We start from the raw sequence: 115,343 nt of genomic DNA on the forward strand, positions 1-115,343 counted from the left end.
GCTGCGATCCGGGGCTCGGTCGATGAAGCCGCGAGGGTGCTCGGCGGCCTCGACATTCTGGTGAACAACGCCGCGATCGCACGCTACGAGACGATCGCCGACATCAAGATCGAGGACATCGATGCGCTCCTTGCGGTGAATGTCCGAGGCCCCGTTCTTTCGACCCAGGCCGCCCTTCCTTATCTCGGCGCCGGGGGCCGGGTGATCACGATCGGTTCCGCCGGTGCGGACCGGATCGTCGGGGCGACGGGCACGGTCTACTATATGACGAAATCCGCACTGCAGTCCTTCACCCGCGGCCTGGCACAGGAACTGGGGCCGCGCGACATCACCGCCAATCTGATCCAGCCAGGCTCGACGGATACCGAGATGAACCCGGCGGATGGAGAATATTCCGAGTTCCAGCGCAACCTCATCCCGTTGGGCCGATATGGCGCCCCAGCGGACATCGCAGCCGCCGTCGCATTCCTGGCCAGTCCCGCAGCTAGGCAGGTCACCGGCGTGATCCTCAACGTCGATGGCGGCTTGAACACCTGATCGCAATGGTTCCATTCGCGACGGCTGGCGGCGATCGCCTCAGAGCGACTGACTTTCCCGCCGCTCTAAATTTAGATATTCGTCCGTCAGGACATGAATGCGCGCCCGCGGAAAATCGGCGATACCGCCGGCATGATCGAAATCCAGGTGTGTCAGAACGATATGGCGAACATCGCGTGCCGGATAACCGAGGGACTGGATCTGCCAGGCGGCGGTATCCTCCACGCGGTATCGGATGTTGAGGATTGTCGACCATAGCCGCGGCAGCCGCCCCGGGCGTGCTGCTGCATGTCATGAGCTCCATAGCCGGTATCGACGAGCACAAGGCCCTCCAATATCTCGATCAGGAGGCAGTGAATGCAAAGATCCGCTGTGAGACGCTTGCTCCGTCCATCGAAGAAAGCGCCTCCAAGGGGGCAGTGAGACCCGCAATTGAGGTCGTGGACATGGCCTTCGTAAAGCTTCAGCATGCGGTCAGCAGAACCGGCATGGCCATGGAAATATTCGCTGCCGCTGGGCTTCGTCACCACGTCCTTCGTCCCGTGCAGGATAAGGACCGGCAGCGTGATCTGCGGGAACTCCCGCTTCAGGCGCTCGTCGGCGCGGACCATCTCGGCAACAGTCTTGGTGGGTTGCGTCTCATTGGCAATCAGTGGATCGGCATTCATCGTCGCCACGACAGCCGGATCGCGCGAAGAATCCTTGTTCTTCAGGGCCAGAACATGGGCATGCGGGGTCCAGATCTGGTAGGCAATGTTGTGGCTATGCCGGCCGGCGAAACCGGTTTCACGATGCCTGAGCTTGACTTGCTATTCCATCTCTCTGTCCTTCGCCCGATGTTCGATGGCTGGAAGAGTGCCCGCGATAGGCAAATAGGCGAGTAAATCACCATAAATCGCTGCAAATTCGCGCAAGGTGCCAATGGCACGACATGCTTGGATCGACTAATGTCCGTTATGTTACGCTGCCAGTGAAAGAACTTATGGACAGGGCAGAAGTGTGATTGACGCAGCTGCGTTAACGCGCGTCAACGTATGTTGGTAAACGCTTGTGAATTCGGAGGCTGATGGTTGGGCTCGCTCACCCATCCATAAAGTTCGCAACTGCCGCAATTCCGTAGGCCTTGCATCAAGAACGACGTACCGTCGTAGTCCCGGCTGTCTTGGCGTTGTCTGCGGTAGATCAACGCGATGCCCTCATGTAGGCGATATCGGGTTTGCCGGACGCAGGGCGAAGTCAGAGCAAACGTCGGATCTTGTCGATGAGCGCGGCCACCGGGGCCGGAAGTTGCATGCCTCGCAGGGTGACGAGAAACGCTTCGCGCCTGAGTTCCATCCACGGTTGATCGAGCGCGCGAATGCCTGGCATATCCTGCTCGGACAGCGAACTTCTCGTCATCAGCGCCAAATGATCGGTACGGCGCAGAATTGCCAAAGTTGCAAACAGAGAGCTCGTCAGAACGCTGGCCGAAGGTGGCGGTAGGCCGGCATTCCGAAACCGGCGGTGCAGTTCCCGATCCAACTTGGTACTAATTCGGGGGAGGATCCAGTGGTAGGCGGCAAGATCGCTGAGCGCCCTTGGCTTGGCTTTCTGTAGCGGATGGTCTTCCCGCGTGACGATCACGAGATCGTCGACCAGCAGGCGCTTCCAGTTCAGGGCCGCGTCAAAGCTTGCCTCATCGACCTCCGGCTGGATCCATCCGAGCAGCGCGAAGTCGATCTCTCGGATCTTGACCCATTCGAACAACTCTTGGGTAGTGCCTTCGCGGATCGTGTAGCGGACGTGCGGCTGCGAAACCTCCAATGCCCCGATTGCATCGGCGGCGATGCTCAGAAAGGCCGGACCGACACCTAGTCTCACATGCCCGGTGACGCCGACGCGCATGTCGGAGACGAGAGCGACGGTTTCGTCCAGACGCTCTACGACATCCTGGACGCGCCGGCGCAGCACACTGCCCGCCTCGGTGAGCGCGATTCCGCGCCCTTTCCGCACATAGAGCTGGACGTCGAGGTCGCTCTGCAGCCGCGCCATAAGGCGCGACAGGGCTGGTTGCGTGATACCCAAGGTGTCTGCGGCATGCGACAGATTCAAATGCTCGGCAACGACCAGAAAGACCCGAAGCTGGCTGAGGTTCACACTATTACGCCTACGTTATGAATTTCGCCCAAGACTGGCATTGTTCCCGCTATGGACATCTCCTCTAATGCCGTTAGCGCAACCTATCCAGCCTGATTTTCGCAAAACTTCTCCGTAAGCGCCAGAACATAATAGCGCAAAATTGATATGGATTGGAGTTCGATGCGGCAGGCGGCGGGAGGCGCTGTCATCCAAGAGGTTCTTGGATCCGCTGGAGAAGAAAAAAGCGCAAACTTACCAGCAACAGGGGAACAAAAAAATGACGATCAGCAGAAGATCCTTTCTTGGGACCGGAACCTCCATGCTCGCGCTTACCGCGGTCGAGCTGACCCATCCGGCGTTAGCGCAAAGCAAACCGCGCCGGGGTGGCATTCTCGTGGTCGGTCTGGCGGCCAACCCACCCAGCTTCGATCCCCACAAATCGGCGGCCTTCGCGACAACCGCCGTGACCGAGCATATTTTTGGCTGCCTGCTTCGCTGGGATCGGACCGGAACCGTAGTCGAGCCTGATTTGGCGGAAAGCTACGAGATTGTCGACAACCTAACCTACAAGTTCATTCTGCGAAAAGGTGTCAAGTTCCACAATGGCGAGACGCTACGCAGCTCGGACGTGAAGTTCACGTTCGACCGCATCGCGAACCCGGAGACCGCCTCGCCGTGGCGCTCGCTCTATTCATCCATCAGCGCCATCGAGACGCCGGACGAACGGACCATCATCTTCCGCATGTCCAAGCCCTTCGCGCCGTTCCTGAACCTACTGGCGACGGTCAAATATTCGGCGATCGTATCGGAAGTCGACATCAAGCCCACCAACGAGGTCGTCGCAGGCAGCGCCGGGACCGGACCGTTCAAATTCGTGAGCTTCCAGGCCAATTCCAATCTCGTTTTGACTCGCAACGACGACTACTACGAAGAGGGTCTGCCCTATCTCGATGGGCTGAAACTCCGGATCATCCCTGACGAAGGCAGCCGCGTTGCCGCGCTTCGCAGCAACACCTGCCAGCTGACGTCGGTCGACACCCCCGAAGTGGTGCAGCAGATGGCCGGTCAGCCTGGGTTCGAGAGCCAAAATAGCCCGGCGAATATGCGCGTCATGCTGCTACAAATCGACCAGCGCACGCCGCCCTTCGACGATGTCCGGGTGCGTCGCGCTTTCAGCCTTGCCATGAACCGCCAGCAGATCGCGGATGTAGTGTGGCGGGGTCGGGCAGCTCTGGCGGCCGCCATTCCGCCAGCCCAGGCCCCTTATGGCATTCCGAGCGAGGAGGTGCTCGGCCTGCCCTATCAGACCGAGAATCTGAAGCAGGCCAAGGCGCTTCTGGCCGAGGCCGGCTTTCCCGAAGGGTTCAAGACCCAGCTCGCAGTGTCCCCCGCGACGTTCAGCGACGTTTCCGTGGCCCAGGTCGTACAGCAGCAGGTTGCGCGGATAGGAATCCGCCTCACCATCGAGCAGCAGGAATGGGGCAGCCTGGTCAAGACCCTCCAGGGCACCCTGGCGCCACTGGTTGTGGTGGGATTGGCTCCGGCAGCCGATCCGGAAACCAACATGAATATCCGCCTGGCCTCCACCTCCTCGGTCAACCCTGGCAAGACGAAGGATCCCGAGCTGGACGCACTTTTCCTCAAGGGCCGCGAGACCATCGATCCCGCCGCGCGCGTGGGCATCTATCGCGATATCCAGCGGCGTATCGCCGATCAGGCCTATGCCATGTTCCCGGCGGCCTGCCCGATGAATTTCGAATTGTGGCGTTCGGAGCTGAAGGGTTACTCCTCGACGCCGCTCGCGGCGCTCGTCATGCTGCGGCAATCCTGGCTGGCGAGCTGATCGGGGAGTTGAGAACATGGAAGGGTCTATCCTCCTGCGGCGGCTGATGCTGCTTGTGCCGGTTCTGTTCGGCATGTCGGTGATGAGCTTTCTGCTCATCCATCTCGTCCCGGGTGACGTCGTGACCACGATCGCCGGCGCCGAGATCGCGCCGGATTCGGAGGAAGCCCAGAACATCCGCCGCAGCCTGAACCTCGACAAGCCGCTGGTCACGCAATACCTGTTGTGGATATTCGGCGTCGTCCGCGGCGATCTTGGATATTCGCTGATCGGCAAGGTTTCGGTTGCGGGGGAAATCCTGTCGCACCTGCCGGTTACCCTGGTGCTCACGGCGATGGCGCTGGGCATCTCGGTCGTGGTCGGGATACCGGCGGGGGTTCTGGCCTCCAACCGGCGCGGCCGGATTTCGGATGTTCTTCTGCGGATCGCCTCGCTTGCCGGAATGGCCGTGCCGACCTTCTTTGCCAGCGTCTCGGCAATTCTGTTCTTCTCACTGTTCGCGCCGTCCGTACGACTGTTCAACACGATCGATTTCGGCGAGGACCCCTGGGCCGGCATTACGACGCTGTTCCTGCCTGCCTGCATACTGTCGCTGTCTTCCGCCTCGACCATCATGCGCTACACGCGCGGCGCCATGTTGGAGGTAATGCGGGAGCAGCACATCCAGACCGCACGCGCCAAGGGGGCGGGGCCGCTGCGTATCCTGCTGCGCCACGGTCTGCGCTCCGCGCTGCTGCCGGTGGTCACGGCTTCCGGCCTGATCGCAGCGCATTTGATTTCCGGCGTTGTCGTGGTCGAGGAGGTGTTCGGCCTGCCGGGAATGGGGCAATTGATGCTGAGCGCGATCAGCACCCGCGACTACACGCTGGTTCAAGGAACCGTCCTCACCATCGGCGCGATGGTTGTGTTGATCAACCTGGTCGTCGATCTGACCTATCACCTTCTGGATCCGAGGATCTAATCTATGTCTGAACGATCCGATACGGCTTGGCGGCCCGAATTATTCCCTCGTTTCCTGATCAGGGCATTCTTGGGACAGAACGTCCTTATCAGGATCGGCGGCGTCATGCTCGTCGCGCTGCTGGCGTTGGCGCTTGGGGGGCCGTTCGTCATACCCCACGGGCCGACCGATATGGTCGCGATGTCATTGCAGCCGCCGAGTGCCGCGAACCTTCTGGGGACCGACCTGCTCGGACGTGACGTTCTGGCTCGAACCCTCGACGCCGCCCGGACCTCATTGACCGTCGCCTTCTGTGCAATGGCACTGTCACTGATGGCGGGAGCCGCGTGGGGCATGATCGCGGGGTACAATGTCGGCTCTGTTGATCTGGTGCTGATGCGGGTGCTCGACGTTCTTCAGGCCTTTCCGCCGCTGCTGCTGGCGGTGGCGCTGGTCGCCATGTTGGGAACCAGCACCCCAAATCTGGTCTTTACGATGTCGATCCTGTTTGTGCCGCAATTCGCGCGGATTGCGCGGTCGGCCACGCTGCTTTTGCGCCGGCGGCAATTTGTGCTGGCGGCCGAAGTTCTGGGCGTGTCTCCGCTGCGCAACCTGCTGACCCATGTGCTGCCCAACATCTCGACCCCGCTGATCATCGAGTCGACCTCGGTCATCACCGCGGCGCTTCTGACGGAATCCGCGCTGTCGTTTCTCGGCATGGGCATCCAGCCCCCCACACCGACCTGGGGCGGGATGATAGCGGAATCGACTTCCGTCATGACGCGTGCGCCCTGGCTGGTCCTGGCGCCGGGATCGGCGATCATCCTTGTCGTGCTGGCGTTCCTGCTGCTCGGCGACGGGCTTAGAGACAAATTCGATCCGAAAGTGAGTGGCTGAAAATGACATATGCTGAAGACATCCACTGGTTGCCCGCCTGGCGCCTGCGCGAATTGGTGGTGAGCCGCAAGGTGAGCGCAGAGGAAATCACCGCGCGATTACTCGAGCGGATCGGCCGTCTTGACAAAGGGATCAACGCTTTTCTGACGCTGGCCGGCGAAGGGGCAATCGCCGAGGCGCAAGCGACGGATAAGGCTATCGCCGAGGGCCAGACCCCGGGACCGCTCGCAGGCGTGCCCGTGACGATCAAGGACCAGTTCTTCACCAAGGGTCTGCGCACGACCGGCGGCTCCAAGATATTCGAGAACCACATCCCGTTGGAAGACAGCGTCCATGTTGCGCGGATCCGGGCGGCTGGCGGGGTCATCCTGGGCAAGACCCACACGCCCGAATTCGGCATGTACTGGCGCACCGTCGGGCTGATTTCCGACGAATGCCGCAACCCCTGGGAACGCCGGCGCACCGCCGGCGGGTCCAGCGGCGGCGCGGCGGCGGCGCTGACAATGGGTTTCGGCCCGCTCGCGCTCGGCAGCGATTCGGGAGGCTCGATCCGGCTCCCCTCGGCGCAATGTGGCATATTCGGCCTGCTGCCCAGCTCCGGTCGCGTGCCCCAGCACGGCGGTTTCGGGTCGAGGATGTTCCTCTCTTCGATCGGCCCTATGGCGCGCGACGTGCGGGATGCGGCGATGCTGCTTCAGGTTCTGGCGGCTCCCATGCCACAGGATCCCTTCTGCCGCACCGATACGCCGCCCGACTATCTGAGCGATCTGGAGACCGGCATCGAGGGCGTCTCGGTTGCCTGGTGGGACAACACCGTTGCCGAGGGTTTCTCCTCTCCCGAGGTCCTGCGCGTCGTGCGCGCGGCAGCGGAGAAAATCGGGGCCTTCGGCGCAAAACTCGATCGGCAGCCGCTGCGGCTTGATACGGACGGAATAGACGAAGCTTGGCGCATTCTGGATTTCGTAGACTGCCGCGCCAGCCTGGGCGAGGAGTTGGAGCGCGACCCGATGCAGTTCGCACAGCTTACACCCTATGCGAAGACCCGCTTCGAATGGGCCGCGGGTGTATCCGGGACCGAGTATTCACGTGCGATTTTGCGTCGCGCCCGATTTGTCCGTAGTGTGAATGAGGCTTTCGGCGACCATGATCTGCTGCTGGCCCCGACCATCGGGATCACCGCCCCGGTCATCGAAATGGACAACATGACCAAGCGTATCCCGGCACTTGTATCCTACACGCTGCCGGTCAACTTCGCGGGCTGCTGCGCCGCCAGCGTGCCCTGCGGTTTCGTCGACGGCCTCCCGGTCGGCCTTCAGATCATCGGCCGCCCGAATGACGAGGCGCTCGTCCTGCGGGCGGCGCGCCAGTTCGAACTGGCCCTTCCGTGGCAGGGTCTGCACCCGCCGGAACATCTGGAAGTCGCATGATGGTCGCAGCGCCGATGCTTTTGCAGGTCGAGAACCTGCGCACCTATTTCCATACGCCCGGGGCGGCGACGCGCGCGGTGGACGGGGTCAACCTGTCCATCGGCGCAGGCCGTATTCTGGGCGTGGTCGGCGAATCGGGATCCGGCAAGAGCGTCACCGGAGCGTCGATCATGGGGCTGATCCAGCATCCAGGCCGGATAGAACCCGGCAGCCGCATCCTGTTCCGCGGCCGCGACCTGGCCTTGGAGGACGAGCGCAGCCTGCGCGACCTTCGGGGCAACGAGATCGCAATGATCTTTCAGGAGCCGATGACCTCGCTGAACCCGGTTCTGACCGTCGGTGCGCAGATTGTCGAGAACATCCGCCTGCACCAAAAGATCGGTCGACGCGAGGCGCGCAACCGGGCGATCGAGCTGATGCGGCTTGTCGGAATTCCATCTCCGGATCGACGCGTCGACGACTTTCCGCATCAGCTGTCTGGCGGCATGCGCCAGCGGATCATGATCGCCATGGCGCTCACCTGCAACCCGGCGCTGCTGATCGCGGACGAACCGACAACTGCTCTCGACGTGACGATCCAGGCGCAGATCCTCGAGCTGATCGCGCGGCTGCGCGACGAACTGGGAATGGCGGTCATGTTCATTACCCATGACCTCGGTGTCGTCGCGGAGATCTGCGACGACGTCGCGGTCATGTACGGTGGCCAGGTCGTCGAGGAGGGGCCGGTCGCTGCCGTCATGGCCGTACCGCAGCATCCGTATACGCGAGGGCTGATGGATTGTATTCCGCGGCTTGGAATGAGTCGGGAAAAAAGGCTGAACTCGATCCCCGGGATCGTGCCAAGTGCGAAGGCCTGGCCACAGGGCTGTCGGTTCGCGAACCGCTGTCCCCACGCATTCGATCGTTGTCAGACCGAGGCGCCACCTTATTTTGTCGTCGGCGCGCAACGCACCGCCTGCTGGCTGGCCGAAGGACAGCAGAACGGCGCTCCAGCAGGGATAGGAAATGCGGATGACTGAGCCGCTATTGACGCTACGCGACCTGACCAAGCATTTTCCGAGCGGCGCCGGTAAGGTCGTTCAGGCAGTGGACGGGGTGAATCTTGACGTTTACGAGGGCGAGACGCTTGGCCTGGTCGGCGAATCTGGTTGCGGCAAGTCGACCACAGCGCATTTGATCGTCGGACTGCACCAAGCCAGCCGGGGCAAAGTGATCTTTGCCGGCGAGGATGTCGCCGCGTTGAGCGGACGAGCACGCCAATCCATCCGCCATCAGATGCAGTATATATTCCAGGATCCCAATGACTCCCTGGACCCACGCATGCGCGTGCGGAGCATTATCGGCGAAGGCCTCGTTGCCCGGGGCGGCATGAGCCGGGCGGAACGTGACGCGCTGATCCGCGAAATGCTGGAAAAGGTGGGGTTGCCATCCGACGCCATGGAACGGTTCCCACATGAATTTTCCGGCGGTCAGCGGCAACGGATCGGCATCGCACGCGCGCTGGTACTGCGCCCACGCCTTGTGGTCGCGGACGAGCCGATCTCGGCTTTGGATGTCTCGGTGCAATCCCAAATTCTCAACCTCATGGGCGACCTGCGCCGCGAACTCGGCCTCACCTATGTCTTCGTTGCCCACAACCTGGCAGCCGTCGGCTATGTCAGCGACCGGATCGCGGTCATGTATCTGGGGCGGGTTGTCGAGATCGGCGAGACTGCTGACATCCTGAACACACCGCGACACCCCTATACGCAAGCACTGCTGTCGGCGATCCCCGACCCGGATATCGGGGCCGCCAAGAAGGCGCGCATCGTGTTGCAGGGCGATATTCCAAGCCCGATCGATCCGCCGTCCGGATGCCGTTTCCGCACCCGCTGTCCAATGGCGCAGCAGATTTGCTCCGAGCAAGTGCCAATGCTCGGATCGCACACGTCGCAAGATCGCCGTGCGCACCAGACGGCCTGCCATTTCGCCGGAGCCATGTCATGGGCACCGTAACGTTAACCGGCTCTGCGTTGTCACGTTTTCACTGAGGTGGACGAAGCGCTATCCTTTGAGCTCAGATAGCTGCGACGGTCACGGCGTTCCACTGCGCGATTGCGCGGATCCGATGAATGTGGGCGGCTAGGGCTGAACGTTTCTGATGTGGCGGCGCGAAGAGATTTCTGACTGCTGAAAAGACCGAGATGAAATGTTGCAAGCCGCCAGCTGATCGGAAGCCCTGCATCACCCGCTCTCGTTTCCGCAGTGGTAGATGGGAATTCTCTGCCCGATTGTTGAGACCCTTGTGTGACGGTGTTCGACGCAGGGCATCACATCCCGTTGGGCAGCGCCGTACGACCGCAGTTTGTCGGAGACGATGCGCTTCGGCGCCAGACCCTGCTTCTTCAACAGCCTGAGTAACAATCGCTTGGCCGCCTTGGTATCGCGGCGGCTCTGGACGATCTCGTCGAGAACATAACCGTCCTGATCGACGGCTCGCCAGAGCCAATGTTTCCGGCCGCCAATGGAAATCACAACCTCATCCAGGTGCCAGACATCCTCTCGGGACGGCATCTTTCTACGCAAACGCTTCGCATATGCCGCGCCGAACCTGCGGCCCCATCGACGGATCGTTTCGTAAGGCACGACGATACCCCGTTCCAGGAGCATTTCCTCGACCAGTCGCAGGCTCAAAGGAAACCGGAAATACAGCCAAACCGCATGGGCGATGATCTGCGGTGGAAAGCGGTGGTTCTTATAGCTTATTGGTCGGCGTGTGCATCGCGCTCGATTAGCCATCAACTGTTAAGCCACCAACAACGTGACAACGCCAGTATGCTCCCTGATCGGTTTTGCAGGCGTTCCGCCATGCGGCAACCAGGCCTTCGGCGGCTGATTCAACCACGGCAAATCCAGGGCGAGACGCGCTTCAAGATCTGCTGGTCGATTTCCATCCTGCATTCCCGTATCCAAACCGATTATGTGATAACGACATAGAATGGCATCAAAGATACATTTTGTGAATAATTACTCCAATGGCGCAAGGTTGTAAGAACGTGATGACTGTGTGTAAGGCGGGTAATAGATTTCCTTTTTTCAAGAACTCGCCAATCTGAGCATCATCTCTACTCGTTTTGAGCAATTGGTCTCTGGCAGAAATGCACGGTGCGAAAGATGAGCAGAATAAGAACCTCGGTGAATGCCCCTATCGTCGTCCACTGTTGATCCCCGCAGACGCCAGTCACTCCGTGTCGAGACTTTCCACCAGCCGCTGCACGCTACAAGCGCACATCGCTCACGCTTGCATAACCGCCTGAGGCTGGCCTAACGTCCGCTTCATCGCATGCAGACGAAGGGTGCCCCGTGAGTCCGTCCCGCAAATCGACATCCCAGCAACAGCCGCGCTCCCTCGAGGCACGCATCTACGCGATCTATTCCACGCTCTCGCCCGCAGAAAAGCGGCTTGCCGACATCCTGCTGCAATACCAGATGGACCTGCCGAGCTACACGGCGGGCGAGCTTGCGGAAAAGGCACAGGTGTCGAAAGCGACGGCGGCACGGCTGATCCGCTCGCTCGGTTATGCGACATATCCCGATGCCAAGCGGCAGATCCGGGCCGACCAGCACTGGGGATCGCCCCGGGCAGGCCTGGAAGACCCCGATCGCGCGCCGTCAGGCAAGATCTCGCTGAGCAGCACGGTCCAGATGGACCTCGACAATATTCGAACCACCGCCGAAAGCCTGTCCGAAACCACGCTAAGCGAGGTAGGCCAGGCGATCGTCGGTGCCCGCCGACTATGGATCATGGGCCTTCGCAGCGGTTACGGCCTGGCGCTCCAGGCCGCCCATTATTTCACGCTGATGAAGAGCGATGTGCAGGTGATCCCCGTCGGCGGGGGAAGCTATTCGCACGAGATCGCGTCCATCGCCAAGGGCGACGTGTTCCTTGTCATCGCATTCCGCCGGCGCCCCCGGCTGCTGCCGACGATCATCAAGGAGGCACGCGCCGCAGGAGCGATAACGGTGCTGATTACCGATCTCAGCGCGGCGGCGAGCGCCAAGGCCGCCAACCATGTGCTGCGATGCCGGTGCCAATCGCCCTCCCCCTTCAATTCCTTCGTCGCCGCCGTCACCATCATCAATTATCTCGCCTGGAGCGTATCGACGGCGATGGGCGAGGCAAGCCTTGCCCGGTTCGAAAAGATCGACCGGTTGGTGAAGCTGCTCGACGACGTATCGACCCCCCAGACCAGTATCGGCCGGTAGGCCGGCAAAGGCGGGCTTCGGTCAGGAAAATTTTTCGAGCACGTGCAGACGCGTCGGCGCCGCCCAGACGCCGGACTTGGACGTGGTCAGCTCGCACCTGACGAGCGTCTCGGCAAGACCGACAGCCGCCGATACGCCATCGACTACCGGAATGCCGTGCGTGCGCTGCAGGTCGAGCGCAAATTCCGCCATGCCGGCACAGCCGAGCGAAACGCCCTCGGCACCCATGGCCAGCCCCTGGCGAATGAAGTCCGAAATCCGCTCGAACGCGCCGCTTTGCGGATTTTCCAGCTCAAGCACCGGAATGTCGGTCGCAAAGACCCGGCGGCAGCGGTGGCCGAAACCATAGCGGTGGATATTGTCCTCGATGACCGGCGCCGAGCGGGAAAGCGTCGTCACTACGCAGAAGCTGTGCGCCACGAGGCTGACGGCATGGAACGAAGCCTCGCCGATGCCGATCACCGGTCTGGCTGCAATCGCCCTCGCCGCATCCAGCCCGGTATCGTCGAAACATGCGATGATATGGGCATCAGCACCATCGCGTTCGGCGGCAACGATTTCTTTCAGCAGGCCTGGCACCGAAAGCGCCCCGTCAAAGGGGCCTTCGATCGCTTCCGGCCCGCTTCCCGGCTGCCGGCCGATGATTTCCGTGTCACGGCCGGCAACGGCGCGCGCCGCGGCCGTGATGCGCTGCGTCATCGACGCAGTCGTATTGGGATTGATGAAGGCAATGCGCATCGTTTCGGATACTCCAGAGACCAGGTTGGGTCAGGCGGCCACGAAGGCTGCCGTCGGGCGCGTGTCGATGAGATCGCCGTAGGCGATCGGCGCCTCTGTGAGCTGACCGTCGGCAATACCCTGCTGCCAGCGAGCATAGGCGTCGGGATCGATCCGCGGCGTTGTCCACATGCCGTTGGCCCGATAGATGTCGGCAAGCCTGACGAGCAGGTCCGGCGAGAATTTCGGGAATGTCTTTGCCAGAAAGTCGCGGTACCCCTCGGCTTCATTGGCCAGAATCCATGCCATGCCCCGTCCGAGCGCCCTTGAGAACCGGGTCTGGGTGTCCAGCCGCGCATCGTCGCTCTCGCCTTCGGCATAATAGACGCTCCACGGCACGTTGCCGCCGGTGATGGGGAGCTCGGCGACGACATGGACGCCGGTCTTCGATGCAAGCGTGACGGCGGACGGATAGTCGATCACCAGATAGTCGCCCATGCCCCCCGCGAAGAGATCGGACAGCATCTTGCCGTCGAGATCCTGGACGAAATTGACCGTCAGCGGATCGACGCCGTTTTCGCGCAGCAAAAGCTTGGTGAATAGGCCGACGCTTGCGCCATTGCTGCCCTTCATCGAGATCGTCTTGCCGGGCACGGCTCGCCAGTCGAAATCCCCGGGCTGTTCGCGGCCGAGGATGGCCAGGGGCGCGCGGGCGGCAACCTGTGCAAACGGCGTATAACGTTTGCTGCGGCCATGGAACATCGACGGGACCCAGATGCCGCCAAGCGCAGCATCGGCCTTGGCCGAGCCGATGTCGCTGAGCACCAGATCCCAGGGAGATGGAACGCTTGCCGTGACGCCCAGCCCCTCTTCTTCAAAGAAGCCTTGCCAGACCGCGACATATTCGGGCAGGTAGTTGAGGCTGTGCCCGGTCGCCGAGACGTGGAAATTCTGCATGATGTTCGTTCACTCCTGGTCCAGGAAAATGCGATCGCCGTTGTCGATATCGAACCACAGGACATCGTTCGCCTGGTAATCCAGCGAACACAGTTCGCCGATCTTGACCTTCGGGTTTCCAGAGACCCGGACGAAGACGAGATCGTGTTCAAGCAACCGCTGGTCATTGTGTTCCTCGCCGGTCATCAGCCGGCAACCGATCACCGTCTCCGCGCCGAGGCGCTCGACGACCGCCACCTGTGCCGGCAGGCGCCCTTCCCCGGCCGGGTGAAGGGAAAGCTTTTCGGGTCTCACCCCGAATGTCATATGCCGTCTTGAGGGGAACGGCGCTGCATGGTCGACAGCGAGCTTGCCCGAAAGCTGAAGCGCGTCGTTGTTGACCGAAGCCGGAATGAGGTTCATCGGGGGCGACCCCACGAAACGCGCGACGAAGGTATTGGCGGGATGGTCATAGATCTCGTCCGGCGTATCGACCTGCTGGACGATGCCCTTGTTCATCACGATGATGCGCGTCGCCATGGTCATGGCCTCGACCTGGTCGTGCGTCACGTAGACGAAGGTCTTGCCGACCTTGTGATGCAGAGCGGAGATTTCCGAACGCATCTGCGTGCGCAGCTTGGCATCCAGGTTGGAAAGCGGCTCGTCGAGCAAATAGAGGTCCGGATTGCGCACCAGCGCGCGGGCAAGCGCGACGCGCTGGCGCTGCCCGCCCGACAGGCTTGCAGGGCGTCTGTCGAGCAGGGGCTCAAGCTCCAGCTGGCGGGCGATGCTGAGCGTCCGCTCGGCGATATCCGCCCGCTTCATCAGCCGATGGCGGGCGACGATGTTGACGATCGGCAGATGGTACCACTTGCGAAACGCGTCCATGACCAGCGGAAACGCGATATTCTCGCGGACCGTCATATGCGGGTAGAGCGCATAAGTCTGGAAGACGAAGGCGACGCCGCGCTTTTTCGGCTCCCAATCGTTGGCAACGGATCCGTCGAACAGCAGGTCCCCGGAGGTAATGTCGCTGAGCCCGGCGATCATGCGCAGCAGCGTCGACTTTCCGCAGCCGGAGGGGCCGAGCAGGACCAGGAACTCGCCGTCATGGATATCGGCGTTGAAGGCGTTGATCACGCTGTGATCGCCAAAGGTCTTGGAGACTTTATTGAACGTCAAGGCGGGCATGGATTATCCCTTTACGGCGCCAGCCGTCAGACCGGCCACGATCTTGCGCTGGATAAGAAGGAAAAAGACGATGGCGGGAAGGCTGAAGACCAGGGCCGCGCCAAGTACGGCGGACATCGGTGTTTCATATTGCCCGACGAAGGAGGCGAGACCGACACTTGCCGGCCAAAGGGCCCGATCCATGAGGAAGGTCGAGGCAAACAGAAACTCGTTCCAGCCTGCAAAGAAGGACACCACCGCCGCCGCCGCGATGCTCGGCATGATCAGCGGCAGAATGATCATGGTCAGCACGCTGAACCGCGGACAATTGTCGATGATCGCGGACTCCTCTATCTCGTAGGGCACGGCATCCATTGCCCCCTTGAGCACGAAACACGCCACTGGCAGCGAGAACCCCACATTCGCCAGGATTAGCCCCCAAAGACTGTTCAGGAGGCCGAAGGTGATGAACATCGCATAAAGCGGCACCAGGATCAGCGCTTCGGGAACGACCTGGGTCATGAACAGCAGAAACCCGACCAGGCCGCGTCCATGGAACTTGAAACGGCTCAGGGCGTAACCCGCGAGCGCGCCGAGTGTCAGGCTCAAAATGGTGCCGCCCGAGGCGATCAGCAGCGTGTTGAACAGCCAGCGGCCGATCGGAACATTGCCGAGCTCGGTTACCAGATCCGGCAAATGCTGCAGCTGCGGCCAGGCGACCTGGCCGGTTCCGTAAAGCTGGGAATTGACGTTGAGCGCAGTGGCCGCCATCCAGTAGACCGGGAAGCCGGCAAGCACGACCAGAGTTCCGATCAGCGTATATCGCAGCGCCTTCATGGCGAGTCTTCGGGGTGTCATCATCGAGACATCCTCTTCATGCGGCGTTGTTCGACAGTGTAGTGGATGGCCGCCACCATCAGCGCCAGTGCGAGGCCGACCGCGCCGTAAGCGCTGGCCATTCCCAGTTCATGGCCTTCGAATGCCGTCTGGCGGAGCTTGACGACAAGGGTGCTGGTCGAACCGAGCGGACCGCCCCCGGTCAAAAGGTAGATGATATCGAAGCGGCGGATGGACCAGACGGCGACCAGAAGGGCGGCGAGCTGGATCGAGGGACGGATATGCGGCAGTGTCACGGCACGGAAGGTGCTAATCCCATCGGCGCCATCGATCCTGGCGGCTTCGCGCACTTCCTGCGGCACGGATTGGAGGGCTGCCAGCACGACCAGCATCACAAATGGAGCGACCTGCCAGACCGTGACGGCAAGAACCGAGCCGAGCGCATAATCGGTGCTGGTCAGCCACGAGAAGCGACCGATGCCGAGCAGTTCGGTGATGCGATTGAAGACGCCGGACCGCTCGTTGTACATCCACAACCAGATCAGCGACGCAGCCACGCCCGGCACGGCCCAGCCGAACAGCAGGATGGCCCGCACGACCGCCCGCCCCTTGAACGGACGATCGATGGCAAGTGCGGCCACGACACCGAGCGCGACGCCGATCACGACGGTCAGAACGGTGTAAGTCAGGGTTGCCTTCAGGGAGAGATAGAAGGCCGGATCTTCGATCAGCCGTTCGTAGTTGCCGAGGCCGATGAACCGGCCTCGGTTGGGATTGACGATCCGGGTGTTGGTCAGGCTCATGTACATCTGCCGCGACAACGGCCAGAACATGAAGACCATCAGGTAGATCATGGGCGGAAGAATGAAGGCATAGGGCAGCAATCTGGCCATGCCGCTCCTGTTTTTCAGGCCACTCACGCTCACATCAGTCTCCCTTCTTGATGCGACGTTCTCAGAATTGCTTGTCGATGGCTGACTGAGCTTCGGCGAGCGCCGTCTTCGGATCGGCATTCGCAAGGATGACCTTTTCGACGGCTTGCATCACGAAACGCATGATTTGTGCCGTTTCGACTTCATATCCCTTGATCAGCGTGCTGCGGGAGGTTTCGGCGAGCTTGACGAAGGTCGGTGCCCAAGGGTTGGCCTTGGAGTAGACGTCGCTGACGGGCACGTCGGTTGCAAGCGCATCCGGGCCTGATGCGTCACGCAGAGCCTGCTGACCGACGGGACCGACCAACCACTTGACGAAGGCGATCGCTTCCTTGTGATGTTTGCCGTGGGAGCTCACGCCGACGAAGATCTGCTGATGCGCGCCGGGGTTCTTGAACGGCATCGGAGCGGCATAAAGATCTCCGGACTGAAGGGCACCGCCGGAGGCGATATTGAGAGTGCCGCCGGAATTGTCGATCGAGAAGGCCGCATGCTTTTCCTTGAAGCGCGTGCGCTGCGTCGGAAAACTGTCGCCGATGGGCATGATGCCGGCGTCGTAAGTCTTCTTGAAAGCCGTGATGGCGGCGACGGCTTCCGGGGTATTGATCGTCAGCTTGCCGTTTGCATCGACCCAGTTGACGCCGTAGCCATAGGCCCAGCTCTGGAAATCCATGAACCAGCCCGAAAAATCGTTGATCTGGTGGCGGGCTGTAAAGCCGATCACGCCCGGAGTTGCGGCAGATGCAGCCTTGGCGGAGGAAATGAGCTCATCCACCGTCGTCGGCACCTTGGCATTGGCGGCATCGATCAGCGGCTTGTTATAGATCAGGGCATAAACCGCCCGCTGCCAGGCGACGCCGAGACGCTTGCCGTCGACCACGCCGTTTTCATTGGTCTTGTTCAGCTTGGTGCCGTCGGCTGCGGCCGAAAGGTCGACAAGGAAGCCTGCATCCGCAATGGCGTAGAACAGGCCTTCCTGCATCATCGCCACATCCGGCCCCTGGCCTGCGCCCATTTCGGTCGTCAGCTTGTCAGCGAATTCCGCTGACGGAATGGCTTCCTGCTCGAGCGTGATGTTCGGATTGGCTTCCTGGTACTTGGCGACTGCTGCCCAGAGGTTCTTGCCGCGCAAGGCGTCAAGCCATTGGGAATTGGCCAGTTTCAGCGTGACCTTCTCGCTCGATTGGGCACGAGTTTCGCTTGCACCGAGCCCGACGGTAAATGCGAGCGCTGCAACGGCTGCCGTAGCCAGCAGCTTCCGGCGACGAATCCTATCAAACATATCTGTTCTCCATCTGGTTTTTTTATTTGGCGGTTTCTTATCGGCATTTTGGCATTCACGGATCAGGCAGCGCGTCAGGAACCCGCTTTCACACGATGCACTGCAAGCGGAGTATGGTGGCTGAGATTTTCGCTCCCCGTATCGGTGACGAGGTAGCAGTCGCCGACATTGCATCCGGCGACCTCGGGCTCGAGCCATTGAGAGTGGAGGACGAAGGTCATGCCTTCTTCAAGCTTGTCGTGGTTGTTCGACTGGATGTTGTAGTTGTTGAACTTCACCATCGAGACGGAATGTCCGACATTGGGATTGTGAGGCCCGAGCGTCGCCGGATAGACATGCATCAGCTTGCGGCCCTGGCGCTCCCAATCCGGATCGACGACATGCTTTCGCGGGATCAGGCGCGGCTTGCCGTCATCGTCGGACACCCAGTTATAGGGCATCGTACGGCTGTCGTGGGACGAAAGGTAGCCGCGAGCGATGTAGGGTTCAAAGGAGGCGTTGGCGAGGTCGGAAATGATCGCGCCCGGCTTGATCAGCGCGGCCGCCTTCTCGACACCCTCGGCGCACATCTGCAGCACCTCTTCCTGCTTGTCGGTAATGTCGCCGACCGCGATCATACGGGCGATCTGGGCCGTATAGCCCTGATAGATCACCGCCGAAATATAGAGATTGATGATGTCGCCGGTGCGCACCACGTGGCCGTAAGGCTTGCCGCAATGGGTGCCGTATTGGTTGATGCCGATCTGGTAGCCGTCGCCGCTCTCCCCGCCTCGCGCCATCTGGGCATAGGTGAACGCGGCGTAGATTTCATGATCGGTCACGCCGGGTTTGGTGACATGGTAAGCCGCCTCTATGCCGATGCTGGCCAGCTGGGCCGCCGCCCGTACCACCGCCTGCTCGCGCTTCGAACGCACCTTCTGCATGCGGTCGATGATCGAGCTTGCCTGCACGAACGAACTCTTCGGCAGACGTTTGCCGAGACCATTCCAGTAACCGGCGGAAGTCGCATCCCCGATCAGGCCGATCTGCGCGGACGAAAAGCCTTCGCGTTCCAGGAAGAAACCAACGGCCTCGACCACCTTGTCGACTGTCTTGCCGGGGCGATTATAGGTCTCGCGGCCCCAGGTGCCCACCTGCCAGATGTCCTCGACCAGCACAGCCTCGCCGGCCGGCGGCAGCAGGACGGAACTGCTGAAGATGGAAAACAGCGTCAGCGGCTTGTCTTCGTCGGTCGGGACCACCAGCACGCCTTCGCGTGCCCAGTCGCACATATAGCGGAGGTATGAGTTGGAAACGCGGTAGGAACCGATGGAATCCGCATGGACAAGCATGACGTCATGCCCTGCGACGGTCGCCTCGCGCCGAATGCGGCGCAGCCTGTCGACGAACTCGCTTTCCGGGAGCGGACCGACCGGCTCGAACTCGAAACTCGGGCTGAAACCGTCCAGCAGGCGCTCGAAGCGCATATCACCATGCTGAAAGGGGTGGCTTGGACGAGCTTGGGCGGTCATTGGGCTTCTCATTTAGCAGATACCGATGAACCTAGATTATATCTGAAAATTAATTTGCATAGTCCATCGAACGATCATTTGACGACCAAACTGCCCCCAAAACGGGCATTTGAAAAAACGAGGCAGAATCACGCTCGAAAGGACTCAAGGACGAGCATTGGGTGGGGATCATTTCTCTCGGCTGATCAATGACATCCCTGGATTTCCAGGGTCAGACAAAGGCAAAAAAAGTAACTTCACCTGTGAAAAATCGACACCGACAGCGCAAAGGCAAGCTCATCGTTTAGTCACAGCAGAGGACTGCCGCGATAACTCGGCAACGCCGATATATGAAAAAAAAATTCCATACCTTGCTTGGTCAGCACGGCCGGGGACGGTTTGAGCAGAACGGCGGTTTGTCGGCCTGCGTCAGGACGCCAGTTATGCTCGGTAAAGCAGAACGTTTCGCGTAGGTCTACGGTTTCGTGCGGCAATCGGGGGGTCGGATCGAAATAGAATCGGAACCGGGCAAGGGAACGACCGTCTTCCTGTACTTTCCACGGCTGGCTCCAACGGAAATACCTGCTGAGACTTTCGCGACCAGGGTGTTGGATCGTGGCAATGAGCACATTCTTGTTGTCGAGGATGATACGATGGTTCGCGAATTCGCTGAAGGCACACTCATTTCTCTCGGGTACTCCGTAACATGTGCGGCCGACGCAACCGAAGCGTTGCGGGTACAAGAAACAGACGGCCCATTCGATTTGGTTTTCTCAGACATGGTTATGCCCGGGGCGATTGATGGCCGCGCTCTGGCCACAGAAGTTATGAAGCAATATCCGATGCTCCCCTTCGTCCTGACGACCGGTTATGCGGATGTCGAAAGCATCGGCGCTGAATCGAGATTCCGGCCATTGGTCAAGCCCTATTCGCGGTGGCAGCTTGCGGAGGCGCTTCGGGAGGCGATTGACGCTTCGGGTGATCACTAACGCGACAGCGACCTCCCGCAGCCAAAGGCTCGAAGCGGGGCTTCCCGGCCAAAGATTCCGACGAGATGCCGCCGCAATCGCCGCGCGCTTCAAACAGGCAAAGGTGCGTCCGGCCGTCACTGCCGTACTCACTTCACTTTATCGTATGGGCCTCATCTCTACCACTGATGGAAGAACCTTTGTGTGGCGTCGCGCCGCGAGGGCTGTAACGTATTCGTTCGAAGCATCTGATCGCAGACTCGGTCGTTGGTCTTGAACCCATGCGAACCTTCGACTGCTGCACCACTGATCCAGGGATCTGAAATAGCTGGGGCTTTCCGGCCGCCGGCCAATCATTCGAAGGCTCGTCTAACCCGGAGCTTGATTTGTCCACCAGCGTAAATTCCGCTGCCTCCCGAAGCTGCATGGATTCCCTTTCCGTCATATATACGACCACATTCCGCTTGGCGCCGTTCGCGATAAGATCATCTACCAAAGACGGTGGCCGCAGCTTCACCTCTTTCAAAATGTTCAGGTTGTCTGCCGACCTCTCCTCCCATCACATAAAGTTCGCTTGGCCAGGGCGCCTCCTAACGCCTTAGCCGAAACGGCTTCTGGCAGTCGCGTTTTCCGCCAACACCAGACTTGCTGGCGGGGACCCGCTATCATCGCCCTTGACGATCGCTGACACGTAGGCGAGTGCGTTCTTCATTCCGTTCATCGTGTAGGGCTTTTCTATAGCGCCGATAGCGCCGGCAAAATCGCCCGGGATCTTTTTGATATTGCCGCTGACGAAGACATAAGGAATGCCGGCGGCGGCCAATTCCCGGCCGACCTCTATCCCGGTCGGTCCATCCATGAGATGGATGTCGACAAATGCGAAATCCGGCTTCGAAGTACTGATCTGCTCGCGCGCCTGGCTGCTGCTCATGGCAAGCCCTGTCACCTGGTGTCCTGCCATTTCCACTTCGCTCTCCAGCTCCATGGCAAGTAGCATTTCGTCCTCGACAATCATGACTTTCAATTGGCATTCTCCTGATGATCGCCAACGAGCAAAACGACCTCGACGATCGCTTTTTGGCCTTCCCGCTTTCGCTCGATCTCTGCCCCGAGCTGCAAAGCGGACGCCTCAAGCAGCATCCGGCCGAGTTCGGCATTTTCAATATCAGGCTCTACTGGTTCGGATGTATCTTCAATCCTGATCAAGAAATGTCCGTTCAGTCGCCGGACGACGACGTGGATGTCGCCTCCCCCATCGCTCAGGCCCCGGCGAACTGCATCACCCACCAGCTCGTTTACGATCAGGGAAAGCGGCGTGGCCTTGACGGCTGGTACCAGCAATGGCGAAAGATCGAGCGAGAGCCGTATATCTTTCCGGCCAGTTGTATCGACGAGGTCCGTCACGAGCTCACGCGTAAATTCGGACACGTCGAACTTCGACACGTCGTCTAGCGTGAACAGTTTTCGCTGGACCGTGCTGAGAGCCTCGATCCGGTTTAGCACTGACATCAAAGTTTTGCGCCGGCCATCGTCCCTGGTGACGCGCGCCTGCATCTTCACGATTGATGCCATCGTCAACAGGTTGTTTTTCACGCGATGGTCGACTTCATGAACAAGCAACGTGCGTGCATCGAGCGCCGAACGAAGATTGGCCGTGTGTTTGGCAACCTCAGCTTCCGCCTTATGCCGCGCGGCGGCCAGATCGGCCTCGCGGCTTTTGACATTGGTGAAGTCGAGCTGCGAGGCAAAGAAGTAGATGATCTTCCCAGCCTCGTCGCGGACAGGACTAATAAACACTGCATTCCAGAACGTGCTGCCGTCTTTCCGATAGTTGAGAATATCAATAGCGACGTCCTGACCCGCGACAATCGCTTCCCGGATCTTTGAAACTGTCTCTCGATCCGTGTCCGGTCCCTGCAGAAAACGGCAGTTACGACCGATGATTTCATCATCGCTATACCCGGTCATCTTTCGAAAAGCTTCGTTACAGAAGATGATCGTATTGTCTGACTGATTAGGATCGGTGACGATCATCGGCATGCGGGTTGCTTTGAAGGCCGCCGCGAACGGATCCTCGCTAACATGCCCTGCGACAAGGCGATTACCCGCATTTCGGGCATCGGTTCGGTGCTGATCCTTTTCCTGCATGAAGATCCCGGCGATGTTGTCCCGCGACAAAAGTCGCGGCGGTGAAATTGGTTCCTTGCAGCATGATCAAATTGGGGAATTGAGCTGCGCCTATATCTCGCATGTCACGCCTTCAGGATCGTAGATGATCGTAGAGCGCCCGTTCATCTCAGGGGCCAACAAACGCTCGATAAGACGGGAAGCGCCGGTAACATCGAACAGGTCGCCGTTGTCTCGATCGATATCAGCGAACGAAAGAAGGGCCAGGAAGTCGAACGTCAGCTGGCGTCCATCATCGCCTCATCCAAGATGCTATCCTCGGCATTGACCTGGCGATGACGATCGCCTCCTGGAATGCCGCGGCTGAACGGCTTTACGGTTACATGGCTGAGGAAATCGTCGGACGGTCGGTCCTGACCCTGGTTCCCGACGATCGGCTCGATGAGGAGCCGGCGCTGTTAGCCCAACTTAGGGCTGTGCTTCGGGTCGAACCCTACGAGACAAGACCATCCGCGTCACGCGTCATCTCCGAGAGGAGTGCCCCAGTTCGATGGACAATGTCGATAAGATCACGGAGCGGATGGGTGCGAGGTTCGCCATCAACAACCAGAAAAAGCTGGGCAGAAGTAGTGTGGGCAGCTGACTTACCGCCAGAGGCGGCGCTTCGTCACGGCAGCGGTGAAGCGCAAAAGGGTACTGGTATTTCGACATTTCAAACGAACCTGGAGGCAAAAAGCGCCGCTATGTCGGCCCTGTTGACGACCCTGAGATCTCCCGGCTGGCTGCCGTGATCATGACTGCCGGTTCCCGTTTCCTGATTGTCGTAAAAGGGACAGCGAGCGCGCCGGCCGGTGTCGCTCGCCTCGGTGTCATTACATGGATCGTAGTTCGTCAGGCGCGTTTTGCCGGCTGCATTTCCTTGATGGTGATTTCGCCGTTCATCACGATCGGCTTGTCATCAAGGAAAAGGCTGCAATTGCGCATCGGGATATCGAGATGGCATGCGGTGTCGTTGGGGCCACCGAGCTCGTTGTTCGGGCCGGTAGAGAACATCACATTGCCGTAGAAGGAACGCAGCTCCATTCCCATGCCACCCGGGAACTGGGTCAGGCCATGCCACTTGGCGCGCCCGTCAAGACCCCAGCCGACATGCGACATGCCGAAGCCGCGCGGATCGTTGAAGCCGGCCATGTAGGATTTCACTAGCTCCGCATCGAGACCGCCGCGAATGTCGCGGATGATGCCCTTCTCGATCGTGTAGGTGATGGGATCGCGCGCGTAGGTGTTAAACGGCAGCAGCACGTCGCCCGGCGCCACTACGATCTGGCCGTCGACGCCGTCATCAGCGCCGCCGGTGAAAACGAAACCGGCTGGCCAATGGTCCCAGCGGCCCGGCTCGTCGGAATAGCCGTATTCGCTCATGGTCGGATACATGCCGATCTTGTAGGTGACATCCGTGCCGTGCTCGTTTGTGATGCGCATCACCTTGGCCTTGGAAAGGAGCTCCGCGCCCACTTCGACCCGTTCGCGTAGTTCCTTGGTCGGAATAAGCCGGGCCAGGAGATCGGCGGGCTCCACGGCCGTGACGATACGCGTGCCGGCGGCCTGGATCGCCATCTGCTCGTCGCTGAACAGCAGGAAGATCAGATCGACGACCATGTCGGCCTGTTTCAACGCTTCGACTGCGTCCGGATTTCCTGCCAGGCCGGTTTCACCGACGGCCCAGGCGCCATTGCCGGGCATCGGTGCGGGCAGGCGCATATGGTACATGCGCGCGCCGAGCATCTGGCCGGCGGCGAGGAATGCGTCCGCATAATCGAGGCGGTCGCTGCCCTGCGAAAGCACGATGACCTTTTCACCCTCATGTACGCCGCTGAGTTCGAGTTGGATTTTGCATATGGCCGTTAAAGTGCTGATATCCATGATTGTCGTTCCCTTTCTACTCGTTTGTGGTCAGTGCTTGCGCCCGCCGGTAAGCACCGGCGTGAGGACTTCGAAGAAGCCGCGGAAATTGTCCCAGGGGACCATGTGCCCTGCCCCCGGAATGGCGATGATCGGGATCGTCGGATTGGCCGCAGCCAGATCAGCGGCAGCAGACGGCGTCACGACCGGGCTTTCTGCACCGCGCAGCAGGATCGCCGGCCGCGTCAGCTTCTTCCAGAACGGGAAGAAGTCTTCCGCCTGAAAATTTGCATGGGTTTCCAGCACGGCCGTCTCGTCGCAGCTCGGTAGGACTTCCAGACGCAGCCTAAGCTCGCGCTCCGGCCATTTCGGATAGAAGCGCCGGACTTCCTCCAGCGAACTGCCGCGTTTTGCCTCATTCATCTGGGACAGGAACGATTCCTGCGTCGTCGGATACGGACCGCGATCGGGTCCGGATGTCGGCGGATCGACAAGGATCAGGTTGCGCAGGCCATCGGGCGCATGCAGTACCGCATAGGCAGCCGCGATGCGGGCGCCGAGCGAGTGGCCGATGACGATCTGGTCGGTGATGCCGAGGGCGCCGACGATGCCCGTCACATCCGCCGCATAGTCCTCGATCCGATAGCTTCCGGCCGGCGCGATATCGGTCTGGCCACGGCCGCGCAGATCCGGCACCACGACACGGAAACCGAATTCCGAAATGGGCACCGCAAGGAAATCTGCGGTCGCCGCCGGACTGGTAATCCCCGGCAGCATGATGACCGTGCCTTTTTCAGCTTCCCCATAAACGAGCAGGTGGTGGCGCAGGCCATTGGCTTCGACGAACTGGGATTTTCCGGAAATCTCGATCACCATCTCAGGCAGCCTTCCTGAGGGGGATATTGCCGAGTGCGGCGCCGGCACCGGGGACAGAAGGTTCAAGACCAAGCGACAGCAGGATCTCGCGGACGGTCGATGTCGCAGCCGTCAGCACCGGCAGGCCGGTCTGGTCCTGGACGAGCTGCACCGACGGGAAGGACGGCATCTGCACGCAGGCGCTCAGCACGATGCCATCGGCCTTTGAAAGATCAAGCCGCGAGACATATCCGGGCAGTGCTGCCGGATCGAGACGTCCGACCATCAGATTGTCCGATACGGAAAGGCTGATGCTATCGACAACGGTAATGCCTTCGGCCTCGATATAATCGATGACCATTTTGGTGAGCGGCGGCATATAGGGTGCGACCAGCGCGATCTTGCGCAGGCCGAGATCGTTGATCGTGCGGACCAGTGCGCCCGCGCTGCTGACGATAGGCACGTTGCGGCCGGTTTCCTGTTTGATGACGCCGTTGAGTTTTGCCTCGATACCGTGATGGGCGCCGGCGCCGCGAGACATGAGAGCGACGAGGCAGGCATAGGCCGCGACATCGATGCTTGCGTCACCGACTTCGGCTGCGCAGCGCTCGCCGTCGTTGACCATGCAGGACAGTGATTCCACATCCACCGTTTTCAGCCGGGCGCGGCTGGCGTGGAACGTGAACTGCGAACCGTGCTGCTTCGCATGCGCGGCCAGCATGAGCGGGATTTCCGTCTCCATCGTGGTGTTGGAGCTTGGAACGATCAGTCCTATACGATGCATAAGTTCCTCCTTTCCCGATCCTTACGGAACGAAAGCTTGCGGGTATTGGGTTGTGGTTCGGGCGTCAGGCCTGGCGGATGGCCACACCGGCGAGATAGTCCAGCGCGTCATCCAGACCGATGACGTCGCCATATTTCTGGTCGATATCGAAAAGGTTGGCGTCGTGGGGAACCGATGCCCGGTCGGCGACGCATTCGCGCGGCACGAGAACATCGAAGCCGCTCTGCACCGCATCGACAGCACTGGCGCGCACACATCCGCTGGTGGTTGCGCCGGTGATCACGACCGTATCGACATGCAGAGCGGCGAGATGCGACGCGAGGTCCGTGCCGAAGAAGGCGGATGCTCCGTGCTTGACGACGAGCACTTCGTCCTCACGACGGCCAAGGCGCCCATCGATCTCGACTAGACGCGTGCCGAGGAGAAGCGATGCCATTCCCGTTGCCTTGCGCAGCCACGCCAACGTTTTGACGTGTCCCTTTTCATAGGCGATGGTGGTGAAGATCACCGGCAGGTTGCGGCTGCGCGCCATATCGAGGAGCGTTCGGGTCGCTTCCACCTGGCTCGTCATGTCGGACGCGGTCGGATAAACCGGATCCGTGAAACCATAGGTGAAATCGACGACGACGATGGCGAGACGCTTGCCGCGTTCGAGACGCGCTCCGAACCCTGCCGTCGTATAAACCTGGCGGACTTGTGCAGAGGACATCGCTTTACTCCGCTGCCTGACTGAGGGGGCGCGTGTCGCGCAACTGGGCGGCCGCGTCGTATTCGTAGACCCAGTTTGCTCCCAGCCCGCTCGATTGCGGATTGATGAAGCTTTTCCAACGGTAACCGAGGTCGCGCTTAATCTGCGCGAACCTGGAACTGAGGTGATAGGTGCGGCCACGCTCACGCGATTCCAGCTGGACGCGGCTCGTGCGCGGACGTCGCAGGCTCTCATACCGCTTCAGTGCTTCGGGTACATCGGCCGTGTCGGACAAGGCGCCGGACAGTACGAAACCATCCTCGATCGCCATGGCCGCCCCCTGCGACAGGAAAGGTAGCATCGGATGCGCGGCATCGCCGAGCAGGGTCATACGGCCCTTGGTCCAGGTCGGCATCGGATCGCGGTCGAAGAGGCCCCATTTGAAGACATTATCGGCGCGCGAGAAGAGTTTCTGCAAGTTCTCGTGCCAGCCCTTGTAACCGGCCAGCAGTTCGTCACGGCTGGAGCGGACGTTCCAGGATTCCTGGACCCAGTCTTTGGTTTCCAGAACCGCGACGATGTTCACCGCAGCACCGCCCGACACGTAATAGGTGACGACATGGCCGTTCGGCCCCAGCCAGAACGAGCTGTCGGGCGTCACATAATCGAAGGGTGGCTTATCGAAGGGCACGACCGCGCGCCAGCACATGTTGCCGGTGAAGAGCGACGGCTCATCGCCGAACAGCGACTTACGGACCGTCGAATGGATACCGTCCGCGCCGATGATCACGTCGGCCTCGAATTCCTTCCCATCCGCGAAGGTCGCAAACGCGGTGTTTCCCTTCTGGCCGACCTCCATGCAAGCCGTTCCGAGCGTCGTCGCCTCGAGATCGATACGCTCGAGCAGGATACGATGCAGGTCGGCGCGATGGACGTGGAAGAAGGGCGCTCCGTAAAGCCGCGGGCAATCCTCGGCAAGCGGCGTGCGCCACATCTCGCGCGCCGTCTTCCAGTTCCGGCCGATGATGTTCTGCGGTAGGAAACTGATCTTTTGCAGGGGCTCGAATACATCCAGCGCCCGCATGATCTTGACGGCGTTGGGCGTCATCTGGATGCCCGCACCGACTTCGCCGAACGCGGGTGCACGCTCGAAGATATGCGAGTCGATTCCGCGTCTTTTCAGCGAAGCGGCCAGCGCGACGCCGCCTATGCCCCCACCAATTATACCTACCTTCAGCTTACGCATTCTCGTGTCCGTCCTGCATTTTCTTTGTTTGCCGGCCCGATAGGGAGCCGATATATTGCACGCGTAATATTGCATACGATTTTAGCGCGACGACTTCACGTCATCCGGGGTCGCCGAATTCAGTGAAATCCGCCTACCGCCCTGCCCTCAGCCTCGGATTGAGCACATCGGTCAGGTGGTCCCCGAAGACATTGAGTGCCGCGACCACGACAAGGATGCCAAGCCCCGGAAACACCGCCATCCACCAGGCGCGGGTCAGGAACTGCTGCGCCTCGTTGAGCATCAGGCCCCAGCTTGGGTTGGCCGAGTCGCCAAGACCGAGGAAGCTCAGGCCCGCTTCGAGCAGGATCGCCGAGGACACCTGCATGGTCATCGCAACGATCAGCGGCGGCATGGCGTTCGGCAAGATTTCCGAAAAGATGATGACCTGCCCTTTCTGTCCGCCGGCGCGCGCCGCGAGCACGTATTCGCGCTCGCGCAGGCTGAGGAATTCGCCGCGGGTGATACGCGCCACTTCCGGCCAGCCCAGGAGGCCGATCGTCAGGATAATGAAGAGAATATTGCTGCCGAACAGCGCGATGATCAGCAGCGCCAGGAAGAAGCGCGGAATGACCTGGAACAGTTCGGCGATGCGCATTAGGACAATATCGACGAAACCCCGACAATAACCCGATACGGCGCCGAGCGTCACGCCGATGATGCAGGCGGTGATGGCGGCAAGCACGCCGACCATCAGCGATGTCCGGGCGCCGTATGCGAACCGGCTGAACACGTCGCGGCCAAGATCGTCCGTACCCATGAAATGCGCAAGGCTTGGTGGATCGAAGGAATTGTTGCCCATCGTGTTGACGTCGCCGAGGAACGGCGGGACGAGGATGGCGAAGACTGCCATGACGCAAAGCGTGATAAAGGCGACCGTCGCCGATCCCTCGAGCCGCAAGGCCCGGATCGGATCGAAAAGCCCGGAGATGCGTCCGCGGATACCGGGGGCGGCGATGTGATGATCTGGAATGGTCATTAAGCTTGCCCCACGCGCGGGTCGAAGATGCTGTAGATGATGTCGATCACCAGATTGGTGATGATGATGCCGATCGAGACGAAGACGAACATGCCCATCAGCAAGGGATAATCGCGGGCATACATGGCGTCGTACATCAGGCGCCCAAGGCCCGGCCAGCCGAAGACGATCTCGGTCAACACCGCACCGGCCAGGATGTCCGTGACATTCAACCCGAACACCGTGATGACGGGCAATATGCCATTGCGGAAGGCGTGGAAAAGAATGCGGCCCTCGCTTAAGCCCTTGGCCTTTGCGGTGGTGATGTAGTCCTGCGACAGCGCGTCGCGCATGGAAGCGCGCGCGTAGCGAAAATTGATGGCGAGATAGCGCATTCCCAGGACGAAAGCGGGAAGAACGAGGTGGAGGGCGACGTCCCAGACATAGCCGAACCCGTGATAGACATGCCGGCTGTTGGTCATGCCGCTTGTCGGAAACCAGCGAAGGTTCAGCGCGAAATACAAAAGGGCGAGCTGCGCCAGCCAGAAGGCCGGGACGGAATAACCGATAACGGCGAGAAACGAGCCAATGCGGTCAAAGGCCGAACGCGGCTTGCGCGCAACCGCCACAGCCAGGACGACCCCGATCACCGTGAAGATGATCAGCGATGTCAGCATCAGCAGCAGGGTCGGCGGAACGCGCCCAGCGATCAGCGTCAGAACGTCGGATTGCAGAACGTAGGAGTAACCAAGATCGCCGGTCATCACCGATTTCAGGTATTCCCAGTACTGGACGTAAAGCGGCTGATCCAGGCCGAGCTTGGCGTAAAGCGCGGCCAGCTGCGCCTCCGTCGGTTCGCTTTCACCAACCAGAATACTGACCGGATCGCCTGGCGCTAGATGCACGAGGATGAAATTCACTGTAATCACACCGATCAGCATGGGGACAGCGCTCAGGATCTTCAACGAGATGAATTGCAGCGTTTTCAGGTTTTCCTTCACACTGCGTTTCCTCTCAGGCGAAGAGATTGCTGGGTTCATAAGATCCGTAGCCAAAGTCTTTCCTCTTGTGATTTGTCCCCGCCGCAGGCCTTTAGGTGGCTTCTTGGTCCGCAACATATTGTATAATGTATATCATAGCATCATAACTCTTGGTGGTTTGCAAGCGTTAATTTTCTGTCGAAGACTTTCCGGAAGACAGCCTATATATTTGATTTGTATACGTTTTGCTCACCGCAATTATGATGAAGCATCAGGCAAAAGTTTGTTTTTTCACTATTGACAACCGCAAATAACGGGATTTAGATCGCCGTCGTGCACAATATACGATATGCACGTGATGGCCGCCGGTGTGGTAACAAACTCGCAGATACGCGAAGGCGTGGCTGGTCCGGGAGCATTCCTTCTAGAGGGACAAGGGAAAATGAGCGAGCGACAGTTGAAGATAGGCCTCAGCCTGGTATCGAACGGCACCCATCCGGCAGGCTGGCGGCTGCCGGAGGCACGTGCGGATGCGGCGCTCGACTTTTCGCTCTGGAAGGAAATGGCGCAGGCCGCCGAGCAGGCCAAGATCCATTTCATCTTCCTGGCCGATGGCATTGCGGTACGCACCGCCGCCAGCGACGATGACGCGCTAAGCTATAGCGGCCGCATCGACCAGTTCGAGCCCCTCACCCTGATTGCCGGGCTTGCGGCATCCACGGAAAAGATCGGTTACATCGCCACCGCCTCCACCACCTATAACGAGCCCTTCCATATCGCTCGCAAGTTCGCCTCGCTGGATTTCATCAGCGGCGGTCGCGTCGGCTGGAACGTGGTGACATCCTGGAGCGAGGCCGAGGCCAAAAATTTCAGCCGAGACAAGCATCTCGAGCACTCCGTCCGCTACGGCCGGGCGGAGGAGTTTGTCGATGTCGTGCGCGGCCTCTGGGACAGCTGGGAGGACGACGCTTTCCTGCGCGACAAGGAAGGCGGCCGGTATTTCGACCCGGCCAAGATGCATGTCCTCAATCATGTCGGTGAGGATTTCTCGGTGCGCGGACCGCTGAATATCGCCCGCCCGCCGCAGGGCTACCCGGTCATCGCCCAGGCCGGATCGTCCGAGCCCGGTCAGGAACTGGCGGCACGCACGGCGGATCTCATCTACACCGCCAAGCAGAAGCGTGACGATGCGCGCGGCTTCTACGAGAGCGTTAAGGGCCGCTTCGGCAAATACGGCCGCTCGACGGATCAGGCGCTTGTGATGCCGGGTATCATGCCGGTGGTCGGCAAGACGATGGAAGAGGCGCAGGCCAAATACCAGCGTATCCAGGAATTCATACATCCCAAGGTGGGCCTTGCCATGCTCGCCCGGACCTTCGGTGACCTTTCCGGCTACAATCTCGACGGCCCGCTGCCGGACAATCTCCCGACGCTCGACGGCGTCAAGAGCCACCGGGAGCCGCTTCTCAAGATGGCGCGCGACAACAACCTTACGATCCGCCAGCTCTACATGAGAGTCACGGGTGCTGCCGGCCATTTGCAGCTTTGCGGCACCCCGGAAAGCATCGCCGACACGATGGAGGACTGGTTCAATGCGGGCGCATGCGACGGTTTTAACATCATGGCGCCGTATTTCCCCGACGGGCTTTACGAATTCCTCAACCTGGTCGTGCCGGTGCTTCAGAAGCGCGGGCTTTTCCGCACCGATTACGAGGGCAGGACTCTTCGTGACAACCTCGGCCTTGCCCGGCCGGCCCATCCGGCGACGCGGATGAAGCGCTCGGCCTGATATTCCAGATGCTCGCGGGCGGGAAACCGGCGGGCATTCATGACAACAGAGCGCGATCAGAAGAACAGACAACGGGAATGGACTGGGAGAATTTCATGACAAAACGCAAAACCGAAACTGCAGGCAGTGTCAGCGTCAACCGGCGCGCCGTCCTACAGGGGTTGGCCGCCGCTGCCGCTCTTCCGTATGTGGCCATGCCGGGTTTTGCCCGCGCCGCGGATATGCCGCTTTATGGTGGCACGTTCGTTGTCGGCAGCGGCACCGAACCGCGCCACCTCAACCAGAACATCACGACGGATTCCGCCACCAAGCTGATCTCCAACCCGATCTTCAGTAAGCTGGTCGGCCTGAAGAGCGACTTCACGCCTTCAGCGGATCTCGCCAGATCGTGGACCGTGTCGGACGACGGCCTGATCTATACGTTCAAGCTTGAGGAAGGCGTCACCTGGCACGATGGCAAGCCGTTCTCGTCCGACGACGTCAAGTTCACCTTCGAGAAGGTGCTTTTCGAATACCACAATATCGGAAAGTCGCTCGGCGCCTTCGTCGCCTCGGTAACGACGCCTGACGCCAATACCGTCGTCTTCACGCTGAAATCGCCGAACGACGTGTTCATGACCTTCGTCGCGGGACAGAGCTATATCCAGCCGAAGCACATTTATGACGGCACGGATATCATGAACAATCCGGCCAATCTCAAGCCGATCGGCACGGGACCTTTCAAGTTCTCGCAGTGGGCACGCGGCCGGGAACTGACCCTTCTGCGCAACGACGCCTATTTCAAGAAAAACCAGCCTTATGTCGAGCGGATCGTCACCCGCTTCATTCCGGAGGCATCGGCGCGGGTGCGCGCGCTGGAAGCCGGCGAGATCGACTACGTCGCCTATTTCGATCTGCCGCCGTCCATGGTCGCCGACCTCCAAAAGAACGCCGACCTCACTGTCGTCAGTAAGGGCCACGAAGCCTGGGGGTCGATCGTCGAACTGATGATGAACCTCGACAAGGCACCCTACAACGATGTGCGTGTGCGCCGCGCCATTACCCATGCGATCGATCGCGACTTCATCATCGCCAAGGCAAATTATGGCCTCAGCAAGATCGCCACAGGCCCGATATCCAGCGAAATCGCCTGGGCCTACAATCCCGACACCAAACAATATCCCTTCAACATCGCCGAGGCCAACCGGCTTCTGGACGAGGCGGGCGTGGCGAAAGACGGCAACGGCATCCGCTTCAAGGCCGGCATCGTGGTGACGCGCACGATCGAGGCCAACCTCAAGGCGGCGCAAATCATTGCGGAACAACTCAAGAAAGTCGGCATCGCCGCCGAAGTACTCAGCATGGACGCCGCGACGACCACCGAGGCCGTCTATACCAAGCGCGAATACGACATGTTCATCCAGAGCCTGACCACGGGTCCAGATCCGGCCATGGGCATGCAGCGCCAGTATATCTCGTCCAACATCCGGCCGATTCCGTTCACGAACGGCATCGGCTACCGCAATCCGAAGGTCGATGACCTGCTCGCAAAAGCCGCCGGAGACCCTGATCGCCAGAAGCGCGCGGTGCTTTACAAGGAAGCGTCTGCGGTGCTCTGCGAGGATGCAGCGCTTGTCTGGCTGTACGAGAATGCGGCCTACTCGGCTTTCAATTCCGCCTTCGGAAATCTCCACAGCTGGGCGGCGGAATCGATCTACAGCTATGGGGATGTCTTCTGGAAGGAAGGCGAATCCAAACGCTCGTAAGAGCCTGCCCATGCGAATTGAGGTGGCCCTAAGACGTTTTCAGGGGATTTCGGCCACCCCTACCATTGATTGAAAGCCCTATACAATATACGAAATTTCGTAGCGTTTTCTGCGATTTTTCGAGAGGCTCAACAAATGAGCCCTTTTATTTGGAGGAATACTTTTGGTTAGCAAAGCAAGGACGCCGGACAAGGCGATCGGTTCCAGACGCAAGGGTGATGCCGGCAGCAGGATGCGGGTCGTCTCCAAGGAGCCGATCCACGAGCAGATCCTTCCGCATATCCGGCGCGACATCGTGCTGAACCGCTGGGCGCCCGACGAACGCCTGCCGGAAATGGAGCTTTGCGAAGAATTCGGCGTATCGCGCACCCCGCTGCGTGACGTGCTGAAAATCCTTGAAGTCGAGGGCCTTGTAACGCTGCTTCCGCATGTGGGAGCGATCGTCACGCCGCTCGATCCGCCCGATCTCGCCGAAAAGCTGGAGGTCATGAGCGGGCTTGAGCAGATGTCGGCGATGAAGGTGGCGGAACTGCAGCCTTCCGCAGCCATCCGCGAGATCGAGCGGCTGCACAAGGCGATGGCGGTTGCGGCCAAGAACGGCCAGATCAGCAAGTATTACGCACTGAACGACGAATTCCATCGCGCCATCGTGCTGGGCTGCAACAACAATACTCTTGCAAAGATGCATGAGACGGTGATGTGGCATGTCAGCCGCGCCCGCAACTATGCGAACGAACGGGAGACGCTGACGAAAAGCGCCGCTGAACATCACGACGCGATTGTCGACCGCATCATTGCCGGAGACGCCGACGGGTCCGCTCGCGCCATGCGCGAACATCTCAAGGAAGTTATCAATACGGTTTTGGCCCGCCTGTCCCGGGAACCGGGTTCGCATGCCGTTTCGACGATGAAGAACTCGGCTGCCTGAGGGCAGCCGACCGGTCATGAGCTTCGATCCTGGTCAGGTTGACGGGCAATGCGATTGAAGTATTATACGATATACAAAATTTGATGAATTTGGACGCAGATCCAAATCATAAGGGAACAGAAAGATGCAGGATATCGACAACTCCATCTCGATCGAAGCGGGAGAGCCTTCCGAGGACCCCAAGGCTTTCCGTCGGACGCTGGGTCAGTTCGCGACCGGCGTCACCGTCATCGCGACGGAACAGGATGGCCGGCCAGTCGGCGTCACGGCAAACTCCTTCAGTTCCCTGTCACTCGATCCGCCCTTGATCCTCTGGTCGATCGCCCGCACCTCCCGAAGTTTCGCCACCTTCAGCACTGCGTCGCATTTCTGTGTCAGCATTCTGGGGGAACACCAGATCGACGTATCGCAGAAGCTTTCCAGCTCCAAGGAAGACAAGTTCAGCGACGTTTCCTGGCAGCCGGGGATCGGAGGATCGCCGATGATCACGGGCGCGATTGCCACGCTGGAATGCAGCACGTTTGCGGTCCAGGACGGCGGAGATCATATCATCCTGATCGGCAGGGTTCTGCGCCACAAGCGCCATGTCGGAAAAGCGCTGCTCTACGCGCAGGGCCAGTATGGCGTCGTCGACGAGCATCCGGCCTTCAAGGCGCAGGCCAGCGATGCAACGGCACCCCAGACGGTCCGTTCCCTGCGCGAACTGCCGCTGACAACGCTTCTCTATCTGGCGCATCACAATTCGTCGGCCGCTTTCGAGCGTCATCGCCGCGAGGAGAACATTTCCCTTGTTCAAAGCCGCATCCTGTCTGCGTTGACCCGCCAGTCGCCGATGTCGCGACAGGCCATCATTCGCCAGGTTTACATGACGCCCCAGACCGTCGAGGACGCGCTGGGCGAGCTTCTGCAGCGCGGCGGCCTCACGCAGACGGAGGGCGGCCAGTTCAGCCTTTCGGAAGCCGGCCATAAACTGGCCAGATCGATCCGGATGCGGCTTCAGGAATACGAACGGGAACAATTGGCGGGCATTCCGCCTGAGAGGCTGGAAGTGACGCGCGATGTGCTGGCGCGCTTCATCGATGGCCTGGCAGAAAAGACGGTCGTTGACGGCGCCGCGTGAAGACGGTCGCGATCAGCAGCGAAGATATGACTTGAGAATAAAAGGGGACTAAAGGTGACCGAACAGAACCCAGCCGATGGTGCAGCCATCTCGCCTATTCTATCCGTCAAGGGACTGACGGTGGACCTTCCTCGCACCATGGAACGGCGCCACGCGGTCAACAACATTTCCTTCGATCTGATGCCGGGAGAAATCCTATGCATCATCGGTGAATCCGGCTCTGGCAAGTCGGTGACGGCCAATGCCATCATGGGCCTTCTCCCGCCGGCAATCCGGGTTTCGGCTGGCAGCATCACCTTAAATGGCGTGGACATGCTGAATGCCGATCCACAGAAGCTTCGCAGTCTTCGTGGCCGCGCGGCCTCTATGGTGTTCCAGGATCCCCTCTCCTCCCTCAACCCGGTCATGACGATCGGTGACCAAATCGTTGAGGTGATGACTGCCCATAAGGTTGGTACACCGCAGAGCCGCTCGGAAAAGGTCATCGACCTCCTCCACGAAGTCGGCTTGCCCGAACCCGAAGTAATGGTGCGCCAATATCCTTTCCGCCTTTCGGGCGGGCAGCGCCAGCGTGTGATGATCGCCATGGCGCTCGCTCTCGACCCTGACGTTCTAATCGCCGACGAGCCGACCACGGCACTGGACGTAACGACGCAAGCGCAGATTCTCGAGTTGATCCGCAGGATTCAGCGCCGCAAGAATATGAGCGTGATGTTCATCACCCATGATTTTGGCGTCGTGGCGGAGATCGCCGACCGTGTCATCGTCATGGAAAAGGGCCATCTGGTCGAACAGGGTCCCGCCTCGAAGGTGCTGACCACGCCCGGGCATTCTTATACGCAACGGCTGATCGCCGCGGTCCCGCGCATGAGTGAAGGCGACCGAGCCAAGCCGGACGAACCCCCGATCGTGCTGGAAACCCGCGGCCTCATGAAGACCTTCCGGATCGGCGGACTGTTGAGACCGAGCCGAACCGTACATGCCGTCAACGATGTGAATATCTCGGTCCGCAAGGGTCAGACGCTGGGGATCGTCGGCGAGAGCGGCTCTGGCAAGTCTTCGCTCGGCCGATTGCTGGTCAAGCTGATGAACAGCGATGAGGGCCAGATCATCTTCAACGGACAGGACATCGCGCGCCTTAGGGAAGACGAATTCCGCACGATGCGCCCATTCATTCAGATGGTGTTCCAGGATCCGTTTGCCTCGCTCAATCCTCGCCATACGATCGGCCGTATTCTGACCTCCGGTCCGATGGCCCATGATATTCCGCTTTTCGAAGCCCGGGCGAAGGCCTTGCGCTTTCTCGAGCTGGTAGGCTTGGACCATGGCGCCTATGACCGCTACCCGCACGAATTCTCCGGAGGCCAGCGCCAACGCGTGGGGATCGCCCGCGCACTGATGTTCGATCCGCTGGTGCTTATCGCAGACGAAGCGGTATCGGCGCTTGATGTCTCTATCCAGGCGCAGGTTCTACAGCTCCTGGGGAAGATCCAGAAAGAGTTGAACGTCGCCATCGTCTTTATCACCCACGACCTGCGGATTGCCAGCCAGATCTGCGACGATGTTGCGGTGATGCACCGTGGGAGGGTGGTGGAATACGGCCCGCCCTCCCAGATATTTCGCGCTCCGACCCATGATTACACGCGCCAGCTGATATCGGCCATTCCCGGCAAGGAATGGGAACCCGCGGCGTAATTCGAAAGATACAGGGGCGAAAACTACCATGACTTCATCTTCCGAACGGGATATTGGCCCGGGAGAATTCTGGAAAGCAGTCGGGACGCGGGCATGCGGCGCCTCCATCGTCACGGCACGGGATGCGGCCGGGCCGGCCGGCTTCTTGGGGCTTTCCCCCACGCACCTTTCGGCCTCGCCACCGATGCTGATGGTCTCGGTGGGCAACACGACGTCGGCGCTGGGGACGATTCGCAATGCCGGGCACTTCGCAATCAATTACCTCACTCTCGACGACAGGGACCTAATCGACATCTTTGGTGGCAAGACCGCTGCGAAGGGTGCCGACCGGTTCGAGGCAAATCGATGGTCGACGCTCTCTTCCGGTGCACCGGCTCTGTCGAAAGCGCTCGGCGTCCTCGATTGCCGCCTGGAGGAACTGATTGAGCGGCATGGCGCGACTATCGCTATTGGCCGGCTCGTCGATTTCCGGCTAGGCTCCGGCGAGCCGGCATTGATGTATCAGGGAAGCGTTTCGACGCTCCAGCCAGGCGTGCCGAAATAGGCTCAGACATGACCATAGCGAACATCGAGGACGGAATCGCGGCAATCGCCCGCGGCGAGATGATCATCGTGGTCGACGACCCCGGCCGGGAGAACGAGGGTGACATCGTCGTCGCGACGGAGGCCGTAACGGCGCAATCAATCGCTTTTATGATGCGGTATGCGCGCGGGCTTGTGTGTATCGCAATCGAGGGCGAAGACCTCGACAGGTTGGCGATCCCTCTCATGGTGCCCCAAAACACGGAATCCCAGCAGACGGCATTCACCGTATCAGTCGACTATATCCGCGAAACGACGACCGGCATATCCGCCGCCGACCGTGCAGCGACCGCCCGGGCGCTGATCGACGGGAAAAGCACTTCTGCCGATTTTGCTCGACCAGGCCACGGCCTGCTGATTGTCAGTATAGCGGAGATCGCGGCGTATCTGAAACGGCCGCGGGTTGCCGCGTAAGAGCCGAGTTCGGTAATCTGTCGCGTGTTGCCGAGAAGGGAGGTTTTCCGGGTTCGAGCCGAGTCGATTCTTGAGGAAATTGCGAGAATTCCGGAAGAAATCATGCACACCGCCAGTACGCCTTGAGGTCCACTCGCTTGCGGTGCTCCACCTTAATGGGACGTGTGCTTACCGGTGAACCGGTGGCGAATTTCCTGAGGAGTTATCCGCATGCCCGCCTTATGTCCGGGACGGGCTATCTATCTGTGCTCCGGCGGACCCTCGGTCTCCTTCCCGGAGATCCTCTTCGTCTTTCGAGGGCTTGAAATTCTTCATGAGCCGCAGCGTGAGAAAGGTGACAATCGCAAGAACAATCGCTGTGTCGTAAGCGCCGAGCCCTACTGCCGTGCCGATCGCTCCTGTAGCCCATAGGCTTGCCGCCGTCGCCGTTCCCCGAATGCTGTTCTTGACGATAAGGACTGCCCCGTATGGCGCAGGGTTCAGGTTGCCTCGACAATGGTATGGGTTTCATCGGCGGCGTTCAGCAGTTTTCCCTGCCGCTCGTTTTGCCCTCTTCACATCCGCCGGTCCCATCGAAATTCAATAACGGCGACATACTTCGTTCTATCCCGCCCCACAAATCCTTATGCTCCCTCCGTGCCCCTTCGACGGAACGTCCCTGCGACCCGTATGAGAGCAGAACTCGCTCACCGCGCAGGATCCACACGCTGACGGTCGCCGATTTCAGTTGACCGGTTTTGGGGATTGGGTCGCGCGGGCGCGCCGACCTGCTGTTTCCAAAGGTTCCAGGCGCGGTCGAGCTGGCTGTCGATCGTCGCGTTGGCGTTATCTGTTTCCGCTTGGCTGAGATAAACCACGTCCGGGCTCAGCGCCATCGCCTGCATCTGGATCTTCGCATTCAGTTCCGCATAGATTGACCGGAACACCGCTTGGCGCACGTTTGCGCCTGCTACCGTGATGCCGTGTCCGCGCATCAGCACCAGCGGCTCCTCGCCGAGACTTTTAGCGAGCGCCGCACCGAGCCTGCTGTCGCTGATCAACAGGTTCGAGCCATCGCCGACGCATTCGCGGATCTCGAAAAGCGGTGCTTCCTTGCGCAAAAAACCACACATATGGCAGACGGGACGAAGAGAAACGCCCTTTGCCACCGTGAAGGGGATAACCGATGGCGAGTGATTGTGGACTACGCCATGCACATCCCGCCTCGCCCGATAGATCTCCGCATGAATGTACCGCTCCAGATAGGATGTCCTATCGTCATCGACCGCGTTTCCATCCAGGTCGAAACACATCAGGTCTTCCGCAGTGACCATTCCAGGCGCCAGATTGCGCGAGATCCAGAAACGGTCCTTGTGATCCGGGTCGCGCGCGCTCACATGCCCGAACCCGTCGACGATGCCGCGGTCGAATAGAATGTGGTTGGCGTCGACAAGATCCCCGGCCAAAGCAGCAGTCAACATCAGTCTCTCCCTTCCTGTCATCGAAAAATCCCTCCCGGACGCTCAGCGATAGCCGCCACCGGCAACGAGCAGCGTTTCGCCACTGATATAGCCGCTTGCTTCAGACGCGAGGAAGCAGACGGCGTTGGCGATATCCTCTCCCGTCGCCAGCCGGCCGGCCGGGATGTGCGAATACATCCTCGCCCGCTCCTCCGGTGGCAGCGAGCGAAACCTCTGGGTGATCTTGGCGTCTTCTCCCGGCAGCGTCAGACCCGGGCTGACTGCGTTAACCGATATACCGGACGGGCCGAGATCGTTGGAAAGCTGCTTGGTGAGCCCGATCAGGCCCATTTTCGCGGCAATATAAGGTAAGCGTCCACGCACGGTTCCGACTGGACCGAAGACGCCCTCCTTCAACGAGGACGAAATATTGATGATCCGGCCATAGGAGCGCGACCGCATGCCGCCGACCAACGCGCGGCAGAAGCGCATCGTGCTGCCGAGACTGAGCGACAGCACGAAATCCCATTCCTCGTCGGTCAAAGTTTCGATGTCGTTCAACTGGTCGGACCCGCCGCCCCCGACATTGTTGACGAGGATCCCGGTCGGCCCGAGATCGGCATCGATTGCTCTGCAGGTGGAGACGATCTCGTCCGAACTGGTGGCATCGCAAAGATAGTTTTGAAAGATTTGTCCCGGCGCGACGGCACCGCCAGTGATCTTCAACTCGTCCACCGGTTTGATATCGATCGCGGCAAGGCTGGCGCCTCCTTCCCACAATGCCTTGCTGATCGCGGCACCGATGCCGTCCGCGGCACCCGTCACTACCGCCAGCCGTCCGTCGAATTTGAATTGGGTCATCCTTGGCACCTCCGTGATGCATGCATATCTGGCTCCAGCGCCGACTGCCGACCTCGTGCCTAGCCCACCCCCAGCGGCCTCAAAAGCGCGGGGTCGCATGAGCGAAAGGATCAGGGCACTCAGGCGAAAGTGCCCGGATGGATATCGATCTGCGTGCAATTTAAGTCTGGGTCATGGGAGAAGACTGCCGTCCTTCGGGACCGGAACGACTCTTCGTCAAGCGTAGGAGACACACATGCCTGAGACAGAAGACCGGCCGAACAACCCTCTGTTCGGCCCGAACCGGCTGAAGATCGGCATATTCGGAACGAATGGAAAAGGCTCGGCGCAGACGCTGGTGCCGGAGATATTTAAGCCGACCTGGAAGAATGTCATAGATACCGCGCGGATCGCCGACGAGGCCGGCTACGAGGCGATCGTCGCTTATGCGCGCTGGAAAGGATATATCCAGGGGCGGGTCGATCATCCCGCCGGCATCATCCTCGACCCCTTCACCTATGCCGCGGGTGTCGCCCAAGCGACGTCGCATGCGGCAATCTTCGCGACCAGCCATGCGCCAACCATCCATCCGATCGCCGCCGCCAAGCAATGCGCGACGATCGACATCATTTCCAACGGTCGCCTGGTCCTCAACGTAGTCGCCGGCTGGAACAAGCCGGAACTGGAGATGTTCGGTGCGCCGCTGAAGGAACATTCCGAGCGCTATGAGCATCTTGCGGAATGGCTCGGCATCATCAAGCGCCTGTGGACTGAGAGCGAGGAACTCGATCACGAGGGCAATTTCTTCAAGATCATCAGGGGTATGTCGATGCCGAAGCCGATCCAGCGCCCCTATCCGCCGATCATGAGTGCCGGCGGTTCGCAGACCGGTAGGCGCTTTGCCTGCGAAAATGCCGATATCTGCTTCCTGCTGCTGCATTCCGAGGATCCGGCGGAGTGGAGAAAGCAGATCGATGCCTACAAACGTTTTGGGCGCGAGGAATTCGGCCGCGAGGTGCAGGTATGGACTTATGCGCCAATGGTCCAGCGCGACACGTTGGCGGAAGCCGACGCCTATCTCGACTATTACGCGGTCCAGAACGAGGACAGGGACAGTATCGACGGCTGGATCGCCGGCAATGCCGCGACGGCACAGGGCATGTCGCCGGAAACGCTGCAGAAGCTGCGGCTCAGCTTCGCGGCTGGTGGCGGCGGCACAAGACTGGTTGGCACCGCGGAATCCATCGCCGAACGGTTGCACCAGCTTTCGGATGCAGGCCTCGACGGCATCCTCTTCACCTGGGTGGATTTCCGCGACGGGCTCGCGCGCTTCAACCGCGACGTGATGCCGATCCTCGAGCAGCGCGGCCTGCGACAGCCGTTCCGATCCAACCAAAGACAATTTGCATAAGGAGAGAACCCGTGAACCTCAACGCAGCCGCGACTGATGCGGCAAGCCAGGCCAATGCCTTCCCGCCGAAATCGTTCATCGACGTCAAGGGCGTGCGCACCGCCTATCACGACCTGGGCAACGGACCGGAAACCATTGTTTTCATCTATGGCGGCAATTTCGGCGGGGCCGACGCCTCGTCCAGCGCCTCGGTCTGGAGCATCAACGCCGTGCCGCTTTCCGAGCATTTTCGCGTCGTCGTTCCCGACAAGCTCGGCCAGGGTTATACAGACGTGCCGTTGCGCGACGAGGATTATACGATGACGGCGGTGGTCGCCCATATCGCCGATTTCATCCGGGAAATGAAACTGCCGCCGGTGCATATCGTCGGCCATTCCCGCGGCGGGTTCGCCTCGGCGCGGGTCGCCATGCAGTTCCCGGAACTGGTGCGCTCGCTGACCATCGTTTCCAGCGGCACGCTCAGCCCGGGCGTCGGCACGAACGAGGTGACGCTCGCCAACCCGCCGTTCCAGCCCGGCACCCGCGAATGCGCCCGCTGGGTCTACGAGAACTATTGCTACAAGCCGCATGTTGTGACCGAGGACTGGATCGACGTCGTGATGGACGTTCTTTCCCAGGAGGGCTACCGCCGGGGCGTCCGGAAGATGGTCGACGAGAAGCTCGGCACGCGGCTCTTCCTACCGGACCTCGCCCGCTACAAACGGGAAACGCTCGCCTGGATCAACGAGGGACGGCTGCAGCGGCCAACCCAGATCGTCTGGGGTTTCAACGACCGCACCGTGGTGGCGGAACGCGGCGTTGAAATGTTCAACATGGTTTCGGCCCACGAGCGGCGGACCAGCCTCAACATCATCAACGAGGCAGGCCACTTCGTTTATCGCGAGCATCCCGAGCGCTTCAACGCGCTGCTTGCCAATTTCGTCAATCTTTACAGCGCACGAGGATGATGGCGATGACCCGTCTCAAGAATAACCACGCCTCGATCGCCGGCACGCAGACGCATTTCCTGACCGGCGGCAAGGGAGACGGCCCTGCCCTCGTCCTCCTGCACGGCGGTTCCCCGGGGCTCTCGCCCTTCTGCGGCGGCACACATCTCTGGGGCGGCATCCTCAGCGAGCTTGCCAAGAGCCGCAGGCTGATCGTGCCTGACCTGCTCGGCAGCGGCGAGACCGGGCCGGCGCCGGAAGCGCTGACCATCGACGCGATGGCGGCCCACGTCATCGCGCTGATCGAGGCGGAAGGCGGCGGACGCGTCCATCTTCTCGGGCATGATCTTGGCGGGCTCGTCGCGCTGTGGATTGCGATCACCGCGCCACAATTGCTGGCATCGTTGACGATCGTCGCCAGCAATGCCGCCTCGCCAACCGGCGACGGCGTCGAGAACCTGTCGCTCATCAGCCCGCCCGCTCCGCTCTGGTCGGCGGATTCGCAAGCCTGGGCTTACGATCGCCTATCCTACAGCCATCACCATATCGATGCTGCGCTGATCGAGGCATCCGTGGCCGCTGCGGCCAGGGACGGGCACAGCGCCTATGCGAAACCGGATGCGGCGCCTTCCGACAGTGACGTGTTCACCTCGATCATGCGGACGAAATCGCGCTTCTTCCGGATCGCCCGCGAAGAGGGCGTGCAGGTTCCGACGCAGATCATCTGGGCGAAAAATGATCCGCTGGTCTCGGTCGATCATGGCGTCTGGCTCTACCGGATCATCGCGGCGAAGCAGCGGGCGGCGCATTTCCACCTGATCAACCGTAGCGGCAGCTTTCCCTTCCGCGAACAGCCGGATGAGTTCCTGCGCATGCTGCTTGCCTTCCAGGACGGGCTGAAGGCGGAAGCCGCCTGAACATCTGGCGGTAGATAGGTTGGGCGGGTCTCTTCGGCCCGCCCTTTTTTGTTCGGGGGCTAAACGAAAGGCCGGCGCGCGATCTGCGGCCGGCCCTGATGTCAGATATCGATGGTCCGCCCCATCAGGCGCCTTCGCGGGCCAGCGTCCATTCGGCAATATCGCGCTTGCGGGTGAAATAGACACCCTCGTGGCTTGCCGCGTAGGAGAGCATCTTCTCGATCACCGGAATCAAGGTCGGGCGGCCCGCCATATGGGCGTGGAGGGTGATGTCGATCCAGCGCGGCCAGCCATCCTGCGCTTCGGCATAGATGGCGTCGAACGTATCCTTGAAACCTTCCCACATGACGTTCGGCGAATTGCGCGAAAAAACCCAGTGGGTGATGTCGTTTGTGGCGATGCTCTGGCGCGGCATCATCACAAACGGTCCGCCATCCGTGCTGACGATGAACGGCAGGTCGTCGCTGAGGTCATCGCCGTTCCAGATATAGCCGCCTTCCTTCAAGAGGCGGATCGTGTGTTCCGAACCGGAACTCCCGGGGCTCGTCCAACCGACGGGTGCGATGCCGCCAGTCGCTTCGGTGAGGACGCGGGTGCAGCGGCGGATCTCTTCGCGCTCGATCTCCTCGCCGGCATCCTTGACGTAGATGTCGTTGACCCAGCCGTGGCCCATGATCTCATGACCCTCGTCGGCGCAGAGACGCACGATATCCGGGTGCAGTTCGGCGGCGCGGCCGTTGGTGGCCATTGACGCCTTGGCGCCATGCTTGTCGAGCAAATGCAGGAGGCGCCAGATGCCGGATTTCCAGCCGTAGTCCGCATAGGATAGCGACAATGCATCCCGTTTTCCGGGCGTCGCGACGAAATTGAACTGGCTCTGGTTCTCGAAGGCCTCGAAGGGAACACCGATGGTGAAGGCCACTTTCTTGCCGTCCGGCCAAGCCCATTGCCGTGGAAAACGCTGTCTTGTTGTCATCTTCGAATCCGTCCTCAGATCATCGTGGATAGCCCGAAGCTAAAGATCGCCCTCGTGCCGGCAACGGTTATCCAGCGCGCTTATGTGTCCGGGCGCATCATCGTTTTCGTCCGAAGGCACAGGGGACCAGGGCATGCTCCGAATGTCCATAAAATCGCCGAACGCCCGGTCGGCGCTCGTCGGCGTCGTTGATTTCCATCAAAAAATGAAATTGACCGCACTCATATAGTATGTATACTTACTATAAATAATAACAAATTGAACCGACGGGAACCGGTTCACAAGGCCCGACCAACCGCCGCTCCGGGCGGACGGCTTGCCTGTACCCAAAGCTCCCATCGCTTATCCTGATGCAACTTCGAAAAGGCGCAAGGCGATGCAACGATTAGCAATACAGAGACGCCCCTTAAGAACACCGTTCGCGCCCGCGATGATCTCGCTTGGTGATGTCGAGTTGATATCCATATCAAGCGACAAACCAGCAACGATCGCCGAGCTTTCCGAACTCTGCCTCGAACGCCCGGGCAAATACCTGCTGCTGCTCGTCGAGCGCGGGCAGATATCGATTGCACAGGCCGGGCGGCTTTCCAGCCTGCGCGAGGGCCAATACATGCTGCTGGACAGCGGCGCCAAAATCCGGTTTTCGGCGAATGGCGATGTCGGGCTGCTCGGTGTCTTCGTTCCCGCCTTCCAGCTCCAGGCGCGGCTGCGCAACATGGCTCGGATGAGCGCCCAGCCGCTTCCCTGCACCGAACTGCCTTGGCGGATCGCCAAGGGTCTGCTGCGCATGCTGATCAACGAGATCAAGTATGTGCCGCCGCAGCTTTCCTACAGCTATGCCAACCAAGTGGTCGACGTGGTGACCGTCGCGGTGGAGGCCGACAGCCAGTCGATGTTCGGTTCCTCGGGGCGGAACGCATTGTTCAAACGCTGCTCGGCCTATGTGCGAAGCCATATTTCCGACTACGGTCTCGATCCCAACAAGATCTCCGAGGCGATGGGCATATCTGTCCGTTATCTTCACAAGGTGTTCCAGGAATCCGGCGAATCCGTCTGCGCCTACATGCGCACGACACGGCTCGAGACAGCCAAGACGGAGCTTGCCGATCCGCAGAAATCCTCGCTGCAGGTGCGCGAGATCGCCCATCGCGTCGGTTTTCGCAGCGAGGCCCATTTCGCCGCCGCATTCAAAAACCGCTACGGCTTTTCCGCCACGCAATGGCGGAAGTCCTCGCAATTGACCGCTGAGCCGAGCTGAGGGCCTTCTGCTTCGTTGCAGGCAAAACAAAACGGCCGCGCTTGCAAGCGCGGCCCATTTCATTGAGCACCGCCTTATCCGCGCAGGCCGGCCTTCTTTAAGAGCGGTACGACTTTTTCGACAAAAACCGGGACGTCGGTCAGGTAGTTCAGGAAGCCGATGCCGGCGCCAGCAAAACCTGCCTGTTGCAGCTCGATCAGTTGGTCGGCGATGTCCTGCGGCGTGCCGATCAACGGGAAATTGGTATTGCCACCGGCAATGCGGGAGCGCAGCTTGTAGAGCGCCTCCGGCAGCATCGCCTTGGTCTGACGTCCCTGCAGCCAGTAATCAACGCCGACATTGTCGGCATTTTCTTCCGCATAGTAACGATGGAATGCCTCGGCCTCGGCGCGTGTCTCTCGGCAGACGACGTAGCAGACGGCAATCGGCTTCAAGGGTTCTGTCCGGCCGGTCGCTTCTGCCTGACTGGCGAGCGCTGCAAGTTCTTTGCGGCCAGCTTCGACATCTTCCATGACGGTCAGGAGGTAATCGGACGTCTCGATTGCGAAGTTGCGGCCGGCGGGCGAATAGGCGGCAGAGATGACCAGCGGCCAGGGACGCTGGATGCTACCTGGCTGCGAAAAGGCGTGCTTGATTCCGTGGAAATGCTTGCCTTCGTAATCGAACGGCGCGTCGGTGCCAGAGGTCAGCCGCGACCAGATCTCGAACCATTCGCGGCCATGCGCATAACGCTCGTCGTGCGGAAGCTGTTCGATGCCGAACATGTCGAAATCGTCCTGGTTCCAGCCGCAGACGATATTGAGGCCCGCCCGGCCCTGCGAAGCCTGGTCGACCGTCATGATCATCTTGGCAGCGATCGCCGGATGGATGATGGAAGTATGGACGGTCGCGAAAACTCCGATACGTTTTGTGAGGCCCGTCAACGCCGCCGCGTGGGTGATCGTCTCGAAGGAATGCGTTCGCTGCGGGATCTCGCCCGGCATTCCCTTCCAGCGGGCATAAGGCAGCAGGAAGTCGAGGCCCGCCTCATCCGCATAGGTCGCCATGGCTGCAATGTCGTTCCAGCGACCGGGCCAGCGCTCGGCCACCTTTGTCATCGTCACGCCGCCGTCGTGAAGGTACCCAAACAGGCCAAGCTTGAAGGCTGGGCCATCGTCCATGAAGATTGTCTTCTGCATGCCAACTCCGGTTCAGATAAAGTGGTTTCCCGATTAAGCCATTGTAAGGAAACCACTATTCATTGAAACGGCGAACCGACCGCGACTTTCCGATCAGCGAACGACTTGTTGATCGGCCGCGAACTGAAAGTTTAGAGCGACAGGCCTTCGAGCTGGCCGGCCCAGCGGGCAAGATCGCCCTTGCGAACGAAGGCGACGCTCTCGTGCTGGCGCGCATAGGCGATGCACCGGCGGATGGTCGGGATGAGCGTCGGCCGGCCGCCCATATGGGCATGCAGCACGATCTCGACCCATTTTGGGGAGCCCTTGATACCTTCCTGGTAGAGTTCGTCGAACGTATCCTTGAAACTTTCGAGGATGACGCTCGGCGGATTGTGGGATTTCGCCCACATGATAAGGTCGTTCTGCGGCATGTTCACCCGCGGCAGGATCATCATCGGGCCATGCTTGGTTGTGGTGCTGTAGGGCAGGTCGTCATTGGCCTGGTCGCCGTTCCAGATGTAGCCTTCGCCGGCCAGCAGATCGAGCGTGTTCTCCGATCCGGCCGAACCTGGACTCGTCCAGCCATAGGGTCGGGTGCCCGCCGCCTCGGTAATCGCCGCCGTCACTCGGCGGATCTCATCGAGTTCCTTGGCGGGATCACCGTCCTCGTTGAGGATGTCGTTTTCCCAGCCATGCGCCACGACCTCGTGGCCGGCATCGGCTGTCGCCCTGACCGCTTGCGGATAGAGTTCGGCGGCCTTGCCGTTGATCGACATGGAAGCCTTGAGGTCGAGTTCATCCAATAGGTCGAGGATGCGCCAGACGCCGGCGCGTGCTCCGTATTCCGCATAGGAGAGCGAAAAATGATCGACCTTGCCGAGCCGGGATTCCAGCGTCAATTGGCTTTTGTTGCGGAAGGCTTCGAGCGCCAGGTTCACTGAAACCGCGATCCGGGCGTTGTCGGGCAGATGCCAGTTCTTTCTGTCGGGACCACGCATGGCCTTGTCTCCCGTCGTTATTGAATATCAGGTGAAAACCGGCAATTGCGCCGGGTAGAAGGCTTCCATGGCCGGCCGGTAACGGTCCATCAGCTCGGCATTGAGCGAGCGCGGCGGCGGCTGGTCGAGTGGAATCAGCGGGCGATAGACCGTGTCACCGATCTCGGCCCGGAAAGACGTTTGCGCTTCTTCGACCAATGTCGGATCGGTCAGGTAGTCGATCACTGTGCCGGCCAGGACCTTGGCGCCCGCGATGCCACCTTTATGGGCGATCGAGGTCGTGAGTGCCGCTCCCGCGGACCAGTGGTGGAACGGGATATGCGGGATATTGGCCGGAAACCAGAGCCGGCCCATCGGTACTTTCCAGGAGACGTCGCCGCAATCGTTCGAAGCGGAAATTTGCCGGGCCGGGCCGGCAAAAGGAGTGATGGCGGGACGCAGGCCGATCTGTGATTTCTCGGCCGCCTTCTGCAGGCGACGGGCGAAATCCTGTTCGTCGGCCGTCCATTCCGGCATGCCGACCGCCTCGATATTGCGCTGGATGACTTCCGCGACCTTGGGCGTCAGCAGGACAGGCCAGACGGCGGCGCGGATCGCGGTCTCGACCCTGCAGCCCGTCATCATCGCCGCGCCCTCGGCGATTTCCTTCGCCCGCTGGAACAGCAGATCGACGCTCTCAGTCGTCGGGCCGCGAAAATACCACCAGACGGAAGCACGGGCCGGGATGATGTTCGGCTGCTCGCCGCCATGGGTCATGACCCGGTGCATGGTGAGCCCCGGCATCATGTGCTCGCGAAGCTGGGCCATGCCGTTGTCCATCAGGATCACCGCGTCGAGCGCATCCCGCCCATCCCAGGGTGCTACCGCCGCATGGGCGGCGCGGCCTGAAAAGACGAAGTCGACGGAAATGGCAGCCGCCTGAATGAGGCCGAAATCGGAACGGAATTCGTCGAGGATATGAGGATGCAGCGCCACGTCGACATCGTCGAATAGACCGTCGCGGACGTAATAGGGCCGGCTGATCAACTGCTCCTCGGCCGGCGCGCCGACGATGCGGATTTCACCCGGCAGGCGATATTCATCCATCGCGTGCCTGATCGCGAGAGCGGCGGTGATCATGCAGGCGGCGTTGACATTGTGGCCCTCGCAATGGCCCGGCGCGCCCGCGACGATTTCGCGCTGCTCGTCGATGCCGGGCTGCTGCGAGTTTGTGGGGTTGGCGTCGTATTCGGTATGGATGGCGATCAACGGCCTGCCGCTGCCATAGCGGGCGACGAAGCCAGTCTCGAAACCGGAAGGGTTTCGGTCGACCGAAAAACCTTCCTTTTCGAGAAGGTCACACATCAGGGCCGCCGAGCGGTGTTCCTGCATTCCAAGCTCGCCGAAATAGAACAGGGCGTCGTTCAGCCGCGCAAACGCCTCGTCATTGCGATCGATGAAGTTATGGGTATGGCGCTTTGCCGGGGCCGTCTTCTTGGCGGGCGGTGTCATGGCTTTCCTCGCATCACAAAGCCGCTCCCGAACTTGCTCCCGGAGCCGGCGCGCGCTCCGGCCAGCCTTCGAGAAGCTCGGGGATCAGCGCGTCGGACTGGGCGATCTGGTGGGTTTCGACGCTCCTGATCATCGCCAGAAGCCGCGTCAGCGCCGGCACGCGGATGCGGTTGCGGGCGGCGATCTGCAGAACCGGGCCGATCTGCGTTTCGACCTCGGTCTGGCGCTTGTGGATCGCCATGTCCCGCCAGATGCCGGAATGGGTCTTGGGGCTGTCGACCAGCAGCGCCGCCATCGCCTGCATGCTGCGCCGCGCGGCCTCCCGGGAGGCACCAGCCGCAAAGGCGGCCGGTTCGAGCCCATCAAAGGCACGCGGCGTCGCACCTTCTGAGACGGCGACCGCCACCATTTCGCCGGCGAGTTCGCGCCACACCGGTTGCAGAGGTTCGGAGGCGAAGAGTTCCGTAAGCTTCGACGTACCCAAGGCGGTTCCATAGAGCAGCGCAATGAAGGTGAGTTTCCCCCAGAGGTAACCCCAGATATCGTCGGTGACCTCGACATTCGGCTCGAAATCCTTCAGCAGCCGTCCGAGTGCGGTGGCGCGATCGCTGATGCGGCCGTCCAGTTCGCCGACGCAAAACTTGGCGCGCTGGCCGAACCGCACCACTCCCGGCCCGAGCTGGTCGCCCATGAAGCCAACAAGCGCGCCCATGGTCCGCGAGCGACCGACCAAGCCTTCGATCACCACTTCGCAGAGGCCGTTCTGCAGCGAGAGGACGTAACCGTCCGGTGCCAGCCGGGGCATCAGTTGCCGGCAGGCGGCGTCGGTATGTTGCGCCTTCACCGCAAGCGCGACGATCGGCCATTCGCCTTCGACCGCATCCGGTAGGAAGGCCGGCGCGCGGGTGGTGAACTGCGAGACGGGGCCTTCGATGCGAAGGCCATCCCTTTTGATCGCCTCTACATGGACCGGCGAACTGTCGACGAAAGCGACCTCGTGTCCGGCGCGCGACAGGTAAGCGCCGACCGTCCCGCCGATCGCACCGGCGCCCCAGACCAGGATTTTTTGAGACATGACCTATCCCTTCGACAGAAAGCTGAGGCGCCGCATCGGCGGCCTTGGCTTGCTGCCGGTTCGATCCACCAAGTTCGCGATGCGATCGATGATCAGGCGCTCGCCGATCATCACGAAAACGACGATCCAAATGCAGAGTGCCAGAATGCGGTCGACCGCGCCGATATCCTGAGAGAGCTGCATCATATAGCCAATGCCTGATTGCGCCCCAAAAAGCTCGGCGACCAGGCTGATCTTCCAGCAGACGCCATAGGCGATTCGCACCGAGGCGATGATGAAGGGGCAGATGAGCGGCAGCTCGACCCGCCAGAATACGGTCCACCGGTTACGGGTGAACGACCGCGCCATCTCCACCTCTTCGGTGCCGATCGCCTTGGCGCCTTCCGCGACGTTGACGAGCGCAAACGGCAGAATGATCAGCACCTGCACGAACAGCACGGCCTGCGACGTGACCCCGAACCAGATGGTGCCGAGGATCGCCCAGGCAATGCCCGGAAATGAACTGAAGAAGGGCACGAGGATGTTGTCGACAATACCCCCCGTCCAGCGGATATAGCGTGGCAGGATGCCGAGCAGAGTTCCAACAAAGGTCGCGATGCACACCGCGCCAATGATGCGCATGGCGGTCGTGCCGGCATTGACCCAGAACTCGCTGCTCGCGCCCAAGCCGAAGAATGCCTGGGCGATGCGGCCGATCCCGGGGAACACGTCCTGCGGCATGGAGCGGGCGGTCAGCCACCAGACGATGACCACCGCGACGACTAGGAAATCGGCAACCGCGCGTTCGCTGGAATAGAAGCCCTTCGATGACCGTTGCTCAGACATTGTAGACCTTTCCAATACGGGATTGCAGCCGCGCGAAGATCAGGCGATCAGTGACGAAGACGGCAATCAGGATCAGCACCACGACGGAGAAAATCATATCCGTCCAGTAACGCTGGCGGGCGACGCTGACCACGGCGCCGAGACCCGGCGCACCGCTCAGGAGCTCCACGACAAGCACGATCTGCCACGAGACGCCGAAGCAGAGCCTCAGCGTCGCGAACATATAGGGAAACATCAGCGGCAGCATGACCCACCAGATGCGCCGGCGCCGATTGCGGCTGAAGCTCAGCGCCATCTCCAGCGCCTCGCTGTTCATTTCCTTGAGGCCGGCGCCGAGATTGATGATGGCGAGCGGCAAAAGCGCGGCCGACGAAGCGAAGATCACCGCGGGCGAATTGATACCGAGCCAGATCAGCGCCAGAAACGCCCAGCCGACGCCTGGAAATGCATTGAGGAACGGCGCCAGCCGCAGATAGACCGCGTTCCTGAACAGCGGCACGAACTGCACGGTCAGTGCGACGAGGAGGCCGAGCATGAAGGCGATCGCCACCGAACATGCCACGTGAATGACCGTCATGCCTGCATAGGACAGAAAACCCGGCGTCGACCACATTGTGATGAACCGCGTCACCACCCGCTCGGGCGACGGGATCAGCACCGGCGGCATGAAGCCCGAGGTCACCTTCCAGATCGCCAGAAGCGTGGCCAGAAATAGGACGGCCGGCAGCGCGTCCATCAGGCTCTCACGGAAACGGAACCCCCGTCGACGCCTGACGTGTTCAGCGGCAATGATGTCCTTGCTGCCCGCTTCTTCTTCCATGATCGCCATTGTACTTCCTGCGTTGTGTCGTCAAAAGGCAAAGTGCATGCGCCGGCCTCGGTGATGGACCGGCGCAGGGGCACCTCATTCCTTGATCGCATGCTCCCACATGAACGGCTTGACATCCGTCGGGGCCTTCTGGAGGACGCCGAGCGCCTCGCCGGACTTCCAGGCCTTGACGAAAATCGCCTCGTCGGTGGGTCCAAGCGCATAGGGCATGGTCGCGTAGGAAGTGAACCAGCCCTTCAATTGATCCGGCGTCATGTCGTATTTCGGCGCGACGTCGGCGAACACTTCGTCCTGATGGGTCAGCATGTATTGAGCGGACTGGCGCAGCAGCTTGGCGGCGGCGAGATAGGCCTGCGGCCTCGCGGCCATCTTTTCCTTGTAGCCTATTTCGAGCACGGTCGGCATGGGGCCGCCATACATGTCGATCAGCTCCTTCGAGCCTTGCAGCACCGAGCGGTACTTGCCGGATTTGTCGACCTTGTAGGCAAGCACGTTGGAGAAGGCGACAGCATCGACACGGCCACCTTCAAGTGCTGCCTCGAACTGCGCGGCCGGGATTTCCACCCAGGTGAAATCGCCGCCGATCGCCGAGGCGTTCATGCCGTATTTCTCCGAAATGACCGCTCGGCGCGAGACGACGTCCTGGGCTTCGAGCGATGTGACGGCGATCTTCTTGCCCTTCAGGTCCTTGACGCTCTTGATCGGGCTGTCGTTCTTCACCCAGAGGTCAGTCGTGTGGTTGTCCGGACCCGGGATGTGGCGGATCATCGTGCCGATCACCAGGGGATCGATGCCGGCCTCGGCCATCTGCGGAATGGCGAGAACGCCGTTCGGGATGATGTCGTATTGCTTGGTCATCGAGGCTTGGATCATCGCCGGGATCGGCATCAGGTTGACAGTGATTTCGACCGCCGGATCCTTGACCTTGCCGTTCATCACGGCCCAAAGAGCAGAGGCGTAACCCGGGTCGGAGATTGCCCCCACGGTAATCTTCTCGGCGGCAAAGGCGCCGGCTGTCGTATTCAATACTATCGCAGCACAAAGTGCCGCCCTCCTGAAAATCTGCATTGGCTTCTCCTGTTCTGTTCCCGTTTATGTGGTTGGATCCACCCCAATCAGTGGGCGTTCAAAAGAATCTGTAGCTCCGCGCGCACCGCCTTCAACTTGGAGGATCCGAGGTCGCGTGGACGGGCTGCGTCGAGCTCGATCACCGACTTGACGGTGGTCGGCTTGCTCGAAAGCACGACGATGCGGTCGGCAAGCTCAATCGCCTCCTCGATCTCGTGGGTGACGAAAACGATGGTCTTGCCGGTCTTTTTCCAGATCTCGACGAGTTCGGCGCGCATGTGGTGGCGCGTCTTGACGTCGAGTGCCGAGAAAGGCTCGTCCATGAGGATGATTTTCGGATCGACGGCGAGAGCGCGCGCGATCGACACACGCTGCCTTTCGCCGCCGGAGAGCATGCCGGGCATCTTGTGCCCATCGCCGCCGAGGCCGACCAGCGCCAGGAGTTCACGCGCCTTACGATGCATGCTCGCGCGATCCACTGCGGAACCGAAGCGGAGCTGCTGGCCGAGGACGACGTTATCTTTCGCACTTCTCCAGGCGAGCAACCGCGGGCTCTGAAACACGAAGGCAATGTCCTGCCAGGCTTCGCTCGCCGGGCGGCCGCCAATGGCGACCTCGCCGGAGTCGACGGTAAGCAGGTCGGCGATCACCCGAAGCAACGTGGACTTGCCGCAGCCGCTGCGCCCGACGATGCAGAGAAACTCGCCGTCCTTGATATCGAAGGAAAGCCGGTCGTAGATCGTCTCGCCACCAAAGGCGACACTGATTTCGTTGAGCCTGACAATAGCGTTCAAAACATGACCTTTCCGAGTAAGGTTCGTCGCTCAAGCCGCCGCTGCGCTTGACGATCGTCTTGTGAGGAACGCTAAGTTTCACACGAAACGGTGTCATCCCCGAAAGACACCGCAAGCAATATTTTGTGCGCTTGGACGAAAGCCGCCCGGAACCATCCCAGCGGCTAAAACTTTGCTTGTCCGGCGCGGCATGACTTGTTGCTTGGAAGCGCAACGGGGCTGGCCTTTACCGCCGATTCTCGGGTTAGACTGCATTTTTCATGCGGGCGACTTGAGGCTTGACGACAATAAAGTTAGGGGCTGTATGACTTTGATTGAGATCATCCCTCCCCGGAGAAGATTTTGATGCACGACGAAAAGAATGATGACGAGAACGGCGCAAAAAGCCCAGCCGGCTCTCGAAAGGGAGGAAGCTCTTTGCACTCGACGCCGAACTATCTTTTCTGGTGCTTGCACAAGACTTCGATGTCGATCGTGACAGAAGAACTGGAAAGAGCCGGCACCGACCTGACACCGCTGCAATTTGCGGCGCTGACCACCATCCAGATCAACCCTGGAATCGACCAAGCGACGCTCGCCCACGAGATCGGCTACGATCGCGCCACAATCGGCGGTGTGCTCGACCGTCTCGAAAAGAAGGGTCTGATGTCGCGGCAGGTGCATCCGCAGGACCGCCGGGCGCGTGCGCTGTTCATCGAAGAAGCCGGCGTGCGTCTCGTCGCTGAGCTGGAGGGCAAGGTGGCGCTCGCCCAAAAGAAGATCCTTTCGCCGCTCCCAGAGAAGGATCACGCGCAGTTCCTGACGATGGTCGCCCGCCTGATCCGCGACGACCTCCCACATGCCGGCGAATTCTGACCGCCAAGCTACTCAGTTTTCAACCGGGGTCTCAATAGTTTTCTGAGCGCGCTTTACGGCCTGTTCACTCTTGATCAGGCGCCATCCTGGTTTCATCTGGCGCCTGTTTTCAACGCAGGGCTCGGAAAGGTCATCGATGTCGTCAACACATTCAGGGAATGCGATCATCACCGGAGGCGCCCGCGGCATAGGTTTGGAGACGGTCCGGCTGCTTGCGCGGCAAGGCCTGCGCGTTGGCTGCCTCGATATCGACGAGAAAGCCGCGGAGGAGGTAGCAGCGCAGCTAAGGCACGAAGGGCTCGACGTCGAACCGATTGCCGTCGATGTCACCGATCGCGAGCGCGTGCAGCAGGCCTTCGATGCCTTCCTGGCCGGACAGCCACTCTCCGCATTAGTCAACAATGCGGTGTTCGTTCGCTTCCAGCCGTTTTCGGAATTGACCGAGGACAGCCTCGACAAGACGTTCGACGTTGGGCTGAAAGGCGCGATCTGGTGCATCCAGGCTGCCCTGCCGGCCCTGAGGCAGGCGGCGGCCTCCTTCTCGGACGCAGCGATCATCAATGTCTCGTCCGGCGCTGCCTTCCAAGGCTCCATCGGCTTTTCCGCCTATTCGAGCCTCAAGGCCGGTCTGACCGGTCTAACGCGGCAGCTTGCGGTCGAACTCGGCCGCGACGGCATCCGCAGCAATTCGGTTGCTCCCGGCCCGATCCCGACCGAGAGTGCGCTCGCCGATCCCGGCAAGCCGAGTGACTGGACGAGCGGCGCCCTCAAACGCACCCCGCTCGGCCGCATGGGAACATCGGCTGAAGTCGCCGAGGTCATCATGTTCCTGGCGACGAAGTCCAGCAGCTGGGTCAACGGCCAGGTCATCGCCGTCGATGGCGGCAAGTCGATCACCTCCCACGACCTGCGGTGACGACACGCCAAGCCCGCTTAACCGGCCGGGCACTTTGAGTTTGGCAACAGCGCAGGTTCAGGCCTTCACCATTGCAGCCCGCTCGGAGCGCATTATCGTCAATGCCGCAAACTCCTTAGGAACAAAGACATGACGAATGGAAACCCCAAGATCCCGGTCGATCGGGACACATTTTGCCAAGCCCTGCGTACTGTCGCATCAAGCGTTGCGGTCATCACCACATGCCATGAAGGACACCTGCACGGTATGACTGCCACCGCATTTTCCAGTGTTAGCGCCGATCCGCCGACGATCCTGATCGTCGTGAACCGGTCGACGCGCAGCTACCCACTGATTTCGGGCAGCCGCGCCTTCGTTGTGAACTTCTTGTCGCAGGAACAACGCCACGTAAGCGACCTCTTTGCGGGAAAAGCCACGAACCAGTTCGCATCGGTGGCCTACACCACGGGCCGCAACGACGCTCCGATCATCGATGGCGCTGCCGCGCATCTAGACTGCGAAACGCTTTCGGAGACGGCGTGCGAAACCCACACTGTTTTTCTTGCCCGGGTAGTTGCCGCTTCAGCTAGGCAGAGTGCTCCGCTTTTATACCACAACGGCAACTATCGACGGATCGATCACGAAGTGCAGCTTTGAGAAATAATTGTGTTGAGAATTAAGCAGCTTCAACCGGATACGAGGCTCGTCATCAGAGCCGACATATCGCCGGCCCGAGCCGTGCTTATCCCTTTCAGGACATCCTCCTGTCGGGGGGTGCTCAAAACCATCCGGGTCGCAGCGCGGAATTTGGCTTCCAGCTCGTCCGATGACAGTGGATTGCTTGCCTCCCCTTTTGGCGTGGTGACCTCGGACACGAAACGTCGGCCATCTGCAATAATCGAGACGCGCGCCAGGGTCTCGGCCGGAAACCTTGCGTCGAAATCCATGTTGAGCGACAGGTTCACCTTCTCCGACAGCTTCATCACGTTCTCCTGCCCCAGCGCATCGGGCATCAGCGGCAACAGGACATGCGGCCCGGAAAGGGCTGCGAGCGCCATGCAGTACGGAACACTGTATTGGACGTCTATGATATTCGCGGGCCTTGTCCGGTTCGATATACGCAATGCTCCGCTCGTGGTCTCCACCTCCATTAGGTCAATGGTGTCTGCATCGATCGCGTTCTGTTCGATCACCTGAAGCATCGCATCGAGTGGCGCATGAATATGACGGCAGCAGGCATAGAGCTTGAAATAGGCCTTGCAGATATGCGGGTCCGCGCCGAGACGAAGGTCCTCGGCAAACCGGTAGTGACGGGCACTGTCCAGAATGTTGCGTGGCCCTGTATGCCCCGCTTCAGCAAGGTTCAACGCGACCAGGCCTGTGACGACCGACCACGGTATGCCTTCCTTGACATCGCTGCCCTCGGGAGCCGGGACCCGCGGTGCTGGCGCACTCGCGAACAATTGGTTGGGTGCGCTTTCTCCGGCAATTGCCAAGGCATGCGCCAATATGTCGGAAGGAGTAAGGAGCAAGGCTGCTGCCGTCGCAACGATGGCATAGGCGGACCAGGTTCCGGTATTGCCGTAAGATGTGCGTGCGGCCCCGATCGCAACGCCGACTTCATAACCGATGACGATCGCGTTGATGATCTCGTCGAGCGACGCCCCGGTTTCGCCGGCCACGGCAAAGGCCGCCGGTATGACGGCAGCACCCGGATGACCGCGGGCCAACCTGTGGCCGTCATCGAGGTCGAGGGCAGAAGCCGAGGCACTGTTTGCCCACGCGGCGCCGATGATCGTGCTGGAAGCACCGGAAAACCAGATGGGCACGCCGCCGGTCCCCATGGTTGCCAGAGCCGTGCTCCGGACGGCCCGCACACCCGGCTGGTTTACGCCGGCCGCCGCGGAACCCAGGAGATCGATGATGCATCTGAAGGCTGCGTCGCGGGCGCGGGCGCTGACCGGCGTCCGTCGCGCCGCCTCAATATAGGACACGACGCGACCCAGCATTCCGTTTTCATTCAAGCCTTCTGTCCCATCGGTGGATCGGTCGCTCACGTCGCCACCGCCTTGTTCTTGATTTCGCTGGGTGGAGCGTTGACCGGATATCCTTCCCTGACAAGTCTCATCAACACGTCTCTATCCAACGGTCCAAGTTCGCGAAGAATGTCGTTGTCGGTCCCGAAATCCCTGCCGTAGCAGGCGCCCAGAAGTTCGATGCCGCTCTCGTGCAATATCGCCTTCACCCCGCACATCCGTGCAAGCTGCAGGGTAGGCACAAGTCCGAAGGGCACGTCTTCGAGAACGTAGCGGGTGTTGATATCCTTGGGACCCGCCAGATCTTTTCCGTTCTCGGCAAGGTTCGCGTAAATCTCCGCCACGGAATTTCCGGATATGCCGTACGACAGGGCCGCATGGTCGAAAATGGTGCGGACCGTCTTGCCGAAGGCGCAGGCGATCGCCAGCCTTTCCCGATCCAGGCGCTCCAAGAGCCTCGCCACCGCCGCCGTGATATTCGAATTCTGCCCCCACGTTTCCCCACGCTCCATGCGTGTCAGGTTGCACAAAGCAATTGCCATATGGCTTTGCGGGTTGAGATTGCTGAGCGCAATCGTCAGCAGGTCGTCCTTGATCAGGAACCGGTCGCCGAAAAGCGCGACACAGGTCTCTTGGACACTTTGCGCGAGCCGTGCAGGCAGCACCGCCATATCAACTTTCGACCGGATCGCGCCGATCCTGACATTCAGCGGCAACGACGCCTTGGCCGTCAGGATCGTGGTATTCCACACCGCGATCGGAATCTGGAGGCCACGTTCACTCAGTTTCCTGGCCAGATAAAGGGCCGCGAACGAAAGGTGGGCGCTTATGATGACGGTATGGCGCGCGTCCAGATGCGCTATCAGGCTGTCCAGGACCATTCTGTAGCCATAGGCCGGCAAAGCCACGACGATGATGTCGCAGGTCGCAAGCTCCTCCGCGCTGCTGCATGTCGGCGGGTGAAAATCCCCCTCAATCGCCCCCGCCACAGTCAGAGCCCTGCCCTCGGCAAGCCCTACGGTGCTTTTTCCCGAAGGAGACCAGAGCCGCGCATCATGGCCGTTGTTCAACAGAAACGCCGCATACCCCATGGCGATCGCGCCGGCTCCGGCGATGCCCACCCGCATCATCATTCTACCTTTCCGATTTGTGTTAAAGCCGCATTGCCTTGCGGAAAATCCAGCAAGGCAAAGCAGCGGCGCCGAGTGGATCAATCCACCCGGAAGAGATGACCGGGGGAGGCCTCGTGATACTGACGCGCCGGCGGATTGAAGCCGACCGGACGGATCGGGCTCTTCAACTCGTCGACCACCATGTTGCGCTTGATGCTCCGCCGCGCCGGATCCGGAACCGGCACGGCCGCCATCAGCTTCCTCGTATATTCGTGCTGCGGGTTCTCGAACACCGCGGCCCGCGAGCCGATCTCGACGATCTCACCGAGATACATCACTGCCACCCGGTGGCTCACCCGCTCCACCACCGCCATGTCGTGAGAAATGAACAGGAAGGCGACGTTGAGGCTCTGCTGAAGGTCGAGCAAAAGGTTGCAGACCTGCGCCTTGATCGACACGTCGAGCGCCGACACCGCCTCGTCGGCCACGATCACCTTCGGATCGAGCATCAGGGCACGGGCAATCGCGATACGCTGCCGCTGGCCGCCGGAGAATTCGTGCGGAAAGCGCGTCATCATGTCGGCGGAAAGCCCGACCTTTGCGAGCAGCATCGCCGTCTTGTCGCGCGCCTGCGCCTTCGTGCCGATCGAATGCTGGATGAAAGGTTCCATGATGGCCGCGCCGATGCTCAAGCGGGGATTGAGCGAGGCATAGGGATCCTGGAAGATCATCTGGATCGAACGACGCATCTTCCGAAGCGCCGACTGATTCAGTCCCATGACATCATGCCCATCGACCGTGACGCTGCCGCTGGTCGGCGTGATCAGCCGCGTCACCGAACGGCCGGTGGTCGACTTGCCACAGCCCGATTCCCCAACGATCGACAGTGTCTCGCCTTCGAACAACGCGAACGAGACATTCTCGACGGCATGCACGGCGCCAGTCTTGCGACCGAACAGGCCGGACCGGATGTCGAAACGGGTGGTCAGATCCTTCACCTCAAGGACCGGTCGCTTCGTGCGCGCGACAGTGTCGGAAACCTCGGCCAGCGGGACCTGCTCTCCGGTCGTCATATCGACGGTTGGAAATCGGAGCGGAAGATCACGACCGCCCATCGAGCCCAATCTCGGCACGGCCGATAACAGGGCCCGCGTATAGGGATGCTTTCCGCGGTGGAAAATGTCACCCGTTTCGCCTGTCTCTACCGCATCACCGCGATACATGACGATCGTGCGGTCTGCCACCTCGGCGACGACACCCATGTCATGCGTAATGAACAGGACCGACATCCCCTCCTCATCCTGAAGGGTCTTGATGAGATCGAGGATCTGGCCCTGGATCGTCACGTCGAGCGCGGTGGTCGGTTCATCGGCGATCAACAGCTTCGGTCGCGATGCAAGCGCCATGGCGATCATCACACGCTGGCGCATGCCACCGGAAAACTGGTGCGGATATTCGTCGAACCGGTTCCGCGCATTGGGTATCCTAACCTTTTCGAGGAGACGGATGGCTTCTGCCTTGGCGGCGGATTCGCTGATGTCGGTGTGAACGGTCAACGCCTCGGCGATCTGTTTGCCGATCTGGAAGATCGGATTGAGCGAGGTCATCGGTTCCTGGAAGATCATCGCAATATCGTTGCCGCGCACGCGACGCATGTCCTCCTCCGGCAGCGCAAGAAGATCGCGGCCGCGGAGCACCACCTGGCCTTCGATCCTGCTGGACGCTGGTGGCAAAAGCCGCATGATCGATAGGGACGTGACGCTCTTGCCGGAACCCGACTCGCCGACAATGGCGACGGTTTCCCGCGGAGCGACATCGAATGAGATGTCGCGGATCACGGTCTTCCAGCCGCCATTGACCCGGAACGAGGTCGTCAGGTTGCGAACCGCAAGCACCGGCGCAGCAGAACGGGAAACGGGCGCTTTTTCTGTTGCGAGATACAATGCCGGTTTGTCTCCGATCAGGTTCATGCCTGGTTCCTCGTCTTGGGGTCGATCGCATCGCGCAGCGCATCACCGAGAATGTTCAGCGCCAGGACGGTGAGCAGGATTGCAAGAGACGGGAAGACGACCAGCCACCAGGCGCTGAGGATATTGTCGAAACCCTCGCGGATCATGCCGCCCCATGTTGCAGTCGGGGGCAGAACGCCGAGACCGATGAAAGCGAGCGAGGCCTCGGTGCGGATCGCCGAAGCCATCCACAAGGACGCGACGACAACGATGTCGGAAAGGATGTTGGGCAGGATATGCAGTCGCATGATCCTGAGAGGCGTAAAGCCCAGGGACCTGCCGGCCTCGACGAAATCACGGCGCTTCATGGCGATCGTCGGCGCTCGTGCAACGCGCGCGAAAGGCGCAGTCTCCGTGATGGCGATCGCGATGATGAGGTTTTCGAAACTCGCGCCCAACATGGCGGCGATCATCAGCCCGAGTAGAAGGGTCGGAAACGAAAGCATGACATCGACGATCCCCATTACCACCTGATCGAAGACGCCGCCGATGTAGCCGGCCAGGATTCCGAGGGCCGATCCAACGACCATGGCAATCAGCACCGCCAGGAACCCTATGGAAAGCGAAATCCTCGCACCATAAAGCAGGCGTGAAAGGACATCGCGGCCATAACTGTCAGTTCCGAACCAGAAGTCGGCCGCAGGCGGGGTCAGACGATGGAGAATGTTCTGCTTGATCGGATCGTAAGGCGCGATCATCGGAGCGAAGATCGCCAGTAGAACGATCAGGGCCAATAGCCCGATGCCGATCCAGGAGAAACGGTTTCGGCGCAGCGCCGCGAGCACCGGGTTCGATTGCCGTTCAGGCATGCTTGAAGAAATAGCGAAAACGGTCATGATGCGTAGCTCACTCTGGGGTCTACGAGGGCGTAGATGATATCGGTTGCGGTATTCACGAGGATCACGAATGTCGCAAACACCACCATCAGGCCCTGCAGCAGGGTATAGTCGCGGGATTGCAGGGCGCCGAGAATGAGCTTACCGAGACCGGGCCGGGTGAACACGATTTCGGTCAGCACCGAATTGCCTATCAGCGTGCCGAAATACAGACCCACGACCGTCACGATCGGGATCAGTGCGTTGCCCAGCGCATGGCGCAGGATCAGTTTCGTCGGCCGCACGCCCTTGGCCCGGGCGGTGCGGATATAGTCTTCGCCCATCACGTCCAGCATCGAGGATCGGGTGACGCGCGCGATGTAGGCGGTCATGATCAGCCCTAGATTGAGCGCCGGAAGCGCAAGGTTCCGGAGATGGCTGATCGGGTCCGTGGAGGCGCGGCTCATCACCGGCAGCCATTGCAGCCAGACCGCAAAGGCGAGAAGCATCAGGATGCCGGACACGAAACCCGGAAACGACAGGCCGATCAGCGACAGGACGCGGCTGACATAATCCGGCCAGCGATTGCGCCGGACCGCCGCGACAACGCCAAGCGGAATGCCGAGGCAGGTTCCGATGAGCATGGCGGCGGCGGCGAGTTCCAGCGTGTATGGAAGCACCAGCGCCACCTCTTCCAGAACCGTCCGGCCGCTGGTCATAGAGCGGCCGAAATCGCCGCTGAGCATGTCGGTCAGAAATCGCACGTATTGGACGGCGATGGGCTGGTCGAGACCCAGCTGGGCCCGCAGGGTCTGCAGCGTTGCTGCACTCGCCCGATCTCCCAGCATGGCGACCGCAGCATCGCCTGGGACGAGCCGAACCAGGACGAAGACCATAGTCAGCATCGCAAGTACGGTGGGGATCGCCAGGAGCAGTCTCCGGATCACATAACCGATCATGCAGCAGCCCTTTCCTTGGAGAGGCGCTCAACATCGAACGCACCGAGATCATGACGGGTTTGGCCCTTGCAAGCCAGATCGGCCACCACGCGGCCGACCGAGGGAACGAGCTGGAAGCCGTGGCCTGAGAACCCGAAAGCATGGATGAGGCCCGGCGCCCCGCGGGAAAAACCGATGACGGGAAGATGATCGCGGGTCATGGCTTCCATGCCGGCCCAGGTCCGCACAATCCGCAGGCCCTTCGTCTTCGGAAACAGACGGACAGCAGCCCCGACCGATGCGGCAAGTGCCACGAAATCCACACTCGCGGACTGCCGGTCGGCCGCAAGCCTGCCCTGCGATCCGCCGCCGATCACCATGGTTCCTTGGGCGGTCTGCTTGAATGACAATTTCTTTCCAAGCGAACTGACGACGGGCTTGACCCGGGTCTGGGTACGCTCCGTCACAACCATCATGGAGGTGCGAATGGACTGCTGGACCGGTTCGCCCGCCAGCGCGGCGACCTGATCGGCCCAGGCCCCGCCGGCGTTGACGATTATGCTGGCCTCAAAGACGCCTCGCGACGTCTGGGCCTGCCACCGATCGTTGCGCCGCTGCAGCCCGGTGACCAGGCACTCCTCGTGGATCTCAACGCCGGCGCGCAGGGCGGCATCGCGAAACGCGCAGATCGTCCGGTGTGGGTCGGCGGAACCGTCGCCCGACACCCAGGCGCCGCCAAGACAGTGCGGGGAGAGGTCGGGCACCAGCTCTTGCATCTCTTCCAGGCCGATCATGGTCTCATGCATGAAACCCTTCGACTGGAGCGCCCTCACCCTTGCCTTGATCTTGCTCAACGCCGCCTCGTCCTCGGCGACCTGCAACTGCCCGCAGGCGGTAAACCCGCAATCGTCGCTGACAAGCTCGGCCATCTCGTGCCACATCCCCGCCGCCTCGAGGCTGAGCGGCAGTTCGGCGGGGTCCCGTCCCAGCGTGCGCACCCCGGCCGCCGTCGCACCGGAGGCGTGCCGACCGAGAAAATGCCGTTCGACCAGGATGACCGACGCGCCGCGCCTTGCGGACTGGAGAGCTGCCGAGAGCCCGTGCAAACCGCCGCCGATGACCAGGATATCCGCGTTCATTATGCCTCCTCCAGATCGCCGAGAGCCGCAATTTCCCCAAGCGTCACGGGCTTCAGCGGCGGGCGGATGTTGAAGAAGCTGACATCGGCGAGCGGCAGGCCATGCACCTCGGCAACGAGCGCCTGCACCGTGTAACCGCATTGCCGTCCCTGGCATGGACCCATGCCGCAGCGCGTCGCGGCCTTCACGGCATTGGGATCGGGCGCGCTGACCTTCGCGACCGCACGGATCTGCCCAGCAGTGACCTCTTCGCACCGACAGACGACGACCTCGTCCGCGAGATGCTCCGCGGGCGGCGGATAAAGCGCATCGAGAAACGGCCGTAGCGCACGGGCACGGGAAAGCCGTTCGTCCAGCCCCGCCTCGCGCCGCAGGCTGTCGGCGTCCGGAGACCCCCCCAGATATCTAGCTATTCCAAGCGCCGCGATCTCGCCCGACAGCGTCGCGGCAAGCCAGCCGCCGATCCCGCCGGCATCGCCGGCCACAAACAGCCCCGGCCGGCTGGTTTCGCCCCACTGGTCCAATCGCGCCGAGAAATAGTTCTGGTCGGAGTTCCAGTCGTGAACACAGCCGAGCGCCATCGTCTCGTGAATGCGCGGCACCACGCCTTCATGCACAAGCAATACATCCGCCCTGACCTTGCGCTGCTCGTTGCCGGCCCGCCACTGGAGATGCTGGAGACGTCCCTCACCTTCGGCATGCAGATCGCTGAAGCCGCGGACCATCCGGCCGCTGCGCTTGAGGTCCCAAAGCCAGCGAACCCCTTTGAGCAAGCCCGGAATATCGCGCCATGCGCCAGGAAGGCTGCTCAAGGCTGCCAGTCCGGGCCGCTTGGACGTGTCGAGGAAGCCGGCGATCCGGCCTTCAAGGCCAAGGACCTGGGTCGCGTAGAGCAGCGGAAGCGGTCCGGCACCGGCAATCCACACCTCGCCTTCCGGCAACATGCCGCCGGACTTGAGGAGGATTTGCGCTGCCCCGACCGTCATGACGCCCGGAAGTGTCCAGCCCGGAAACGGCACCGGCCTTTCCTGGGCACCGTTCGCAAGGAGCACCGCGCGCGCCTTGATGCGACGGGCCTTTCCCTCCGAAGTCAGGAACAGGTTCCATCCCTCTTCGATCTGCCAGACCTGTGTCGCCGGCAGATACTCGGCGCCACTGTCTCGGAAAGCTTCGACGAGCGTGGCGCCTTTCTGGTAATCGGCTCCCAGCGCCGCCGAAACCGGTCCGGCATTGCGCTCCACTCCGCGCCAGATCTGGCCTCCGGGCGCGGCCTGCTCGTCGACCGCCGCAACGGCAATACCCGCCTTGCGCAACTGGATTGCAGCCGACATTCCGGCCGGCCCGGCGCCGATTACCACGACATCGTAGGTCATTTGGAAATCTCCCGTGGGCCATGCTGGCTCTCGATCCGCATTCCCGGCGCCACGGGCACCAGACACCCCTGCGTCGAGGCCACTCCGTCGACGATCACCAGACATTCGAAACAGACACCCATCTGGCAATAGGGCAGACGCGGCTCGCCGCTGACGGTCGACCGCCGTTCGGCTCCCGGCGCGCGCAAAAGCACGCTGGCGACCGTTTCACCATTCCAGGCGGCGGTCTCCGCTCCATTGACGAACACGGTCATGTCCGACGCCTTGCCCGGTTTGTCATGCACACTTTTGAACATTGAATCTTCCGTTGGAAAAGGGCGCCAGGTCGTCAGGCAGACGTCCGTTGGCGATAGCCGGCGCGATCACGTCGGTATGGGCCGCGGCAAGGGTCACGCCCGAGTGGCAAGCCACTGCGAAAAGACCGGGATGATCGCTCGACTCGGCATAGATCGGCGTCTTGTCGAGCGGCAGGACGCGCAATCCCGCCCATTGCCTGACCAGCCGGGCGGATCCGAGCGCCGGTATGATCCGGGTCGCCCTTTGCGCAAGCTTGGTCGCCGATGCCGCGGTCACGGCGGTGTCCGCTATCTTCTCGTTTGTCGCGCCGATCATCACCGTCCCGTCGGCACTCTGCCTGAGACCGCTTGCGGGAAACGGCAGGATGGGCGCCACGCGTTCCGTGACGAGAATTTGCCCGCGCTCCGACTTCAGAGGCATGGCAAGTCCAAGCGGCTCGGTCAGCCCCGGCGTGGCGAGCCCCGCCGCAACCACCACACGCGGCGCCTGCAGCGTCCCGTCGGAAACGGAAACGCGAAAACCACCGGAAACGGGCATGATCCTGTCTATTGGGTTGCGGAACAGGATTTTTCCTCCCAGAGCCGCGATCGCGCGGTGCAGTGCCGCCAGAAGTTGCAGCGGGTTTACATGTCCATCGAGCCTGCAATAGCTTGCCCCAACGACATCCGGGCCGAGGGTCACCGCCGGAAGCATGCGCTCAAGCTGCACGCGCGAGACCATTTCCGTATCGGCCTGGGCTCCCTGATTGTGTGTGCGCTCGTTGACTGCATGGCGGTTGGCGTATTCCATCTCGCTCAGACAGTAGACGAGACCGCCCGGCCGCGCGTAATCGACGCGGCTGGTCGAGATATTCGAAAGCTCGTTCAGGAAACCGGGCCAGAGATCCGAGCTTTGCCGGGTCAGGGCACTGTAGGCGGGCGCATCGGACCCCTTGCCTTGCACCCAGATCAGGCCGAAATTCGCCCGTGCCGCGCGCAGGTCGCGATCGGCACCGTCCAGAACGACGACGCTTCGACCCTTTCGTGCAAGGCCATAGGCCAAAGCCGCACCGACCACGCCTGCCCCGATAACGATGACGTCACAATCCACCTGGGTTCTCCCTAACTCTCTTGTCACAATCTTGTCAGAAAGGTAGAAAGTCAAAGTCGATTATTTTGCCGCGGTATTCAGGGGGGTTATACCAATGAGAAATCCGAGTCTGAGGCAGCTCGAAGCGCTGATGGCCGTGGTCGAGGCGGGCACAGTCAGTCGGGCCTCCGAAATATTGCGTATTTCCCAACCTGCCGCGAGCAAGCTTATCCAGGATCTGGAGGCCGATACCGGGCTGCAATTATTCGAACGCGACAGCGGACGGCTGGTGCCGACAGGCCGCGGAATGCGGCTCTACGAGGAAGTCGAGCGCATCTTCGGCGGGGTCAATCAATTAGCGCGTGCTGTCGAAGCCATCCGTCGTGAAGAGCATGGCCAACTGTTCATCGGCACCATGCCGGCCCTGTCGGGCCCGTTCATCACGCGGGTATTGAAGCTGTTCCGGGCCCGCCATCCGGACGTCTTCGTATCGGTGGAAGCCAGAAGCTCCCAATATCTCACCGAAGCGGTGCTGCTGCGGCGGCTCGACGTGGTTTTGGTCATTAGCGGGCTGGAGCACCCATCGGTCATCGCGGAAGCCGTGAAGAACCCTCCGGCAGTCGTCGTTCTGCCCAGGGGGCATCGTCTTTGCAAAAAGGAGGAACTGACGCCGCTCGAACTTGCGGAAGAACCGTTCATCGCTTTCGGGCCGACCAGCATGATGCGCCGGAAGGTCGATTCGGCTTTCGACGATTATGGACTTCGGCCCCGGATCGTCATCGAGGCGACAACGGCTCCGAACGTTGCCGAATTCGTCGCTGCCGGCCTGGGTGTCACCATCGGTGATCCTCTCTCCATGGAGATCGTCGCGGATCGCGTGGCCGTCCGCCGGTTCAGGCCGGAACTGGCTTTCGAATACGAGATCGTCCGGCCGGTCCGCGCCCGTAACAGCAGCCTGGTTGCGGATTTTGTCGAGGCCACCCATGCTGCGGCGCTGACGACGACGATATTGCCATAACGAAAATGCCTCGCCTGAGACGATCCGCCGTCAGGCGGCGCTCAGGTCGAGGCAAGGCTTGGGGGATTTGATCGTTCAGCGTTTCAACACGGTCTTTTCGGTGATCGGCGGAGCGAGATTGAGAGAGCCCTTCAGTTCATAGCCGTAATCCAGGGCCTTGCTGCGAACCCAGACCTGCATCAGGCTGAAAAGCGGAACCGCGCAGACCTGCTCGAAGATCTTCTTCTGTGCAGATGACCACAACCTCAGCCGCTCGGCGTCCGAGCTTGCCCGCCGCGCGGCGGTGATATCGGCATCCGCCGCATTGCAATGGGAGAAGTTTGTGACGGCTGTCGGCTTACCCATCGCGGCATCCGAGTGGTAGAACTGACTCAGATAGCTGTCAGCGACAGGATAACGCGCGGCGCCGTAGAAAACGACATCGCCGAGATCCTTACGGATCTGTTCCTGGTACGTCGGGTGATCTACGACTTTCATCTGCAGGTCGATCCCCGCCTCTCCGAGTTGCGCCTGGATGACCTCCATGATCGGAAGCTGCGACGAGTTAGACGAGACGACCGCCGAGAGCTTCACGCCCTTGGCAAAACCCGCTTCCGCGAGCAGCTTCTTCGATGCGGCCGGGTTGAATTTGTAGGTCCAGCTACAGTCTTCCCCAAGGTAACCGGACGGAACGACAGAGCAGCCCTTCGGTCCGACGCCGGCTCCCACGAACTGCACGATCTGGTCGACATTGATGGCTTGCGCCACGGCCTCACGGACTTTGACATTGTCCAGTGGCGGATGTGTCATGTTGAGAAAGACAGTGCGGTATTCGCCGGGCGCGAAGATATCCACGACGGCAGCGTCCCATGCCTTCGCCTGATCGACCCACCGCTGCTCCCGCTTGCCGTAGATGAGATCCAGTTCGCCCGAGCGGAATGCCAGTTCCCGGCTCGAGTCGGTCGGGATAAGGTCAAACCGGATGCCGTCCAGTTTCGGAGCACCGCGGAAATAGCCGGGAAAAGCTTTCAGGTTGACCGCCTGTTGGGTGACCGCGCTTTCGAACATGAACGGACCAGTGCCGATCGGCCGGCTCTTGAAATCCGCCCCGAGCTTCTCGAAGGCTTTCTTGCTGATGATGTTGCCGCCATGATAATTGGCGATCAGCCCGAGGAAGCCCGGAACCGGTTCGTTCAAGGTAATCCTGACGGTTGTCGGATCCACGGCCTCGATCGCTTTCACACCGGAAAAATCGCTAGAGAAAGACGAGGTTTTCGGATCCTTGGCCCGCATCAGGGAGAAAACGACGTCATCCGAGCTCAGCGTCCCGTAGTCGCCATGGAATTTGACATTGGGCCGCAGTTTGAATGTCCAGACCAACCCATCCGGCGACGAAGTCCAGCTTTCGGCCAAATCAGGTTCGATCGACGCCGGATCCGCGCTTCCCGGGGGGAAACGCACAAGCCCGTTGAACATCCAGGACACAAGCGTAACATCCGCGGTTGCCGTTGCGCGCGCGGGATCGAGGGTCGATATATCGGGCGCGTTGATGCCGACTTTCAGCGTCTCCGCCATGGCAAGCTGAGGCAGCGCAGCCATGGCGGCGAGCGAGATTGCAAATGCGGTTACGGCTCCGGTTTTATTCTTTTGGACCATGTTCACCTCCTTATTATGCGCGAATACGGCCACGTTTACGTATAAGTGTCAAAGTCGCTATCTTTGCTCCGGTATTCAAATAGGTTATATCAAAGTCACAGTGGCTGAATCTGACGGGTGCCAATCGCGAATCTTTTCGTTTCACGCGGCGCCACTAGAACGGGGGTTTCGGCCACACGTCAGCGCCATATTGGGCAATTACGACCAAACTGTCCGGGTCACTATTGCCGAGTGCTGACAACTCGCAAGTTATGTTGCTGTTAGGTCCAAAAAAACGGGCGCCGTGGCGGATCTCTGCGTCCGTATTGACGTATTCCCGAATGGGCTAGCGCGCGCTACCAATACATCGTCGAACCCCGAGCAGGAGCGGAAGCAGTCATATCATGCTTAGCGGAAATGAGGTTGTCGATTTAGCGAGTTGCAATGCAACGATATCGGCCCCACGCGATTGCGCGTGATTTTGTAGGCAAGTCGGCCGTCATTGAGAACTCAACAAACCCGAAACAGTAGATCGCAAAGTGTCGTAGAGGTCACCCGGAACGTGATTTCCCGCAATTTGGCGATCGCCGCCCAAAAAAAACTGGCCGGCATTCCGCAGGTCGTCGGCGGTAAGCTGCATGAACTTGGCTACGACGCCGTCGCCATCGAGACCGCCTGAAGCCAGGTCAAATCCTTTGCTCACGGCGACCAGCGCGTTCTGCACCTTGCCTCTGACGGTCCGGATCGAAAGACCCGGTTGCTCTGCATGTTCGAAGCGGAAAGCGAATGTTTCGGAATTGTCGGCGATCTCGGTCTCCCATCGCGGTCCAGGCTCCACGTGGTCAATCAGCTTGGAGAACAAGGCCCGCAGGCTGAAAGCGATGTCTGCAGTGCCGGCAATGACGGGTGAGCAGAATTTCTCGACATCCTCGGGGCCGTAGACGATGATCTCCTCGATCCTATCCTCAGGTTCGACTGTTTCGAGGAGGTCGGAGAGCGCCTTCAGATATTGCTGGGTGTGCCAGCAACCCGGAAAGCGTTTGAACCCCACGCGAAGGACAGCCGGCTTCATGGCCAGGGGTTGCGGATCAGGCTGCCAGCGGTCGGAACCCGCCATCCGCCACATGCCGTTTTCTCCATCGAGCACATTGGTCACGCCGGTCTGTCCCGCCTCCGCCAGATTGGCGGAGAGAACCGCACCCATGGCGATCCAGCCCATGTTGTTTTTCATGGCCGGCACCGGCCGGTCATACCATTTGGCGGTGTATGGCAGGATCGTATGGGCTGCCGCCACTCCGATCACCCGTTCGATCGCCTCCGCGTCGGCGTTCCGGGCGATCAGTATGCCGATCGCCGCTGCGACCGTGTCCCAGATGCCGACCGACCGGACATTCGCCGCGTGCTGGGGAGAGGGCAGCGCGGCCGAACAAAGGAAGGCATGGGCTTCATATCCGCCGGCGATACCCCCCAAGATCCTGTCTTCGGGCAAGTTCTCTTCTGCGGCAATGGCCAGCACAGCGCCGACGATCGGCGCACCGGGATGCCCGATCAGGGTATCGTCGTAATCCAGCGCGTTGCTCGCCTGCCCATAGACATAGGCGGCGCCGGCCGCACTCGAGATATGCGAGAAGCTTTTCTGGAAGCCGATCAGAGACTGCTGAAAATGATGCAGGCCGAGACCGGCTGAAAAGCATGCAAGGCTGTCGAGCAGGCATAGTTTCGTTCGCGCCAATACTTGCGCGTCCCAGTCGCCGTCGCGATAACGACCGAGGTGAGATACCAGTGTCGATGGCGTGCTGCCTGGATGAGACATTAAACGGCTCCTACCGGTCCAGAAGACGGATCGCTTTCGCACCGATCGAAACGGTGATCGGCTGCCCGGTCTTGAGCGTGCCGCTGCGGTTGGACCTGACCAGCGCCTTGATCGTCATGCCCGGATCGACGGAGACCCAGAGATCGAGGTGGGCGCCCAGATTGACGATCTTCGCGATCGTGCCGTCAAAGACATTGTCATCCGGCAGCGGCTGGGCTCCATTGTCCACCACCCTGACATCCTCCGGCCGGATGCAGCAGAATTTCGCAGTCGCCAGCGTGGAGGCATCGCCCTCCACCCGAAGCGTCAGGGGAGTTCCACCGATGGAGATCTCCCGGCGATCGCCGGCTGCCTGCTTGACCGCCACCGGCAGGATGTTCGACTTGCCGATGAAATCCGCCACGAAGCTTGTGGCAGGGCTGTTGTAGATTGCCTCTGGCCTCCCCTGCTGCGCGATCACGCCGCCGGCCATGACGACGACCCGGTCCGACATCGCCATCGCCTCCTCCTGATCATGGGTGACGTAGACGAAGGTCATGCCGAGCTTTTCCTGGATTTCCTTCAGCTCGACGCGCATCGCCTCGCGAAGTTTCAGGTCGAGGTTGGAAAGGGGCTCGTCCAGCAGGAGTACGGAGGGCTTGGGAGCGATGGCCCGGGCAAGCGCGGTGCGCTGCTGCTGTCCGCCGGACAATTCCTTCGGATAACGGGCATCTAGTCCCTCAAGATGGACGCTCTTCAGGGCAGCCTTGACCGCCTGATCGATTTCGGCGCGCGGCGCGCCTTTCATCCTGAGGCCGAAACCGACATTTTCGGCAACGGTCATATGCGGAAAGAGGGCGTAGTTCTGAAAAACGAGACCGATGTTCCGCTTTTCCGGTGGCGTTCTTGTCTGGCAGTTCCCGCGTATCCGGATTTCGCCCGAAGTCGGCTCCTGAAAGCCAGCGATCATGTTGAGCGTGGTGGTTTTTCCGCAACCCGAAGGGCCGAGCAGGCTGACGAACTCGCCCTTGGGAACCGAGAGGCTTACGTCATTCACCGCACGAAAGTCCCCAAACGTCTTGCACACGGAAACGAGTTCGATGTCGATGTCGCTCATTTACTGCCACCATGAATTTGCGCGGAAAAACCGCCGAGTTTTTCGAACAGGAATATCGTCGCAAGAATGAAGATCAGCGACGCAACATTCACCGCCGCCAGGACGGGATCTAGGCTGTATTCCATGTAATTGATGACCGTTATCGGCAGCGTCGTCTGGCCTGGCCGCACGAGGAAGACCGAAAGCGGGATGTTGTTGAAGGAAATGATGAACGCGAAGGTCATGCCGGAGAACACGCCCGGCTTCACCAAGGGAAGAAGAATGTGCCTGATCCTCTGCCACTTGCTGGCGCCGAGAATCTGCGCCGCGCGATCGAGATTCCGGTCGAAATTGTAGATGGACGTGGCAATCATCCGGGCTGCGAACGGCAGTGTTAGGACGATATGCGCGGCGATCAATCCCGGCGTTCCGAGCAGCATGTAGAAACCAGCCGACGACAGAAAGAGGACGATCGCAACGCCTTTGACGATCTGAGGGACCGCCAGCGGCGACAGCAGGAAAGCCATGATCGCGGCGCTACCTGGGCACTTCTCGTAGGCGATCGCATAGGCCGCCAAGGCGCCGAGCACGCCGCTCAGGAAAGATACGACGAGAGCGATCTTCAGGCTCAAAAGGAACGGGTTCAGCCATTTGTTCGCCCACAGGGCGCCATACCATTTAAAGGTCCATTCCGACGGCGCGAAGGTGACGGCCGAGGACGGGCTCAGCGATGCGGCAACGACGACAAGCAGCGGCAGCGTGATGAACAGGAGGATCAGGGTCAGCGAGAGCCAGTAGAGGCCGGATAGAGCTCGGTTCATTGTCCGCCTCCTAAACGTTCAGCTTCTTGTGGAGCCGCGTTTCGGCGCGCGTGCCGGCGAACGAGAAGGCCAGCATCAGAACCAGGAGAACAAGCGCCATCACCGCGGCCATCGGCCAATTGGTATAGAACATGATCTGTTCGTAGATCATCGTCGCGAGCACCTTGAAGCGGGCTCCGCCAAGCAGCGCCGGGGTCGCGTAGGCGCTTGCCGCCATCGTGAACGAGATCAGCAGCGAGCTGACGATCCCCGGCACCGAAAGCGGGAATACGACATGCCTGAGAACGGACAAGCGCGACGCGCCAAGAATCTGGGCCGCTTTTTCGAGGTTCGGATCGATGCCCTGTATGCTCGTCATGATCGCAAGTATCCCGAATGGAAGAACGACATGCGTCAGGCCGACCACGACCCCGAAAAGGTTCTTCGCAAGCGGCAGCGGTGATAACACGATGCCCGACCAGATCAGCGCGTCATTGATGAAGCCACGATCCTCAAGGATGATCAGCCAACCGTAAGTCCGCAAAACCACGCCTGCGAGTTCCGGCGCGATTGCGAGGGCGAAGACGACAGCGCGCCAGCGCGAGGTCGACCGCGCCAGAAAATAGCCGACCGGATAGGCCATCACCGTGACGCATATCGCGACCAACCCGGACATCACGAGCGTCCGCAAGAGACCGGCTATCATCAGGTTGTCGGTAAAGAACTTTTCGTAGCTGACGAGGCTCCAAGCAGCCGTCTTGGGATCCTGAAAGCTGATGCCGATCATCATGCCGATCGGTATGGCGAAAAAGATCAGAAGGACAGTAAGAGGCGGGACAAGCGGAACATATCCGCCCAGTGACGACCTGCGGCCTTTTGGCGCCGCCGCAGGCATTTCCGTTACAACGGCCGACATCGTGCGCGCTCTCAATTGGCTGCGTGAACGACATCCCGCTCCCAGCGGTCGCCCCACTCGGGCAGTTTAGTCGCGGTGATGGACAGGTCGGGCAACAGCAGCTTCTTCAGATCCTCTTCGGTAGTGATCTGCCTGGCGCGAACGCTGTCTGGAACCTCGATGTCCGGGCGGGCGCTGCCGACCTTGTATCCGGTAACCCAGGCTTCTTGGCTGGACTTCTCCAGGAAGAAATCGACGAACTTCATGGCCGCCGCCTTGTTTTCTGCACCGGTCGGTACGTTCAAGGTGGCGATCAGCGGTATGGTTCCTTCCTTGGGACGGGTGTAGTCAACGGGAAGTCCGCTATCCATCAGGAGCTGAGCGCGGCCGTTCCAAAAGGGCATCGCCCATACCTGGCCGTCTTTTATGTAGGTTTCCATCACCGCCGACGATTGCTCGAAGCCGACCGTCTGCTTGGCCAGTTTCCCCATTGCCGTGAAGCCCGGAGCGACATTTTCGAGGAGATCGCCGCCGTTCATGACGGACAGGGCCTGAACGAGATTGGCGGCCATGATGTTCTGGAACGTCGGCAGGATGACCTTGCCTTTGAGCTCCGGCTGGAACAGCAGCGACCACGAGGTCGGCGCGGATTTGATCTTGTCCGTGCGCCACATCAGGGACATGTACTGAAGTTCGTGAACCGCGCCGCACTCACCGGCGATCCTATTGATCGCGGGGTTGAGCTTCACGAGGTTGGGCACCGTTTTCGCAGAGAATTTTTCCAGCAGACCTTCGCGGCAGCCGTCGAGCGACTGGGAGGCCGTCATGACCACGACGTCGAAACCGGGCCGGCCTCTGGTGGCCTTGATCTTCGCATAATCCTGCGAAGCCGAGCCGACTGAGTCATAAACGACGGAAATACCTGTCATTTTCTGAAACGGCTCGATAATGCGCTCCATGATGATCTGCTCGTATGGGCCGCCATAGCTGTTGACGACCAGCTGCTCGGCATGCGCGACGGATGCCGCTCCGGCGGTGAAAACAACGGATGCAAAAAGACGTTTTGTGATCGGCATGATGTGCTCCCTTGATGTTTGTTCCCAATTTGAATGCTTGCTCGTTCACATGCCGTGCGTCCAATAGGAATTGAGTTCTATTTATTATGGATGCAAATCAATTCGGCCGCATTCAAGTGCACCTTATGGTACTCTCTGCACCATATTGCCAAAATGACGGACCTTAGCAGCGGGCAAGCGGCGCGGTCCTCAATTACTGCCAGTGGCAGCTCTGTTCAGAGAATCTTTTCAGCTCATCCGTAGCCCGTGAGCGTTTCGCTGCGGCAGCGGAGTGGTGGCGTGCAGCCCCGACTTTGGCCAAAGCAGGTCGACGTCGCTCACGCTTCCCGAGCTCTCCCATTGATCCATTGTTGATCGGCTCTCCGCGACAGATTGATTGGAAACTGAAATCAATGCTCGCGAATCCTTACTTCTCTGCGTGAAGGCTCTCGCTGTACCGTCGCGTCGATGCGACTGCCGGACCTTGGACCAGGTTCGAAACATCGCAACCAAGACGATGAACTCACATGCCTTGGGCATGTCCCCTAGTTTTCTAAACTGAAGAGAACGCGAAATATGCTTCGGATCGGCGTCGATATTGGCGGCACATTCACTGATTTTTGCGGCTGGCGCGAAGGCGAGCACGACGTCATCAGCCTCAAGGTGCCATCCACACCCCCCGCATTTGAGAACGGCTTCCGCCAGGGGTTCGAAAACCTGCTTGAACTCCTGTCACCAAAGATTGGAGAAGCAGCTCTCGTCATGCATGGGACGACCGTCAGCACCAATGCCGTGATCGAGCGCAAGGGACCGAAGATCGCCTTTTTCGTCACGAAGGGTTATCGGGATCTGCTTGAACTGCAGCGGATGGGCGTCCGCAACCCTCTCAATATTTTCGAGAATCGCACACGGCCGCTGATCGCACGCTCGATGGTCTTCGAAGTCGAGGAAAGGCTCGTGCGGGGCGGTGTCGTCGAAACCCCTATTGATGAAGCCGCGGCCGAGGCTTCGGTTCGCCGGGCCATCGCAGCCGGCGCGGCCGGATATGCTGTCGCCCTCCTGCACAGCTACGCCGATCCGCGACATGAGCAAGCGGTGGCGCGGGTCATCAGGAGGGTGGTCGGCGACGATGCGGAAGTCAGTCTTTCGAGCGAAATCTGGCCCCGGATCGGCGAGTACGAACGAGCGACCCTCAGCGTGCTCAACGCATTCGTCCGGCAGCGCATGAACCAGTATATCGGGGCGGTCGAGAGCTACGTGGCCGAACGGCTGCCAGGATCCCAACTTTTCGTAACCCGGTCGAACGGTGGGGCGATGGCCGCCGCGGAGGCCAGAACCTTTCCGGTCCACACGCTTCTTTCGGGTCCCGCTTCGGGTGTCACGGCGGTGCAATATCTCGGCCGGTCGCTCGGCGAGAGGAATATCCTCACAATGGATATGGGCGGCACCAGTACCGACATTTCCCTCGTGCGAGACGGCGAAGCCCTGACGTCGACCGCTGCGGAAGTGGGCGATTTCCCCGTCGTGATGCCGGTAACGGGGATCGAAGCGATCGGAGCCGGCGGCGGCTCGATTGCGACGATCGACGCAGGCGTGTTGCGTATCGGTCCTCAGAGTGCCGGTTCCTATCCTGGCCCTGCATGCTTCAGCCGAGGCGGTATGGCGCCGACCCTCACGGACGCCTATCTGCTGGCCGGCTATTTGCCCGAAGCGCTGCTGGGCGGCGAGATGAAACTCGACAGAACCGCCGCAGAACGCGCCATGGCGCCGATCGCCGAAGCACTGGGCACCGACACATTGAGCGCGGCGGAAATGTGCATCACCGTCGCGAGTTCGAACATGGTCGCGGGCGTGCTTCCCTATCTGGCCCGCCAAGGCGTCGATCCTGAAGAACTCACTCTGCTCGTCTACGGTGGTGCGGGTGCCCTTCAGGGACCACTGCTCGCAGCCGAGATCGGCGTCAACCGAGTTTTGGTGCCGAGCACCCCCTCGGTCTTCTGCGCGCTTGGAGGACTTGTTTCGGAACTGAGCAACGACACGCTTGAAACGGTGCACGGCGTCTATGTCGACGGTCCGACCATCGCAAGCAAGTTCTCGGTTCTCAAGGAGAGGGCAGCCGAGTGGCTTTCGCGTCAGGCACCCTCGGATCGCCTTGTGGTGGAGAAGTTCGAATACTGGGCCGAGATGCGTTATGTCGGTCAATCATTCCAGATCGATGTGCGCCTGCCCGACAGTGCCGTCGACAGCGGCAATATCGCAGCCATGCATGAGGCTTTTCACAAGGAGTACGAACGGATCTACAGCCATGCTGATTCGTGCGCGGCCGCGGAGTTCGTCGATCTGAGAATGCGGGTCCGCGGCGCCCTGTCTATCCCCGAACCATCATCTCCCCGGACATCGACCGGAGGCAAGGCGCTGAAGACCATGCGGCCGATGCGCTTCCAGGGCGAGGTTTTCCCCGAGGTTTGCGTCTATGACCGGGGTCGCCTCGGCTTGAACGAGGAAGTACGGGGCCCCGCCGTGATCGAGCAGCCAGAAGCCACAATCATCGTACCGCCAGGTTTTGCCGCCCGCGTCGGCGCCTATGGCGCAATTTTCATGAGTCGGAGCTGATCGATGGACGCCGTAAGAACCGCTATTATGAGCAACCGTTTCAATGCTATCGTCGAGGAGGCTTCGGCCGCCGTCTATCGCACTGCCCATACGACCTTCGTGAAACTGGTTCAGGATTATCAATGCGCACTGGCGACCGCTGACGGCGATATGTTCGCCTACCCGATGATGTCGGGCGTCAACGTCTTCATCGGTTCACCCATGCGTCCGACGCTCGACGCCATCGGGCGCGAGAACCTGAACCCCGGCGACATCGTCATCACCAACGATCCCTTCGCCACGGATGGTCTCGTGACGCATCTGATGGATATCACGCTGCTCTACCCGATTTTCCGCGACGGCAAACTGATCGCCGTGGCCTGGGCTTTCGTGCATGCATCCGATATCGGAGGCGCGGTGCCTGGAAGCATTTCACCGGCCTTCACGGAAGTGTTTCAGGAAGGACTGCGCCTCAGGCCGGTCAAGCTGTACGAAAACGGCGTCCTCAACGTCGCAATAAAGTCCATCCTGGAAGACAATAGCCGGATCCCCGGAGAGCTTTGGGGGGACATGCAGGCCATGATTTCCGGCCTGAAGAGCATGGATCGACGCATCAACGAACTGTGTGACCGCTATGGCCGCGCTGCCGTCGAGGAAGGTATGCATGACGTGATCGGTTACGCCGAATCGAAAGCCCGCGCCGTGATCGAGACCATCCCCGACGGCGTCTACAGTTTCTCGGATTATCTGGAAGGCATCAACAAGGGCCAGCTTGCCTATTTCAGCGTGACAATCACGGTCAACGGCGGTGAGATCGAGGTGGATTTCTCGGGCACTGACCCGCAGCTTTCCGCCGCCTACAATCTGGTCACCGGCGCCACGACCCATCCTTACGTGGTCATGTGCCTCATCACCTTCATCCTCACCATGGACCCGCTGACCCCGCGCAATTCCGGAATTCTGCGGGCGATCCATGCGCATGCGCCACGCGGAACAGTCCTGAACGCGGTATTTCCTGCCTCCGGCGGATCGCGTGCGGCCTCCGCCACTCGCGCCTATGACATCATCATGGGTTGCCTCGCCCAGGCGCTGCCCGAGGGCCTCGGTGCGGCCGGCGCGGGCATGGCGGGCGTCATCGTCGTCTCCGCTCCCGATCCGAGGACGGGCCGAGACCGCGTCAACGTCATAAACACCATTCACGGCGGCGGCGGCGGTCGCCGCGGCAGCGATGGCGTGGATGGCACCGAAGTGCGATACGCGCAACGCATGGTCCCGGTGGAAGTGATCGAGGTCGAAACGCCCATCATCATGAGGACGATACGCAGCGTTCCCGACAGCCGCCGGGCGGGCAAGTTCTCAAGCGGTGCGGCTCTGGAGATGGAGATCGAGAACACCGCGAACCGCGCGGTCATGACCGTCAGAAACATGAATCGCTTCGTCTTTGCTCCCTGGGGTTTCCGTGGCGGCGAAAAAGGGTTGCTTGGCCAGACGCTCGTTAACCCCGGTCGCCCGGATGAGCGCTCGATCGGCAAGATCTCGGTCCTGGAAATGGGACAAGGCGACGTCGTGCGCATCACCAGCCCCACCGGCGGCGGTTTTGGCGATCCGCTCGAGCGCGACATCAAGGCAATCGCCACCGATATCGAAAACGGAATGCTCTCGCGTGAGCGCGCAGCGGAAGCCTATGCCGTCATATTTGATGCCGACGGCGGCATCAACGAGCCGGCGACATCCGCAGAGAGAGAAAGGAAGCGCGAGCATGAGCTTGCTGACTTCAATTTCTGCGACGAACGCAAACGGCATGATCGCGTCTGGCCTCTACCCATGCGCCGACAACTGGCATGCCTTGCGCTCACATTCGAGCAGCGAATTCGCAGCCAGCTTGTCGCCAATGTCCATAGCCAGCTTTTGAACGAGGGCAGCCAGGTCAAGCCTGGAAAGCTCAAAGAAGTTGTTGATAACGAGGTGATGCGACTGTCGGGAAAGCTGGGGCGAGCGTCCTGATCGAACGCGCTGCATCCCTTCGCATCCACTTGAGGCGCATCGGTTGCGCTCTTTTTTACTGCATAACTCCTGGTTTTGTCCGTTCCCGATAGAAGCTGGCTATCTGCGGTTTCCTCGATAACGCCAGACTTGCGAGGCAGGATTTTGCTTTCAATCCGGATCGTGATACGCCTGCTTCCAAACGTGATGATCAACACTCTTCAACAAACGAGGTCCTCCCACACGATCTACCTTTGGTGTGGATTAAATCTTGAGGAGGATAGCGTACTCGTCCGATGACCACGCCAATGGAACTGTCGAGCATCCGCTGCTTTATCGCCCTGGCCGAGGAACTGCATTTTGGAAGGGCGGCCAAGCGCCTGAACATGACGCAGCCGACGCTCAGTCAGCAGATACGCAAAATCGAATCCAGTTTCGGCGTGGCGCTGTTCAATCGATCCACGCGCAGCGTGGAAATGACAGCGTCGGGCGAGGCTTTCCTGCCCCTTGCGCGTGAGGCTCTTGCGAAACTTGAAGAAGCTGTCCTCGTTTCAAAACTGGCTGCCGGGGGGATGACGCCCGGCGGCGAGCAGCTCAGGATCGGCGCCATCGATCCTGCAGTGCATCGGATTCTGCCCCGCATCCTGCGGCGCTTTCGAAATCGGTTTCCTGACACGCGGCTCGACGTGCGAACGTTCGATTCCTCCGAGATATTGCGGGCGCTGGAGAGGGGCGAATACGACGTCGGCATCATGCGTCCTCCGGTCAATGTCAACCTCATCCGCTTTCGGCCTCTGGTCGCGGATCGTTTTGTGGCGGTCATCCCGAGACAGTCTCCGCTGGCGGCTCGTAGCACCCTGCATATGAAGGATTTCATCGGCCATCATGTGTTCACGCTCGATCGGTTCGAGCTGTCGAGCTTCAAAGCCGTGCGCGATCAGGTGATTGAAAGCGGGATATCCGCCGATCAAGGCATCAAGGTTTCCAACACCACGGCCGCGCTTGCCCTCGCATCTGCCGGCCTGGGCATCACTTTCCTGCCGGAGTGGATCTCCAGCATTGTCGGGAAGGACGTCGTGCTTCGGCGAGTGGAAGATCTGACGGAAGAGATCTCCATCGGCATCGCTTGGCGCGGGGACAACCCCATTCCGGGCATCCTGCCATTCGTCGAATACGCGGAACTGGTTTCTCGGCACACGTAAGACGGTTTGATCTACAAGTGCGTCGAGCCGTCCCCATCCTGCGATCGCCTCTCTTTGGCTGAAGCGAAAGTTCGCCATAACAATGAGATTGGCGTGGCCTCCACGCCTTGAAGAGATCCGAACCGAAGGCACCTTCACCGAATATCGCATCCCTCACCTGGCCGGGCGGCAGCATTGCCCTGTTACTGTCATGCGCCTCATGGTGCGGGCCACGCGCAAAGTTCCTGCCCGCTCGTCGCCACTTATGCCTCATCGGGCGGGTCGGCGGCTTCGAGAAGAGAGACCAGATCGGCAACTCTGCCCGAGGGTAACGAACGCCCGTCGTTGACAAGTGCTTCGTCAGCATTGAGCCAAGCCCACGCTTCGGCGAGTTCTCCCGCTGATGCACCGGTCTGGTTGATCTCGGCAATCAGGGCCTCATCGACGGGACCAAGGATGGTGGTGATCTCTTCCAGTTTCATGTCGCTTCCTCCTGTTTTTAGGGAGATTGCGCTGTTTGAGATAGGAGCTTGCTGTTCAGAAAAAAGTGTCGCGGTGCCGGTCGGCAACCTCTTGAACAGGCAAATTGCCAAAACTAAATCGTAGTCGCCGGACGCCCTATCGGGTCCGGGACGTCGGCGATGGATGCCATCGGCGACGAAAATCGAAACTTGTACCCATGTTGCTTCAATGGAGGATGTGGCTATGAGAACCACCACTTTCGACTTCTCTCCCCTGTTCCGGTCGAGCATCGGCTTCGACCGGATGTTGAACGCCCTCAACGCCGCAAGCCGCGTCGAGACGATCGACAACTGGCCTCCTTATGACATCGCCAAGACCAGCGAGGACGACTACCGCATCAGCATGGCGGTGGCCGCCTTCTCGCAGGACGAACTCGACATCACCCAAGAGCAGAACATGCTCGTGGTGTCGGGGCAGAAGGCGAGCGAGGATGACAGCCGATATCTGCATCGCGGCATTGCCGGGCGCACCTTCAGGCGCCGCTTCGAGCTCGCCGATCACGTCAAGGTCGTGGGCGCCAGCCTGATGAACGGTCTGCTGACCATCGATCTCAAGCGCGAAATCCCTGAAGCGATGAAGCCGCGTCGGATCGAGATCGCCACCGGAATGGCACTCCCCAAGGCCGAGGCGAAGCAGATCGAGGCCGAAAAGCAGGCCGCCTAATCAAGACCATCCGCAGTATGGACGCGCACGGCGCCGGGCGATGCCCGGCGCTGGCGGGAAACCATTGTCCGTCGATAGAACAGAAAGGAGAAAACCATGAGTGTCCGTGATCTTATCCCCTGGGGCCACAACAACGGCAATCAAGCCCCGACCATCTACCGCGACGAGGAGCGCAATCCATTCCTGTCGCCGCACCGTGAGATGAACCGGCTCTTCGACGACGTCTTCCGCTCTTTTGACCGGGACCTGCCGGCTTTGGGCTCCCTGCCCTCCTTCGGCGCCGGCTGGCCGAGCGTCGAGATCTCGGAGAGCGACAAGCAGGTCAAGGTGACCGCCGAAGTGCCGGGCCTTGACGGAAAGGACATCAAGGTGCTGCTCAATGACGGCGTCCTGACCGTCAAGGGCGAGAAACGCTCCGAGACCGAGGACAAGGAGAAACAGTTCTCCGAACGCTACTACGGCCGCTTTGAGCGCCGCATTCCGCTTGGCTTCGAAGTCGAGCAAGACAAGGTCGAAGCCAGCTTCAGGAACGGCGTGCTGACCGTGACCCTGCCGATGACCGAGAAGGCGCAGACGCAGGTCAAGCGGATCGCCATCAAGAGCTAACCGAACCAATCCGTCCGGCGGCCGGCCTTATTGGGGCCGCCGGCATCCTTCGCCAACCGGGAGGGATAGAAATGATGGAGATTAGTAGAGAGAGAGATATAAGGACCAAAGCGCGAGGCCGGTTTCGGATATCCGGCCTTCGAACGATAGCCGGCAGAATCGTCTGTCTTTCGGCCGCTCTGTATTTCCCGATGATGCCGTCGCCCGCATCTTCAGGCCGCCGCGCTCGGCGATGACATCAGGCAACGCGCGGACGAGAGACTGGCGGCTTGTCTTCGAGCGCCGCAGCCAGCAGTTCATCGAGCCTTTGATGGGCTATACCGGCGGTACCGATACGCTGACGCAGGTGGAGCTGGAATTTCCAACGCTGCGATCCGCCATCCGCTATGCCGAGCGGCAGGGTCTGGCCTAGGTCGTGCAGCATCCGGCAATTAAAGCTGCTGCCCTGGCAAAGCAGGGAATTCGCCGCCGGGCGAACCTGCCATCTCACGCCTTCTCCGATGCGACATTGGAGCGGCTCGGCCTCGCCGCGCTTCAGGAGAGCTACGGTCAGGCAATGGACGAGGCAGCGGAACGGAACGATGCTACCGGTCCCGCGACATGGTCATCGCCCATGGATGTCATCCGTGATCCGGCGTTGCCTCTGGAAGCAAAGCGTTCGATCCTGATGAACTGGGCCTGGACTGAATACCTGATCGACCAGGCGACCAACGAAGGGATGCCGGAGAACAAGCGTCCGTCGCACTTTCACGAGGTCGAGCAGGCCCTGCTTGCACTCGAGCGAGATGTCGAGAACCAAGCAGGATCACACGGACGATCGGAAAGCTGCATGAGGTGCGCCCATGGACCCGCATGTCGTCTTCGACTGCCGGATTTACCCAACGAGTTCGCGCTGACGATTGCCGCAGCCGCCCGGAGCCGTGCGCTCCAACGCGGTGCGGCGCCGAGGCTTGATCTGCCGCATGCCGGCGTAAGCGACCTTGCGCTGCATGAGATCGCCCGTGGCGCGTTCAGTCGGGACGAACTCGCGCCGTTCCTGCCCGGATCGGCAGCGACAACGCTTCTTCCGGTTCCTGATCCAACAACAGCCGAGCTTCGAGGCGTCGGCGCGGCAAGCACTGCCGCCGCACCCGCCTCCTGTCCGCAGGAGACGGTTCATTGATGATGCAACCAACCGATGAGGAGAAATGAACGATGCTGAAGTCCCTGTCTTCGAACAACCAGACCGTTTTCGATATCGTCAATATCGTTGCCGGTCTTGGTCTGCTGGTCTCACCGTGGCTGCTTGGCTTCACCGCTGAGACCTATGCCATCTGGAACGCCGTGATCGCCGCCGCTGCCCTCTATGCCTTCTACGAGGCGGAGGAATGGGTCAACCTGGTGCTCGGCATTTGGGCCGTAGCTGCCCCATGGGTTCTCGGCTTCGCGGGCGTGACGGCTGCAACGTGGGTCCATGTCGTGGCCGGTATTGTCGTCGCGGTGCTTGCCGCCGGCAACATCTGGTTCGGCCACAATGGTGGCGGGTTTGCCGACTTTGGCGATGCGGACGATATTTTCGCGAGCTTTTTCTCGCGCCGCGCCGGCTGGCGGCGGATCCCCGTTCCGCGCTCCGGGACGTGACCGCCATTTCTCGATGGAGATCGATTTTCTCGACGCGGTGAAGGGCGCCAAAACCCAGGTCCAGCTACCCGAGGTCCCGCACTCGAAGTGCAGATTCCACCCGGTACCCGTGATGGCCAAACGCTGCGGCTACGGGGCAAGGGCGAACTCGAATTCGGCGGCGGCCCCGCCGGCGACGCGCTGATTGATATCAGCGTGCGACCGCACCGCTTCTTCACGCGCGACGGTGACGACATCCGCCTGGAACTGCCAATCACGCTCAGCGAGGCCGTGCTTGGCGGCAAGGTGCGCGTGCCAACGCCCTCCGGTGCGGTCGACCTGGTGCTGCCCCAAATTCCAGCAGCGGCAAGGTCTTGCGCATCAACGGCAAGGGTGTGCCGCGCGGAAATGCTGGCGCCGGCGACATCTATGTGACTTTGAAGGTCGTGCTGCCCGACCGTCCGGACGAAGAGCTGGCCGGCTTCATCAAACGTTGGGCTTCTGGAACGACACAAAATCCGAGAAAAGGCATGGAGGGCTGACCATGGACGATCATGAATTCCGCCATCGCCTCAAAATCGAAGTAACCGAACTCGAACTGTGGATCCGGGAGGGTTGGCTTGCGCCCCAAATTGCCGAGCACCAACGCCGCTTCCGGGATACAGATCTTGCCCGCGCCCGGCTCATCCTGGACTTGACGCACCGCATGGGGGTCAACGAGGCAGGTGTTGATATTGTCATGGATCTTGTCGACCAGCTTCACGGCATGCCCGGCGCGATGCGCGACATCATAACGGCCGTCAGCGGAGAGGATGTTGCAGTTCAACAACGTTTGGTCGCAGCCCTGGACAGGCTCCACATCGTTCGCCGAATGTGAGCGGATTCGCGGCAGGTAAGAAAGCAGTCCCAACCCGTCGCGGATGTTTCATAAGCCATTCACACCGCAGCATTCCCGAACGCGCCGCCACTGTAGACAGCAATCGCTTATGTCACCTCGTCACCTCTCGACCGGCGGGTTAGAAACGGTTTATTGCTTCGAGAGTTCTTGTTAGTGCAGCCTGAGACGGGTCGTCGATGGTATGGCGGAAGGTCAGTGCTGTCACAACGCCTATGCCCGGCACAGTTATCAACCGCCTTGTCGTCTCTTCTGATCACTCAAGACGCAAGAAATTCGCCTCCGCGATACAACTATAGCACTGAGATGATGATGTCCGTATCAAGCGGACGCAGGTCCCCTAAAAAACTGTTTGATGAATGCGACCGCCATCTGCCTGAACGTTGGGTCCAGCACTCCTTGGAGAGCGAGCTCTCCTCGGACGCTTAGTCGAAAAAGGTTGAAGGGGTCGTCAGCAGCACTTTCGTCTGTGGTGTATCCGAGATCAACCGCCCGACGGAACCCTGGCAGAATTGCTTCGCCTTCCTCGTCGCTTATCACACGAAGGCCGCCTGCCTGCAAAGTATTGAGAACGTGGTTCATTTGCGGGTCAAGCATATGGCACCGTTGGCCGCGTATGAGTGTCCGATTTGTTGGTCAGCAGGAATTCGAAGCTATGGCTTCCGATAAACTTGCGATGGCGAGCAGGATAGCGATCGATCCCGCGTCGCATAGGATCAGATAGCCCGTCATTGCGTCTCTCGATTCGAGCTGCCCACATCATCCGATATTCCTTTCAAGCCATTGAATAGATCATGAAAGTAGGGGTTTAGCGTATCTCCAATTGGGCTGATCATGTCCGAGAGTTGCCTGAAACTGCTTTTTTGTAACTGACTTTTGCTGGCCGGCAGATGAAACATTTGCGTTAAAACATGCCGAACTGCCTGCGACCCCCTATATTTCCATCACGTAAAGGCATTGAATTGAAGGGCGGCCGACTCTCACGCTGATCATTGGTATTGCCCGCGTCCAACGGAGGCTGAGGAGAAGCAAGGGCGGATGGGCCGCCATCATTCGGCACGACGCCGGTATTTCGCCACGCCCCGCCGACGTGCGACGCCATGATACCCATCCTCATGGCAACCAGCACAAAATCGTCGGAGTCACGTACCCTCGCGATGGCCGTTAGGCTAAGCTTAGCCGCTATACCCCCGCCCGTCTTCCTGACGTATTGATTCTTGATCAGCTGTTTCGGCGACTGGTGGACCTGTAGTCCGCCAGGTGAGCTGCCTTGGGCCTGCGCGGAGCCCCGATGACGTTAAGCTAATCATCGCCGCGAGTAAGCGCTTCTTCATGCGGAATTCCTCGTCTGAGAAAGGCTTGGTTTGGCCGGGGGCGCGAAGTGGGCCACGCGCCCCCGGCCCGCAGCCATTCGCGGCTGCGTCCGCCGCTCACCCGGGGGTATAACTGGGGGCATAGTGAGCGGGGAACGGTCAATCTCGTTCCGGCAGGTGAAGACCTTCATCGGCTGGACAGTGGTGATCCGTCCTCCTGCCTAGTCGGTCCGGGCAAAGGATGCCATGGACCAAGCGGCGGCTCGGCTTTTGCCAGCCTGGCGAGTTGCTCGGCGCTGAGCGTCGGCCGCAATACGTCTATGGCCTGCTTCAAAGTTTTCGCCTTCTCAGCTCGCGCGATGGCACCGTCAGCGAGACGTTCGGCAAAGAATGGAGCGGCCCCCTGTGGTGGCTTCGCTGTGTCTACGGGGCCAGGAGGCGCCGACGGCGTCTCGCTATCCGGAGGCCATGGCGGCTCAGGAGGCTCCAGGAAAGCGATCAGCGCGGATGTATATGCACGCCATGCATCAAGCTGCGCACTGATAATCCCGACATAGGTCTCCAAAGCCGAAAACAGCCCTGCCAGACCAAGCTTCGAATCGGGACGATCATACAGTTCGCCATCCAACCCACCGCGCGGCGGCCAGTAGGCCTCATCACGATCCTGGTGGTGCGGAACAAATTGCCTGCCACCGAGATTCCAACGCGGGACCATGGCGCGGTTTCTAGTATCACGTTCCGCGTGGGCGCTGCGCGACAGGCCGCCGTCACCGGCATCGCTGTTCTCCGTCCCACATGCAAATTCCGCGGTGGTCCAAGTGCCCAGCTGTGCCTCTTGCGAGAGACTGACGTTCAGATCTTCCGTATAGGAGAGGGTAGCCGTTAATGCCAGCATGGATGCCGACAACATTCCCATGACCATGAGGGAACGCCTCATCTTATCTTCCTCTCATCCGTTGTCACAATAACGAAGATAGGAATCCCAGGTATCTTGAATTGATCCGAACGTGTCCAAAAGACATTTAAAAAAGGACTTTTGTAGCTGAATATTGCTGATGGAGGTGCAGCAAAACTTTATCACAAATTTTCCGGATCTAATTCTTCGTGATGGCTATAATTCCGCCGTGCAACAAGGCATTCCTTTGACATGAACAGTGCAGCTCACATTCTGATTGTTGACGATGATCCCGAAATACGTTCACTGCTCGCTCGCTATCTGGGCGGACAAGGCTTCCGTGTCTCGGTTGCGCCCGACAAGCGTGAATGCGAACGCCAAATTGACACTGGGGATCCAAATCTCGTCGTTCTGGATGTCATGTTGCCAGATGGCTCCGGCCTCGACATCTGCCGCGGGCTACGGGATCGTCGATCCCGCTTACCCATCATTGTACTGACGGCAATGAAGGAGGACGTGGATCGTATCATCGGGTTAGAGATCGGCGCGGACGACTATCTTGGCAAACCCTTCAACCCAAGGGAATTGGTCGCTCGTATCAGAGCCGTGTTGCGCAGAACGGGTCACGACAACACGCAAGAATCCGACTCAAGGATCTATAGCTTCTCCGCATTGGAAGCCGATCCCGACCAGCGCTGCGTGTCACGGCAGAACGGGGAGGCTATCGATCTGACCGGCGCCGAATTCGATCTTCTCAAGGTGTTTCTCGAACGACCGGGCCGATTGCTGTCACGCGACCAACTTCTGGAACTTACGCAGGGACGCGACCGCGATCCAATGGATCGCTCGATCGACGTGCTGATGAGCAGGCTGCGGCGCAAGCTCGGCGCAAACGAAACCTGCCCCCTCTTCAAGACGATCCGCAACGGTGGCTACCAACTGACCGTGCCGGTCAAAGTGTCAACGATATCCCGATGAATTCCCTGCGTAACCGTATGCCGCGCTGCCGATCCTGGTGATCGCGCCGGTGGTCGGCTTGGCGGCATTTGCGGCAAGTCGCGCTTTGCAGACTCTGCTACCGGAAGGGACGATGGAACCGATCGCGCGGCAAATACAGATCCTCATTTCAATGACTGAACGCAACCGCGCGGACGCGATTGCTTCGGGCCGGCGCCTGCATTCGTTGCCCAGACCTTCAGCCAGGACCATTTCTTCACCCGGCTCAACATAACCTGCGCGGCTTCGTAAAGAAGGGCACGCATCATGCCATCACCACATAAGGAGACGCGTCCGACACGATGGCTTTCTCCGGGCTGATTGAGCGCCGGGTGAATAGCCCCTAGACTTGTAGAAGAAGTTCGCCGCGGCGGAGGCCTTTGGCAGCGAAGAGGCTGAGCAGCTCCGGCGGCTTAAACGAGAACTGGCCAGGGTCACCGAGGAGCCCGACATTCTAAAAAGCGCGGCCGCGTATTTCACCAGGGATGCCAAATCTCGCTTGGCAAGGCGTTTTCGGCGCCGCGCCATGCATCCGATCTCGGCTATGTCGGCGAGGCGACACCGACTTTTCCGATGACGGATGTCTCGCGGCGCGAATGGAGTGCTGCAGAAATCCGCGCTGGCACCGATTGGTACTGGCCGGCCGCTTCGCCCGCATTGCTACCGTCGAAGAGGCGCTCGCCGAACTGCGGACGCGAGTGGCAGCAAGAGAGAGGAGCGCGGCGGCTGATCGTGCTGCACTCTTCGCGCCATCCGAGCCTGGCATCAGTTCATTGCCTATTCGAGGGATGCCGTTTTCCCCAGGGCGCCGTGCAGCCGCCTGATGTCTCCCTCAACGGCCGCGAGTAGAAAATACGGCAGCCGGACCAATCCGATTGTCCCAAGGTCTATACAAGGTTGCTATTACTCCAAAACGGTGTTGACAGTTCGAATCCTGTCAAGTCCAAGATATCTGAACTCGCGATACATCGACGCAAAATGGGTCCCGGTCGCCCGGTTTCGACCCCCATCGGAGCCTGGACACACGGCCCCTTCCGAAAACCTGTCGTCCGGCGCTCGGATGTTCAGGGGGAGAAGTCCGTCCATCCGCTCGCTTTTTTGCCCGATCGCAACCCTAGGCGAAGCCTATGTTTTTTTCCCGAAATTTTCGCCAGCCTGCTTGCGTTTCGCATCCGCATCGCCGTAGTCATCGTGCGTCTTTGCAAACGACGAGGAGGTTCGCGTGATTGTCGGTACCAACGCGTATTACATGCCCGGGGCGTGTTTTTTCGATCTTGCGCCAGCTGCAGGCGGCGAACCCTACCGGATATTTCTTTCTATTCCGGCTGAGGCGCCACCGGCAGACGGATGGCCACTTCTCATTCTCACGGATGGCAATGCCACTTTTCCCTTTGCGGCTGCCAGCCTCGTGACGCAGGCGCCTTACCCGACGGGCACGAATGTCGGTTGGGGTGTCATTGTCGCAATCGGCTACCCCACGGATACACCATATGATGCGCTTCGCCGTTCCTGGGATCTCGGTCCCCCGCCCATGAAGTCTTATCCGCCATTCGTCGAGGGCGGCCCGCCTGTTGTCATTGGAGGAACGGGCCAACTGCTAGACTTCATCGAGCACGCGCTCCTGCCGAAGATCGAAGAAATGACGGTTCTGGATGCATCGCGCAGAACGCTTTTCGGGCACTCCTTCGGAGGTCTGTTTGCCCTCTATGCGTTGTTCGAGCGCCCGGGCCTGTTTGCGAATTGGGTCGCGGCCAGTCCTGCGATCTATTGGGAGGGTTGCGAAATCCTCAACAACGAGGCCAGCCGTCAGACAGTGACCGCCGATGCGCCTTTCCTGCATTTGTCGGCTGGCGAATACGAGGGTGATGAACTGGCGCCCTTCCAACATCGGAACAACGACTCTGCCGCGCGCCTGGAGAAAAAGAAGCTGGAGAAGACCGTCTTGCTGGCCAGGGAAATGGCCCAACGGTTGGACGGCACTGCCGACGGACTGCGGACCGAATTCGAGCTTTTCCCAGGTGAAACTCATATGTCTGTTCTTGCCGCGGCAGTGAACCGCGCGGTTGGCATCGCCTTTGCGGTGCGGCGCTAATCATAAGCTGGACAGGATCTTACCAAAGGTCGTCTATGATCAGGTTTTCCGCGCGCTAACGGCAAATGCTTCAAATCGGAAGCCATGTTCGTGGTTGGCTGATGCTCAGTCACCCAAGCATTCAATCTGTGGCATCTCTACTCAGTAACCGATCAGGGACATATCACAAATTTTTGATTATTAAGTTGACTTATTTAATCATGTTTTGGTAGTTAGCCGACCCAACGGTGCCGTCGTAGGCGCCGTGATCTGCACGAAAGTCATTTCAGAAAGGGTTGGGTATGACGGTCAGTCGACAAGCGGGATCAAGCACGTTGGGAAGACGGCTCATTGGGAGCACCGCTCTGATGACGGTCTTCCTCTCGATGGCCGGCAGCGGCCGGGCTCAGGACGGTTCCGGCGACAGTACCACTCAGTTGGAAACGATCGTCATCCAGGGAAAGTCCGATCGTGTTTTAGGCCCTGACGCGACGATCGTGGCGAAGGATACGGCGACCGGTACAAAGACTGATACGCCTGTCATCGATGTTCCCGCATCGGTTTCGGTCATTACCCAGAAGGAGCTGGAAACCCGCCACGTCGAGAGCCTGCAGCAGGCGGTTTCCTATACGTCCAGCGTGTTCGCCGACGAGTTCGGCAATGATGACCGATACGACTATATCCGCATCCGCGGTTTCGACCAGACGACGCTCGGTGTCTATCGCGATGGTTTGACGGCTCGCATTCCTGCATTTTTCACGGCTAGCCGCCTCGAGCCATATGGACTTCAGCGGGTCGAGGTCCTGAAGGGATCGACATCGACCCTCTTCGGCCTGAACGGCCCTGGCGGTCTGGTCAATTCGATCACCAAACGGCCGCAGGACGAGAAGCACGGCGAGGTCTACACGTCGTTTGGCGATGGGACCAAAGAGGTCGGAACCGACTTTGGCGGTCCGATCGATGACGAGGGCGTGTGGACCTACAGGATCACGGCACTTGGCAAGGATGGCGATTTGGGTTGGGACTATTCCAACGACGATCGGCTCTACATTGCCCCTGCATTGACGATCAAGCCGGACGAAGGCACGTCATTCACCATCCTGACGGACTATTACAAGCGAGACGGGACGGGCGCCCGCGGCTTCCCGAGCGGTGTTGATATCGATATCAACACCTTCCTCGGCGAGCCGGATTTCAACCGCTTCAATACAAAGCAGGCCGACCTCGGTTACCAGTTCGAACATGAAATCAACGACAATCTGACCTTCCGTTCGAACTTCCGTTATACGCATATGGACCTCGACTATGCCGAGGTTTACGGGGCGTCGATCAACCCGGCAGCAAACCGGACGGCATTTTCGGTGGATGGCCTGTCAAATCGCTATGCCTTTGATAACCAGCTTCAATACGATACGGTTTGGAATGGCATTGAAAGCAAGACGCTCGTCGGTGTCGATTATGCCAACGACAACACGCGCGAGGTGATCCTGTATGGTACTGCAGGACCTCTTGATATTTATAATCCAAGTTATTGCGGCCTCTCCTGCATCAATCTCGACCCCTACGTAAACTGGCGCGTCAAGCAACAAGCGCTGGGTGTGTATGCGCAGGAGCAGTTGACCTTGGACGATCGTTGGATTGTCACGCTCGGCGGTCGTTGGGATCGCGTTCATACGACTGCGGACTATTTCGATACTGGGAAGCGGGACGATGACACCGCATCTGCTTTTACCAAGCGGATCGGCTTGACCTACAAGTTTACCCCGAACTTTGCAGCCTATGCGAACTATTCGGAAAGCTTCCAGCCACTGGTGACGCCAACCGCCAACGGTTATCCGGGTTCTCTAAAACCCCAGAGGGGAGAGCAGTATGAGGTCGGCTTAAAATACCGCCCTGATGGGTTTGATGGCCTTTTCACCCTTGCGTTCTTCGATCTCACCCAAACCAATGTCCTGAGCTACGTTAGCCCGGCCGTCCAGCAGCAGATTGGAAAGGTCGGCGTCCGCGGCATTGAGCTGGAAGGAAAGGCAGCAATCAACGACAATCTCAACCTGACCCTTGCGTATTCCTATTGGGATGCTGAAATTGAAGAAGCCGGAGCCACAAGCGGTAACGTTGGCAACCGCCCGTCGCGCGTACCTCGTCATCTGGCGTCCGCTTGGCTCGACTACACGATCCCGGGAGAAGGGCAACGTGGGGACCTGACCCTCGGCGGAGGTGTGCGTTACGTCGGGCAGACTTATGGCGACGATGCCAATACCGTTTCGCTCGGAGGCTACGCGACGGTAGACGCGGCTTTGAGCTACAAGGTAACGAAGGATGTGACGCTTTCTCTCAACGCCACAAACCTGTTTGACCGCAAATACGTCGCCACCTCCTATTACGGAACGGATTATTACGGCGACCGGCGTAAAGTGGTTGGCACGCTTAAGTATTCCTGGTGATCCTGTCTGGCGCTTGCGCCGTCACAAAGACCATACGCATTCGAAATTGCGTGTGGTCCTCAACGTTTTGGTTGCCGTGGGTCGAGCGATAAGGTCGCGGATAACAGCGGGCAAAACGCGATGAAACTTCGACCGGGTCTCGCCCTCAGTGTAAGGAATAAACATGGTGACACTGGAACCGGTGCGCGATGCGCCGAACACAACGGAAACTTTTGTCATTGAGAAAGTCGGCCTGTCGATTGACGGAAACGATATTCTCTCCGATGTGAGCCTCGAGTTCCCGGCGGGAGAAGTCGTCGCGCTGGTCGGCCACAATGGTTCAGGGAAATCCAGCCTTCTCAAGATGCTGGCGCGCCAGCTCCCGGCTACGGCTGGATCGATTTCCTATGGGAGTCAGGATATAGGACGCTATCACGACCGAGCCTTTGCCCGTTTGGTGGCTTACCTGCCCCAGGACGTGAGCACTGGATCGGAGATGACGATCCGCGAGCTTGTCGCCTGTGGCCGCTATCCTTGGCATGGCGCGCTCGGCCGCTTTTCCGAGGCGGACAGAGAAAAGGTCGAGGAAGCTCTTCGCGCAACGCATATCGAGAACTTTGCCGACCGTTTCGTTGGAACACTTTCGGGCGGCGAAAGGCAGAGGGCATGGATCGCGATGTTAATCGCTCAGGATGCTCGCTGCCTTCTCCTGGACGAACCGACCGCCGCGCTCGATGTCGCCCACCAGATAGAGGTGCTTTCACTGGTCCGGCGCCTGGCGCATGAAGGTGGCAGGAGTGTCGTCATCGTTCTTCACGATATCAACATGGCGGCGCGCTTCTGTGATCGGATCCATGCGCTGAAACGTGGTCGTGTTGTTGCCAGCGGCACGCCGGCCACGATCCTCGCGCCCGACACCCTGCACGATATCTATGGGATCGACATGGCCGTCATCTCCACGCCCAATCTGGCTTATCCTCTTGCCTATGTCTGCTGAGGGCGAACGTTCAATGCTTGTCTCCCGGCGAGCCTTTTTGCAGTATGCCGCAGCGACCGCGGTTGTTCCAACGCCGCTGTTCGCCGGGGCGGCCGGTCAAAGGATCGTCAGCCTGGACTATGGCCTTGCGTCCACTCTTCTGTCGCTTGGCCTACCGCCTGTCGGGATTTCCGATCTCGCCGATTGGGGCAAATGGGTGGTCGAGCCGGCGATGCCGGACTCGGTCGTCGACATAGGCAGTTCGTTCGAGGTGAACTTCGAGATCCTTGTCCAGTTGAAACCCGACATCATTTTGACGACACCCTACCTGGACGAACTGTCACCCAAGCTGCAGTCTTATGCGAAAGTTGTCCGTCTGGAGATATTCACTCCAGACGGCGGACCTATTCTTCCGGCGGCGATCGCGGCGACCCGCAAGTTGGCTGTGGAAGTAGGGCGGCAGAAAGAGGCAGAGGAATTCCTCCTGCGATCCGACGTTTTCCTTGAGAAATGCCGCGAACGCCTAGCGGGAAAAAACGTGCCGGCGGTTGCGCTGGTGAACTTCATGGATGCTCGCCACGCCCGCATTTATTCGAGCCCCGGCCTGTTTCACAACGTGCTTGAGCGGATCGGTGTCCGGAACGCATGGACGAGGGAATCGAATTACTGGGGCTTCGAAACCATCGGTATCGAGGATCTGTCCAAGATCACAGCTCCGGACGCTCATCTGGTCGCCTTTGATCCCGTTCCCCCGGACGTTCTTCCGAAACTCGCGGACAGCCCGCTTTGGAACAGGCTTTCGTTTGCGCGTCCCGGTCACCTTTCGGTCCTTCCGCCCGCCCTGATGTTCGGCATGGTAAACGAGGCCATCCGTTTCGCCGGCCTCCTGACCGATCTTCTGGAGCGGAAGGCATGACCATATTTCGCCGCGATATCATGGGGCCGGCTCTCGTGGTTCTCTTCCTGCTGCTCGCCGGAAGTGCCGCATCCTGGCTGCTTGTCGCCCCTTCGTTGTCGGGTTCGGTTCAGCCGAACTACGATGTCACGCGATTGGTGCTTTATTATTCAACGCTTCCCCGCCTTGCGACGGCGCTCCTTGCCGGAGCAGCGCTTGCGTTGGCTGGCGCCCTGTTCCAACAAGTATTGCGCAACCCACTTGCGGATCCGACAACCCTCGGCGTGTCGGCCGGAGCAAACCTTGCACTGGTCGTAGCGTCACTGTTTCTTCCGGGGCTGCTCGGGGCCAGCCGCGATCTCGTCGCGTTGGTCGGAAGTGCGATCGCCGCGGGAATTGTCGTCAGCCTAGGTGCGCGCCGTGGGTTTTCGCCCTATTCGCTGGTGCTGTCAGGGCTGGTGCTCAGTTTATGGTGCGGCGGTCTTGCGGCGATCCTGACCTATCTCAACCAGCGCTATCTGACGAGCCTGTTCATCTGGGGGGCTGGTTCGCTGGCTCAGCAGAGCTGGGTCATTCCCTTATCGCTACTTTGGAAGATGGCTGCCGTCGCTGTCGTCTGTGCCCTGATGATCAGACCACTCTCACTGCTCGATCTGGGCGACAGCAGTTCTGCAGCGCTTGGTGTCAGGCTGGCTCGTCTGCGCTTCATCGTAATCGCCTGTGCCGTTGCGCTTGCCGCATTCGTCACAAGCGCTGTCGGGGTCATCAGCTTCATTGGATTGGTTGCGCCAACAGTCGCGCGACTGTCAGGAGTTCGGCGTCCCGGACAACTGGTCCTCTGGTCTCCCTTGATTGGCGCCAGTCTGCTGTTCTTTGCCGATTCCGTGCTCCAGCTGGTTGCAGGTGGGCTCGGCGACTTCTTGCCGACAGGTGCCGTAACGGCGATCTTCGGTTCACCGCTTCTACTGGCACTGCTGCCTCGGCTTAAGATCCGCCACAGGATACAAGAATCACCTGTGTGGAACAGATCACGTCAGTGGAGCGGAACGAGGTCGATTGTCCTCGCGGCCGCGGGGCTTCTCGCGCTCTTGGGCATTGGCATTTTCGTCGGACGTGGCATCGATGGAAACCTGGCGCTCGTTTCCGGCGATTTCTCGTCCGATATCTTTGCCATTCGCGCTCCGAAGATTTTCGCCGCTCTGGCCTCCGGTGCGATGCTTGCCGTCGCAGGTTCGATCCTTCAGCGGTTGACCGGAAACGAGATGGCGAGCCCCGAGGTTCTCGGGATCAGCGCGGGATCAACATTTGGCGTCGCGATCGGCCTCTTTGCCGTTGCTCCGGGTTTCATGGGACAATTTGCATTCGCTGTAGCCGGTGCGACCAGTGTCCTTGCCGTCATCTTCCTGAGCTCCCGACGATCCGGGTTTGCCCCCGAGCGCATATTGCTCGCCGGCATCGCCTTAAGCGCGATGGTTGATGCCGTTGTCGGCGTGTTGAGTTCGACGGGAGATCCGAGGGCGGTTCTATTGATGCGCTGGATGAGCGGGTCCACCTATCTCGTCGACGGCCCGACAGCCGCGACCGAGGTAGGAGTGGGTGCTGTACTCATGGTTGTCGCTTTCGCCGCTCGCCGCTGGCTCGACATACTCCCCCTTGGGCCGTCGCCTTCAGCGGCTGTCGGCATACCGCTGGCAAAATCAAGATTTGCTCTCTTTGGACTCGCGGGATTGATGACCGCTGCCGCGACGCTCACGATTGGTCCCTTGTCATTTGTGGGCCTCATGGGACCCCATCTGGCGCGGGAGGCAGGTCTGACGCGCGCATTGCCGCAAATGGTCGGCGCAGCTCTCATCGGCGGGAGCCTCATGGTGGCTGCCGACTTCCTCGGGCGCACGATTGTATCGCCATACCAGATTCCGGCCGGTTTGGTTTCGGCACTGATCGGGGCACCGTTCCTGATGTTTCTGATGCGGAAGAAGGCTTAAGAGATTTGAGGAACGCTTCACCGTTTGAGCCGAGTTGCAAAGCATCGCGCGCTTCTGATCGCCTATGTGTTTTGGCCACTCTGGCTCGCGTCGCCTCGACGCTCGCCTGTTGCAGAGGCGCAGCGACGCAAAAATGGTGGGCGGGATAAGGAAAGCTCCCGATTTACCCGCTCCCGCAGCCCTCGTTTATCAGGCTGATGAATTGGCTGGCCGAAGGCATACGCAGCGAGAGAGCAGGAAAGAGGTTTCAGACAATTGCAAGGAGGCAGATAACCGCTGAATTCAGCATGAAGGCACCGAAAGGTACGCCGAGCTCGTTCCAGGCTTCGACATAATTCCGCAAGGTGAAGTGGTTGAAGTCGAGGCCCGCATCGCTGAAGATGACGCTTTCCGGCTTGAACGAGCTCGATATCAACCAGAGCAGCGGATAGCTCATCAGCAGGGCTGCGGCAACAAGCAGGATGACACGCGTGATGCGGCGGACCGCGGCGGCGATGTTGATATCGGTGGTCGTGCTCATCTCTGTCAGCTCTCGTAATGGACCCAGAAACGCGAAGCGTAGAAGGAGATCGCCGTGAAGACGGCGATGATCACGAGCAGCACCCAGGCTATCGCCATGCGGGAGTTATCATGCCAGTCCGCTCTTGGCGTTGCAGCAGTTTGATCGCATTGCTGTCGCTGATAGCGAAATGACGGGCAGCGGCTCGCCGTGATTGGCCGCCAGCGACCATGGAAACAACACGCTGACGAAGATCAACAGAATGAGATTTACCCATGTGATTCACCTCCAACGGTAGTGAATCACACCAATACCCGCAAGAAAACCCCGTTCGATTCTCAATTCAAGTGCGATGCTCTAGTTTTCTGCACCGCGCCGCACAGAATTCTACAGCTAGTTCAGAAACAATTCGTCACAAACTGAAACCTTCGGAGCGCGATGGCGCCACGATCAGGTGAGTTACTGGCAGGAGATCCTCGAAAGATTCGAGGCCTGCCGATCACAAGGAAGGGCACATTCAAGTGGCTGAAATCAATACACCGTCTTCTTCGTTGCAAAGGGATAGATCCTACCAAATCGAATGCAAGTTTGCGCTCGAGCCCTCGATAGTGAGACTTTTCGGGAAGGCACGGTCCGCCGGTTGGGACGCGCAGCATATTGCCCTTGCCATTGCCGCGCTTGGTTGTGAGCTGTTGCTCAATGAGCGCGAAAGCTTGCAAAGTGAAGGATGTGGCATTGGACATTAAGGCTCATCTGACCCGCAAGACTGCTCTGCAGGAGTTCCCGGGCCATGCCAAACGGACGATGCGTCTTCATGGATTCCTCCTGCTTACGTTCTTTGTTTCGTTGGCCACCTGTTGCCGCGCCGAGAGTGTCATAAGCATAGAAAAGACCGGTGCCAATGTTACCCGGCATGTAAGTATCGGTCTCAATAAGACCCTTATAGTCGAACTACCTCAGGATGCTCATGACATCGTCGTTTCAGACCCAAGCGTCTCTGATGCGATTGTAAGAGCAACGCGCACGATCTTTCTCTTCGGAAAAAAGGTTGGGCAAACTAACATCTTCATCCTCGATGCCAGCAAACGGCCGATCATCAATATCGATATCGCAGTCGAAAGAGACATTACCGGTCTGGAAGACAATTTGCGTCGGCTTATTCCGGATGCCGAGATTGAGGTCGAAATTATTTCCGACAACATCATTCTGAGCGGCACGGTTAAATCGGCGCAGGACTCCGCACAGGCCGCCGATCTAGCGTCCGCTTTTGTCAAAGGCGGGGAGGCGACTACAAGCACCCAAAGCGCGACTAGCGGGGGCAGCCAAGGATCCGTCGCACTGGTTGCTGAAGATCGGCAGACCTCTCGGATTATCAATCTTCTTCGCATCGCAGCCGATGATCAAGTCACGCTTAAGTTGACGATCGCGGAGGTAAAGCGAGAGATTCTGAAACAACTGGGTTTTGATAATGAACTGAAAAGCGCCGGTGGTTCAACAATCGCGCAGCTGGGAACGGCATCCACAGATGCCACCACGGCCACGTCCGGGGGCGGCCTGTCAGCCCTATTTAGCGGATCCTTCGGCAAGTACAGCCTCTCGACGACACTCAATGCGCTCGAACAAGCCAAAGTCGTTCGCACGTTGGCCGAGCCGACCTTGACAGCCGTCTCGGGGCAATCGGCATCGTTTCAGGCGGGTGGGGAGGTTCTGTATTCAAACACCGACAGTGACGGCAATACGACCCAGACCCCGTACACCTACGGCATCAGTCTCTCATTTAAGCCTGTCGTCCTCACCTCTGGCCGGATCAGTTTGCAAATCTCGACCGAAGTTTCAGAACCCGTCACCTCAGTCTCCGGTTCTTCGCCGACTTATGGGAAGCGTTCCACAAGCACGACGGTCGAACTGCCATCCGGCGGCTCGATAGCCCTGGCGGGCCTCATTCGAGACAACTTCAACAGGAGTTCCAACGGCACGCCGGTCTTAAACAAGATCCCGGGTATTGGGGCTTTGTTTCGTCAGACGAGCTTCGAGAGAAGCGAAACTGAGTTAGTGATCATCGCCACACCGTATTTGGTTCGCTCTGTCGCGGCAAAAGAATTGAATCGTCCCGATGACAATCTCAGCCCAACTGATGATGCGTCTCAGGGATTTCTCAACCGGATTAACAAGCTCTACGGCAATGGCAGGACCTCCGAGCCGACCTCGCAGTACCACGGAACGGTCGGCTTCATATACAAATGACCGCGGATAAATCCCCTGACGTTTCCAAGTTGCCCGCCCGTTTCAGTCCGTCCGCGTACCTGAGGGATTGTTTGCGCGGGGACACATTCCTACGCGAAGGTTATGACATATTCCTTGCTCAAGGTAGCTTGTTCCGAGGAGAGCGTTAGGACATGCTCCGGCAAAAGGGTTTCTACGGCGCCTGGCACCATGGTGACTCCCAGTAGTTTCGACCAACTTCATGTGTTTCAGCAGGTGATTATGCCGCATGTTCCGGCCGCGTTCGTTGTGGAAGGTGGGCGCCTCCGGAGGGCCGACAAGTTTTGTCGGCCGGTCATAAATACAGCTGCTCGTTAACGTGTACCGGGATCTCCAAAATCGTGGAGATAAAAGCGCCCCGACAGGGAAGTTCCGCTTGTGGGGATCTCAACAACCAAACCATCCTGGACCCGGTCCATCATCACCTTCTAATTTCCTGCGCTGCGGCTTATATGCAGCTTCAAGGCAGGATTGAATTTGATTGATGTTAACGTACACATCAATTGCTGCTGGTGCTTCGTACGCGGTTAACCTCACGTCGATCTAATCCAATGCGCCCATGCGCTTGCCTCCACCACTTGCCGCCTGTGGCAATTGCAGGACACAGTGAGACACGAACATTCCGCGTCCAACGGCAGTGCTTTGCACGTGATTGGAGTACGGCTGTTCGGGCGATATGGGAGGCTGCCGGCCCGAATCGGGTCTCCCTTGCGTAACAACCACAACATTGCCAGCTGGATGGCTAAGAAGTTGGCGCCCGCCAGCACCCCCAGAAATCGCAAAATAGTCAAGTCTCGGACCACGAGAGGGAGTAAGGCAACCGTCATTGTAGCCATTGTCAATGTCGCTACGGCGACTTTCGCGCACCTGACGCGCGGTTTAGAAAGTGCCATGTTCCACCTGTCTCTTGCTGGATGCAGATATATCTGGGTGTGGGACCTCAAGTGGATGAGCGCTTGACGCCGGTATCACTGCCCTCGGACAGAGCTGCGATTTCGTTCGACCTTTGCGTGGACAACACATCCATCCCCCATGCTGGCATACAGATCCGTTGATCTCCCTGGGAGTATTGCTGTCTCCGGAACTCGCCCCGGGAAACCCTACCCTTTGTAAGTCGCATCTGTGTGTCGCAGTTCCCGCCGGAAGTCAGACTGGCAGAGCTACTGATACTTGGCAGTCCGCCCGACCCGCCTATAGATGGGCCGCTAAAATTCAGATCACCCATCTCTCATCTGACATTACCATACTGGCGCGTAGACATACTCATCGTGCAGGGTCCTACGGGCAGCCAACCAGGGCGCCTAAACGCCTAGCCAGGAGCGGTTTTGCATCCAATCACGCTATACCCACTTCAGGTGCAGCTTGGTTAACGCGAGATTAACGGATCCAACGTTAAGTGCCGTCAAGAGAGTGTAAAGATAGGTAAACCTGCGTGACGAATTCGGCGGGTGCATACTTCAGTGCTGCGCTTCGCCCCGCGGCTAGACTCAGTTTCACCGTTGAGCTTCTGCTTTTGGTGACCGGTCTGTCCACCCGGGCGGAAGGCCGAGCTTGCCCGCAATGGCCCCCGGTATACCCGGCGGGCGACCAAAGCCTTCGCATGCAGAATAGCGGCTTTGCCCACCCAGGCCAGACCAGAGCTTTTGCCGCGTCGGTAAAGAACCAATGCCTTCAAAAGGGCTCGCACCTTTGACCAGCATTCTTAAAATCGCTACCGAACGATTCCGCTAAGGAATAGGCATCGCCTAAGGGAGAGATACGGGCCTTCGTGGTAAACGAATCCGCCCCACGAGCCCAGACCATCGCGGCCTTCTGCGTGCCGTCTGAGCCTATCGCCTCTGCTTCGACGCTCAGCCCCCGAGACCAATCGGCAGCCGCGGCAGTCCGACTGGCAGCACGGCCGACGTGCCGAGAGACGTTGCGGTCGAGATCCCAGCCGCAGTCTACTTATCAAGCCGGCACGGCTTCAACTCGAGCGGAATCGAGATCCGATGCGACAATTTCAGCGATTGGTTCGGCATCTACCGGGCAAAAACCGTCTTGCGGAATGAGGGACCTCTCAAGCCGTCAGATCGGTCGAAACACAAGCGTTATATCCAGGCCACCGTGGGCATTGATGGCCGCTCTGACGCTGCCGCCATGGAGCTCGATTGCCCTTTTGGTGATGGCTAGACCTAGGCCGTGTCCTGGTACAGACGTTTGTTCGGCTAAGCGTAAGAATGGTTCGAAGATTAAATTCAGCTCAGTTTGCGAAACACCTGGACCACGGTCCGAGACACATAGGTGCAACGCGGAGTTGATAGTCATCGCCTTTAAGGTTACCGTGGAACCGTCAATGGTGTATTTAATCGCGTTGCGGACGACGTTCTCAATAGCTCGATAGATGAGTTCTCCATCGACCCGCGCGATGAAGGTTTCCACGCCTTCCAGCCTGACCGCAACTCCCCGCGCTTGCGCCTCAAAGGAAGCGTCATCGACAATGTCGTTTGCCAGGTCGAGGATATCGATTGTCTGTCGTTCGAGCGGCCGGTCAGACGTGCTCAGCCTTGCCAAAGTGAGGATCTCCTCAACGAGAAGATCCAAGCGTTCTATCTCCGTGTCCATTCTCGAGAGCATCGCATCTAGGCGGGCTGGATTCTTCCTGAGGACGCCGGTAGCTGCCTGCAAGCGTGACAGCGGTGAACGCAACTCATGGGAAACATCGTGAAACAACCGTTTTTGGCTATCTTGCAGCTCTTGCAGGCGGTTCGCCGTGACGTTAAAGTCATCTGCCAGCGCGCTGATCTCATCCTCCCGGCGGATGGAGCGACGATCAATCCGGTATGAAAATACACCGCTCGCCAATGAGCTCAGTCCGTGCCGAAGCTCTTCAACCGGGCGCAGCAATTGCCGCACCAGCCAGTAGGCAGAGCCTAAACTGCTGACGACCGCCGCAAACCACGGCAAACCCTGCACAAAATAGTCGCTGAGTACGCTTCCCTGGAATGGGGAAGCCGAGACGCGATAGCAGGCTCCGCGGTACGCCGCGGTGCGCATATAGCGCTCCGCAGCTTCTCTAACGCAGATATCCGATTCTGGGAGTCGAGTGATCGTGAGAGCTACCGGATTTTCCCCCTTTCTAATCGCCTCAGTGTACTGTGTCGCGAGATCGATCCCCATGGTTGACAGGGTTTGAGCAGCCAAATCCAAGCTCGACTGGGCAACAACCTCATAACGATCCTTCTTCGGTGGAAGGAAGTCAAACAACACGTTAAGGCTCATGACTGCCACCAACGTGGAGGTCAAGGCCAACCATACAACCAAGAAAAACTTCCAGAAGAGACGGCGCATCAAGGGTCCTGCACCAGTTGGTATCCCTGTCCGCGAACCGATTGGATCCAGGATTGTCCATCTTCACGCAAACCCAGTTTCTGCCTGACACTGCTGATATGCACGTCGATCCGGCGGTCAAATGGCGTCAAGGGACGTCCGAAGGCTTTTTTGGAAATTTCCTGTTTCGACACGAGTTGACCGGCGTTGCGGGCAAGAACTTCAAGCAGATTAAACTCTGTCCCTGTCAGCTCAAGCGGACGAGCATGCCATTCAGCGCTTCTCAGTGAGGGCTTCAAGACGAGATCGCCAACTTTCAGTAGGTCGTCGCCCGCCTCGTTCCCCTCCAAGCGGTTCGTGCGACGAAGAATCGCCCTGATCCGCGCCGCCAGCTCACCGGGCGAACAGGGCTTTGCAACGTAATCGTCGGCCCCCAGGTTGAGACCCGAAATCCTATCCACATCATCGCCGCGCGCCGTGACCATCAAAATCGGCACGCTACTCACGCGCCTTATCCGCTGCAAGACTTCGATTCCGTTCATCCTAGGCATCATGATATCCAGCAGGATGATGTCTACGGTGCCATCGGACGCCTCGGAGATAGCGCGTCTGCCATCATCCGTGGTCAGGACCTCGAAACCTTCGTCCGAAAAATATTCCTTTAGCAGTGCCGTTAATTCAAGGTCGTCGTCAATGATCAGCACCTTTGTCATCGCCTGATCCTCCATTCGCGCTTGAAGCAGGCATACACTTCTCACGCGCACCGGAAACCTACATTTACCTAACTTTACACTCTCTTGACCGCACTTAACACAGGCACTGTTAGTTGAAAGGGCCAACTGTCATCAGAGAGCATGCATGGGTCAATATCCTATTCGGCGGCCAATAAAGCTTGCCATTATCGTCGCCATCGCCCCGCTTACCGGTTGCGTGAGCCTCGCCTTCCAACAGAATGCTCCCGTTCCGATCGCCCAGTACTGGCACGCGACGCTTCCTCATGATGGCAAAACCAGCGATCTTGTTGCGTGGTGGGGGACATTTCATGATCCTGCACTGACAACGTTGCAGCTGGCAGCTGAAACTAGCAGCCCTGATCTGGCGACAGCCTGGGCCAATATACAAAAGGCACGGGCTACGCTTGCGAGCGCCAGAGCAGGTTTTTTTCCTTCGTTGACGGGGACGGCTTCCGCGACGCGCTCTGGTACTGAAGGCGACAAAACCAACGAGATTGCCGCCTCGACCACCGGCAGCGGAGGTATGGACGCGTCTTGGGAGATCGATCTTTTTGGAAAGTTACGTCGACAGGCCGACGCCGCCGCTCATCGGGTCGCGGAGGAAGCCGCGAATTGGCATGATGCCCGGGTCTCGTTGGCGGCTGAAGTCGCGGATTACTATGTGCAGTATCGTGCCTGCAGGCAGATCGAAAGAAGTTACAGCGAAGAACTAGCTTCTCAACGCCAGACGATAAGAGCGACACAGACGGCAGCGGCGTCAGGCCTTACCTCATCAGCGGATCTCGCTTTGGCTCAGGCAAGTGCGGCGAGTTCGTCTTCGACGCTGACGTCTCAGACGTCTGAATGCGAGGTTCTGATTAAAACACTGGCCGAACTTACCGGCGGCGACGAACCACAGCTCCGGATCGTCCTGAAGCAAGGGAACTCGAGTATCCCTTCTCCGTCCACGTTTGCTGTCAGGACGCTTCCTGCCGACATGGTGCGGCAACGGCCAGATGTCGTTTCGCTTGAGCGAGAGCTGGCTGCTACTGCCGCGGAGGTAGGTGTCGCCCAGGCAGATTTTTATCCGAGCCTTTCACTGGGTGGTTCAATCACCATCAATCAGTCCAGCCTTACCGGAACGTCAATACCTTGGTCATTTGGACCGTCTCTCTCCATTCCCGTCTTCGACCAAGGCCAGCGCCGCGCCGCCTTCGACACTGCCGTCGCCGGCTACCAGATCGCATTCCAGTCTTATCGGAGCGGCATCCTTGGCGCGGTAAGCGAAGTCGAGACTGCGCTCATTCGGATCGATGCGACGCGCCGCAGGATCGGTGACACATCAGTCGCCGCAAAGAATTACCGAGCGTACTTCGCGGCAATTGACGAGAACTGGCGGGCCGGCGGAGCCAGTCTCCTCGACAGGGAAGAGGCGCGCCGTTCGGCACAATCCGCCGAGATCAGCCTGATCGAGGTCCGGCGCGATGCCGTGCGTTACTGGATCGCACTTTACAAGGCTTTAGGCGGTGGATGGGGGAACGCGGCTGCGAAGACAATCACGCAGAAGGTGGCTGCCACCACAAAGGGAAATGTTCCGTGAAGTTAAATTACTTGAGATTTGCACTGGGCTTTGCCTTGTCCGTCTGGCCACTGGGCGTGACTACTGTCGCCTTTGCCCAGGATGCGTCGACAATGCCTGAGGCCGCTGTCCTTACAGTCACAGTCGTCAAACCGCAAAAACGGGACTGGGCTCAAACGATTCCGGCAAGCGGCTGGCTTGCAGCCTGGCATGAGGCCATCATCGCGGCCGAAACCGGCGGGCTTCGCATCACCGACGTGCTCGTCGACGTTGGCTCAGTGGTGAAGAAAGATCAGGAGCTAGTGCGGCTATCGAACCAAAGCGTACTTGCAGACCTCAGGAAGCAGGAAGCAGCGGTTGCAACCGCAAAAGCCAATCTGGCGCAGGCAAAGGCGAATGCCGATCGGGCTCGCCAAGTAAAGGGGTCAGGCGCGCTGTCTGACCAACAGGTGAACGAGTATCTCATTACGGAGGAGACCACCGAGGCCTCGGTGGCCTCTGAGGAAGCCGGTCTCCAAAGCCAAAAAATCAAGCTGGAGCAGACCACAATCAGGGCCGTTGATGACGGCATCATTTCCTCTCGTTCGGCAACCCTTGGTACCGTCGTCTCTTCCGGATCTGAATTGTTCCGGTTGATCAGGCAGCAGCGGATCGAATGGCAAGCGGAAGTTTCGGCCCAGTATTTGCCGGAACTCGAAACGGGGATGTCCGCAGTCATCAATGGACCCAGGGGCCAGATCATCAAGGGTACCGTGCGTCTCATCGGACCGACGATCAGCACGGATTCCAGCCGGGCCATCGTCTACGTCGAGCTTCCGAATATCGCCGGGCCGCGGGTCGGTCTCTATGCCACTGGTTCAATCGAGCTGGGACGGAGCGCCGCTCTAACGGTGCCTGAGACTGCACTCGTGTTCAGGGACGGGATGAATTACGTCTTTACGCTCAATGCAGACAATCGGGTGGCGCGCATCCGCGTCGACGTCGGACGCCGGCTGGATGGCGAGGTCGAGGTGCTTTCAGGTGTCGAGGCGGACCTCGACGTCGTTGAGGCCGGTGGAGCCTTTCTTTCTGATGGTGCGCTGGTGAAGGTTGAAAAGGCAAATCAATGAACATTTCCGCCTGGTCCATTCGCAATCCCGTTCCATCAATCCTGCTTTTCGTCCTTTTGACAGTTTGCGGTCTACTCGCCTTTGAAAGGCTTGCCGTCCAAAACTTTCCTGACATGGACTTACCGACGATCAAGATCTCGGCCACATTGGAAGGAGCAGCGCCATCGCAGCTGGAAACCGAAGTCGCGCGAAAGATTGAAGATGAGCTGGCCACACTCAGTCGGCTCGATCACATCACCACCACCATTACCGATGGATCGGTACAAATCAACGTCTCGTTTGAGCTCGAGAAAGACTCGGAACAAGCGCTTAACGAGGTTCGCAATGCTGTCGACAGTGTCACCGGCGATCTGCCGCCGGAAATGAACTCACCGACCGTTTCAAAGGTAAGTGTTCAATCCTCTCCGCTCCTCACCTACGCTGTCCGCTCTACAAAGCTCAATGAAACCGAGCTGTCCTGGTTCGTCGACAACGACATGAAAAAGGCACTTCTGAAGGTTGCGGGTGTCGGTGACGTCAGCCGACTAGGCGGCATCGACCGCGAAGTCCATGTAGATCTCAATCCCGTGATCATGACATCTCTTGGCCTGACTGCATCCACTGTCTCCACCCAGCTCAAGGCTGTCCAGGTAAATACGTCGGGGGGGCGAGGCGAGATCGGCGGAACGCGACAGACGATCAGGACGATAGGCGCGGTATCTTCGATCGAAGCGCTGTCGGCGCTTCCTATACCGCTGTCAAACGGCAAACGAATCCGACTGGATGAGATAGCAACCGTAACAGACAGTTTCTCGGATCGGTCGTCGCTCGCTTATTTGGACGGGCAGCCAGTGATTGCCGTTGAGGTAAAACGCTCAAACGGGTTTTCAGACACGGCCGTAGCGGAAGGCATCCAAGAGGCGATGAAAGCGTTCGCGGCAAACCACCCTGAAGTCGATGTAGTGCAAGCGTATACAACGGTGACGCCCGTCGTGAATAATTACGAAGCGTCGATGGACATGCTGTACGAGGGCGCGTTTCTTGCAGTCGTCGTCGTTTGGCTCTTCTTGCGGGACTGGCGGGCGACAATTCTCTCGGCTGTTGCACTTCCGCTTTCGGTAATCCCCACTTTTCTTGCAATGTATTTTGCGGAGTTCAGCCTCAATACGGTCTCCCTCCTCGCGTTGTCCTTGGTGGTTGGTATTTTGGTCGACGACGCGATCGTCGAAGTAGAAAATATTGCCCGCCACCTGCGAATGGGCAAATCCGCCATGGATGCGGCGCTTGAGGCGGCCGACGAGATCGGATTGGCCGTTATCGCAACCACGTTCACCCTAGTCGCCGTATTTCTGCCCACAGCTTTTATGAGCGGCATCCCCGGCCTGGTGTTTCGCCAATTCGGTGTCACAGCGGCTGTTGCTGTTCTGGCATCGCTCCTGGTGGCCCGCTTCCTCACGCCGATGATGGCTGCCTACATTATGAAACCTCACGGCGAAGAGAAGCCCGACGGGTGGCTCATGCGTACCTATTTGAAAGCTGTTCGTGGATGCCTTCGGTTCCGAAAGCTAACCGTCGTCGGCATCGTCATATTCATGGCCATTTCACTATCTGTGATTCCGTTTCTGGAAACAGGGTTCTTCCCAGCATCAGATGACTCGCAAACCAAAGTCACCTTGACCCTACAGCCCGGCAGCCAAATCCAAACAACTGATGTTTTGGCGCGTCGCGCTGCGGAGATCGTCAAGACTGTCCCGGACGTGGTGGCAGTTTTCGTCGCCGTCGGGACTGCTTCCAGCGGTGGTGGCCTTGACGCGTCCACCTCTTCGGACACCGCTTCAGCGACCCTTGTGGTCAACCTTACGCCTTTAGATGATCGCGATCGCGCTCAGAGTGCGATTGAAGGCGATATCCGACGCGCCCTTGCTGTCTTGCCGGGCGCAAGGGTCGAAGTCGGATCTGGAGGAAGGGGCACGACGCTGGAAATTACCCTTGCGAGCGACGATGCAGACGCGCTCGATCAAGCGGCAACATCGGTTGAGAAAGACTTACGCATCCTAAGCGGCATCGGAGCCATCACCTCCAGCGCCTCATTGCAGGCACCAGAAATACAAATCGTTCCAGATTTTGCACGGGCGGCTGCACTTGGAATCACGTCGGAAGCTATTGCTGACGTTGTTCGTGTGGCGACGAATGGGGACTACTCCTCGTCATTGTCGAAGCTAAATCTGCCACAACGGCAAATCGCTATCCGGGTGAGGTTGAAGCCCGAGATGAGAACCGCCATTGAATCGATCTCGCAGCTGCGTGTAAGTGGTACAAATGGCAGCGTTGCACTCGGATCGATAGCGGACATACGCATAGGTGGAAGCTCATCTGAAATCGACCGCCTCGATCGCGAACGCAACGTCACCCTATCGATCGAGCTGAACGGACGTGCTTTGGGCGATGTCAATCAGGAAGCGCGAGCGCTACCTGCGATGAAAAGCCTGCCGAGCGGTGTCCATGTCGTTGAACAAGGAGAGCTCCAGCGCATGTCGGAGATGTTCGAAAGCTTCGGTATCGCCATGGCAATCGGGGTGTTTTGCATATACGCCGTGTTGGTCCTCCTGTTCCATGACTTTCTCCAGCCCGTCACCATTCTCATGGCTCTCCCGCTAGCTCTTGGAGGAGCGCTGGTACCACTGCTGTTGACCGATACCACCTTCTCGATGCCAGCTGTCATTGGTTTGTTGATGCTGATGGGGATCGTGACAAAAAACTCCATCCTACTTGTTGAGTATGCCATCATGGCCCGTCGGCAGGGGATGGAGCGTTTCGAAGCGCTCATTGATGCGTGCCACAAACGGGCTCGGCCCATTATCATGACGACCATAGCCATGGGCGCAGGCATGATGCCGGTTGCTCTGAGCCTGAGCGGGGGCGACTCAAGTTTCCGTCAGCCGATGGCGATCGTGGTTCTCGGGGGACTGATTACCTCAACCTTTCTCAGCCTTGTGGTGATACCAGTCGTGTTCACGTTCATCGACGATCTGTTGCAGATCCTGATGAAGCCGTTCCGTCGGAATGTGGCTGTGCAGCCGTCGTCAGACGCCCAGGTTTCCCATTGATCGGCAGGTTAGGTCCACGCGGAGAAGACAATGCGGACAGTGGCTATGTCTTTAGGTAAACTCGGTCACCTCAGGGAAAAGAACCGACCACACTTAAGCTTCGTCGGGCTGGTGTGCCTGATGTTGATTGGGTGCACCACGGCCCGGGAACCGTATTCGGAGGCAGACGCGAATAAGGCGCAAATCGCGGGATTTGAAAACGTCCGCGCTCCCTTGGACGGCGAACTCAGCGTCTTTGTTAAGAAGAAGTTCCAAAGGACGCGGCCTGACGTACCCCTGAAATATCTTGCGATCTCTGGCGGTGGAGCGGGAGGTGCGTTTTCAGTCGGCGTTCTCAAGGCTTGGTCAGAGCGCGGCGATCGACCGACCTTTGATCTCGTCAGCGGCGTCAGCACTGGAGCCTTGATTGCGCCTTTTGCGTTCTTAGGGCCGAAATATGACTCAGTCTTGGAGCATCTCTACACGAGCGGCGTGGCGGCAGAGCTGATCGACCGAAAATTTATCGTAAGGGGCCTGTTGGGTGAAAGCCTCTATTATCAAAAGCCGTTGAGGCAGATGGTGGAGATGTATGTAGACCAACCTCTCCTTGATGAAATTTCCGCGGAGTACCGGAAGGGACGCAATTTGTTTGTCCTGACGACGAACCTCGATACTCAGCGTGCTGTCCTTTGGAACATGGGCGCCATTGCGAACAGCTCTCAACCGGACGCGCTCAGCCTATTCCGGAATGTCCTGATCGCGTCAGCAAGTATCCCGGGGGCCTTTCCCGCGGTGCGGATCAAAGCAGTGGTTGACGGGCGGCCCATCGTCGAGATGCATTCCGACGGAGGCCCGTCCGCTCAGATTATGACCGTGCCGGAAGCTATCTTGTCAGACGTCAGCCTACCAGTTCCTGCGGGAGTTCGCGGATCCGACATGTATCTATTGATCAACAATACTTTGACTCCTGAGTTTTCTGTCACCGCGAACTCGACCCTTTCGGTCAGCACGCGCGCATACTCGATCCTCGTGAAGTCCCAGACCCGCCAGTCACTGTATGCCGTCTACGAATATTGCCGCCGAGTTGGGATCGGATTCCATATGGCCGCTATCGACGTTGCAGTGCCCTATACTATGAGCGACCCTTTCAACAACGACTACATGAGGGCTGTTTTCAAGATTGGCTATGACAGGATGTCGAACGGGCGGTTGTGGCGAGATCGACCTGTCTTTCCCTCCATGGCTAGTAGCGGGAGCCCCTTATTCGAACCGAAGATGGTTCAGCAACCTGCCGGCGTGCGCTGAGACCGAAGCTTGTACCGTCGGGAGTTTTCCGGCACAGCGGGCGCTTGCCGATCACGGGCAGATCATGTTGTCGGCATCCGGCAAGGCATCGGATGTCATCGAAAGTTTTCGTGTCGGTAAAAGCGGGGTGGTACGCGTCGGTGGCACGCCGTTTTTCATGGATGCACTGATCGCAGGCATAATCGCCGAGTTCCAGAACTTGAACCCAGATGCGCGGGTCGACCGGAGTTGCGGCTACTTCCCTGATCTGCGTGCGGCGCTTCATGCCGATCAGATCGACCTAGGCTCAGGACTCGTTAAATCACATCCAGAAGATGACGGCTGCAGCGATGCATATGCTTGAGAAATAGGTGTGTGCGCAGCGGTCGTATCTGGGGTGAATCCGCCTCCAGTCCTTGAGCCTGCCGAACATGTTTTCGATCTTGTGGCGCTTTTTGTAGAGCGTCGGATCATGTGGGATGACGCTCTTGCGGTTTGCCCGAGATGGAATGCAGGCCGTGATCTTGCGTGCGGCCAAGGCGTCTCGAAACCAGTCGGCGTCATAGCCCTTGTCGGCCAATAGGGTCTTGGCCTTGGGAAAGGCGGCGAGCATTTTCGCTGCCCCTTTGTAGTCGCTCATCTGCCCTTCGCTCAGAAGCAGGATGAGCGGTCGACCATGACCATCGCAGACGGCATGCAGCTTGGAGTTCAATCCACCTTTGGTGCGTCCGATACGTCGGGGAACATCCCCTTTTTTAGCAGACTGGCTGCGGTGCGGTGGGCTTTCAAGTGGGTCGCGTCGATCATCAACTGCTCGGGCCTGCCGCGTCTAGCGGTCAGTTCGGCCAAAATCCGGTTGAACACGCCGAGCCTGCTCCAGCGGATGAAGCGGTTGTAGATCGTCTTGTGCGGGCCATATTCCTTGGGCGCGTCGCGCCACCGTAGCCCGTTGGGTAAAACGAAAATAATGCCGCTCAAAATCAGTCGATCGTCAACGCGCGGAATACCGTGGGACAGCGGGAAGTACGGCTCGATCCGACGCATCTGCGCCTCCGACAACAACAGCAAATCACTCATCGCAGGGCTCCTTTCGATCCGAATGAATCAAAGCCACCGCGACGCTGCAAGCTATTTAATGGCTCCTGAGCCTAGCCATTTGCCCGATCAATATACTCGACGAGGGTTCAGGACTCAAGTTCAAGCAAATCCTCCCGGGACGCAATGTCGTCCCTGCCGGGTCACTCATCCGCTGTTGTTAAAGCGGCGACCGCAGCCCCCTCACCTCCTCGATTTTCCCTGGATCGCGCCACCCCCCGGCAGTCCGCTGCTTGCCGACCTGCGCAGGATGCAGCTCTCTTTCGCCTCGAAAATCAAGATCCGCTATTCGGGAGGCTCGTTGATGAGTGTCATCAACTATATGAAGCGGCAGACGCGTTGCCGATCATGCCCCACAGCGTGGTCTTTGCGCTCCGCAATGATAAGTCAGTCACGGCACTGCCGATCACGATTCCCCACCCTGAGCGGGCGCTTGGGCTTTTGAAACGTTCTGACGCGTCGCGTGTGCCTTCCGTTGAGCGGTTTGCCGGCCATATCCAGTCATCCTTTGAAGACTTAAGGCACCTGATCAAACGCCACGAACAAGCCGTCGTCTGGGGAGCTTGAATGGTAGCTGACAGACAGGAGGCGCCCCTTTCCAACCCGATGGAACTGCACGACCTTCGTTCGATGAAGAACATCAAGATCCAAATTTTACCCAACTTTACCCGACCTTTGCAGCACTTAACATTCGTTCGCCTATTCTTTTGATCGAATCGCTAGTTGCTACCCCTCCCCTGAGCTGACGTCAGGGCGGACCAAAGAGTGTCAACGATGAGAATGAAATGGGCTTCAATCCCTCTGATGATCGCAGCGCTTGCCTTCGTCCTTTATGTCGGCGGCATCGACCGGCGGGAACGCATCGCTCGCTACCCATGCAGTCTCGATTCGGAGGGTCGGTGCAACGGGCCATTGTCGATGATGCCAACCGGCAAGCTGCCTCAGCCAGGTGATAACTGGTATAGCTGGACAAGCGGAACTCTGAGCGTCCTTCCCAGGCAACTCCTTCCAAACTGATTTTTCCCCTCTTGCTGCTGTGTGAGGCCACATCCGCGGCGGCGGTATCGGCTCGCGCATGGCCGGTGGGCACCCTTTCGAAAGCCTCGGCTCTTTTACCCAATTTTACCTAGCCTTTACGCTGCTTAACATTGGACCCGCTACTTAAATTAGCGACCCAACTATGGAGCCAGTCGAATGCATAGCGGACTGCACACATCCAATTCGCTAAGAGGCCTTCCTCCGCGCCGAGGCGTAAAGCATCTGTTCAGGAGCCGGCTGATTCTCCTGATCACAGGGATGCTCGCTCCTGTCCTGCCGACGGCAACATTCGCTGACGGCGGCGCAACCGAGACCACTCCGCTGTTCCAGGTCGGCTCTAGAGCCTCTGACGCAGGCACGGGGTATTCTCTATTTAGAGGACCGCTGCACGGCTCTAAAGACTATTGGATTCAGTGCTCCTGTTCGAGCGGGACATTGGCCGTCAAATCCTGTCCTTCGTTGAGCTACAAGTGTTTTTGCGCTGACCAGCCCGCGATATCTTGCAACCAATGATTTGCCTGCCGCGTAACCTCGCTATTCTTGATTCCCCCCGCTCCAGGAGCTGCGGCTCAACAAGGCTACCGTCGGCAAATGGCGGTGCACCAGCGTCTTGCAATCGCAAGCGCTTCGCACCTTTCTTCACGGCGGCGATTTTTTCTTGCCGACAGCTAATGCTGTCGGTTCCCTTGGGGCTTTGTGGCTGCGAGGTATTTTCCTCCTCAGCTCTCAAGGAAGCCGCCCTCGTGAAGGATGCCGGCCGGCGGGCATCCGAGCTGAAACGACCATCCCCTACGATCTTCGAAGCCGTTGAAGTGGACCTGCGGATTACCGAGATTGTCGAAAGGCACAATCAAACTGTCCACTGGGCCGGAATCCGCGACGCAGCGCTGCTCGTGCCGCGTTTAGGTACTGGAGACGAGTTAAGCGTTGAAATCTTCGAAGCGTCTTCCCACGGACTGTTTTCCAGCGGTAGGAAGAAATCGATCTCTTTTGACGTCGAGGTATCCGACAAAGGCACCATCGACGTCCCTTATGCCGGGGCGGTTGTGGTCGCAAACTCCACTCCGGAAGAGGCACGTCAAGCGGTGCGTCGTGCTCTGGTCAACAAAGCGGTCGACCCGGACGTCGTTCTGGGAATCAGGCAAGTCCGATCACGCCCTATTACCGTCGCAGGCGACGTCGCGCATTCTGGCGTACTGCAGCTGCCAATGATCCCGGAACGCCTTACCCAGACGCTTGCAAGAGCCGGGGGAAGCCAACATGCGCCGTTTCAATCGACGATAACGTTGGTGAGGGGAAAAACGGTCGTGGCCATGAGCCTTCAATCCATCATCGAGACGCCTTCGCAGAACTTGCACCTGATCCCTAATGACAAAATCTTCGTGTCGTTCCGGCAGGGGAGCTTTATTGCCATGGGCGCCGCACGAGCTGACCGCTACCAGCTGCCAGCAAGAGACGTCAGTCTTTTGGAGGCAATTGCTCTTGCAAGTGGCAGCAGCGACAAGCTTTCGACCGCCAAAGCTTTCTTCCTCTTCCGACTTGAAGACGAAACCACGGTAGAGGCGATCATAGGAAAGCCAAAATTCAGTTCACTCCGCTCTATCGGTTATTCCCCGAATTCGGAAGGCCGATACCCGTTCGTATATATCTTTCATGCCGGTTCTGCCGGCAATCTGTTTGTCGGCCAGAGGTTCAAGGTCGTAAACGGCGACGTACTCTATTTTTCAGGTCATCCCGATCAAGACAACGGCGGACTTGGAGTGATCTTTGCGCAAAGCCTAACGCTCGCCTCGAAAGCCGCGTCAGTGAGCGACTAACATGGCATGCCGTCAACGAAACCGGATGTTTCCATTGGGATTACGATCCCTCATTGGGGGAGGTCAACTCCGCAAGAACCAGCCAATTAGTGGGAAGATAGCATGCTCTCGAATCTCGATCAGCGCAGCTCCTCCATTCGTTCGATAGAACGAGAAAATCCTCTGAAGGAGACCCGGAAGACCAGGTCTTCATTTGAGGCAAAGGAGGTGGCGCTGATCATAAGACCTTGTGCAGCTTTCATGATGTTCAAGTTGATGTTGGACATTCTGAGAAGAACAAGGCAGCCGTCAGGTAGACAGGTCGCAACACCTGCATGTTGTTCGGCGGGTTGCGTGTCGAGTTTTAAGCGCACGCCCTCAGATAAGTTTAGGCCGAGCGGCATCCTGATCAGTACTCTCGTGCCCCCCTCTTCAGAAGGGTAGACCTGAATTGCAAACACAACCATGCCCGTCTTCGGATCTTCATGAAATTGACTCGCGGCGCATCGCTTGCCGGCATCGACGACTATGCACTCAACCCCCCAGTCGTCGTATTTTTCTTTTACCCCACTCTCGCCGTTCAGGAGCTGTTCGGTCGAGGCCTCCGTTCTGGCGCGGCGATCAGTCTCACCGGAGGCTTTATGTCCTCTTTCCAATCGCCATGAAGGCCCATCCATGGTTCTTCGTTCGGCCGCTCCTTCTGCAGCCAAACTAGGGAACAAGAATAGTGCGAATACACTCATCAGCCTTAGTAGCAAACAGGATCCTCCCGAAGGTACTCACTCGAGGGTCTATAGTCACCCTATTCGTAGTTCCGGCGTCGCTCTTGGGTCTTCGACCTTCGTCCTCGACTACCAGGCGCCATACTCAGGTTACGGATTTTATCAGCACAGGTTTTCTCAGCGATGTCAGAACATTTCTGGAGGTTTCCCATTGGAAAAACTCAGCCTGAAGCTCGCCGTGAGTTCGGAAATTATCAAAGGTGAACAGTATG

General features: G+C 59.6%; 98 protein-coding genes and 9 pseudogenes (2 of these 107 only partly in view). 52 read left to right on the forward strand and 55 right to left on the reverse strand.

The window, feature by feature from the left end; genetic code table 11:
- Positions 1–537, forward strand: the 3' portion of a protein-coding gene (locus PMI07_RS14600; protein WP_007758195.1) for an SDR family oxidoreductase. Its footprint begins 204 nt before the window's first position; 537 of the gene's 741 nt are visible here — the last part of the coding sequence; its start codon lies beyond the left edge, outside the window; the stop codon is at positions 535–537.
- Positions 538–576: 39 nt separating this feature from the next.
- Here PMI07_RS14600 and PMI07_RS35335 read toward each other — a convergent pair whose 3' ends face one another.
- Entirely contained in the window at positions 577–762 is a 186-nt protein-coding gene (locus PMI07_RS35335; RefSeq protein ID WP_051484150.1) for an MBL fold metallo-hydrolase, read from the reverse strand.
- 20 nt (positions 763–782) lie between these two features.
- Here PMI07_RS35335 and PMI07_RS35640 point away from each other — a divergent pair, with 20 nt between their 5' ends.
- Complete coding sequence (locus PMI07_RS35640; RefSeq protein ID WP_024163819.1) at positions 783–1,421, forward strand: hypothetical protein; 639 nt, start codon at positions 783–785, stop codon at positions 1,419–1,421.
- Positions 1,422–1,773: 352 nt separating this feature from the next.
- On the opposite strand, the gene PMI07_RS14610 is transcribed toward PMI07_RS35640, so the two are convergent.
- Positions 1,774–2,673, reverse strand: coding sequence for a LysR family transcriptional regulator (locus PMI07_RS14610; protein WP_007774795.1), 900 nt, complete (start codon positions 2,671–2,673; stop codon positions 1,774–1,776).
- Between the two features lie 202 nt (positions 2,674–2,875).
- On the opposite strand from PMI07_RS14610, the gene PMI07_RS14615 reads away from it, so the two are divergent.
- The 6 genes from PMI07_RS14615 to PMI07_RS14640 are packed head-to-tail and all read left to right on the forward strand — an operon-like array spanning position 2,876 to position 9,757.
- On the forward strand, positions 2,876–4,498 hold the full coding sequence (locus PMI07_RS14615) for an ABC transporter substrate-binding protein (RefSeq protein ID WP_155956462.1): 1,623 nt from the start codon (positions 2,876–2,878) through the stop codon (positions 4,496–4,498).
- Between the two features lie 16 nt (positions 4,499–4,514).
- Positions 4,515–5,459, forward strand: coding sequence for an ABC transporter permease (locus tag PMI07_RS14620; protein WP_007756218.1), 945 nt, complete (start codon positions 4,515–4,517; stop codon positions 5,457–5,459).
- A 3-nt stretch (positions 5,460–5,462) separates the two neighbouring features.
- Complete coding sequence (locus PMI07_RS14625) at positions 5,463–6,335, forward strand: ABC transporter permease (protein WP_007756215.1); 873 nt, start codon at positions 5,463–5,465, stop codon at positions 6,333–6,335.
- Between the two features lie 2 nt (positions 6,336–6,337).
- Positions 6,338–7,762 carry an amidase gene (locus PMI07_RS14630; RefSeq protein WP_007756212.1) on the forward strand — a complete coding sequence of 475 codons (1,425 nt, stop codon included), beginning with the start codon at positions 6,338–6,340 and terminating at the stop codon, positions 7,760–7,762.
- Entirely contained in the window at positions 7,759–8,781 is a 1,023-nt protein-coding gene (locus PMI07_RS14635; protein ID WP_007756208.1) for an ABC transporter ATP-binding protein, read from the forward strand. The genes PMI07_RS14630 and PMI07_RS14635 overlap by 4 nt, the downstream gene beginning before the upstream one ends.
- Positions 8,774–9,757, forward strand: coding sequence for an ABC transporter ATP-binding protein (locus tag PMI07_RS14640; protein ID WP_007756205.1), 984 nt, complete (start codon positions 8,774–8,776; stop codon positions 9,755–9,757). Before PMI07_RS14635 ends, PMI07_RS14640 begins: the two co-directional genes overlap by 8 nt.
- A 61-nt stretch (positions 9,758–9,818) precedes the next feature.
- On the opposite strand, the pseudogene PMI07_RS14645 reads toward PMI07_RS14640, so the two are convergent.
- Positions 9,819–10,497 (reverse strand): annotated as a pseudogene (locus PMI07_RS14645) (IS6 family transposase); the annotation flags it as partial.
- A gap of 607 nt (positions 10,498–11,104) precedes the next feature.
- Between PMI07_RS14645 and PMI07_RS14650 the strand changes: the two are divergent.
- Positions 11,105–12,007, forward strand: a complete 903-nt coding sequence (locus tag PMI07_RS14650; protein WP_007756202.1) for a MurR/RpiR family transcriptional regulator — start codon at positions 11,105–11,107, stop codon at positions 12,005–12,007.
- A 21-nt stretch (positions 12,008–12,028) separates the two neighbouring features.
- Here the strand turns inward: PMI07_RS14650 and PMI07_RS14655 are convergent, their stop codons facing one another.
- The 7 genes from PMI07_RS14655 to PMI07_RS14685 form a co-directional block, all read right to left on the reverse strand.
- Positions 12,029–12,745, reverse strand: coding sequence for an aspartate/glutamate racemase family protein (locus PMI07_RS14655; RefSeq protein WP_007756201.1), 717 nt, complete (start codon positions 12,743–12,745; stop codon positions 12,029–12,031).
- Positions 12,746–12,775: 30 nt separating this feature from the next.
- Positions 12,776–13,681, reverse strand: coding sequence for an ABC transporter substrate-binding protein (locus tag PMI07_RS14660; RefSeq protein ID WP_007756200.1), 906 nt, complete (start codon positions 13,679–13,681; stop codon positions 12,776–12,778).
- Between the two features lie 9 nt (positions 13,682–13,690).
- Positions 13,691–14,851 carry an ATP-binding cassette domain-containing protein gene (locus PMI07_RS14665; protein ID WP_007756199.1) on the reverse strand — a complete coding sequence of 387 codons (1,161 nt, stop codon included), beginning with the start codon at positions 14,849–14,851 and terminating at the stop codon, positions 13,691–13,693.
- 3 nt (positions 14,852–14,854) lie between these two features.
- Positions 14,855–15,691, reverse strand: coding sequence for a carbohydrate ABC transporter permease (locus PMI07_RS14670; RefSeq protein WP_007756198.1), 837 nt, complete (start codon positions 15,689–15,691; stop codon positions 14,855–14,857).
- Complete coding sequence (locus tag PMI07_RS14675) at positions 15,688–16,593, reverse strand: sugar ABC transporter permease (RefSeq protein ID WP_007756197.1); 906 nt, start codon at positions 16,591–16,593, stop codon at positions 15,688–15,690. Before PMI07_RS14675 ends, PMI07_RS14670 begins: the two co-directional genes overlap by 4 nt.
- 28 nt (positions 16,594–16,621) lie before the next feature.
- Entirely contained in the window at positions 16,622–17,881 is a 1,260-nt protein-coding gene (locus PMI07_RS14680; protein WP_024163821.1) for an extracellular solute-binding protein, read from the reverse strand.
- Positions 17,882–17,955: 74 nt separating this feature from the next.
- The gene (locus PMI07_RS14685) at positions 17,956–19,347 is read right to left on the reverse strand and encodes a Xaa-Pro peptidase family protein (RefSeq protein WP_197032520.1); all 1,392 of its coding nucleotides are present in this window, start codon (positions 19,345–19,347) and stop codon (positions 17,956–17,958) included.
- Positions 19,348–19,976: 629 nt separating this feature from the next.
- Here PMI07_RS14685 and PMI07_RS14690 point away from each other — a divergent pair.
- A complete protein-coding gene (locus PMI07_RS14690) occupies positions 19,977–20,360 on the forward strand; it encodes a response regulator (RefSeq protein WP_280949766.1) in 384 nt (127 codons plus the stop codon).
- A 577-nt stretch (positions 20,361–20,937) separates the two neighbouring features.
- On the opposite strand, the gene PMI07_RS14695 is transcribed toward PMI07_RS14690, so the two are convergent.
- Entirely contained in the window at positions 20,938–21,363 is a 426-nt protein-coding gene (locus tag PMI07_RS14695) for a response regulator (RefSeq protein WP_007767526.1), read from the reverse strand.
- A complete protein-coding gene (locus PMI07_RS14700; protein ID WP_007767523.1) occupies positions 21,360–22,487 on the reverse strand; it encodes a PAS domain-containing protein in 1,128 nt (375 codons plus the stop codon). The genes PMI07_RS14695 and PMI07_RS14700 overlap by 4 nt, the downstream gene beginning before the upstream one ends.
- Before the next feature lie 314 nt (positions 22,488–22,801).
- Here PMI07_RS14700 and PMI07_RS35645 point away from each other — a divergent pair, with 314 nt between their 5' ends.
- Positions 22,802–23,257 carry a PAS domain S-box protein gene (locus PMI07_RS35645; RefSeq protein ID WP_245277143.1) on the forward strand — a complete coding sequence of 152 codons (456 nt, stop codon included), beginning with the start codon at positions 22,802–22,804 and terminating at the stop codon, positions 23,255–23,257.
- 100 nt (positions 23,258–23,357) lie between these two features.
- Here the strand turns inward: PMI07_RS35645 and PMI07_RS14705 are convergent, their stop codons facing one another.
- The 7 genes from PMI07_RS14705 to PMI07_RS14735 all read right to left on the reverse strand — a co-directional run bounded on the left by PMI07_RS14705 (position 23,358) and on the right by PMI07_RS14735 (position 29,939).
- Positions 23,358–24,389: a hypothetical protein gene (locus tag PMI07_RS14705; RefSeq protein WP_007767518.1), complete on the reverse strand. Its 1,032-nt coding sequence runs from the start codon at positions 24,387–24,389 to the stop codon at positions 23,358–23,360.
- Between the two features lie 30 nt (positions 24,390–24,419).
- Complete coding sequence (locus PMI07_RS14710) at positions 24,420–25,244, reverse strand: alpha/beta hydrolase (RefSeq protein ID WP_007767516.1); 825 nt, start codon at positions 25,242–25,244, stop codon at positions 24,420–24,422.
- Between the two features lies 1 nt (position 25,245).
- Entirely contained in the window at positions 25,246–26,007 is a 762-nt protein-coding gene (locus tag PMI07_RS14715) for an aspartate/glutamate racemase family protein (RefSeq protein ID WP_007767515.1), read from the reverse strand.
- 64 nt (positions 26,008–26,071) lie between these two features.
- Positions 26,072–26,716, reverse strand: a complete 645-nt coding sequence (locus tag PMI07_RS14720) for an isochorismatase family protein (RefSeq protein WP_007767512.1) — start codon at positions 26,714–26,716, stop codon at positions 26,072–26,074.
- Positions 26,717–26,720: 4 nt separating this feature from the next.
- Positions 26,721–27,941 carry an FAD-dependent monooxygenase gene (locus PMI07_RS14725; protein ID WP_007767508.1) on the reverse strand — a complete coding sequence of 407 codons (1,221 nt, stop codon included), beginning with the start codon at positions 27,939–27,941 and terminating at the stop codon, positions 26,721–26,723.
- A gap of 133 nt (positions 27,942–28,074) precedes the next feature.
- Complete coding sequence (locus tag PMI07_RS14730; RefSeq protein ID WP_007767506.1) at positions 28,075–28,959, reverse strand: ABC transporter permease; 885 nt, start codon at positions 28,957–28,959, stop codon at positions 28,075–28,077.
- Positions 28,959–29,939 (reverse strand): ABC transporter permease, encoded by a 981-nt coding sequence (locus PMI07_RS14735; protein WP_007767504.1) that lies wholly within the window; start codon positions 29,937–29,939, stop codon positions 28,959–28,961. Before PMI07_RS14735 ends, PMI07_RS14730 begins: the two co-directional genes overlap by 1 nt.
- A 421-nt stretch (positions 29,940–30,360) precedes the next feature.
- Between PMI07_RS14735 and PMI07_RS14740 the strand changes: the two genes are divergently transcribed.
- The 7 genes and pseudogenes from PMI07_RS14740 to PMI07_RS14770 all read left to right on the forward strand — a co-directional run.
- Positions 30,361–31,707 carry an LLM class flavin-dependent oxidoreductase gene (locus tag PMI07_RS14740; protein ID WP_007767503.1) on the forward strand — a complete coding sequence of 449 codons (1,347 nt, stop codon included), beginning with the start codon at positions 30,361–30,363 and terminating at the stop codon, positions 31,705–31,707.
- Positions 31,708–31,802: 95 nt separating this feature from the next.
- Positions 31,803–33,452 (forward strand): ABC transporter substrate-binding protein, encoded by a 1,650-nt coding sequence (locus PMI07_RS14745; protein WP_007767502.1) that lies wholly within the window; start codon positions 31,803–31,805, stop codon positions 33,450–33,452.
- Positions 33,453–33,615: 163 nt separating this feature from the next.
- Positions 33,616–34,380, forward strand: coding sequence for a GntR family transcriptional regulator (locus tag PMI07_RS14750; RefSeq protein ID WP_007767501.1), 765 nt, complete (start codon positions 33,616–33,618; stop codon positions 34,378–34,380).
- Between the two features lie 124 nt (positions 34,381–34,504).
- Entirely contained in the window at positions 34,505–35,500 is a 996-nt protein-coding gene (locus PMI07_RS14755) for a flavin reductase (protein ID WP_007767500.1), read from the forward strand.
- 138 nt (positions 35,501–35,638) lie between these two features.
- Positions 35,639–37,195 carry an ABC transporter ATP-binding protein gene (locus PMI07_RS14760; protein WP_245277162.1) on the forward strand — a complete coding sequence of 519 codons (1,557 nt, stop codon included), beginning with the start codon at positions 35,639–35,641 and terminating at the stop codon, positions 37,193–37,195.
- Between the two features lie 28 nt (positions 37,196–37,223).
- Positions 37,224–37,739: a flavin reductase family protein gene (locus tag PMI07_RS14765; RefSeq protein ID WP_007767496.1), complete on the forward strand. Its 516-nt coding sequence runs from the start codon at positions 37,224–37,226 to the stop codon at positions 37,737–37,739.
- A gap of 8 nt (positions 37,740–37,747) precedes the next feature.
- A pseudogene (locus PMI07_RS14770) lies at positions 37,748–38,188 on the forward strand (3,4-dihydroxy-2-butanone-4-phosphate synthase); the annotation flags it as partial.
- A gap of 222 nt (positions 38,189–38,410) precedes the next feature.
- On the opposite strand, the pseudogene PMI07_RS34080 reads toward PMI07_RS14770, so the two are convergent.
- The 3 genes and pseudogenes from PMI07_RS34080 to PMI07_RS14780 all read right to left on the reverse strand — a co-directional run.
- Positions 38,411–38,656: pseudogene (locus PMI07_RS34080) on the reverse strand (MgtC/SapB family protein); the annotation flags it as partial.
- Between the two features lie 221 nt (positions 38,657–38,877).
- Entirely contained in the window at positions 38,878–39,651 is a 774-nt protein-coding gene (locus PMI07_RS14775) for a class II aldolase/adducin family protein (protein WP_155956464.1), read from the reverse strand.
- Positions 39,652–39,693: 42 nt separating this feature from the next.
- Complete coding sequence (locus tag PMI07_RS14780) at positions 39,694–40,491, reverse strand: SDR family NAD(P)-dependent oxidoreductase (protein WP_007767482.1); 798 nt, start codon at positions 40,489–40,491, stop codon at positions 39,694–39,696.
- A gap of 235 nt (positions 40,492–40,726) precedes the next feature.
- On the opposite strand from PMI07_RS14780, the gene PMI07_RS14785 reads away from it, so the two are divergent.
- Genes PMI07_RS14785 through PMI07_RS33610 form a run of 3 tightly spaced genes read left to right on the forward strand, consistent with a single transcriptional unit; the run spans position 40,727 to position 43,724 of the window.
- Positions 40,727–41,881, forward strand: coding sequence for an LLM class flavin-dependent oxidoreductase (locus PMI07_RS14785; RefSeq protein ID WP_007767479.1), 1,155 nt, complete (start codon positions 40,727–40,729; stop codon positions 41,879–41,881).
- A gap of 11 nt (positions 41,882–41,892) precedes the next feature.
- Positions 41,893–42,828 (forward strand): alpha/beta hydrolase, encoded by a 936-nt coding sequence (locus PMI07_RS14790; RefSeq protein WP_007767476.1) that lies wholly within the window; start codon positions 41,893–41,895, stop codon positions 42,826–42,828.
- A gap of 5 nt (positions 42,829–42,833) precedes the next feature.
- Positions 42,834–43,724 carry an alpha/beta fold hydrolase gene (locus PMI07_RS33610; RefSeq protein WP_007767474.1) on the forward strand — a complete coding sequence of 297 codons (891 nt, stop codon included), beginning with the start codon at positions 42,834–42,836 and terminating at the stop codon, positions 43,722–43,724.
- Between the two features lie 124 nt (positions 43,725–43,848).
- On the opposite strand, the gene PMI07_RS14800 is transcribed toward PMI07_RS33610, so the two are convergent.
- Positions 43,849–44,700, reverse strand: coding sequence for a polysaccharide deacetylase family protein (locus PMI07_RS14800; RefSeq protein ID WP_007767467.1), 852 nt, complete (start codon positions 44,698–44,700; stop codon positions 43,849–43,851).
- 430 nt (positions 44,701–45,130) lie between these two features.
- On the opposite strand from PMI07_RS14800, the gene PMI07_RS14805 reads away from it, so the two are divergent.
- Complete coding sequence (locus tag PMI07_RS14805) at positions 45,131–45,958, forward strand: AraC family transcriptional regulator (RefSeq protein ID WP_037086338.1); 828 nt, start codon at positions 45,131–45,133, stop codon at positions 45,956–45,958.
- Positions 45,959–46,032: 74 nt separating this feature from the next.
- On the opposite strand, the gene PMI07_RS14810 is transcribed toward PMI07_RS14805, so the two are convergent.
- From PMI07_RS14810 to PMI07_RS14845, 8 genes are all read right to left on the reverse strand, one after another.
- The gene (locus tag PMI07_RS14810; RefSeq protein WP_007767458.1) at positions 46,033–47,136 is read right to left on the reverse strand and encodes an LLM class flavin-dependent oxidoreductase; all 1,104 of its coding nucleotides are present in this window, start codon (positions 47,134–47,136) and stop codon (positions 46,033–46,035) included.
- A 131-nt stretch (positions 47,137–47,267) separates the two neighbouring features.
- Entirely contained in the window at positions 47,268–48,116 is an 849-nt protein-coding gene (locus tag PMI07_RS33615; RefSeq protein ID WP_024163823.1) for a polysaccharide deacetylase family protein, read from the reverse strand.
- Between the two features lie 27 nt (positions 48,117–48,143).
- Complete coding sequence (locus PMI07_RS14820) at positions 48,144–49,607, reverse strand: amidohydrolase (RefSeq protein WP_024163824.1); 1,464 nt, start codon at positions 49,605–49,607, stop codon at positions 48,144–48,146.
- A 13-nt stretch (positions 49,608–49,620) separates the two neighbouring features.
- Positions 49,621–50,682 carry a 2-dehydropantoate 2-reductase gene (locus tag PMI07_RS14825; RefSeq protein ID WP_007763538.1) on the reverse strand — a complete coding sequence of 354 codons (1,062 nt, stop codon included), beginning with the start codon at positions 50,680–50,682 and terminating at the stop codon, positions 49,621–49,623.
- 3 nt (positions 50,683–50,685) lie between these two features.
- Positions 50,686–51,507 carry an ABC transporter permease subunit gene (locus PMI07_RS14830; protein ID WP_024163825.1) on the reverse strand — a complete coding sequence of 274 codons (822 nt, stop codon included), beginning with the start codon at positions 51,505–51,507 and terminating at the stop codon, positions 50,686–50,688.
- Entirely contained in the window at positions 51,500–52,336 is an 837-nt protein-coding gene (locus tag PMI07_RS14835; protein WP_007755050.1) for an ABC transporter permease subunit, read from the reverse strand. The genes PMI07_RS14830 and PMI07_RS14835 overlap by 8 nt, the downstream gene beginning before the upstream one ends.
- A gap of 75 nt (positions 52,337–52,411) precedes the next feature.
- The gene (locus PMI07_RS14840; RefSeq protein WP_007755046.1) at positions 52,412–53,404 is read right to left on the reverse strand and encodes an ABC transporter substrate-binding protein; all 993 of its coding nucleotides are present in this window, start codon (positions 53,402–53,404) and stop codon (positions 52,412–52,414) included.
- A 47-nt stretch (positions 53,405–53,451) separates the two neighbouring features.
- Entirely contained in the window at positions 53,452–54,198 is a 747-nt protein-coding gene (locus PMI07_RS14845; protein ID WP_007755044.1) for an ABC transporter ATP-binding protein, read from the reverse strand.
- Between the two features lie 465 nt (positions 54,199–54,663).
- Between PMI07_RS14845 and PMI07_RS14850 the strand changes: the two genes are divergently transcribed.
- The 3 genes from PMI07_RS14850 to PMI07_RS14860 all read left to right on the forward strand — a co-directional run bounded on the left by PMI07_RS14850 (position 54,664) and on the right by PMI07_RS14860 (position 56,605).
- Positions 54,664–55,053, forward strand: a complete 390-nt coding sequence (locus PMI07_RS14850) for a MarR family transcriptional regulator (protein ID WP_197032497.1) — start codon at positions 54,664–54,666, stop codon at positions 55,051–55,053.
- 136 nt (positions 55,054–55,189) lie between these two features.
- Positions 55,190–55,969: an SDR family oxidoreductase gene (locus PMI07_RS14855; RefSeq protein ID WP_007755038.1), complete on the forward strand. Its 780-nt coding sequence runs from the start codon at positions 55,190–55,192 to the stop codon at positions 55,967–55,969.
- 129 nt (positions 55,970–56,098) lie between these two features.
- Positions 56,099–56,605 carry a flavin reductase family protein gene (locus tag PMI07_RS14860; RefSeq protein WP_007755034.1) on the forward strand — a complete coding sequence of 169 codons (507 nt, stop codon included), beginning with the start codon at positions 56,099–56,101 and terminating at the stop codon, positions 56,603–56,605.
- 29 nt (positions 56,606–56,634) lie between these two features.
- Here the strand turns inward: PMI07_RS14860 and PMI07_RS14865 are convergent, their stop codons facing one another.
- The 9 genes from PMI07_RS14865 to PMI07_RS14905 form a co-directional block, all read right to left on the reverse strand.
- Complete coding sequence (locus PMI07_RS14865) at positions 56,635–57,957, reverse strand: MmgE/PrpD family protein (RefSeq protein ID WP_155956525.1); 1,323 nt, start codon at positions 57,955–57,957, stop codon at positions 56,635–56,637.
- 44 nt (positions 57,958–58,001) lie between these two features.
- A complete protein-coding gene (locus PMI07_RS14870) occupies positions 58,002–59,117 on the reverse strand; it encodes an NAD/NADP octopine/nopaline dehydrogenase family protein (RefSeq protein WP_007755030.1) in 1,116 nt (371 codons plus the stop codon).
- A 77-nt stretch (positions 59,118–59,194) separates the two neighbouring features.
- A complete protein-coding gene (locus tag PMI07_RS14875; protein ID WP_007755029.1) occupies positions 59,195–61,066 on the reverse strand; it encodes an ABC transporter ATP-binding protein in 1,872 nt (623 codons plus the stop codon).
- Positions 61,063–61,941 carry an ABC transporter permease gene (locus tag PMI07_RS14880; RefSeq protein WP_007755027.1) on the reverse strand — a complete coding sequence of 293 codons (879 nt, stop codon included), beginning with the start codon at positions 61,939–61,941 and terminating at the stop codon, positions 61,063–61,065. Before PMI07_RS14880 ends, PMI07_RS14875 begins: the two co-directional genes overlap by 4 nt.
- A complete protein-coding gene (locus PMI07_RS14885; RefSeq protein ID WP_007755024.1) occupies positions 61,938–62,879 on the reverse strand; it encodes an ABC transporter permease in 942 nt (313 codons plus the stop codon). Before PMI07_RS14885 ends, PMI07_RS14880 begins: the two co-directional genes overlap by 4 nt.
- Positions 62,876–63,997: an FAD-dependent oxidoreductase gene (locus PMI07_RS14890; RefSeq protein WP_024163826.1), complete on the reverse strand. Its 1,122-nt coding sequence runs from the start codon at positions 63,995–63,997 to the stop codon at positions 62,876–62,878. Before PMI07_RS14890 ends, PMI07_RS14885 begins: the two co-directional genes overlap by 4 nt.
- Positions 63,997–65,370, reverse strand: coding sequence for an NAD(P)/FAD-dependent oxidoreductase (locus PMI07_RS14895; protein WP_024163827.1), 1,374 nt, complete (start codon positions 65,368–65,370; stop codon positions 63,997–63,999). Before PMI07_RS14895 ends, PMI07_RS14890 begins: the two co-directional genes overlap by 1 nt.
- Positions 65,367–65,666: a (2Fe-2S)-binding protein gene (locus PMI07_RS14900; RefSeq protein ID WP_024163828.1), complete on the reverse strand. Its 300-nt coding sequence runs from the start codon at positions 65,664–65,666 to the stop codon at positions 65,367–65,369. Before PMI07_RS14900 ends, PMI07_RS14895 begins: the two co-directional genes overlap by 4 nt.
- Complete coding sequence (locus PMI07_RS14905) at positions 65,647–66,756, reverse strand: FAD-dependent oxidoreductase (protein WP_024163829.1); 1,110 nt, start codon at positions 66,754–66,756, stop codon at positions 65,647–65,649. Before PMI07_RS14905 ends, PMI07_RS14900 begins: the two co-directional genes overlap by 20 nt.
- A 94-nt stretch (positions 66,757–66,850) precedes the next feature.
- On the opposite strand from PMI07_RS14905, the gene PMI07_RS14910 reads away from it, so the two are divergent.
- Complete coding sequence (locus tag PMI07_RS14910) at positions 66,851–67,753, forward strand: LysR substrate-binding domain-containing protein (protein WP_007774267.1); 903 nt, start codon at positions 66,851–66,853, stop codon at positions 67,751–67,753.
- 75 nt (positions 67,754–67,828) lie between these two features.
- Here the strand turns inward: PMI07_RS14910 and PMI07_RS14915 are convergent, their stop codons facing one another.
- From PMI07_RS14915 to PMI07_RS14940, 6 genes are all read right to left on the reverse strand, one after another.
- Complete coding sequence (locus PMI07_RS14915; RefSeq protein WP_007774259.1) at positions 67,829–69,388, reverse strand: ABC transporter substrate-binding protein; 1,560 nt, start codon at positions 69,386–69,388, stop codon at positions 67,829–67,831.
- A gap of 478 nt (positions 69,389–69,866) precedes the next feature.
- Positions 69,867–71,180 carry an MmgE/PrpD family protein gene (locus PMI07_RS14920; protein ID WP_024163830.1) on the reverse strand — a complete coding sequence of 438 codons (1,314 nt, stop codon included), beginning with the start codon at positions 71,178–71,180 and terminating at the stop codon, positions 69,867–69,869.
- A gap of 10 nt (positions 71,181–71,190) precedes the next feature.
- The gene (locus tag PMI07_RS14925) at positions 71,191–72,276 is read right to left on the reverse strand and encodes an ABC transporter ATP-binding protein (RefSeq protein WP_007757104.1); all 1,086 of its coding nucleotides are present in this window, start codon (positions 72,274–72,276) and stop codon (positions 71,191–71,193) included.
- Entirely contained in the window at positions 72,273–73,076 is an 804-nt protein-coding gene (locus PMI07_RS14930) for an ABC transporter permease (protein WP_007757106.1), read from the reverse strand. The genes PMI07_RS14925 and PMI07_RS14930 overlap by 4 nt, the downstream gene beginning before the upstream one ends.
- Before the next feature lie 10 nt (positions 73,077–73,086).
- Positions 73,087–73,971 (reverse strand): ABC transporter permease, encoded by an 885-nt coding sequence (locus PMI07_RS14935; protein WP_007757109.1) that lies wholly within the window; start codon positions 73,969–73,971, stop codon positions 73,087–73,089.
- 11 nt (positions 73,972–73,982) lie between these two features.
- On the reverse strand, positions 73,983–75,026 hold the full coding sequence (locus tag PMI07_RS14940; RefSeq protein WP_007757110.1) for an ABC transporter substrate-binding protein: 1,044 nt from the start codon (positions 75,024–75,026) through the stop codon (positions 73,983–73,985).
- Positions 75,027–75,581: 555 nt separating this feature from the next.
- Here PMI07_RS14940 and PMI07_RS14945 point away from each other — a divergent pair.
- The 3 genes from PMI07_RS14945 to PMI07_RS14955 all read left to right on the forward strand — a co-directional run bounded on the left by PMI07_RS14945 (position 75,582) and on the right by PMI07_RS14955 (position 80,782).
- Positions 75,582–77,618, forward strand: coding sequence for a hydantoinase/oxoprolinase family protein (locus PMI07_RS14945; protein WP_007757111.1), 2,037 nt, complete (start codon positions 75,582–75,584; stop codon positions 77,616–77,618).
- Positions 77,619–77,621: 3 nt separating this feature from the next.
- The gene (locus PMI07_RS14950) at positions 77,622–79,601 is read left to right on the forward strand and encodes a hydantoinase B/oxoprolinase family protein (RefSeq protein WP_007757112.1); all 1,980 of its coding nucleotides are present in this window, start codon (positions 77,622–77,624) and stop codon (positions 79,599–79,601) included.
- Positions 79,602–79,876: 275 nt separating this feature from the next.
- Positions 79,877–80,782 carry a LysR substrate-binding domain-containing protein gene (locus tag PMI07_RS14955; RefSeq protein ID WP_007757122.1) on the forward strand — a complete coding sequence of 302 codons (906 nt, stop codon included), beginning with the start codon at positions 79,877–79,879 and terminating at the stop codon, positions 80,780–80,782.
- A gap of 242 nt (positions 80,783–81,024) precedes the next feature.
- On the opposite strand, the gene PMI07_RS14960 is transcribed toward PMI07_RS14955, so the two are convergent.
- On the reverse strand, positions 81,025–81,243 hold the full coding sequence (locus tag PMI07_RS14960) for a hypothetical protein (RefSeq protein WP_007757124.1): 219 nt from the start codon (positions 81,241–81,243) through the stop codon (positions 81,025–81,027).
- 223 nt (positions 81,244–81,466) lie between these two features.
- On the opposite strand from PMI07_RS14960, the gene PMI07_RS14965 reads away from it, so the two are divergent.
- The 7 genes and pseudogenes from PMI07_RS14965 to PMI07_RS15000 all read left to right on the forward strand — a co-directional run bounded on the left by PMI07_RS14965 (position 81,467) and on the right by PMI07_RS15000 (position 85,028).
- Complete coding sequence (locus PMI07_RS14965) at positions 81,467–81,946, forward strand: Hsp20 family protein (protein ID WP_007757129.1); 480 nt, start codon at positions 81,467–81,469, stop codon at positions 81,944–81,946.
- Positions 81,947–82,042: 96 nt separating this feature from the next.
- Complete coding sequence (locus tag PMI07_RS14970; RefSeq protein WP_007757135.1) at positions 82,043–82,552, forward strand: Hsp20/alpha crystallin family protein; 510 nt, start codon at positions 82,043–82,045, stop codon at positions 82,550–82,552.
- Between the two features lie 232 nt (positions 82,553–82,784).
- Complete coding sequence (locus PMI07_RS36045; RefSeq protein ID WP_348626236.1) at positions 82,785–82,964, forward strand: NADH dehydrogenase ubiquinone Fe-S protein 4; 180 nt, start codon at positions 82,785–82,787, stop codon at positions 82,962–82,964.
- A gap of 3 nt (positions 82,965–82,967) precedes the next feature.
- Complete coding sequence (locus tag PMI07_RS36050) at positions 82,968–83,714, forward strand: hypothetical protein (protein ID WP_348626237.1); 747 nt, start codon at positions 82,968–82,970, stop codon at positions 83,712–83,714.
- Positions 83,715–83,746: 32 nt separating this feature from the next.
- A pseudogene (locus tag PMI07_RS35650) lies at positions 83,747–84,067 on the forward strand (SPW repeat protein); the annotation flags it as partial.
- Positions 84,044–84,693: pseudogene (locus tag PMI07_RS34890) on the forward strand (J domain-containing protein); the annotation flags it as partial. The pseudogenes PMI07_RS35650 and PMI07_RS34890, both read left to right, overlap by 24 nt.
- Before the next feature lie 2 nt (positions 84,694–84,695).
- The gene (locus tag PMI07_RS15000; protein ID WP_007757139.1) at positions 84,696–85,028 is read left to right on the forward strand and encodes a chaperone modulator CbpM; all 333 of its coding nucleotides are present in this window, start codon (positions 84,696–84,698) and stop codon (positions 85,026–85,028) included.
- Between the two features lie 1,518 nt (positions 85,029–86,546).
- Here the strand turns inward: PMI07_RS15000 and PMI07_RS33625 are convergent.
- Positions 86,547–87,296, reverse strand: coding sequence for a hypothetical protein (locus PMI07_RS33625; RefSeq protein ID WP_051484154.1), 750 nt, complete (start codon positions 87,294–87,296; stop codon positions 86,547–86,549).
- A gap of 210 nt (positions 87,297–87,506) precedes the next feature.
- On the opposite strand from PMI07_RS33625, the gene PMI07_RS15015 reads away from it, so the two are divergent.
- Positions 87,507–88,232, forward strand: coding sequence for a response regulator transcription factor (locus PMI07_RS15015; protein ID WP_007757141.1), 726 nt, complete (start codon positions 87,507–87,509; stop codon positions 88,230–88,232).
- A 209-nt stretch (positions 88,233–88,441) separates the two neighbouring features.
- Here PMI07_RS15015 and PMI07_RS34895 read toward each other — a convergent pair.
- Positions 88,442–88,597, reverse strand: a pseudogene (locus PMI07_RS34895) (transposase); the annotation flags it as partial.
- 175 nt (positions 88,598–88,772) lie between these two features.
- On the opposite strand from PMI07_RS34895, the pseudogene PMI07_RS34090 reads away from it, so the two are divergent.
- From PMI07_RS34090 to fhuB, 6 genes and pseudogenes are all read left to right on the forward strand, one after another.
- Positions 88,773–88,930 (forward strand): annotated as a pseudogene (locus PMI07_RS34090) (cysteine hydrolase); the annotation flags it as partial.
- Positions 88,931–89,499: 569 nt separating this feature from the next.
- A complete protein-coding gene (locus PMI07_RS15020; RefSeq protein ID WP_037086958.1) occupies positions 89,500–90,342 on the forward strand; it encodes an alpha/beta hydrolase-fold protein in 843 nt (280 codons plus the stop codon).
- 281 nt (positions 90,343–90,623) lie between these two features.
- Positions 90,624–92,765, forward strand: a complete 2,142-nt coding sequence (locus PMI07_RS15025; RefSeq protein WP_037086347.1) for a TonB-dependent siderophore receptor — start codon at positions 90,624–90,626, stop codon at positions 92,763–92,765.
- 163 nt (positions 92,766–92,928) lie between these two features.
- Positions 92,929–93,741, forward strand: a complete 813-nt coding sequence (locus PMI07_RS15030; protein WP_007759522.1) for an ATP-binding cassette domain-containing protein — start codon at positions 92,929–92,931, stop codon at positions 93,739–93,741.
- Between the two features lie 13 nt (positions 93,742–93,754).
- Complete coding sequence (locus PMI07_RS15035) at positions 93,755–94,636, forward strand: iron-siderophore ABC transporter substrate-binding protein (protein WP_007759521.1); 882 nt, start codon at positions 93,755–93,757, stop codon at positions 94,634–94,636.
- On the forward strand, positions 94,633–96,600 hold the full coding sequence (gene fhuB / locus PMI07_RS15040; protein WP_007759520.1) for a Fe(3+)-hydroxamate ABC transporter permease FhuB: 1,968 nt from the start codon (positions 94,633–94,635) through the stop codon (positions 96,598–96,600). Before PMI07_RS15035 ends, fhuB begins: the two co-directional genes overlap by 4 nt.
- 247 nt (positions 96,601–96,847) lie before the next feature.
- Here fhuB and PMI07_RS15045 read toward each other — a convergent pair whose 3' ends face one another.
- Positions 96,848–97,120 (reverse strand): hypothetical protein, encoded by a 273-nt coding sequence (locus PMI07_RS15045; RefSeq protein ID WP_007759519.1) that lies wholly within the window; start codon positions 97,118–97,120, stop codon positions 96,848–96,850.
- A gap of 783 nt (positions 97,121–97,903) precedes the next feature.
- Between PMI07_RS15045 and PMI07_RS15050 the strand changes: the two genes are divergently transcribed.
- Positions 97,904–99,343, forward strand: coding sequence for a type II and III secretion system protein family protein (locus tag PMI07_RS15050; RefSeq protein ID WP_245277163.1), 1,440 nt, complete (start codon positions 97,904–97,906; stop codon positions 99,341–99,343).
- 1,689 nt (positions 99,344–101,032) lie between these two features.
- Here PMI07_RS15050 and PMI07_RS35655 read toward each other — a convergent pair.
- From PMI07_RS35655 to PMI07_RS15060, 3 genes are all read right to left on the reverse strand, one after another.
- A complete protein-coding gene (locus tag PMI07_RS35655) occupies positions 101,033–101,164 on the reverse strand; it encodes a hypothetical protein (protein ID WP_348626238.1) in 132 nt (43 codons plus the stop codon).
- Positions 101,165–101,428: 264 nt separating this feature from the next.
- Positions 101,429–102,691, reverse strand: a complete 1,263-nt coding sequence (locus tag PMI07_RS15055) for an ATP-binding protein (RefSeq protein WP_007773887.1) — start codon at positions 102,689–102,691, stop codon at positions 101,429–101,431.
- Positions 102,691–103,383, reverse strand: a complete 693-nt coding sequence (locus tag PMI07_RS15060) for a response regulator (RefSeq protein WP_007773886.1) — start codon at positions 103,381–103,383, stop codon at positions 102,691–102,693. The genes PMI07_RS15055 and PMI07_RS15060 overlap by 1 nt, the downstream gene beginning before the upstream one ends.
- 145 nt (positions 103,384–103,528) lie before the next feature.
- Between PMI07_RS15060 and PMI07_RS15065 the strand changes: the two genes are divergently transcribed.
- From PMI07_RS15065 to PMI07_RS34900, 5 genes and pseudogenes are all read left to right on the forward strand, one after another.
- Positions 103,529–104,983 carry an efflux transporter outer membrane subunit gene (locus PMI07_RS15065; RefSeq protein ID WP_007773885.1) on the forward strand — a complete coding sequence of 485 codons (1,455 nt, stop codon included), beginning with the start codon at positions 103,529–103,531 and terminating at the stop codon, positions 104,981–104,983.
- Positions 104,984–105,075: 92 nt separating this feature from the next.
- A complete protein-coding gene (locus tag PMI07_RS15070; protein WP_037086967.1) occupies positions 105,076–106,071 on the forward strand; it encodes an efflux RND transporter periplasmic adaptor subunit in 996 nt (331 codons plus the stop codon).
- A complete protein-coding gene (locus PMI07_RS15075; protein ID WP_007773882.1) occupies positions 106,068–109,157 on the forward strand; it encodes an efflux RND transporter permease subunit in 3,090 nt (1,029 codons plus the stop codon). The genes PMI07_RS15070 and PMI07_RS15075 overlap by 4 nt, the downstream gene beginning before the upstream one ends.
- Before the next feature lie 30 nt (positions 109,158–109,187).
- Complete coding sequence (locus tag PMI07_RS15080) at positions 109,188–110,441, forward strand: patatin-like phospholipase family protein (RefSeq protein WP_007773879.1); 1,254 nt, start codon at positions 109,188–109,190, stop codon at positions 110,439–110,441.
- A gap of 37 nt (positions 110,442–110,478) precedes the next feature.
- Positions 110,479–110,724: pseudogene (locus tag PMI07_RS34900) on the forward strand (LysR family transcriptional regulator); the annotation flags it as partial.
- Positions 110,725–110,742: 18 nt separating this feature from the next.
- On the opposite strand, the gene PMI07_RS34105 reads toward PMI07_RS34900, so the two are convergent.
- Positions 110,743–111,497, reverse strand: a protein-coding gene (locus tag PMI07_RS34105) for an IS5 family transposase (RefSeq protein ID WP_155956465.1) whose coding sequence is annotated in 2 segments (ribosomal slippage) — positions 110,743–111,164 and positions 111,164–111,497 — 756 coding nt in all. Because the reading frame shifts where the segments join, the coding sequence is not laid out codon by codon here.
- Positions 111,498–111,568: 71 nt separating this feature from the next.
- Between PMI07_RS34105 and PMI07_RS35660 the strand changes: the two are divergent.
- Positions 111,569–112,082 (forward strand): annotated as a pseudogene (locus tag PMI07_RS35660) (LysR substrate-binding domain-containing protein); the annotation flags it as partial.
- A 1,214-nt stretch (positions 112,083–113,296) separates the two neighbouring features.
- A complete protein-coding gene (locus tag PMI07_RS15100) occupies positions 113,297–114,370 on the forward strand; it encodes a polysaccharide biosynthesis/export family protein (protein WP_024163834.1) in 1,074 nt (357 codons plus the stop codon).
- 119 nt (positions 114,371–114,489) lie between these two features.
- On the opposite strand, the gene PMI07_RS15105 is transcribed toward PMI07_RS15100, so the two are convergent.
- The gene (locus PMI07_RS15105) at positions 114,490–115,026 is read right to left on the reverse strand and encodes an invasion associated locus B family protein (RefSeq protein ID WP_245277147.1); all 537 of its coding nucleotides are present in this window, start codon (positions 115,024–115,026) and stop codon (positions 114,490–114,492) included.
- A 314-nt stretch (positions 115,027–115,340) separates the two neighbouring features.
- On the opposite strand from PMI07_RS15105, the gene PMI07_RS15110 reads away from it, so the two are divergent.
- Positions 115,341–115,343 carry the 5' portion of a response regulator gene (locus tag PMI07_RS15110; RefSeq protein ID WP_007751226.1) on the forward strand. 759 nt of this gene lie beyond the right edge of the window, so 3 of the gene's 762 nt are visible here — the first part of the coding sequence; it begins with the start codon at positions 115,341–115,343; its stop codon lies off the right edge, out of view.

The sequence above is a fragment of the Rhizobium sp. CF080 genome (assembly GCF_000282095.2).
Classification (GTDB): Bacteria; Pseudomonadota; Alphaproteobacteria; order Rhizobiales; family Rhizobiaceae; genus Neorhizobium.

Bases quoted from the DNA above. Each gene is read 5' to 3' on its own strand.
- PMI07_RS14620 (WP_007756218.1), top strand. From the start codon at position 4,515: ATGGAAGGGTCTATCCTCCTGCGGCGGCTGATGCTGCTTGTGCCGGTT.
- PMI07_RS14625 (WP_007756215.1), top strand. From the start codon at position 5,463: ATGTCTGAACGATCCGATACGGCTTGGCGGCCCGAATTATTCCCTCGT.
- PMI07_RS14630 (WP_007756212.1), top strand. From the start codon at position 6,338: ATGACATATGCTGAAGACATCCACTGGTTGCCCGCCTGGCGCCTGCGC.
- PMI07_RS14635 (WP_007756208.1), top strand. From the start codon at position 7,759: ATGATGGTCGCAGCGCCGATGCTTTTGCAGGTCGAGAACCTGCGCACC.
- PMI07_RS14640 (WP_007756205.1), top strand. From the start codon at position 8,774: ATGACTGAGCCGCTATTGACGCTACGCGACCTGACCAAGCATTTTCCG.
- PMI07_RS14655 (WP_007756201.1), bottom strand. From the start codon at position 12,745: ATGCGCATTGCCTTCATCAATCCCAATACGACTGCGTCGATGACGCAG.
- PMI07_RS14660 (WP_007756200.1), bottom strand. From the start codon at position 13,681: ATGCAGAATTTCCACGTCTCGGCGACCGGGCACAGCCTCAACTACCTG.
- PMI07_RS14665 (WP_007756199.1), bottom strand. From the start codon at position 14,851: ATGCCCGCCTTGACGTTCAATAAAGTCTCCAAGACCTTTGGCGATCAC.
- PMI07_RS14670 (WP_007756198.1), bottom strand. From the start codon at position 15,691: ATGATGACACCCCGAAGACTCGCCATGAAGGCGCTGCGATATACGCTG.
- PMI07_RS14680 (WP_024163821.1), bottom strand. From the start codon at position 17,881: ATGTTTGATAGGATTCGTCGCCGGAAGCTGCTGGCTACGGCAGCCGTT.
- PMI07_RS14685 (WP_197032520.1), bottom strand. From the start codon at position 19,347: ATGCGCTTCGAGCGCCTGCTGGACGGTTTCAGCCCGAGTTTCGAGTTC.
- PMI07_RS14700 (WP_007767523.1), bottom strand. From the start codon at position 22,487: ATGCAGGAAAAGGATCAGCACCGAACCGATGCCCGAAATGCGGGTAAT.
- PMI07_RS35645 (WP_245277143.1), top strand. From the start codon at position 22,802: ATGACGATCGCCTCCTGGAATGCCGCGGCTGAACGGCTTTACGGTTAC.
- PMI07_RS14705 (WP_007767518.1), bottom strand. From the start codon at position 24,389: ATGGATATCAGCACTTTAACGGCCATATGCAAAATCCAACTCGAACTC.
- PMI07_RS14710 (WP_007767516.1), bottom strand. From the start codon at position 25,244: ATGGTGATCGAGATTTCCGGAAAATCCCAGTTCGTCGAAGCCAATGGC.
- PMI07_RS14715 (WP_007767515.1), bottom strand. From the start codon at position 26,007: ATGCATCGTATAGGACTGATCGTTCCAAGCTCCAACACCACGATGGAG.
- PMI07_RS14720 (WP_007767512.1), bottom strand. From the start codon at position 26,716: ATGTCCTCTGCACAAGTCCGCCAGGTTTATACGACGGCAGGGTTCGGA.
- PMI07_RS14725 (WP_007767508.1), bottom strand. From the start codon at position 27,941: ATGCGTAAGCTGAAGGTAGGTATAATTGGTGGGGGCATAGGCGGCGTC.
- PMI07_RS14730 (WP_007767506.1), bottom strand. From the start codon at position 28,959: ATGACCATTCCAGATCATCACATCGCCGCCCCCGGTATCCGCGGACGC.
- PMI07_RS14740 (WP_007767503.1), top strand. From the start codon at position 30,361: ATGAGCGAGCGACAGTTGAAGATAGGCCTCAGCCTGGTATCGAACGGC.
- PMI07_RS14745 (WP_007767502.1), top strand. From the start codon at position 31,803: ATGACAAAACGCAAAACCGAAACTGCAGGCAGTGTCAGCGTCAACCGG.
- PMI07_RS14755 (WP_007767500.1), top strand. From the start codon at position 34,505: ATGCAGGATATCGACAACTCCATCTCGATCGAAGCGGGAGAGCCTTCC.
- PMI07_RS14760 (WP_245277162.1), top strand. From the start codon at position 35,639: ATGGAACGGCGCCACGCGGTCAACAACATTTCCTTCGATCTGATGCCG.
- PMI07_RS14765 (WP_007767496.1), top strand. From the start codon at position 37,224: ATGACTTCATCTTCCGAACGGGATATTGGCCCGGGAGAATTCTGGAAA.
- PMI07_RS14775 (WP_155956464.1), bottom strand. From the start codon at position 39,651: ATGTTGACTGCTGCTTTGGCCGGGGATCTTGTCGACGCCAACCACATT.
- PMI07_RS14780 (WP_007767482.1), bottom strand. From the start codon at position 40,491: ATGACCCAATTCAAATTCGACGGACGGCTGGCGGTAGTGACGGGTGCC.
- PMI07_RS14785 (WP_007767479.1), top strand. From the start codon at position 40,727: ATGCCTGAGACAGAAGACCGGCCGAACAACCCTCTGTTCGGCCCGAAC.
- PMI07_RS33610 (WP_007767474.1), top strand. From the start codon at position 42,834: ATGACCCGTCTCAAGAATAACCACGCCTCGATCGCCGGCACGCAGACG.
- PMI07_RS14800 (WP_007767467.1), bottom strand. From the start codon at position 44,700: ATGACAACAAGACAGCGTTTTCCACGGCAATGGGCTTGGCCGGACGGC.
- PMI07_RS14805 (WP_037086338.1), top strand. From the start codon at position 45,131: ATGATCTCGCTTGGTGATGTCGAGTTGATATCCATATCAAGCGACAAA.
- PMI07_RS14810 (WP_007767458.1), bottom strand. From the start codon at position 47,136: ATGCAGAAGACAATCTTCATGGACGATGGCCCAGCCTTCAAGCTTGGC.
- PMI07_RS33615 (WP_024163823.1), bottom strand. From the start codon at position 48,116: ATGCGTGGTCCCGACAGAAAGAACTGGCATCTGCCCGACAACGCCCGG.
- PMI07_RS14820 (WP_024163824.1), bottom strand. From the start codon at position 49,607: ATGACACCGCCCGCCAAGAAGACGGCCCCGGCAAAGCGCCATACCCAT.
- PMI07_RS14825 (WP_007763538.1), bottom strand. From the start codon at position 50,682: ATGTCTCAAAAAATCCTGGTCTGGGGCGCCGGTGCGATCGGCGGGACG.
- PMI07_RS14830 (WP_024163825.1), bottom strand. From the start codon at position 51,507: ATGTCTGAGCAACGGTCATCGAAGGGCTTCTATTCCAGCGAACGCGCG.
- PMI07_RS14835 (WP_007755050.1), bottom strand. From the start codon at position 52,336: ATGGCGATCATGGAAGAAGAAGCGGGCAGCAAGGACATCATTGCCGCT.
- PMI07_RS14840 (WP_007755046.1), bottom strand. From the start codon at position 53,404: ATGCAGATTTTCAGGAGGGCGGCACTTTGTGCTGCGATAGTATTGAAT.
- PMI07_RS14850 (WP_197032497.1), top strand. From the start codon at position 54,664: ATGTCGATCGTGACAGAAGAACTGGAAAGAGCCGGCACCGACCTGACA.
- PMI07_RS14855 (WP_007755038.1), top strand. From the start codon at position 55,190: ATGTCGTCAACACATTCAGGGAATGCGATCATCACCGGAGGCGCCCGC.
- PMI07_RS14860 (WP_007755034.1), top strand. From the start codon at position 56,099: ATGACGAATGGAAACCCCAAGATCCCGGTCGATCGGGACACATTTTGC.
- PMI07_RS14865 (WP_155956525.1), bottom strand. From the start codon at position 57,957: ATGCTGGGTCGCGTCGTGTCCTATATTGAGGCGGCGCGACGGACGCCG.
- PMI07_RS14870 (WP_007755030.1), bottom strand. From the start codon at position 59,117: ATGATGATGCGGGTGGGCATCGCCGGAGCCGGCGCGATCGCCATGGGG.
- PMI07_RS14875 (WP_007755029.1), bottom strand. From the start codon at position 61,066: ATGAACCTGATCGGAGACAAACCGGCATTGTATCTCGCAACAGAAAAA.
- PMI07_RS14880 (WP_007755027.1), bottom strand. From the start codon at position 61,941: ATGACCGTTTTCGCTATTTCTTCAAGCATGCCTGAACGGCAATCGAAC.
- PMI07_RS14885 (WP_007755024.1), bottom strand. From the start codon at position 62,879: ATGATCGGTTATGTGATCCGGAGACTGCTCCTGGCGATCCCCACCGTA.
- PMI07_RS14890 (WP_024163826.1), bottom strand. From the start codon at position 63,997: ATGAACGCGGATATCCTGGTCATCGGCGGCGGTTTGCACGGGCTCTCG.
- PMI07_RS14895 (WP_024163827.1), bottom strand. From the start codon at position 65,370: ATGACCTACGATGTCGTGGTAATCGGCGCCGGGCCGGCCGGAATGTCG.
- PMI07_RS14900 (WP_024163828.1), bottom strand. From the start codon at position 65,666: ATGTTCAAAAGTGTGCATGACAAACCGGGCAAGGCGTCGGACATGACC.
- PMI07_RS14910 (WP_007774267.1), top strand. From the start codon at position 66,851: ATGAGAAATCCGAGTCTGAGGCAGCTCGAAGCGCTGATGGCCGTGGTC.
- PMI07_RS14915 (WP_007774259.1), bottom strand. From the start codon at position 69,388: ATGGTCCAAAAGAATAAAACCGGAGCCGTAACCGCATTTGCAATCTCG.
- PMI07_RS14920 (WP_024163830.1), bottom strand. From the start codon at position 71,180: ATGTCTCATCCAGGCAGCACGCCATCGACACTGGTATCTCACCTCGGT.
- PMI07_RS14925 (WP_007757104.1), bottom strand. From the start codon at position 72,276: ATGAGCGACATCGACATCGAACTCGTTTCCGTGTGCAAGACGTTTGGG.
- PMI07_RS14930 (WP_007757106.1), bottom strand. From the start codon at position 73,076: ATGAACCGAGCTCTATCCGGCCTCTACTGGCTCTCGCTGACCCTGATC.
- PMI07_RS14935 (WP_007757109.1), bottom strand. From the start codon at position 73,971: ATGTCGGCCGTTGTAACGGAAATGCCTGCGGCGGCGCCAAAAGGCCGC.
- PMI07_RS14940 (WP_007757110.1), bottom strand. From the start codon at position 75,026: ATGCCGATCACAAAACGTCTTTTTGCATCCGTTGTTTTCACCGCCGGA.
- PMI07_RS14945 (WP_007757111.1), top strand. From the start codon at position 75,582: ATGCTTCGGATCGGCGTCGATATTGGCGGCACATTCACTGATTTTTGC.
- PMI07_RS14950 (WP_007757112.1), top strand. From the start codon at position 77,622: ATGGACGCCGTAAGAACCGCTATTATGAGCAACCGTTTCAATGCTATC.
- PMI07_RS14955 (WP_007757122.1), top strand. From the start codon at position 79,877: ATGACCACGCCAATGGAACTGTCGAGCATCCGCTGCTTTATCGCCCTG.
- PMI07_RS14960 (WP_007757124.1), bottom strand. From the start codon at position 81,243: ATGAAACTGGAAGAGATCACCACCATCCTTGGTCCCGTCGATGAGGCC.
- PMI07_RS14965 (WP_007757129.1), top strand. From the start codon at position 81,467: ATGAGAACCACCACTTTCGACTTCTCTCCCCTGTTCCGGTCGAGCATC.
- PMI07_RS14970 (WP_007757135.1), top strand. From the start codon at position 82,043: ATGAGTGTCCGTGATCTTATCCCCTGGGGCCACAACAACGGCAATCAA.
- PMI07_RS36045 (WP_348626236.1), top strand. From the start codon at position 82,785: ATGACATCAGGCAACGCGCGGACGAGAGACTGGCGGCTTGTCTTCGAG.
- PMI07_RS15000 (WP_007757139.1), top strand. From the start codon at position 84,696: ATGGACGATCATGAATTCCGCCATCGCCTCAAAATCGAAGTAACCGAA.
- PMI07_RS33625 (WP_051484154.1), bottom strand. From the start codon at position 87,296: ATGAGGCGTTCCCTCATGGTCATGGGAATGTTGTCGGCATCCATGCTG.
- PMI07_RS15015 (WP_007757141.1), top strand. From the start codon at position 87,507: ATGAACAGTGCAGCTCACATTCTGATTGTTGACGATGATCCCGAAATA.
- PMI07_RS15020 (WP_037086958.1), top strand. From the start codon at position 89,500: ATGCCCGGGGCGTGTTTTTTCGATCTTGCGCCAGCTGCAGGCGGCGAA.
- PMI07_RS15025 (WP_037086347.1), top strand. From the start codon at position 90,624: ATGACGGTCAGTCGACAAGCGGGATCAAGCACGTTGGGAAGACGGCTC.
- PMI07_RS15030 (WP_007759522.1), top strand. From the start codon at position 92,929: ATGGTGACACTGGAACCGGTGCGCGATGCGCCGAACACAACGGAAACT.
- PMI07_RS15035 (WP_007759521.1), top strand. From the start codon at position 93,755: ATGCTTGTCTCCCGGCGAGCCTTTTTGCAGTATGCCGCAGCGACCGCG.
- fhuB (WP_007759520.1), top strand. From the start codon at position 94,633: ATGACCATATTTCGCCGCGATATCATGGGGCCGGCTCTCGTGGTTCTC.
- PMI07_RS15045 (WP_007759519.1), bottom strand. From the start codon at position 97,120: ATGAGCACGACCACCGATATCAACATCGCCGCCGCGGTCCGCCGCATC.
- PMI07_RS15050 (WP_245277163.1), top strand. From the start codon at position 97,904: ATGCGTCTTCATGGATTCCTCCTGCTTACGTTCTTTGTTTCGTTGGCC.
- PMI07_RS35655 (WP_348626238.1), bottom strand. From the start codon at position 101,164: ATGGTCTGGGCTCGTGGGGCGGATTCGTTTACCACGAAGGCCCGTATC.
- PMI07_RS15055 (WP_007773887.1), bottom strand. From the start codon at position 102,691: ATGCGCCGTCTCTTCTGGAAGTTTTTCTTGGTTGTATGGTTGGCCTTG.
- PMI07_RS15060 (WP_007773886.1), bottom strand. From the start codon at position 103,383: ATGACAAAGGTGCTGATCATTGACGACGACCTTGAATTAACGGCACTG.
- PMI07_RS15065 (WP_007773885.1), top strand. From the start codon at position 103,529: ATGGGTCAATATCCTATTCGGCGGCCAATAAAGCTTGCCATTATCGTC.
- PMI07_RS15070 (WP_037086967.1), top strand. From the start codon at position 105,076: ATGCCTGAGGCCGCTGTCCTTACAGTCACAGTCGTCAAACCGCAAAAA.
- PMI07_RS15075 (WP_007773882.1), top strand. From the start codon at position 106,068: ATGAACATTTCCGCCTGGTCCATTCGCAATCCCGTTCCATCAATCCTG.
- PMI07_RS15080 (WP_007773879.1), top strand. From the start codon at position 109,188: ATGCGGACAGTGGCTATGTCTTTAGGTAAACTCGGTCACCTCAGGGAA.
- PMI07_RS15105 (WP_245277147.1), bottom strand. From the start codon at position 115,026: ATGGATGGGCCTTCATGGCGATTGGAAAGAGGACATAAAGCCTCCGGT.